This is a genomic window from Aestuariibaculum sp. M13, assembly GCF_024723255.1.
Taxonomy (GTDB): domain Bacteria; phylum Bacteroidota; class Bacteroidia; order Flavobacteriales; family Flavobacteriaceae; genus Aestuariibaculum; species Aestuariibaculum lutulentum.
Genome location: NZ_JANIAC010000001.1, coordinates 1,408,315 through 1,523,657, shown reverse-complemented (window position 1 = coordinate 1,523,657; position 115,343 = coordinate 1,408,315). Strand labels below are relative to the sequence as shown.

General features: G+C 35.1%; 109 protein-coding genes, 3 tRNA genes, 1 pseudogene and 1 riboswitch (1 of these 114 running past the window's edge). Of the genes and pseudogenes, 61 read left to right on the top strand and 52 right to left on the bottom strand.

Features of this window, described 5'->3' with window-relative positions; genetic code table 11:
* Positions 1–177: 177 nt before the first annotated feature.
* The 3 genes from NO995_RS06615 to NO995_RS06605 form a co-directional block, all read right to left on the bottom strand.
* Entirely contained in the window at positions 178–711 is a 534-nt protein-coding gene (locus NO995_RS06615; protein ID WP_240572576.1) for an RNA polymerase sigma-70 factor, read from the bottom strand.
* 190 nt (positions 712–901) lie between these two features.
* Positions 902–975, bottom strand: a tRNA-Ala gene (locus NO995_RS06610).
* A 4-nt stretch (positions 976–979) separates the two neighbouring features.
* A complete protein-coding gene (locus NO995_RS06605; RefSeq protein WP_258226787.1) occupies positions 980–1,774 on the bottom strand; it encodes a universal stress protein in 795 nt (264 codons plus the stop codon).
* A 175-nt stretch (positions 1,775–1,949) separates the two neighbouring features.
* On the opposite strand from NO995_RS06605, the gene NO995_RS06600 reads away from it, so the two are divergent.
* On the top strand, positions 1,950–3,284 hold the full coding sequence (locus tag NO995_RS06600; RefSeq protein ID WP_258226786.1) for an MATE family efflux transporter: 1,335 nt from the start codon (positions 1,950–1,952) through the stop codon (positions 3,282–3,284).
* A gap of 24 nt (positions 3,285–3,308) precedes the next feature.
* Complete coding sequence (locus NO995_RS06595) at positions 3,309–3,479, top strand: hypothetical protein (RefSeq protein ID WP_258226785.1); 171 nt, start codon at positions 3,309–3,311, stop codon at positions 3,477–3,479.
* A gap of 167 nt (positions 3,480–3,646) precedes the next feature.
* On the opposite strand, the gene NO995_RS06590 is transcribed toward NO995_RS06595, so the two are convergent.
* Positions 3,647–4,288 (bottom strand): 2OG-Fe(II) oxygenase, encoded by a 642-nt coding sequence (locus NO995_RS06590; protein WP_258226784.1) that lies wholly within the window; start codon positions 4,286–4,288, stop codon positions 3,647–3,649.
* 115 nt (positions 4,289–4,403) lie between these two features.
* Between NO995_RS06590 and NO995_RS06585 the strand changes: the two genes are divergently transcribed.
* The 3 genes from NO995_RS06585 to NO995_RS06575 all read left to right on the top strand — a co-directional run bounded on the left by NO995_RS06585 (position 4,404) and on the right by NO995_RS06575 (position 6,631).
* Complete coding sequence (locus tag NO995_RS06585) at positions 4,404–4,856, top strand: 6-carboxytetrahydropterin synthase (protein ID WP_240572571.1); 453 nt, start codon at positions 4,404–4,406, stop codon at positions 4,854–4,856.
* Positions 4,857–5,069: 213 nt separating this feature from the next.
* Entirely contained in the window at positions 5,070–5,825 is a 756-nt protein-coding gene (locus NO995_RS06580; protein WP_258226783.1) for a UDP-2,3-diacylglucosamine diphosphatase, read from the top strand.
* A 35-nt stretch (positions 5,826–5,860) separates the two neighbouring features.
* Positions 5,861–6,631, top strand: coding sequence for a zinc-dependent peptidase (locus tag NO995_RS06575; RefSeq protein WP_258226782.1), 771 nt, complete (start codon positions 5,861–5,863; stop codon positions 6,629–6,631).
* Between the two features lie 40 nt (positions 6,632–6,671).
* Here NO995_RS06575 and NO995_RS06570 read toward each other — a convergent pair whose 3' ends face one another.
* The 3 genes from NO995_RS06570 to NO995_RS06560 all read right to left on the bottom strand — a co-directional run bounded on the left by NO995_RS06570 (position 6,672) and on the right by NO995_RS06560 (position 11,669).
* The gene (locus tag NO995_RS06570; RefSeq protein ID WP_258226781.1) at positions 6,672–7,937 is read right to left on the bottom strand and encodes an MFS transporter; all 1,266 of its coding nucleotides are present in this window, start codon (positions 7,935–7,937) and stop codon (positions 6,672–6,674) included.
* A 4-nt stretch (positions 7,938–7,941) separates the two neighbouring features.
* Complete coding sequence (gene recJ, locus NO995_RS06565; protein WP_258226780.1) at positions 7,942–9,633, bottom strand: single-stranded-DNA-specific exonuclease RecJ; 1,692 nt, start codon at positions 9,631–9,633, stop codon at positions 7,942–7,944.
* A 149-nt stretch (positions 9,634–9,782) separates the two neighbouring features.
* Positions 9,783–11,669: a hypothetical protein gene (locus NO995_RS06560; protein WP_258226779.1), complete on the bottom strand. Its 1,887-nt coding sequence runs from the start codon at positions 11,667–11,669 to the stop codon at positions 9,783–9,785.
* Positions 11,670–11,832: 163 nt separating this feature from the next.
* On the opposite strand from NO995_RS06560, the gene NO995_RS06555 reads away from it, so the two are divergent.
* The 7 genes from NO995_RS06555 to NO995_RS06525 are packed head-to-tail and all read left to right on the top strand — an operon-like array spanning position 11,833 to position 18,042.
* Positions 11,833–14,076, top strand: coding sequence for a molybdopterin-dependent oxidoreductase (locus NO995_RS06555; protein ID WP_258226778.1), 2,244 nt, complete (start codon positions 11,833–11,835; stop codon positions 14,074–14,076).
* On the top strand, positions 14,073–14,606 hold the full coding sequence (locus NO995_RS06550; protein WP_240572564.1) for a 4Fe-4S dicluster domain-containing protein: 534 nt from the start codon (positions 14,073–14,075) through the stop codon (positions 14,604–14,606). The genes NO995_RS06555 and NO995_RS06550 overlap by 4 nt, the downstream gene beginning before the upstream one ends.
* 12 nt (positions 14,607–14,618) lie before the next feature.
* A complete protein-coding gene (gene nrfD / locus NO995_RS06545) occupies positions 14,619–15,575 on the top strand; it encodes an NrfD/PsrC family molybdoenzyme membrane anchor subunit (RefSeq protein WP_258226777.1) in 957 nt (318 codons plus the stop codon).
* Positions 15,576–15,585: 10 nt separating this feature from the next.
* Positions 15,586–16,116, top strand: coding sequence for a YeeE/YedE family protein (locus NO995_RS06540; protein WP_258226776.1), 531 nt, complete (start codon positions 15,586–15,588; stop codon positions 16,114–16,116).
* A gap of 18 nt (positions 16,117–16,134) precedes the next feature.
* Complete coding sequence (locus NO995_RS06535; protein WP_258226775.1) at positions 16,135–16,725, top strand: YeeE/YedE thiosulfate transporter family protein; 591 nt, start codon at positions 16,135–16,137, stop codon at positions 16,723–16,725.
* A gap of 33 nt (positions 16,726–16,758) precedes the next feature.
* A complete protein-coding gene (locus NO995_RS06530) occupies positions 16,759–17,403 on the top strand; it encodes a rhodanese-like domain-containing protein (protein WP_258226774.1) in 645 nt (214 codons plus the stop codon).
* A 21-nt stretch (positions 17,404–17,424) separates the two neighbouring features.
* Positions 17,425–18,042, top strand: a complete 618-nt coding sequence (locus NO995_RS06525; RefSeq protein ID WP_258226773.1) for a rhodanese-like domain-containing protein — start codon at positions 17,425–17,427, stop codon at positions 18,040–18,042.
* A gap of 57 nt (positions 18,043–18,099) precedes the next feature.
* On the opposite strand, the gene NO995_RS06520 is transcribed toward NO995_RS06525, so the two are convergent.
* The 3 genes from NO995_RS06520 to NO995_RS06510 form a co-directional block, all read right to left on the bottom strand.
* Positions 18,100–20,004 (bottom strand): peptide-N-glycosidase F-related protein, encoded by a 1,905-nt coding sequence (locus NO995_RS06520; protein ID WP_258226772.1) that lies wholly within the window; start codon positions 20,002–20,004, stop codon positions 18,100–18,102.
* Positions 20,005–20,016: 12 nt separating this feature from the next.
* Positions 20,017–20,436, bottom strand: coding sequence for an OsmC family protein (locus NO995_RS06515; protein ID WP_240572557.1), 420 nt, complete (start codon positions 20,434–20,436; stop codon positions 20,017–20,019).
* A gap of 113 nt (positions 20,437–20,549) precedes the next feature.
* A complete protein-coding gene (locus NO995_RS06510) occupies positions 20,550–21,728 on the bottom strand; it encodes a D-alanyl-D-alanine carboxypeptidase (RefSeq protein WP_258226771.1) in 1,179 nt (392 codons plus the stop codon).
* Positions 21,729–22,015: 287 nt separating this feature from the next.
* Between NO995_RS06510 and NO995_RS06505 the strand changes: the two genes are divergently transcribed.
* Together NO995_RS06505 and NO995_RS06500 are read left to right on the top strand one after the other, a co-directional pair.
* Complete coding sequence (locus tag NO995_RS06505) at positions 22,016–25,201, top strand: SusC/RagA family TonB-linked outer membrane protein (protein ID WP_258226770.1); 3,186 nt, start codon at positions 22,016–22,018, stop codon at positions 25,199–25,201.
* Positions 25,202–25,212: 11 nt separating this feature from the next.
* Positions 25,213–26,682, top strand: a complete 1,470-nt coding sequence (locus NO995_RS06500) for a SusD/RagB family nutrient-binding outer membrane lipoprotein (protein WP_258226769.1) — start codon at positions 25,213–25,215, stop codon at positions 26,680–26,682.
* Positions 26,683–26,736: 54 nt separating this feature from the next.
* Here the strand turns inward: NO995_RS06500 and NO995_RS06495 are convergent, their stop codons facing one another.
* The 6 genes and pseudogenes from NO995_RS06495 to NO995_RS06470 all read right to left on the bottom strand — a co-directional run bounded on the left by NO995_RS06495 (position 26,737) and on the right by NO995_RS06470 (position 31,307).
* Complete coding sequence (locus NO995_RS06495; protein ID WP_258226768.1) at positions 26,737–27,765, bottom strand: aminotransferase class I/II-fold pyridoxal phosphate-dependent enzyme; 1,029 nt, start codon at positions 27,763–27,765, stop codon at positions 26,737–26,739.
* A 5-nt stretch (positions 27,766–27,770) separates the two neighbouring features.
* Positions 27,771–28,781 (bottom strand): dipeptide epimerase, encoded by a 1,011-nt coding sequence (locus tag NO995_RS06490; protein WP_258226767.1) that lies wholly within the window; start codon positions 28,779–28,781, stop codon positions 27,771–27,773.
* Positions 28,782–28,872: 91 nt separating this feature from the next.
* Positions 28,873–29,443 (bottom strand): annotated as a pseudogene (locus tag NO995_RS06485) (uracil-DNA glycosylase family protein).
* Between the two features lie 80 nt (positions 29,444–29,523).
* The gene (locus tag NO995_RS06480; protein WP_258226766.1) at positions 29,524–29,868 is read right to left on the bottom strand and encodes a HopJ type III effector protein; all 345 of its coding nucleotides are present in this window, start codon (positions 29,866–29,868) and stop codon (positions 29,524–29,526) included.
* A gap of 21 nt (positions 29,869–29,889) precedes the next feature.
* On the bottom strand, positions 29,890–30,564 hold the full coding sequence (gene rsmI, locus NO995_RS06475) for a 16S rRNA (cytidine(1402)-2'-O)-methyltransferase (protein ID WP_240572551.1): 675 nt from the start codon (positions 30,562–30,564) through the stop codon (positions 29,890–29,892).
* Complete coding sequence (locus NO995_RS06470) at positions 30,564–31,307, bottom strand: hypothetical protein (RefSeq protein ID WP_240572550.1); 744 nt, start codon at positions 31,305–31,307, stop codon at positions 30,564–30,566. Before NO995_RS06470 ends, rsmI begins: the two co-directional genes overlap by 1 nt.
* Before the next feature lie 106 nt (positions 31,308–31,413).
* Between NO995_RS06470 and NO995_RS06465 the strand changes: the two genes are divergently transcribed.
* From NO995_RS06465 to NO995_RS06450, 4 genes are all read left to right on the top strand, one after another.
* Positions 31,414–32,067 (top strand): thymidine kinase, encoded by a 654-nt coding sequence (locus NO995_RS06465; protein ID WP_258226765.1) that lies wholly within the window; start codon positions 31,414–31,416, stop codon positions 32,065–32,067.
* On the top strand, positions 32,060–33,166 hold the full coding sequence (gene alr, locus NO995_RS06460) for an alanine racemase (RefSeq protein WP_258226764.1): 1,107 nt from the start codon (positions 32,060–32,062) through the stop codon (positions 33,164–33,166). The genes NO995_RS06465 and alr overlap by 8 nt, the downstream gene beginning before the upstream one ends.
* Positions 33,167–33,230: 64 nt before the next feature.
* The gene (gene mscL / locus NO995_RS06455) at positions 33,231–33,632 is read left to right on the top strand and encodes a large-conductance mechanosensitive channel protein MscL (protein WP_258226763.1); all 402 of its coding nucleotides are present in this window, start codon (positions 33,231–33,233) and stop codon (positions 33,630–33,632) included.
* Positions 33,633–33,782: 150 nt separating this feature from the next.
* Positions 33,783–34,772: an aspartate-semialdehyde dehydrogenase gene (locus tag NO995_RS06450; RefSeq protein WP_258226762.1), complete on the top strand. Its 990-nt coding sequence runs from the start codon at positions 33,783–33,785 to the stop codon at positions 34,770–34,772.
* A gap of 58 nt (positions 34,773–34,830) precedes the next feature.
* Here the strand turns inward: NO995_RS06450 and NO995_RS06445 are convergent, their stop codons facing one another.
* Positions 34,831–35,787, bottom strand: a complete 957-nt coding sequence (locus tag NO995_RS06445; RefSeq protein ID WP_258226761.1) for a M28 family metallopeptidase — start codon at positions 35,785–35,787, stop codon at positions 34,831–34,833.
* Between the two features lie 181 nt (positions 35,788–35,968).
* On the opposite strand from NO995_RS06445, the gene NO995_RS06440 reads away from it, so the two are divergent.
* Positions 35,969–38,053: a prolyl oligopeptidase family protein gene (locus tag NO995_RS06440; RefSeq protein ID WP_258226760.1), complete on the top strand. Its 2,085-nt coding sequence runs from the start codon at positions 35,969–35,971 to the stop codon at positions 38,051–38,053.
* 47 nt (positions 38,054–38,100) lie between these two features.
* Positions 38,101–39,015: an ABC transporter ATP-binding protein gene (locus NO995_RS06435; RefSeq protein ID WP_258226759.1), complete on the top strand. Its 915-nt coding sequence runs from the start codon at positions 38,101–38,103 to the stop codon at positions 39,013–39,015.
* 2 nt (positions 39,016–39,017) lie between these two features.
* Here NO995_RS06435 and NO995_RS06430 read toward each other — a convergent pair whose 3' ends face one another.
* The 9 genes from NO995_RS06430 to pdxA form a co-directional block, all read right to left on the bottom strand.
* Positions 39,018–39,482, bottom strand: coding sequence for a 3-oxoacyl-ACP synthase (locus tag NO995_RS06430; protein WP_308813191.1), 465 nt, complete (start codon positions 39,480–39,482; stop codon positions 39,018–39,020).
* Positions 39,469–40,152 carry a monofunctional biosynthetic peptidoglycan transglycosylase gene (gene mtgA / locus NO995_RS06425; protein WP_240572542.1) on the bottom strand — a complete coding sequence of 228 codons (684 nt, stop codon included), beginning with the start codon at positions 40,150–40,152 and terminating at the stop codon, positions 39,469–39,471. Before mtgA ends, NO995_RS06430 begins: the two co-directional genes overlap by 14 nt.
* A 25-nt stretch (positions 40,153–40,177) precedes the next feature.
* A complete protein-coding gene (locus NO995_RS06420) occupies positions 40,178–41,293 on the bottom strand; it encodes an FAD-binding oxidoreductase (protein WP_258226758.1) in 1,116 nt (371 codons plus the stop codon).
* A gap of 188 nt (positions 41,294–41,481) precedes the next feature.
* Positions 41,482–42,834 (bottom strand): acetyl-CoA carboxylase biotin carboxylase subunit, encoded by a 1,353-nt coding sequence (gene accC / locus NO995_RS06415; protein ID WP_258226757.1) that lies wholly within the window; start codon positions 42,832–42,834, stop codon positions 41,482–41,484.
* Positions 42,835–42,899: 65 nt separating this feature from the next.
* Positions 42,900–43,385 carry an acetyl-CoA carboxylase biotin carboxyl carrier protein gene (gene accB, locus NO995_RS06410; RefSeq protein WP_258226756.1) on the bottom strand — a complete coding sequence of 162 codons (486 nt, stop codon included), beginning with the start codon at positions 43,383–43,385 and terminating at the stop codon, positions 42,900–42,902.
* Between the two features lie 23 nt (positions 43,386–43,408).
* Positions 43,409–44,404 carry a beta-ketoacyl-ACP synthase III gene (locus tag NO995_RS06405; protein WP_240572538.1) on the bottom strand — a complete coding sequence of 332 codons (996 nt, stop codon included), beginning with the start codon at positions 44,402–44,404 and terminating at the stop codon, positions 43,409–43,411.
* Positions 44,405–44,584: 180 nt separating this feature from the next.
* Complete coding sequence (gene rpmF / locus NO995_RS06400) at positions 44,585–44,788, bottom strand: 50S ribosomal protein L32 (protein ID WP_027138009.1); 204 nt, start codon at positions 44,786–44,788, stop codon at positions 44,585–44,587.
* 9 nt (positions 44,789–44,797) lie between these two features.
* Entirely contained in the window at positions 44,798–45,337 is a 540-nt protein-coding gene (locus NO995_RS06395) for a DUF177 domain-containing protein (protein WP_258226755.1), read from the bottom strand.
* Between the two features lie 73 nt (positions 45,338–45,410).
* On the bottom strand, positions 45,411–46,457 hold the full coding sequence (gene pdxA / locus NO995_RS06390; protein ID WP_258226754.1) for a 4-hydroxythreonine-4-phosphate dehydrogenase PdxA: 1,047 nt from the start codon (positions 46,455–46,457) through the stop codon (positions 45,411–45,413).
* A 66-nt stretch (positions 46,458–46,523) separates the two neighbouring features.
* Between pdxA and NO995_RS06385 the strand changes: the two genes are divergently transcribed.
* Positions 46,524–47,120: a riboflavin synthase gene (locus tag NO995_RS06385; protein ID WP_258226753.1), complete on the top strand. Its 597-nt coding sequence runs from the start codon at positions 46,524–46,526 to the stop codon at positions 47,118–47,120.
* On the opposite strand, the gene NO995_RS06380 is transcribed toward NO995_RS06385, so the two are convergent.
* The 3 genes from NO995_RS06380 to NO995_RS06370 form a co-directional block, all read right to left on the bottom strand.
* Complete coding sequence (locus NO995_RS06380) at positions 47,117–47,320, bottom strand: hypothetical protein (RefSeq protein ID WP_258226752.1); 204 nt, start codon at positions 47,318–47,320, stop codon at positions 47,117–47,119. The genes NO995_RS06385 and NO995_RS06380 overlap by 4 nt on opposite strands.
* 224 nt (positions 47,321–47,544) lie before the next feature.
* Positions 47,545–48,075, bottom strand: a complete 531-nt coding sequence (locus NO995_RS06375; RefSeq protein WP_258226751.1) for an ImmA/IrrE family metallo-endopeptidase — start codon at positions 48,073–48,075, stop codon at positions 47,545–47,547.
* Positions 48,076–48,102: 27 nt separating this feature from the next.
* Positions 48,103–48,453, bottom strand: coding sequence for a helix-turn-helix domain-containing protein (locus tag NO995_RS06370; RefSeq protein ID WP_258226750.1), 351 nt, complete (start codon positions 48,451–48,453; stop codon positions 48,103–48,105).
* Between the two features lie 506 nt (positions 48,454–48,959).
* Here NO995_RS06370 and NO995_RS06365 point away from each other — a divergent pair.
* Together NO995_RS06365 and NO995_RS06360 are read left to right on the top strand one after the other, a co-directional pair.
* Positions 48,960–49,607, top strand: coding sequence for a multiubiquitin domain-containing protein (locus NO995_RS06365; protein WP_258226749.1), 648 nt, complete (start codon positions 48,960–48,962; stop codon positions 49,605–49,607).
* Positions 49,604–50,983 carry a ThiF family adenylyltransferase gene (locus tag NO995_RS06360; RefSeq protein ID WP_258226748.1) on the top strand — a complete coding sequence of 460 codons (1,380 nt, stop codon included), beginning with the start codon at positions 49,604–49,606 and terminating at the stop codon, positions 50,981–50,983. The genes NO995_RS06365 and NO995_RS06360 overlap by 4 nt, the downstream gene beginning before the upstream one ends.
* 312 nt (positions 50,984–51,295) lie before the next feature.
* Here NO995_RS06360 and NO995_RS06355 read toward each other — a convergent pair whose 3' ends face one another.
* The 6 genes from NO995_RS06355 to NO995_RS06330 all read right to left on the bottom strand — a co-directional run bounded on the left by NO995_RS06355 (position 51,296) and on the right by NO995_RS06330 (position 56,641).
* Positions 51,296–52,543, bottom strand: coding sequence for a DEAD/DEAH box helicase family protein (locus NO995_RS06355; protein ID WP_258226747.1), 1,248 nt, complete (start codon positions 52,541–52,543; stop codon positions 51,296–51,298).
* A gap of 384 nt (positions 52,544–52,927) precedes the next feature.
* A complete protein-coding gene (locus NO995_RS06350; RefSeq protein ID WP_258226746.1) occupies positions 52,928–53,176 on the bottom strand; it encodes a hypothetical protein in 249 nt (82 codons plus the stop codon).
* 70 nt (positions 53,177–53,246) lie between these two features.
* Complete coding sequence (locus NO995_RS06345) at positions 53,247–54,224, bottom strand: DUF3871 family protein (protein ID WP_258226745.1); 978 nt, start codon at positions 54,222–54,224, stop codon at positions 53,247–53,249.
* A complete protein-coding gene (locus NO995_RS06340) occupies positions 54,208–55,098 on the bottom strand; it encodes an ATP-binding protein (RefSeq protein WP_258226744.1) in 891 nt (296 codons plus the stop codon). Before NO995_RS06340 ends, NO995_RS06345 begins: the two co-directional genes overlap by 17 nt.
* A 104-nt stretch (positions 55,099–55,202) precedes the next feature.
* Positions 55,203–55,616, bottom strand: a complete 414-nt coding sequence (locus tag NO995_RS06335) for a hypothetical protein (protein WP_258226743.1) — start codon at positions 55,614–55,616, stop codon at positions 55,203–55,205.
* Positions 55,617–55,747: 131 nt separating this feature from the next.
* Positions 55,748–56,641 carry a hypothetical protein gene (locus NO995_RS06330; protein ID WP_258226742.1) on the bottom strand — a complete coding sequence of 298 codons (894 nt, stop codon included), beginning with the start codon at positions 56,639–56,641 and terminating at the stop codon, positions 55,748–55,750.
* A 207-nt stretch (positions 56,642–56,848) separates the two neighbouring features.
* Between NO995_RS06330 and NO995_RS06325 the strand changes: the two genes are divergently transcribed.
* Together NO995_RS06325 and NO995_RS06320 are read left to right on the top strand one after the other, a co-directional pair.
* A complete protein-coding gene (locus NO995_RS06325) occupies positions 56,849–57,073 on the top strand; it encodes a helix-turn-helix domain-containing protein (protein ID WP_258226741.1) in 225 nt (74 codons plus the stop codon).
* Between the two features lie 278 nt (positions 57,074–57,351).
* Positions 57,352–57,852, top strand: a complete 501-nt coding sequence (locus tag NO995_RS06320; protein WP_258226740.1) for a hypothetical protein — start codon at positions 57,352–57,354, stop codon at positions 57,850–57,852.
* Between the two features lie 56 nt (positions 57,853–57,908).
* Here the strand turns inward: NO995_RS06320 and NO995_RS06315 are convergent, their stop codons facing one another.
* From NO995_RS06315 to mce, 3 genes are all read right to left on the bottom strand, one after another.
* Positions 57,909–59,108, bottom strand: coding sequence for a site-specific integrase (locus tag NO995_RS06315; protein ID WP_258226739.1), 1,200 nt, complete (start codon positions 59,106–59,108; stop codon positions 57,909–57,911).
* A 785-nt stretch (positions 59,109–59,893) separates the two neighbouring features.
* Positions 59,894–59,967: transfer RNA gene (locus NO995_RS06310), tRNA-Ile, on the bottom strand.
* A gap of 47 nt (positions 59,968–60,014) precedes the next feature.
* Complete coding sequence (mce, locus tag NO995_RS06305; RefSeq protein WP_240572504.1) at positions 60,015–60,425, bottom strand: methylmalonyl-CoA epimerase; 411 nt, start codon at positions 60,423–60,425, stop codon at positions 60,015–60,017.
* Positions 60,426–60,616: 191 nt separating this feature from the next.
* Here mce and rbfA point away from each other — a divergent pair, with 191 nt between their 5' ends.
* From rbfA to NO995_RS17820, 3 genes are read left to right on the top strand one after another with little or no spacing between them, the layout of a single operon-like run.
* Positions 60,617–61,021 carry a 30S ribosome-binding factor RbfA gene (gene rbfA / locus NO995_RS06300; protein ID WP_240572503.1) on the top strand — a complete coding sequence of 135 codons (405 nt, stop codon included), beginning with the start codon at positions 60,617–60,619 and terminating at the stop codon, positions 61,019–61,021.
* Complete coding sequence (locus NO995_RS06295) at positions 61,022–62,227, top strand: ABC transporter permease (RefSeq protein ID WP_258226738.1); 1,206 nt, start codon at positions 61,022–61,024, stop codon at positions 62,225–62,227.
* Between the two features lie 29 nt (positions 62,228–62,256).
* Positions 62,257–63,306, top strand: a complete 1,050-nt coding sequence (locus tag NO995_RS17820; RefSeq protein ID WP_375141545.1) for an endonuclease/exonuclease/phosphatase family protein — start codon at positions 62,257–62,259, stop codon at positions 63,304–63,306.
* A 102-nt stretch (positions 63,307–63,408) separates the two neighbouring features.
* Here the strand turns inward: NO995_RS17820 and dusB are convergent, their stop codons facing one another.
* The 3 genes from dusB to NO995_RS06275 form a co-directional block, all read right to left on the bottom strand.
* Complete coding sequence (dusB, locus tag NO995_RS06285) at positions 63,409–64,404, bottom strand: tRNA dihydrouridine synthase DusB (RefSeq protein WP_258226736.1); 996 nt, start codon at positions 64,402–64,404, stop codon at positions 63,409–63,411.
* A 79-nt stretch (positions 64,405–64,483) separates the two neighbouring features.
* Positions 64,484–64,858 (bottom strand): hypothetical protein, encoded by a 375-nt coding sequence (locus NO995_RS06280; protein ID WP_258226735.1) that lies wholly within the window; start codon positions 64,856–64,858, stop codon positions 64,484–64,486.
* A gap of 54 nt (positions 64,859–64,912) precedes the next feature.
* On the bottom strand, positions 64,913–65,251 hold the full coding sequence (locus NO995_RS06275) for a roadblock/LC7 domain-containing protein (protein WP_258226734.1): 339 nt from the start codon (positions 65,249–65,251) through the stop codon (positions 64,913–64,915).
* 166 nt (positions 65,252–65,417) lie between these two features.
* On the opposite strand from NO995_RS06275, the gene NO995_RS06270 reads away from it, so the two are divergent.
* Positions 65,418–65,549 carry a hypothetical protein gene (locus NO995_RS06270; RefSeq protein ID WP_258226733.1) on the top strand — a complete coding sequence of 44 codons (132 nt, stop codon included), beginning with the start codon at positions 65,418–65,420 and terminating at the stop codon, positions 65,547–65,549.
* Between the two features lie 142 nt (positions 65,550–65,691).
* Here the strand turns inward: NO995_RS06270 and NO995_RS06265 are convergent, their stop codons facing one another.
* Positions 65,692–68,118, bottom strand: a complete 2,427-nt coding sequence (locus NO995_RS06265; protein WP_258226732.1) for a TonB-dependent receptor — start codon at positions 68,116–68,118, stop codon at positions 65,692–65,694.
* Positions 68,119–68,365: 247 nt separating this feature from the next.
* Between NO995_RS06265 and lepA the strand changes: the two genes are divergently transcribed.
* The 5 genes from lepA to NO995_RS06240 all read left to right on the top strand — a co-directional run bounded on the left by lepA (position 68,366) and on the right by NO995_RS06240 (position 77,451).
* The gene (lepA, locus tag NO995_RS06260) at positions 68,366–70,162 is read left to right on the top strand and encodes a translation elongation factor 4 (RefSeq protein WP_240572494.1); all 1,797 of its coding nucleotides are present in this window, start codon (positions 68,366–68,368) and stop codon (positions 70,160–70,162) included.
* A gap of 148 nt (positions 70,163–70,310) precedes the next feature.
* Positions 70,311–71,729 carry a glycogen synthase gene (locus NO995_RS06255; protein ID WP_258226731.1) on the top strand — a complete coding sequence of 473 codons (1,419 nt, stop codon included), beginning with the start codon at positions 70,311–70,313 and terminating at the stop codon, positions 71,727–71,729.
* Complete coding sequence (locus tag NO995_RS06250; protein ID WP_258226730.1) at positions 71,726–72,991, top strand: glucose-1-phosphate adenylyltransferase; 1,266 nt, start codon at positions 71,726–71,728, stop codon at positions 72,989–72,991. The genes NO995_RS06255 and NO995_RS06250 overlap by 4 nt, the downstream gene beginning before the upstream one ends.
* A gap of 3 nt (positions 72,992–72,994) precedes the next feature.
* Complete coding sequence (gene glgB, locus NO995_RS06245; protein WP_240572491.1) at positions 72,995–74,902, top strand: 1,4-alpha-glucan branching protein GlgB; 1,908 nt, start codon at positions 72,995–72,997, stop codon at positions 74,900–74,902.
* 149 nt (positions 74,903–75,051) lie between these two features.
* The gene (locus tag NO995_RS06240) at positions 75,052–77,451 is read left to right on the top strand and encodes a glycoside hydrolase family 31 protein (protein ID WP_258226729.1); all 2,400 of its coding nucleotides are present in this window, start codon (positions 75,052–75,054) and stop codon (positions 77,449–77,451) included.
* Between the two features lie 61 nt (positions 77,452–77,512).
* On the opposite strand, the gene NO995_RS06235 is transcribed toward NO995_RS06240, so the two are convergent.
* Positions 77,513–79,342 carry a sodium:proton antiporter gene (locus NO995_RS06235; RefSeq protein WP_240572489.1) on the bottom strand — a complete coding sequence of 610 codons (1,830 nt, stop codon included), beginning with the start codon at positions 79,340–79,342 and terminating at the stop codon, positions 77,513–77,515.
* A 127-nt stretch (positions 79,343–79,469) separates the two neighbouring features.
* On the opposite strand from NO995_RS06235, the gene NO995_RS06230 reads away from it, so the two are divergent.
* From NO995_RS06230 to NO995_RS06160, 15 genes are all read left to right on the top strand, one after another.
* Positions 79,470–81,254 carry a cation:proton antiporter gene (locus NO995_RS06230; RefSeq protein WP_258226728.1) on the top strand — a complete coding sequence of 595 codons (1,785 nt, stop codon included), beginning with the start codon at positions 79,470–79,472 and terminating at the stop codon, positions 81,252–81,254.
* Positions 81,255–81,404: 150 nt separating this feature from the next.
* Positions 81,405–82,265 carry an MBL fold metallo-hydrolase gene (locus NO995_RS06225; protein ID WP_258226727.1) on the top strand — a complete coding sequence of 287 codons (861 nt, stop codon included), beginning with the start codon at positions 81,405–81,407 and terminating at the stop codon, positions 82,263–82,265.
* A 29-nt stretch (positions 82,266–82,294) separates the two neighbouring features.
* Complete coding sequence (locus tag NO995_RS06220; protein ID WP_258226726.1) at positions 82,295–83,908, top strand: S8 family peptidase; 1,614 nt, start codon at positions 82,295–82,297, stop codon at positions 83,906–83,908.
* A gap of 111 nt (positions 83,909–84,019) precedes the next feature.
* Entirely contained in the window at positions 84,020–85,864 is a 1,845-nt protein-coding gene (locus NO995_RS06215) for a M1 family metallopeptidase (RefSeq protein ID WP_258226725.1), read from the top strand.
* Positions 85,865–85,972: 108 nt separating this feature from the next.
* Positions 85,973–86,072: riboswitch (TPP riboswitch) on the top strand.
* A gap of 107 nt (positions 86,073–86,179) precedes the next feature.
* A complete protein-coding gene (thiS, locus tag NO995_RS06210; protein ID WP_258226724.1) occupies positions 86,180–86,383 on the top strand; it encodes a sulfur carrier protein ThiS in 204 nt (67 codons plus the stop codon).
* Positions 86,384–86,406: 23 nt separating this feature from the next.
* Positions 86,407–88,266: a phosphomethylpyrimidine synthase ThiC gene (gene thiC, locus NO995_RS06205; RefSeq protein WP_258226723.1), complete on the top strand. Its 1,860-nt coding sequence runs from the start codon at positions 86,407–86,409 to the stop codon at positions 88,264–88,266.
* A 9-nt stretch (positions 88,267–88,275) separates the two neighbouring features.
* Positions 88,276–88,866 carry a thiamine phosphate synthase gene (locus NO995_RS06200; RefSeq protein ID WP_258226722.1) on the top strand — a complete coding sequence of 197 codons (591 nt, stop codon included), beginning with the start codon at positions 88,276–88,278 and terminating at the stop codon, positions 88,864–88,866.
* Between the two features lie 15 nt (positions 88,867–88,881).
* Positions 88,882–89,682, top strand: a complete 801-nt coding sequence (locus tag NO995_RS06195; protein ID WP_258226721.1) for a hydroxymethylpyrimidine/phosphomethylpyrimidine kinase — start codon at positions 88,882–88,884, stop codon at positions 89,680–89,682.
* Between the two features lie 4 nt (positions 89,683–89,686).
* Positions 89,687–90,328 (top strand): thiamine phosphate synthase, encoded by a 642-nt coding sequence (thiE, locus tag NO995_RS06190; protein ID WP_258226720.1) that lies wholly within the window; start codon positions 89,687–89,689, stop codon positions 90,326–90,328.
* A 2-nt stretch (positions 90,329–90,330) separates the two neighbouring features.
* Entirely contained in the window at positions 90,331–91,101 is a 771-nt protein-coding gene (locus NO995_RS06185) for a thiazole synthase (RefSeq protein ID WP_258226719.1), read from the top strand.
* Positions 91,102–91,108: 7 nt separating this feature from the next.
* Positions 91,109–92,221, top strand: coding sequence for a 2-iminoacetate synthase ThiH (gene thiH / locus NO995_RS06180; RefSeq protein WP_258226718.1), 1,113 nt, complete (start codon positions 91,109–91,111; stop codon positions 92,219–92,221).
* 61 nt (positions 92,222–92,282) lie between these two features.
* Positions 92,283–92,936, top strand: a complete 654-nt coding sequence (locus tag NO995_RS06175; protein ID WP_258226717.1) for a DUF3826 domain-containing protein — start codon at positions 92,283–92,285, stop codon at positions 92,934–92,936.
* Positions 92,937–93,026: 90 nt separating this feature from the next.
* On the top strand, positions 93,027–93,416 hold the full coding sequence (gene rnpA / locus NO995_RS06170; RefSeq protein WP_258226716.1) for a ribonuclease P protein component: 390 nt from the start codon (positions 93,027–93,029) through the stop codon (positions 93,414–93,416).
* Positions 93,416–95,050, top strand: coding sequence for a S41 family peptidase (locus tag NO995_RS06165; protein ID WP_258226895.1), 1,635 nt, complete (start codon positions 93,416–93,418; stop codon positions 95,048–95,050). The genes rnpA and NO995_RS06165 overlap by 1 nt, the downstream gene beginning before the upstream one ends.
* Positions 95,051–95,119: 69 nt before the next feature.
* Positions 95,120–96,004, top strand: a complete 885-nt coding sequence (locus tag NO995_RS06160; protein ID WP_258226715.1) for an OmpA family protein — start codon at positions 95,120–95,122, stop codon at positions 96,002–96,004.
* Positions 96,005–96,011: 7 nt separating this feature from the next.
* Here the strand turns inward: NO995_RS06160 and NO995_RS06155 are convergent, their stop codons facing one another.
* From NO995_RS06155 to rpiB, 3 genes are read right to left on the bottom strand one after another with little or no spacing between them, the layout of a single operon-like run.
* On the bottom strand, positions 96,012–96,455 hold the full coding sequence (locus NO995_RS06155; RefSeq protein WP_258226714.1) for a GNAT family N-acetyltransferase: 444 nt from the start codon (positions 96,453–96,455) through the stop codon (positions 96,012–96,014).
* A gap of 53 nt (positions 96,456–96,508) precedes the next feature.
* Complete coding sequence (locus tag NO995_RS06150) at positions 96,509–97,426, bottom strand: cation diffusion facilitator family transporter (RefSeq protein WP_258226713.1); 918 nt, start codon at positions 97,424–97,426, stop codon at positions 96,509–96,511.
* Positions 97,427–97,861 (bottom strand): ribose 5-phosphate isomerase B, encoded by a 435-nt coding sequence (rpiB, locus tag NO995_RS06145; RefSeq protein ID WP_240572472.1) that lies wholly within the window; start codon positions 97,859–97,861, stop codon positions 97,427–97,429.
* A 779-nt stretch (positions 97,862–98,640) separates the two neighbouring features.
* Here rpiB and rnr point away from each other — a divergent pair.
* The 3 genes from rnr (at position 98,641) to NO995_RS06130 (ending at position 102,483) form a co-directional block, all read left to right on the top strand.
* Entirely contained in the window at positions 98,641–100,833 is a 2,193-nt protein-coding gene (gene rnr / locus NO995_RS06140; RefSeq protein WP_258226712.1) for a ribonuclease R, read from the top strand.
* Between the two features lie 138 nt (positions 100,834–100,971).
* A complete protein-coding gene (locus NO995_RS06135) occupies positions 100,972–101,646 on the top strand; it encodes a head GIN domain-containing protein (protein WP_258226711.1) in 675 nt (224 codons plus the stop codon).
* 153 nt (positions 101,647–101,799) lie between these two features.
* Positions 101,800–102,483 (top strand): LysE family translocator, encoded by a 684-nt coding sequence (locus tag NO995_RS06130; protein ID WP_258226710.1) that lies wholly within the window; start codon positions 101,800–101,802, stop codon positions 102,481–102,483.
* A 139-nt stretch (positions 102,484–102,622) separates the two neighbouring features.
* Here the strand turns inward: NO995_RS06130 and NO995_RS06125 are convergent, their stop codons facing one another.
* The 4 genes from NO995_RS06125 to NO995_RS06110 form a co-directional block, all read right to left on the bottom strand.
* Complete coding sequence (locus tag NO995_RS06125; RefSeq protein ID WP_258226709.1) at positions 102,623–103,027, bottom strand: hypothetical protein; 405 nt, start codon at positions 103,025–103,027, stop codon at positions 102,623–102,625.
* 103 nt (positions 103,028–103,130) lie between these two features.
* Positions 103,131–103,202, bottom strand: a tRNA-Cys gene (locus tag NO995_RS06120).
* Positions 103,203–103,399: 197 nt separating this feature from the next.
* Positions 103,400–103,771 carry a dihydroneopterin aldolase gene (folB, locus tag NO995_RS06115; protein ID WP_240572467.1) on the bottom strand — a complete coding sequence of 124 codons (372 nt, stop codon included), beginning with the start codon at positions 103,769–103,771 and terminating at the stop codon, positions 103,400–103,402.
* Positions 103,772–103,774: 3 nt separating this feature from the next.
* On the bottom strand, positions 103,775–103,981 hold the full coding sequence (locus NO995_RS06110; RefSeq protein WP_188222633.1) for a zinc ribbon domain-containing protein: 207 nt from the start codon (positions 103,979–103,981) through the stop codon (positions 103,775–103,777).
* A gap of 138 nt (positions 103,982–104,119) precedes the next feature.
* On the opposite strand from NO995_RS06110, the gene NO995_RS06105 reads away from it, so the two are divergent.
* From NO995_RS06105 to NO995_RS06075, 7 genes are all read left to right on the top strand, one after another.
* Positions 104,120–106,135, top strand: coding sequence for a glutamine--tRNA ligase/YqeY domain fusion protein (locus NO995_RS06105; protein ID WP_258226708.1), 2,016 nt, complete (start codon positions 104,120–104,122; stop codon positions 106,133–106,135).
* Between the two features lie 86 nt (positions 106,136–106,221).
* A complete protein-coding gene (locus tag NO995_RS06100) occupies positions 106,222–106,704 on the top strand; it encodes a DUF1761 domain-containing protein (RefSeq protein ID WP_240572465.1) in 483 nt (160 codons plus the stop codon).
* A 69-nt stretch (positions 106,705–106,773) separates the two neighbouring features.
* On the top strand, positions 106,774–107,922 hold the full coding sequence (locus NO995_RS06095) for a GNAT family N-acetyltransferase (protein WP_258226707.1): 1,149 nt from the start codon (positions 106,774–106,776) through the stop codon (positions 107,920–107,922).
* A gap of 71 nt (positions 107,923–107,993) precedes the next feature.
* The gene (locus NO995_RS06090) at positions 107,994–108,215 is read left to right on the top strand and encodes a hypothetical protein (RefSeq protein ID WP_240572463.1); all 222 of its coding nucleotides are present in this window, start codon (positions 107,994–107,996) and stop codon (positions 108,213–108,215) included.
* A 154-nt stretch (positions 108,216–108,369) separates the two neighbouring features.
* Positions 108,370–110,037, top strand: coding sequence for an ATP-binding protein (locus tag NO995_RS06085; protein ID WP_258226706.1), 1,668 nt, complete (start codon positions 108,370–108,372; stop codon positions 110,035–110,037).
* Positions 110,030–110,662, top strand: a complete 633-nt coding sequence (locus NO995_RS06080) for a response regulator transcription factor (protein ID WP_258226705.1) — start codon at positions 110,030–110,032, stop codon at positions 110,660–110,662. Before NO995_RS06085 ends, NO995_RS06080 begins: the two co-directional genes overlap by 8 nt.
* A gap of 107 nt (positions 110,663–110,769) precedes the next feature.
* Positions 110,770–111,096: a hypothetical protein gene (locus NO995_RS06075; RefSeq protein ID WP_240572460.1), complete on the top strand. Its 327-nt coding sequence runs from the start codon at positions 110,770–110,772 to the stop codon at positions 111,094–111,096.
* 94 nt (positions 111,097–111,190) lie between these two features.
* Here NO995_RS06075 and NO995_RS06070 read toward each other — a convergent pair whose 3' ends face one another.
* Positions 111,191–112,111 carry an SPFH domain-containing protein gene (locus tag NO995_RS06070; protein WP_240572459.1) on the bottom strand — a complete coding sequence of 307 codons (921 nt, stop codon included), beginning with the start codon at positions 112,109–112,111 and terminating at the stop codon, positions 111,191–111,193.
* A 76-nt stretch (positions 112,112–112,187) separates the two neighbouring features.
* Here NO995_RS06070 and NO995_RS06065 point away from each other — a divergent pair, with 76 nt between their 5' ends.
* Entirely contained in the window at positions 112,188–112,871 is a 684-nt protein-coding gene (locus NO995_RS06065) for a hypothetical protein (RefSeq protein ID WP_258226704.1), read from the top strand.
* Between the two features lie 72 nt (positions 112,872–112,943).
* On the opposite strand, the gene gltX is transcribed toward NO995_RS06065, so the two are convergent.
* A complete protein-coding gene (gltX, locus tag NO995_RS06060; protein WP_258226703.1) occupies positions 112,944–114,455 on the bottom strand; it encodes a glutamate--tRNA ligase in 1,512 nt (503 codons plus the stop codon).
* Between the two features lie 95 nt (positions 114,456–114,550).
* Between gltX and NO995_RS06055 the strand changes: the two genes are divergently transcribed.
* Positions 114,551–115,343, top strand: the start of a protein-coding gene (locus tag NO995_RS06055) for a DUF4175 family protein (protein WP_258226702.1). Its footprint extends 2,606 nt past the window's final position; the window shows 793 of its 3,399 coding nt (coding positions 1–793); it begins with the start codon at positions 114,551–114,553; its stop codon lies beyond the right edge, outside the window.

Sequence of the window (115,343 nt, the reverse complement as noted above, 5' to 3'; positions counted from 1 at the left end):
AAATATGCTTTTTTAACCTAATTATATGCTTATTTAACTATAAGACGATAAAGTTTCTTGGGAGGGTTAAAAAAATTTTACTTTTTTTTAGAAATTAAAAAAAACGCCCTTGGCAAATCATTATAAATTATTGATTTACAATAAAAAGCATCAAATAATTACGGTAGTAATAAAATATTATTCTAAAGCAAAAGAGATAAAAAGAAAGTACTCTTTAAGAATAGGTTTCAACTTTTTATAAGCTATTTTCTTTTGTGCCTTAACTGTATTCACCGAAATATTCAGTTCGTTAGCAATATCCTGATTACTATAATCCTGAATACTTAATAGTAATATTTCGGCGCACTTTTTTGGTAAAGTGGCAATAGCCTGATGTATAATTTTAGAGGTTTCCTGCACAGCAACTTCCCTCATAAAAAAAGGTTCGGTTTCTAATTTTTGAATATCAGCATCACTTAGTTTATTTGTAGACTTGTAGGTTTTACTTTTAAGATAATCCAGGCATTTATTTTTTACAGAAGTGTATAAATATGTTTTAATGCTATTTTCACTTTTAAAGGTAATTTTATCTTCCCATATTTTCACAAAGACATCCTGTACAATATCTTTTGAAAGTTCTAAATCGCCAATATACTTATGGGCAAACAAACACAAAGACATGTACTGATCATCAAAATACGCCTTAAATTCCTTCAAGCTAATGCTATGCATTTACTACAACTATTAATCTGGAAATTAAATTACTTTATTAAAGTTAGACAAGTTTTCTTTAACACGTTTACTTCTTTTCAAAAAAAGAAAGTGTGTTAAAAAGACTTTCAAATATAATTAAAATGCTGAGTGTAATTCTAATTTAAACTTTAGGCATAAAAAAACTCCAAGGCATAACCTTGGAGTTTTGTGGAGAATACCGGGCTCGAACCGGTGACCTTTTGGCTGCCAGCCAAACGCTCTAGCCAACTGAGCTAATCCCCCTCATTTATTTTAGGCCACTTAATACCAATACCGGTATTGAGCTATAAAATTCCTTTTTCAAAATTATATTTTTTTCCCAGGCTTTCACAAAAAATCCGCGTTTACGTCTTACAACGCAAAGCATATCTGGCTGATTGGCTTGAAAATGTTCCAACACACCTTGATAAGTTGTTGCATTTACCGTTTTTGAAGTAGAATCTACCAAGGCTTTTAAATCGTCGTTTAAAACAAAATCGCCTTCACCATAAAACGGTGTTTTCACCAATAATAAATTTACTACCGATTTAAATTGTTCCTTAACCGATTTCAGCGGATTTAATACATCATCCTTTTTAATAATAGCCGACTTCACCGCAAATAAAATATTAGACACCGGCTTAAACTTATAACCTTCAGGAACAATTAAAGCAGGTATTTGCGTATGCTTTATAATTTTACCCGATGTTTTTCCTAAATATACTTCATCACTTATTGACGTTGTACGAGGTTCTATTAAAATTAAATCGATATCACCAACTTTACAAGCCAACTCCAGAGTATCAATTAATTTCCCTTTAAATGTCTTAATAACTATTTCAACATTTTTAGTATCTATTTGAGATACCAAATCTGTTAAATAGGCTTTACTTTCACGTTCAATAATATCATCAACTTTTAGCATTGTTCCTGCTTTTGTGTACACATTATACACTTGCACCACGTATAGCTTCGCGCCAAAAGTCTGAGCAAAATCTACAGCATACTGCAAATTACTTAAGGCATTTGATGACGATCCAACAGGAACCAGAATATTTTTCATATTGATGATTTTTGAAGTTTAAATTTAATATAATTATTGAAAAACGAGCGCAAATGTAAAACATTTTACATCACACTAAACCGAATTATAACATTCCGTTAAGACCAATTATTAATTCATAAATTCTAAACCATTAAAAATTACGACCTTTGCCATTCGTTTACGCTGAAAATTTATGAATCAAAACCTAAGCTTTAAACATATTAATAAACTGGCCATTCCTGCTTTAATTGCCGGAATCTCTGAACCCATTCTCTCTATAACCGATACAGCTATTGTTGGAAACATGGAAGTCAACGCTACCGAATCTCTTGCTGCTGTAGGGATTGTGGGCACTTTTATTTCGATGCTTATTTGGGTTTTAGGCCAAACCAGAAGTGCTATTTCCTCAATCGTATCTCAATATGTTGGTGCCAATAAGGTAGAAAAAATTAAAAACCTTCCGGCGCAGGCGATATTCATAATCACATCGCTTAGCATCATTATAATCATAACAACGTTTCCTTTTACAAACACCATTTTCAAACTCTATAACGCCTCCGGCTTAATTTTAGATTATACAGCAGAATACTACAAAATTAGAGTCTTCGGATTTCCATTTACCTTATTTTCTATTGCTGTGTTCGGCACCTTCAGAGGTTTACAAAATACCTATTACCCCATGATTATTGCCATAGTCGGAGCTTTAACCAATATAGTATTAGATGTCGTTCTGGTATTTGGTATTAATGGAATCATTCCTGCTATGAATATTAAAGGTGCTGCTTACGCCAGTCTTATTTCTCAAGGCATCATGGCTATATTTTCGGCGTATTACCTGTTAAAGAAAACCGACATTCCTTTAAAGCTAAGTTTTCCTTTTAACCATGAAATCAAAAGGTTCATTATTATGATTCTTAATTTATTCGTGAGAACCCTCGCGCTTAACGCCACACTTTATTTTGCCACAAGATTTGCAACGAGTTACGGAACGGCTTATATCGCGGCTTATACCATTGCCATAAACCTATGGTTCTTTGGTGCGTTTTTTATAGATGGTTATGCCAGTGCAGGCAATATATTATCAGGAAAACTTTATGGTGGTAAAAATTATAAAGATCTTATGACTTTAAGCAATAAACTTATTCGTTATGGTGTTGTCGTTGGTATTATCCTGGGCATCATCGGAGGAATAGGTTACTACCCATTAGGCCATTTATTCTCAAAGGATCCTGAAGTTTTAAACTTGTTTTATAATTCCTTTTGGATTGTACTCATCATGCAACCCTTTTGTGCATTAGCCTTTATTTTTGACGGGATGTTTAAAGGACTTGGTATGATGAAATATTTAAGAAATATCCTCTTATTTTCCACTTTCATCGTCTTTATTCCTATTCTGTTCTTATTCGACAATTTAGGCTATAAACTTCATGCTATTTTTATAGCCATGACCTTTTGGATTATCTCCAGAGGGTTTCCGCTTATTCTCTTTTTCAGAAAAAAGTTCCTGACCCTGTCTCAAAACTCTTAAATTTGTTCAACAATCAATAATTTTATGAGTTTATTCACGACATTTTTACTTCAAGTAGATATTGAGGATAAAATAAAAAATGCCCCGGACAAAGGTTACGAAATAGGTGTATTTATAGGCACCATGCTTCCCTTTATTGTACTTGTACTTATTGCATATGCCATATACGCGTACAACAAAAAAAAGAACCAATAAATTTTCCTCGGAGCAAGTTTTGATGTATTCAAATCTCGATTATCGGGCAAAAAGTGTACCTTTAAACTCTAATTAAATCTTAAAAAATTATGGGCAACAGACTGTTTCTAATATTAGCTATTGTATTAGTCATTATCTACGTTTACAACCGCAGAAGAAGACGCTAATTATCTTGTTTTTAACCAGCCGGTTATACTTAAACGCTCGGTATTAACTACTCGTACTTCGTGCTCTATAATCTGGCTTTCAAAAATAACCATACGACCAGGGAACGGATAAATTACTTTTTCAGTTTCCTGTCCGTTTTCATCTAAATACAACACCAACTCACCACCATTTTCAGGCAACCAGCCATCTTCGTTTAAATAACAAACTATCGATAATTTTCGGCGGTCGTCATTTTGAAACGTATCTATATGGCGTTTATAAAAGGTATTTTGTGGATAGACCGCATAGTGGAATTCCTTCTGTAAAATTCCCATAAAGCAGGTTTTATTTAAATACCCTACCAGGTCGTTTACCTTATTAAAAAACACCTGTTCTACAATATCTGCTTTTGCCTCGTCTATCCATAAAATCATGTCACCACGAATCGATTTTTCGATGGTTTCGTTTACTCGATTTCCAATAGCCGCTTTTTTAAAAGCATCTTCCTCGTGCTTATCAATAAGCGACTGTCTTAGCAGATCGACTTCTTCGTGTGTAAAGAAGTTTTCTACTATACTAAATTGTTGGGTTGAGATGTCCGAAATAATCTGTTCGTATAACGGATTTTCAACAAAATCAATAGCCTCAAAAAGTTGACTCATAAATAATTAAGACATAAAAACTATCAATCCTGAGTGGATAAAAGCGCGCAAATGTAAACTAAAATCTAATTGCTTTTACAAAATGAATATCTTTGTATTAAATTTTTTTATTTTGATGACCTATATCCGCATAACAAAACTGTTTTCTTTCGAAACTGGACACGCCCTTTACGGGTACGATGGTAAGTGTAAAAATGTACACGGGCATAGCTATAAACTATCTGTAACTGTATTTGGCAAACCCATTTCAGACAAAAACAATGTAAAATACGGCATGGTTATAGACTTTGGAGACCTTAAAAAAATTGTAAAAGAAGAAATTGTAAATGTCTTCGATCACGCCACGGTTTTTAACAAAAATACACCTCATGTCGAGTTGGCTAAAGAACTTGAAGATCGCGGCCACAATGTGCTTTTAGTAGATTACCAGCCAACCAGCGAGATGATGGTAATCGACTTTGCAAAAAAAATTATGAAACGTCTGCCAGAACACATTACGCTACACTCGCTAAAACTTCAGGAAACCGACAGTTCGTACGCCGAGTGGTATGCTAACGACAACCTATAGGACGTTACCCTCCACTATGTTTCGGGTCGGGCTTTGCACACTCGCTTTTAAACTTTTTATAAAAGTATAAAGAGCTCAAACAATTGCTTCAAATGCGAAGCATTCACGATTTCCAGATAAATAAGAATACATGAGTAATCCCTAACGTAAGCACAAAACAAGAAACATGAATAAAGCGATTCCTGCCTTTGCAGGAATTATTATATTTACAACATGCAGATTCCAGAAGGAAAAAAAATATATTTCGCCTCCGACAACCATTTAGGCGCACCCACAGCAAAAGACTCTCTACCTCGCGAAAAAAAGTTTGTCGCCTGGTTAGATGAAGTCAAACAGGATGCTGCGGCTATTTTTTTGTTAGGCGATTTATTCGACTTCTGGTTCGAGTACAAAACCGTAGTACCAAAAGGGTTTACCAGAACCTTAGGCAAACTTGTCGAAATAACAGACTCCGGTATTCCCGTTTACTTTTTTGTTGGTAATCATGACCTTTGGATGAACGGCTATTTCGAAGAAGAACTTAATATTCCCGTTTACCACAAACCACAGGAATTCACCTTTAACAATACCAAGTTTTTTATTGGTCATGGTGATGGTTTAGGTCCGGGCGATAAAGGTTATAAACGCATGAAAAAAGTGTTTACCAATCCGTTTTCAAAATGGTTATTTCGTTGGTTACACCCCGATTTAGGTGTTAAGCTTGCGCAATATATGTCCGTAAAAAACAAACTCATTTCGGGCGACGAAGATGCTAAATTCCTTGGCGAAAATAACGAATGGCTGGTACAATACTGCAAACGCAAATTAGAAACCGAACACCGCGATTACTTTATTTTTGGTCACCGTCATTTACCATTAGAAATCAATTTAAACGAGCAATCGAAATATATAAATCTCGGCGATTGGATTTCATATTACACTTATGGTGTTTTTGATGGAAAGCAATTCGAATTAAAAGTTTTTAATTAAAAATAACGTATAAAACGCCCTAAACAGTACAATTTATGGTTGGTATTCTATTCATCTTTATTGTACTTTTTGGTATCTATGCCGTTGTTTCAACACGACGTAAAAAACCAAGTCAATTTCCAAAACCCTGGCATAACATTTTACTACAACATGTCATTTTTTATAAAGGCTTAAAACAAAACGAACAGCAACGATTTCAAAACAGAATGATGCTGTTTTTAAGTGAAGTTTATGTTGAAGCTGTTGGCTTTCAATTGGAAGACCTTAATAAAATTCTTGTTGCGGCAAGTGCCGTTATTCCCGTATTTTACTTCCCCGAATGGCATTATAATAATTTAAGTACCGTTTTAATTTATCCTGATCATTTTAACGAAGATTTTGGATACAAACAAACCGATAAAAAACGACAAATTGCAGGTGTAGTTGGTAGCGGGCGCTTAAAAAATCAAATGATTTTATCACGAAAAGCACTCTATGAAGGATTTGATAGTAAACGCGATAATTTCAACACAGGCATCCACGAATTTATTCATTTAATTGATAACTCCGATGGAATAACCGATGGCGTACCGGAAGCTTTAATTCAACACCCTTATGTTATTCCGTGGTTAAAAACCATTCACAAAGAAATGGAAGCTATAAATAACAACACCTCGGATATTAGACATTATGGTGGCACCAACGAAGCCGAATTTTTAGCTGTTGCTTCAGAGTATTTCTTTGAACAACCCGAACGTATGAAAGTAAAGCACCCCGATTTATATGAAATGCTAAAAATGTGTTTTCATACTAAAGAAATAAGCTAAAAAATAAGTCCTCTCAATAATTATCATGGTGTAGCTTGATTTAAGAAGCAGCATGTTCTTCCAGATCTTTGGTTAAGTCCAGTTTTCTAAAAGAAGGAGAAACTAAAGCTGTGGAAATTACTGTAATTAACGTCATAGTTCCACCAAAAACTACAGCAGTCACCGTCCCCATAAGTCTAGCGGTTAAACCACTTTCAAAGGCACCTAATTCGTTTGAAGATCCAACAAACATAGAGTTTACCGATGATACGCGTCCGCGCATATTATCAGGTGTTTTAATTTGCAAAATGGTTTGACGAATTACCATGGAAACCCCATCGGTTACTCCGCTAAAAAATAAAGCTACTACCGACACCCAAAATATGGATGACAATCCAAAAACGATAATACAAACACCAAAACCAAAAATAGCACCTAACAATTTCATTCCGGCATTCTTACTAATAGGAATATAAGCCGTTACCAGCATAGTTAAAAAAGCACCAATGGCCGGAGCAGCACGAAGCACGCCAAAACCTTCACTCCCCACTTTCAAAATATCCTGTGCAAAAACCGGTAATAAGGCTATCGCACCACCGAATAATACCGCGACCATATCTAAAGTTAAAGCGCCTAAAATGGCTTTGGTTTTAAATACAAAACGAACACCTTCCTTTAAACTTTCAACCACTGGTTCTCCAATTTTAGGATTTAAAATAGGTTTCTGTTTAATTTGAAGTAAAATGATTAACGATAAAACAATCAATCCGAAAATGATACAAAGCGACCAATGCACACCAATCCAGCTAATCGCAAACCCACCAAAAGCAGGCCCCAAAACCGCTGCCATTTGCCAGGTAGAACTGTTCCAGGTTGCAGCGTTAGGATAAACTTTTTTAGGCACTAATAACGCAACTAAGGAAAAAATCGTTGGTCCGAAAAACGACCGCAAAAAACCTCCAAAAAACACCAACGCATAAATACTATACAAAATGGTTTTAGTAGACCAGCCGTCTACCACTTTTGGCCAGGTTAATAAAAACAAACCCAAGCTAATTAACGAAAATGCAGATATGCATTTAGCTAATAAATTTCTTTTTTCATTCTGGTCTACAATATGACCTGCAAACAAGGCCATGGTAAAGGCTGGAATAATTTCCATTAAACCTATAACGCCCAACGATAGCGGATCTTTAGTTAAGCTATACACCTGCCATTCGATAACAATAAATTGCATCGTCCAACCAAAAACCAAAACAAACCGAAGCAATAAAAAGATATTAAACTCCTTAAATCTCAACGCAGCGTATGGATCTTTTGTCGCCATGATATTATTTTATGTCTCTTAACTTAAGTTGTAAAGACACATTACCCTGCCACTCGTTTTCATCAACCGAATACACGGCGTCAAAGGGCGCCTGACTGGAGATAATATCCATTTTTTCACCTAAACCAAAACCAATACCCACAATAGGATTAGAATCGGATTGTTTTACGGTAACACGCAAATGCGTTTGGTCTGCTCCAACGCGTTTTCCCCAACCGGTATCCATTAAATTTGCTGTCATAAAAACAGGCGTCATATTACTTGGACCAAATGGTGCAAACTGCTTTAATATTCGGTAGAATTTAGGTGTGATATCGTTTAAATTAATTTGAGCATCAATTTTAATTTCAGGAACCAACAGACTTCTGTCTATGGTTTTAGTAACCTCATCTTCAAAAGCCTGTTTAAAGGCTTCATAATTTTCTTCTTTAAGGGTTAAACCCGCTGCATATTTATGGCCACCAAATTGTTCAATATGTTCGCTGCATGCCTCTAAAGCATTGTACACATCGAACCCCACCACCGAGCGCGCCGATGCCGCTAACTTATCACCGCTTTTAGTAAACACCAAAGTTGGCCGATAATAGGTTTCTGTTAAACGTGAGGCTACAATACCAATAACGCCTTTATGCCAGCTTTCATGGTATACCACCGAGGTGATTCGGTCCTCCTCTTTATTGTCTTTAATCTGTTCTAAGGCCTCTTCTGTAATTCGTCTATCAGTTTCACGACGATCTTCATTATAGGCATTTATTTCCTCAGCATATTTGGTAGCCAAAGCTTCATTTTCTTCAGCTAATAAAGTCACGGCATAATTACCGTGTTTCATGCGTCCGGCAGCATTAATTCGTGGCGCAACTGTAAAAACGACATCAGTAATCGTGAGTTCATTTTTCTTATTTACCTGATCGATAAGCGCTTTAATTCCGGGTCTTGGAAAAGCATTAATCACTTTCAATCCATAAAAAGCCAAAATCCTGTTTTCGCCCGTTATCGGTACAATATCGGCACCAATCGCTGTGGCAACCAAATCTAAATATCCAACTAAATCCTCAAGGGTTTTCCCATCTCTATCAGCTAAAGCCTGAATGAGTTTAAAACCAACACCACAGCCACATAATTCTTTATACGGATATTCGCAATCTACACGCTTAGGATCTAATACAGCGGCAGCTTCCGGAATGGTATCGCCCGGTCTATGATGATCACAAATAATAAAATCGATGCCTTTTTCTTTAGCATATTCAACTTTATCAATCGCTTTAATACCACAGTCTAAAGCTACAATTAGTGTAAAATCGTTATCGCTGGCAAAATCGATACCTTTAAATGAAACGCCGTAACCTTCATCATAGCGATCTGGAATATAAGTCGCAACCTGCTCGCTTCGGGTTTTTAGATACAAACTCATCAAGGCTACCGAGGTTGTTCCATCAACATCATAATCGCCATAAACCAGAATATTTTCGTTATTGGCAAAGGCCTGTTCGATTCGGGCAACGGCTTTATCCATATCTTTCATAAGATACGGATTATGTAAATCGTTTAAATCGGGGCGGAAAAAAGCCTTCGCTTCATCAAACGTTTCAATGCCACGCTGTAATAACAACGTAGCAGTAATATCATCAACTTGAAGTGCTGTTTTTAAAACAGCTAATTTATTGTTTTCTGGCTTTGGTTTAATTGTCCACCGCATAGTCTGAAGTCTGTATAATCCATCCGTAAATGTTTACTCATTTACTCTTACAAAACTGCGAAACATTTCCATAACACCACAATTTTTTTCTAATTTAAATCAACAGCTTGAATTTTAAAAGAGGCTAACTTCATGAAAATCACAAAATATTACTCAGGTAAAATACAAGCCTTACTCAATCGCTTTAAACTGGCCTGCAACCCCTCTTCTAAAGTTTGTTGCATAACTTTGGAAGTATCGTTATGACACTGTAAACAGGCACCAACAAACAACAAACGCTGTTGCTCTTTAATATTAAAAGGTCTGAAATTGGTTCGTGTAGAAGTTGAAGCTTGCCCTTTGCCTTGCTTCATAAAAGGCACCCAGGCATCTTCAGGTAAACCATCATGCGCATTCAAGGCATATTCTGGGGTAAACACCCATTCTCCTTTTCCTTGATTTATATAATAAACCAAGTTTCCATTGCCATAGCCTAGAGTATAAGGGTTGGCATGGCATGATTTACAGTCGCGAACGGCTTTAGTAGTGGTATGTGGGGCATTTGGAGCAAAAAGCCTATGAAAAGACACATCGGAATCCGGATGCCCACTATAACTTCCTTTGTCTATGGTCATGACCATCCCGGGAATCGCCGGTTCAATGATGTTTTCTTCCTCGTGTTCCCTAACTCCCAATGCTGGTAATGATGCAGAAAACTCAGCCACATATTCCTTCCATTGACCTTTAACAAGCTTCTTATCCAACAAATCGAAAGCCTGCGCCTCATTACCATCAAACTTATTATGACAACCAATACAGCGTGGTGTCCACGAGGAATGACAGGCACTACAGCTCACATTTTTATGAGCATTATCCCGAGAACAAACCTCCGATTGCGGTGCTAAAGGATGTAATTTCTGGTCCTTTTTCCCTATTAAAAAGGCATTACCCAAAGAATCCATATAGGCATTTATTAAAGGGTGTCCATCTTTTTCTGTTATAAATATTTCTTTGTCGGAATGCTTATATCCCCTGTGCAAATAAACCAATCGGCTTTCTCTATCAATGGAATTAAAAGGAACTGTTCGAGGTTTAGATTTGAAATGGCAATCGCCGCATTGCAGGGTTACGGCATCTTCGGCATGGGCATAGGTCTTTCCATCTCCCATCACCTCATGTGAAGAATGACAATCTATACAAAGTAAACCCTTAGTATGGTGCACATCTTCCTGTAACTGCTTATAAACTCTTTTATCTTCAAGAACTACATGGCCTTGGGTGTGAAGCAAATCAGATTCATCCAGTAAAGTTTCCTGAAGCCCTATATAATTGGTGGAAATTCTACTAGATCGGCTGTGACATCCAAAACAATGGGTATCATCCATAAACACATCACTGGAAGGGTGCACTTTTGGCAACTTTATTTTGTTAGAAGCTATATAGGTGTTAAGATCGGCTTTGGCCTGTTGTGAATAATTTAAATGACAGGCATTACACCCTCCTCCACGACTTAATTGGGTAATAGGTCCATAATCGGTTTTTTGAGCGCCTAAATGACAATTGGCACATAAATCCCGTAAATGTTTATCGGCGGCGGAATACTGCAAATCTTTAATATGGTAATGGGCATTCAAACTATCGGATTCTCCAAACACAAATTTATCGACCGCCACCAAACCACTATTGGTCGTCATTAGGGAGTGCTCTACATTGTATAATTCTTTGGCATGACATGTTCCGCAGGTCCTTTGTGCATCTATCAAGTTTCCGGGTATCAAAACCATACCCTTATGTGCTCCCGCTTTGTTAAAATCAGCTGTATTCCCTAGATGGCAATTGGCACAACCAATTAGTTCCGGATTATGGTATTCTGAAAACCCTTTGGTTTGCTGATGACACTGCAGGCAAGATTCTCCTTCGGATACGGCCTTACCTTCATATTGTACATCAATAAATTCATGAGACCGAAAAGCATCTGCATGCCTTACGACATAAAGCAAGCCAAATAGCAATACGGCCAGAATCAAAATCCATCGAAAATAAGTCTTTTCTTTCATAGTAAGTACATAATCAAATTTACAATAAATTTATTCCTGAACATCATTAAAAAAATGTTTCTATTGTAACAAATGTTACTCCCAAGTACCTGATTTTATTATACTTTTAGTACGCTCAAACATTGAAAAAAATTCTTAATTTTAAGAACCAATCCATATAACTATGGTGACTTCCAGACGAAAATTTATAAAAATTTCAGCTTTAGGGGTAGGGGGAATAACACTTTCCGCTTCAGCTGTCAATTTATTAGCCTCCAATCCTCTGTTGGATGCTGCAGCAAAAAAGAACCTTGCCAAAAAACTTTCCAGAACCGCTACCTATTGTGAGGTATGCTTTTGGAAATGTGCCGCATGGGCCTATACAGACGAAGAGGGAGATATTAAAAAAGTGATAGGGAATGATGACGACCCACACTGCAACGGAAGACTCTGTCCAAGAGGTACTGGAGGTCTTGGTATGTACAGTGACGAAGATCGACTGAAAACCCCATTAATAAGAACTACCATAAACGGCGAAGAAACCTACCGAGAAGCCAGTTGGGAAGAAGCCTTAGACCTGATTGCAGAAAAATTTACTGAAATAAAACAGAAATATGGTCCCGAGTCTTTCGCGCTTTTAAAACACGGTTCTCCTGGAAGTCATTTAGAACACCTCTTTAAAGCCTATGGCTCCGATACCATTGCCGAACCTGCCTACGCACAGTGCAGAGGCCCAAGGGAAACAGGCTTCGGACTAACCTTTGGCTCTTGGGTAGGCTCCCCTGAACCTACCGATATTAGAGACACCAAATGTCTAGTGCTTATTGGTTCCCACATTGGAGAGAATATGCACAATACACAGGTTCAGGAAATGTCGGATGCCATTGATAATGGTGCTACCATTATTACGGTAGACCCGAGATTTTCTACAGCAGCCAGTAAATCTTCTCATTGGTTACCAATCAAACCCGCTACCGACATTGCCTTACTTTTATCCTGGATGCATGTGTTGATAGAAGAAGAACTTTACAATAAAAAATACGTTGAAAAATATGCCATTGGCTTCGATGAACTAAAAGCACACGTAAAACCATTTACACCAGAATGGGCCTACGGCATCACCACCATAAAACCGGAAAGTATCAAGGAAACGGCACGTCTTATGGCAGCTGCAGCCCCGGCTACTATAGTTCACCCAGGACGTCATGTTACCTGGTATGGAGACGACTCGCAACGCGAGCGTGCCATTGCTATTTTAAATGGACTTTTAGGCTCTTGGGGTAACCGAGGCGGCTTCTATTTTAAAGAAAAAATCAGTATTCCAAAATATCCGCATCCAGCCTATCAAGAACCAAAATGGGGTTGGCATGAAATAGGTGAGCAATATCCATTTGCTGAAATGGGCAATACTTCGGAAGTAGTCAAAGCGACTATTCCTAATGAAGACAATCCATACCCTATAAAAGCATGGATGATTGCCGGCACCAATTTAATCAACACACTACCTCAGCGAGAACAAACTCTTGAGGCAATTAACGCTCTTGAATTTTTGGTCGTGGTAGATACCATGCCAATGGAAATCACAGGCTATGCGGATGTAGTACTACCAGAATGCACCTATTTAGAACGTTATGACGGTATCCGTTCTGCAACCAACAGACATCCATCAATTGCGGTTCGTATTCCTGCTGTAAAACCTAAATACAATTCGAAACCTGCCTGGTGGATAAGCAAACAAATTGGTGACCGCATTGGTTTGGGCGACTATTTCAATTACAACGATTTTGAGGAGGTCATTGAATGGCAGCTCAACAAAATGGGGACTTCTTTGGATGAAATGAAAAAGATTGGTGTTAAGAACTTCGAAAGAACCTCTGGACCATTATTCCTGGAAGAAGGACAAGATTATGAATTCGGCACCCCAAGCGGAAAAATAGAATTCTATTCGCAACAATTGGCCGATTTAGGATTTGATCCTATGCCTGTCTACACGCACCATCCACAACCTCCACAAGGATTTTACAGGTTGAATTACGGAAGGTCTCCCATGCACACGTTCAGCAGAACCATTAACAATCCTTATTTAAGCGATTTAAAAAGTGAAAATACCCTTTGGGTCAACCCTAAGGTAGCCAGAATATTAGACCTTAAAAAAGATCAGCCCGTTTGGCTTAAAAATCAGGATGGCATTCTGTCTGCATTCCCCATTAAAGTAAGAGTTACAGAGCGTATCCGCTGGGATTCTGTATATATGTACCATGGCTTTGGCCATAACAATAAAAAATTGACCCGCGCCTTTGGGAAAGGTGCGAGTGACGCCGAACTTATTTCCCAGATTGTCGTAGATCCACTAATGGGTGGCACCGGATTAAGAGGCAACTTTGTTTCTATTTTAACCGAAGATCCACATAAAAACACAAAGGTATGAGATATGCAATGGTGATAGACACCTTAAAATGTGTTGGCTGCAGTGATTGTGTCGTGGCTTGCCAAACAGAAAACAATGTGCCACATGGCTATTGCAGGGATTGGGTAACTGAAGCTGTTAGCGGCTCCTACCCTAATCTGGAACTGGAATTGCGTTCTGAACGCTGCAACCATTGTGCTAATCCACCATGTGTAAGATGCTGCCCAACAGGAGCCAGTCATGTTATTGAAGGTGGCATTGTATTAGTAACTGCCGACCAATGTATAGGATGTGGCGCCTGTATAGAATCCTGTCCTTACGATGCGCGATACCAACACCCAGACGGTTATGTAGACAAATGCACCTTTTGTCATCACCGACTGGAAAAAGGACAATTACCTGCCTGCGTGTCTGTATGTCCAACAAAATGCATGTATTTTGGTGATTTAGACGACCCTAATAGCGAAATTTCTCAATTGTTGAAAAACAGAAAATATAAAACCCTATCTCCAGAGGCAGGGACCGATCCCCACGTGTTTTATCTCATTTAAAGCTAAAGTACCATGCAAGAAGAATTATTTACAAGCGGCCGAAACATTCCAAACATTGATCCTTCATTACAAATTTGGCATTGGCCCATCTCCTTATACCTATTTCTAGGCGGACTCGCTGCAGGCATCTTATTTTTTGCAGCTTTATTCTACCTAATGGGTAAAGAAAAACAATATCCCGCGCTTAAAGCAGCGGCTGTAATACCTCCAATAGCCCTATCAGTTGGTTTATTAGCATTGGTTTACGATTTAACACATCCATTATACACCTGGCAATTATATACCACATTCAGGATAGAATCTCCGATGTCCTGGGGAGCCTGGGTACTACTCATTACCACCCCACTTTCCTTTTTATGGTTGTTCAGCTTCTACAGAAGCACTTTCCCTAAATGGGAATCGAAACTCAAACTCTTTAAAAAATTTAAGTTTCTAGAAAAATTTGAAAAATTCCTTATTACCAACAGAACCTATATGGCATACGCCCTAATTCCCCTATCCATAATTTTAGGCGTCTATACCGGTATTTTATTGTCAGCATTCAATGCCCGACCTTTATGGAACAATGCCATTCTAGGACCTTTATTTCTAACCTCGGGACTATCGACCGGAGCGGCAGCCATTATTTTGTTGTCAAGAAATAGAGAAGAACGTCATCTGTTCAGTAAAATAGATTTAGGTCTTATTATAGTAGAAATAGCTTTAATCATTCACATGATTATGGGCTATTATGCAGGTTCTCAAGTGCAACTGGAAGCGATGGATCTTTTAGTAGGCGGTGAATTCACCCTCATGTTTTTTGGCTTCGTTATACTTTTGGGCTTACTCGTACCCGCTATTTTAGAAGTTATTGAATTATTAGGCTTTAAAGTCCCTGTTGCCGTGCCGGCTGCCTTAGTTATAATTGGCGGACTCATTTTTAGATTTATTATGGTAGAAGCAGGACAACTTACACGATACCTTTACTAAATTATTTGTTATGAATACAAAATATAAAACAAACCCACACCAATACTGGAACCCGTATTTTGGAGGATTCCTTTTAGGCATCATCATTATTTTTACATTTTATCTTACTGGTAGAGGACTGGGAGCCAGTGGTGCCATAAAAAGTAGCGTGGTTACGGTGGTTGAAAATGTAGCTCCAAAACATGCCGAAAGCAACAGTTATTACAGTCAGTTTATAACAGATGACAAGTCACCTATGAACACCTGGCTGGTGTATGAAGCCTTAGGTATTTTAATAGGAGCCTTTATTTCGGGAAGTATTAGCGGACGCATCAAATGGCGCGTTCAACACTCTCCTAAAATTACGGCTAAGCGTCGTTTAATATTTGCGCTAATAGGAGGTATCTTATTTGGATTGGGCGCTCAGATTGCAAGAGGCTGTACCAGTGGTGCCGCTTTAAGTGGCATGGCGGTGTTGTCTACTGGAGGCTTCCTTACTATGCTTTCCATTTTTGGATCTGCCTATGCCTTTGCTTATTTTTTTAGAAAGAACTGGATATAACATTAAAAAGAAAAAATTATGGGACCTTTAATTCCTGGTGGTTACATCCCTTTAGAATGGGATAGCATTATAGCCATATTCATTGGAATCGCCTTTGGCTTTGTCTTAGAAGCTTCGGGCTTTTCATCGTCAAGAAAATTAGCCGGCGTGTTTTACGGTTACGACTTTGCTGTACTTAAAGTATTTTTTACGGCAGCAGCGGTATCTGTAATTGGCATTTACTATATGGATTATTTAGGGTACTTGGACATCTCTAAACTTTATGTGCACCCCACCTACTTATGGGGAGCTATCATAGGCGGCATTATTATGGGTGCCGGTTTTGTTACCGGAGGCTTCTGCCCGGGCACAAGTTTGTGTGCCGTAGCTATAGGCAAATTAGATGCCTGGATATATGTGTTTGGTATTATGGTGGGTGTTTTTATATTTTCGGAACTCTTCAATCTTTTTGAACCTATATACGATGGTTATAACTTTGGCAACATTACTCTGATAGACTCCTTTGGCTGGAATCCATATTGGGTTATTTTTATTTTTGCCATTATTGCTGTCCTGGCCTTTGGCATTGCCGACTTGGTTCGAAAAAAAATTAAAAGTGTGTTTTACTAAAAAAACAAATACAATATAAACCAGAAGAAAACCATGAAATTTCTTTCAAACAGATATCTAATTCTGGGCGCCATACTGATTATTTTAGCAGGTGGACTCCTATTGCTTCCAAAATATGAAAAACAGGAAGGCATTCGCTCTAAACAATTGTTAAGTCATGCCATCAGCCCGGAACGTTATATTTCGACCGATGATATTTCACATAAAATTATTAGCCAGGATCCTTCGTTTATTTTGGTAGACGTAAGAGACGAAGAAAGCTATAACAATTATAGCCTACCCAATGCCATTAATATTCCGCTTTCAAAATTGTTGGATGAAGATTCTTTAACTTACCTCAACCAAGACCAGTTTGACGTGGTATTCTATTCTAACAACACGTTTCTAGCCGATCAGGCCTGGATGTTATGCGATCGCTTAGGATTTAAAAATCTGCATGTTTTAAAGGGAGGCCTCAACAACTGGTATACTACCATAATCAATCCCTCAAAACCAAATGAGGCCATGCCCGAAACTGAATTTAAATTGTATTCTACAAGAAAAGCAGCCAGCATGTATTATGGCGTAGCATATCCAGACCAGAATTTTGGAAATGACTTACCAACAACACCGGAAACTCCTAAAAAAGTAGTTACTGTAGAAAAGAAAAAGAAACGTAAAGCTGAAGGCGGTTGTTAAATCTAAAATTAACCTAACACTATGAAAGAATTAGAGAAAACCAAACAAATATCCATTGCTGCCACGTTATTTATTTTGGCTGTGCTAATAGGTTTTTTAACCTACAAACGCCCAAAAAACACCTATGCTTTCAACACCAAAAGCACTTTGGAAAAAATCACCTCCACAGATTATTGCCTTCCCTATTCGCTTATTGAAAATGAAGATGTGGCATTTATAGACATTAGAAACTCTTTTGAATACAACAAAGGCCATTTAGAAAATGCCATAAACATGCCTTCTGTAGATATTATGAGTGAAGCCTCTCAAAAACTACTGCAGGACCTAAAAACATCCAATACAACAACGGCGCTTTACGGAAGCACTCCCGAAGAAGCTAACATTCCTTTTCTTATCTTATATCAATTAGGCTTCGATAATCTTAAAATCCTTCCTGTAGAGCTCAGTTATTCCCAAAACAAACTCATGACCAAAGAATCCAAAATAGAAAGCCTTCCTTACGATATTAATGGGTTTATCATGGATTCAAAAAAGCATTTGGACAGCTCTAATACCATAGTTCCACCAAATGCAAATGTGCCTAAAAAAGTGATTACAGTTGAAAAGAAAAAGAAGCGTAAAGCTGAAGGTGGCTGTTAAAAGTCCTTATTTTAATCTTCTAGCTTCGGTTTTAATAGTTCACCAAATCTATTTCTTTTATTCTTTTAATCGTATTCTGTTTTTATAAACTTCCTTGTCGTTCATAAACACCTTAATATAATAGCGTTTTGCTGGCAAATATGATAAATCGTAAATCAACGATCCTTTAATTAAACTCTTATATAGATGCGTTTCAACCACATCTGTTTCATTTTCCTGATCAACAATAAGCACCTTTACTTCAGAAGGAATATTGCAAAAATAATCTAATGTAATCGGGCCTTGCGTTCGTGCCGGAAAAACACCCACAGAAGGCGCATCATCCAACTCGTAAGACATATCGGGTTGTACCGAAAAATAATAATTAATAGCACTACCAAAATCTGAACCAAATTGTTTTATGGCTTTGCCTTGAGCATCAAGTAATTTTATTTCGCCACGGCCGTCTCTGGATTTAAACCAAAACTCTAATCCATCGCCTTCGGAATCGTTAAATTTGAAATTATAATTTCCTTGTTTTAACGCAATTGTATCTTGATATACTGTACTTGGTTTCATATTCACACTATCTTTTGCAAAAACCACCTCTCCGAAACTATTTTGAATACTGTATGTGTTTTGCCAAGGTTTGTTATTTGTTTTATAACGAACCACGACGGTATCAGGAAATATGTCCGGGCGTTCGTAATCGGACTCTAATGTGTTATCTGCCTTAAATCCGTCTGATTTTCCGTTAGGTTTAGATATAACTACATGAAATTTCCCATGCTTTTGTTTACTAAATACTTCGGTTGGTAATGTTATCGCGGCTTCATCTCCAAAATTAATATGACCCGTCCAATTGAATTTCTGAGGTTTTTCGCCTGCAATAAAATACTGAATCGTCATTTTCTTTAACGGATTACTACCATTATTTTTCACCTGAATAACCGGCAAACCGCCAAACGGATTTTTCCGACTATGAATCAACTTTTTAGAGGGCTGAATGATATCTAAAAGCGTCACGTCGTTTTTAGCATTTGGCACTTCATATTCCACAACAACAGCTGACAGCAACTCGTTCGCACTTGGCTTTTCGGTTTCGTAAGCCTCCATATTAATATCCACCGAATATGCCATTCCTGATTTGGTATTTAGCATAACTTCATCGGGCTGAAGCAAATACCCTGGACACCAATTAGCGCGATCAAAAATCCACGTTCCTGCCTGCGGAAATAAAGGATTATCACCACATTCCATCCATAAATCTTTATGATCTATAACTTTCCCGTTAAACTCAATATCGCGAAACTTGCTGCAAAATTCACCACAACCATTAGCATCCATACCATGTCCGGTTTGAAGGATCTTTATTTTAGAAAATGCGGTTTTATCATGCGCTTTAAATGTTACTGGCACCAAATGGTTTTCAATTGGATCGTCTTTGTATCCATATTTAAAATTTCCATCGTATACTTTATGAATCGCCAACGGATTAGCCACTGGTGTACCATAGGTAATTTCAAAATCTACAGTGACTTTCCAGCCACGGGTTTTATTGTCTTCATAACCAGTATGTATATAATCAATCTCAACCTCATCTCTTAAAATCAAACTGAAATCGGTCACATCTACATGCCACTCAAACCCCCAGTCTTTTTGAAAAAACCCTCCGTAAGGCGTTAACATACGTGCAATTTCGTAAACGGTAGTATCGCTTTTTTGACGCGCTTTAATATGATCTACATAATCCCAGTCGGCACAACGCATTTTATCAGGACATTCAAATTTTAAGTTTAAAATAATGCTTCGGATATTTTCTGAAGCCTTTGGAAACACTGCTGTACGTTTATAACTATTACTCCCTTTAGACGGGTCGGTAACTATAGTTTCTCCCTGATGCGAAATGACGTGAGCTTTCTCCTGTGCTTGTCCTAAAAAACTAATAAGAACAAGACAGAATAAGATTTTAAAAGTATTCAATGGTAGATAATTTTAACTGTTAAAAAACGTGTTTACCTGTACATCGGCAAATTGGCGAAACATTTCCATAACCCCGCAATATTTTTCAACCGATAAGTCTACCGCTCGTTGTAACTTTTTCTCATCTAAATTATCTCCAAAAAAGTGAAAATTCATCGCTACTTTATCATAAAATTTTGGGTGCTCTTCAGTTAAATTCGCATCAATTTCAATTTTAAAGTCGGCAACATCAAGTTTCATCTTTTTAATTAAAGCCGCTACATCTAAACCCGAGCAACCTGCCAAACCGGATAACATTAAAGCTTTCGGGCGATAGCCTTCACCTTTTCCTCCACTTTCTTCTCCTGCATCAATAAATAAATTGTGTCCTGAAGGATTAGTACTTTCAAACTTCATGTCTCCTAACCAGGTTGTTGTAATATGATTTGTCATCGTTTATGAAATATTTTTTGTTACTTGTAAATATCAAAAATAACACTAAAAAAATAAATCTTTGCTTTAAAGCATCCTTTATCCGTCAAATAATCTTTGAATACTAAACTGATTTAATAATGATCGCGAATCCATTCGAAAATCGATTCCATATGTCTTTTAACTTCGGTTGTAGGCTTTGTATAATGGTTATTCATAAAACTGAAAATTAAAGTTTCTCCTGAATTTGTAATGAGGTAACCACTTAACGAATAATTATTTCCAACAGTCCCAGACTTAGCGTAGATATATGATCCGTCTTTTCCTGCATAATACCTTTTTAGGGTACCTGATTTGCCCCCGACGGGAAACAAATTAAATAAACGATCCTCTGGAATTTCATTATATAACTTGGTAAGAATCTGAACAAAAGATGTTGGTGTAAACAGGTTATATCTGCTCAATCCAGAACCATCAACCCATCGTGGCAACTGCTTCAAATCATTTAATTTATCATTTAACATATAGTTTCTAATCCTTTTTGAACTTAATGTGTCTGACAGAGTTGAAGAACTCATAATTAAAATTTGTTCAGCCAAAAAATTATCGCTTAACAACATCATACGTTTGTACAATGAATCGGAGGGGATACCATAAGCCAAATGTTGCATCTTTTCTCCTGAATATGGAATAATAGTGACTTCCTTCTTTAACAAATTAGCCCATAATTCACCAATTAAAGAATCATGTATTACCATAGGAACTTCTAAAGTATCACCTGATTTTAAATTGGAATAAAACACATTTTCATTATAGTTTCTATTTTTATTATTTGGAATATTTTTAATACTCTTACTTAATATTTCTGGTTCGCATTGTAAGGCACTGGAAGCCTTTGTTATGGTTAAAACATTACCATACATTGGAAAACTACTGCGCTCCGGACTAAAGTAAGTATCGTAATCTTCCCAGGCCCATCCTGGTCCGAACTTTTCATCTTCCAAGTTATTTACCAATATTTTAACGTGTTTATAAGGCTGAACCATGCGATAAGCTGTACTATCCTTAAAATACGAATGTAAAAACGTAGGATTGCCTGTTCCCAGCAGACTAATTGTATCATTATTAATGCTGTATTTAAATGCAGGAATACTGTCTGGTAAAAGACTTAAGCCTGTATAAAGTGTAATCAGCTTGGTGTTACTCGCCGGAGTAAAATATTTATCGGAATTATAACTAAAAATGGTATCCTGAGATTTAGGATTATACACAAGAAACCCAGTAAACTGATTATCATAAAAATCAAGATTCAAAGTTTTTTTAAGCTTCGTATTTAGCCTTGTTGATTTACATCCAAACAAAAAACCAACTACCAGAACTAATGGCAATAAACGATTAAAAACAAAATTTATCATAACATTCTATAAAAAATCGACAAAATACATTATTGAAAAATATTCACTAAACACCCGAAACTACTGAAATATTATTCAATATAAGTAAATATCATTGAATTTAATTTAACAATTTTACCATATGTAATAATCTCATGTAATAGATTTCTTTATATTTGAGATACTAACAATCTAAACCTTTCTCTATGAAAAAAACACTAACCTCTCTTTTTTTGTTTTTTTTTGCAGCCTCATTCAGCTTATTATATGCTCAAAGCATTAAGGTAAGCGGATCTGTTACAAATACTTCAAGTATTCCATTACCCGGAGTAAATATTCAGATTAAGGGGACCTCAAAAGGAACATCAACAGATTTTGATGGTAATTATCAAATTTCAGCCAATCAAGGCGATGTTTTAATCTTTTCATTCTTGGGTTACGAAACTCAGGAAATTACAATTTCAACAGCATCTCTAAACATTATCATGCAAGAAGGCACAGATAGCTTAGGAGAAGTTGTAGTTACAGCATTTGGTATTGAACGCAATGTTAGGGAACTTGGATATTCGGCTACAAAAGTCGATGCCGAAGACTTAACACTAGGGGGAACAACTAACGCCATTACCGCCTTACAAGGTGAAGTCCCGGGTTTACGAGTTACTAAAACTTCAGGATCTGTAGGAAGTGGTATAGACATTCTTATTCGAGGAATGACGTCTATGGATCCTAACTCTTCAAATACGCCATTAATCGTTATAGATGGGGTTCCTATGAATAACGATTCGTTTTCCCCTTCATTATTAGGAAGCAGCGAAAACAACTGGATTTTAAGCAACGAAAAGTATTCGGCAACAAGTCGATCTGCCGATTTAAATCCAGATGATATCGAAACATTCAATATCTTAAAGGGTGCTGCTGCTACAGCATTGTATGGTTATAGAGCCAACAACGGAGCTATTATTATAACCACTAAAAAAGGAAAATCAGGCAAACCAAAAATAAAAGTATCTACCAGTGTTACGGGTAGCAATGTAAAACAAACCCCAGAATTACAGAATGTATTTAGAGAAGGACGTTTTGGCAGACCTTACAGATTATATACTCCCGATGAAGAAGACGGTTATACACTTACCGGTGTAGGAAGCGGTAACGGACCATACACCTGGGGCGTACGTTATACCGATGATAGTTTTGAATATAACGGCACTATTGTCGATTTAACCAACGACCAGTATTACGATCCGTATAGCATTTTTGATACCGGATATCTGTATAACACAAATGCCAGTTTATCTGGTGCTTCAGAACGCTTTAATTATTACATGTCTGCTGCCAATACTCAAGAAGATGGTATTATTCCAGGAACCGATTACAAACGAAATAACTTTAGAGTAAATTCTGCTTACAAGGCCACCGACAACTTTACAGTTAATACTATGTTCTCACTAACGGCATCAGATTCAAGAAAACCTACAGGAGGAGACAAATCAATCATGAGTGCCTTAGGATACTGGACACCTACCTTCCCTATTTCTGATTATTTAAACCCTGATGGCAGCCGAAGAAATCCTTATCCTGGCTTTATTGATAACCCACTTTACAATGCCGATTTCAGCTCCTTAACTGAAGACACTAATCGTTGGTTAGCTAAAGGAAACATAGATTGGAATACCACCAATTGGATGCATGTAAACTACACGCTTCAATACGACAATTACACCTCTCAATATCACCGATTCGTAGCTCCAGACCTTGATGAAGGAGCTGGTGAGAATGGTTTTATTGTAGATCAGGACATCGTATTTAAAGGTTTAGAATCTAATCTTTTAATCACTTTTGATAAGGATATTACAGAAGATATCAGCACATCTTTACTTTTAGGAAATCAGGTAACCAGCAACTCATGGGAATCTAACAGACAGTATGGTGAAAATTTATTGTTCCCAAGAGACACGCATATTAGTAACGCTACCGAAAATTTCAGAGTTTCAAACAACTTAACCAGAGAACGTAATGTTGGGGTGTTTGGAGAACTTAAATTCAATATTTACAATCAGCTTTTTATATCTCTTACTGGAAGAAATGACTGGCTTTCAAACATGCCTGAAAACAAAAGTGTATTCTATCCTTCTGCAAGTTTAGCTTACGATTTACATGAAAGCTTATTTAAAGACAATAAAACCATTTCATTCTCTAAACTTCGATTATCATACTCTCAGGGAGGAAGTCCAATACCTTTAACCGTTACAAACAAACTTTCCAGAGCATCAGGATTTCCTTGGGGAGGTGTAAGCGGTTATGAATATAAAGATGTAAAAGTAGACCCAAGTCTGGAACCGCAATTAGCAAAAAGCTTTGAAACCGGTTTCGATTTACGTTTCTTTAATAATCGCCTAAGATTAGACTACAGCTATTTTAAAACCAAAGTTACAAATTCCATTTTCCCTGTTGCAACACCTTCTTCTACAGGATACACCCAATTATGGAGAAATGCAGGAGAGTACAATACTTATGGTCATGAGGTTTCTTTAAGTGGAGATATTATTAAAAACAAAGACTTCACTTATAGTATTAATTACTCATTCGACACTTCAGATGGAAAAGTTACCTATTTACCAGATGATGTCCCTTATATCGACTTCTTATCACCAGATCCGGATCCTACAGGAGCAAGACTATATTTACAACCTCGCCTTGGTGATAATATTGGTGCCATTTATGGTTATGTATCCAACAGAACAGAAGATGGAGACCTAATTCTTAATGAAAACGGAATGCCTACGACCGATTTTAGTGAACTTGTTAAAGTTGGTGATGCTATGCCAGATTTCACCATGGGATTCGGTAATACCATTAAGTGGAAAGGTTTTAAATTCAATTTCTTATTTGAATGGAAAAAAGGTGGCGATAAATACAGCTGGACAAGCTACGTAAACAACAGATTTGGTAGTTCTCAATATTCTATGCAATTCAGACAAACAGATACCTATGTTTTTGATGGCGTTATGGAAGATTCCTCCAACCCTGGAACATATATTACAAATACCACAGAAGTAGACACATCTCCTACCTCTTCGGCAGTTTATAACCTATTTAATAGCACAACCTATTGGAGAAGAAATGCCGAGGTTTTATTACAGGATGCATCATGGGTAAAACTTAGAAACATTGGATTATCATACACCTTAGACAAAAAGACCATTGGACTTAATTTCATTGATTCAATTCAATTAGAAGCAAGTGCCAATAACATTTTAATATGGACACCATTTGATGGGTACGACCCAGAAGGAACCGATTACGGACCAGGAAAACCAGGACTTGCCGCGTTTACCGGAAGAAGTATTCCTTTAACAGAAAACTATACGATAGGTGTTACATTTAACTTTTAAAACAGGTAAATATGAAAAATAATATAATAAAATACTTCCTTACACTAACAGTCATTTTTATGGCCGCAAGCTGTAGTGATTATTTAGATGTAAATATAAAACCAGGAGAAAAAGATGAAGCTGAACTTGGCTTAAAAGATCTTATTGCTCCTGTGTTAAAAAATACTGTTTTAGCAAACTATTATGCTGCTTCTGTAACCAGTAATTACACCCAGTATTTTGGTGGTTATGGATATACTGCAGCAGGAGAAAGTAGTTGTGGCGGGGCCTGGAGCGTGATGTATACGGATATTTTTCCGAACATCGGATTAATTAAAGAAAAAGCCGAAGCTTCTGGAGCTATTCATTACAGTGCCATAGCAGATATTGTTACTGCTATTAATTTAAGTACCGCTGTAGAATTATGGGGCGATGTTGTATATTCTCAAGCCACACAACCTGAACTTTATGCATATCCTGTTTTAGATGATGGTAAAACCGTTTATTTACAAGCTTTAGCAATGATTGACGATGCCATTACAGCATTACAAGCTACCGATAATTCAGGTGAAATTATTGGAAAAGAAGATATGATTTATAAAGGTGATATTGGTAAATGGCTAAGAGCTGCGTATACTTATAAAGCTAGATTACAGCTAAAACTTATGAAAAACGGAGGAACAACTGCTTCAGATGTTTTAGCTTCCATTAACAATGGTTTTACTTCAAATGCCGATAATTTTATGTTGAATTATGTCGATGCACCAAGCAATAATCCATATTACACCATCAACGTGGTGCAACGTAGTACTTCTAATTATTTTAACGCTCCAAATGATCAATTAATCAGTTTAATGAACGGAAGTCAATATCCATTTGCATCAGTTAGTGAAGACCCAAGACTTCCTATCATGTTTGAAAAATCTGTGGAAACAGATCCATGGAGAGGATTTTTAAATGGCGGTACCGGGTTATCTTCAGACGGGAATAATGGAAATACGTTTTACAAAAATGGAGGCTATTATACCAGTTCAGATTCTCCTTTAATCTTAATCACATACGCAGAAGCTATGTTTATTAAAGCAGAAGCTGCATTTTTAGCAAACGGAGGAACCTCGACCAGCACAGGTACTACAGCAGAAAGCTACAATGCGTATTTAGACGGTATTCAAGGGCATATGGATATGCTTGGTGCCGATGGTACAGATTATTTAGCCGATGCTTCGGTAAGTGTTGGAGTGGGTAACCTGGCTTTACATAATATTATGAGAGAAAAATATATTGCTAACTTTCATAGTACAGAAACCTATAACGACTTTAGACGATATAACTTCTCTTCTGATGTGTTTACCGGATTAGATGTTAGAATCCCTCAGGATGAAGATGTTTATGCCGGACTTTGGTTTAGACGTGCTTATTATCCTGAAAATGAAACAAACTCAAACGACAATATCATAACTGACGAAAGCAGTGCTATTAATGATATCTGGCTTTTTGAATAAAAATTAATACCACTCACAAAAAAGCGCTTATTTATTCCAATAAGCGCTTTTTTTTTATATAATTTTTTGCAATAGCGTCTTCAACCTCAACAAATCCTCTTGAGTATGATTGGCCGTAATAACAATTCGACTCATTAGTCCTTCATAATTGGGGTACTTAAAATTCGCTATTAGAATACCGTTATCATACAAAAGCTTGTAAACAGATTCATCATTACAATAAATTACAGGATAATTCACATCATATTTAAATTTAGAGGACAACTGCAATTCTGAAAAAAAGAATTTTAAATTATCCTTGAGCTTCTGCATTTGCAGACTATATAATGCTTTAGATTTTAAAAATGCGTCCAAATACGCAGGATTTGCAGCAGATGATGAAATAAATAGATTTTCCTGTTTCAGTTTTTCAATAAAATCAACATCGGAAGCTATAATACCACCAGATAATCCCAACGCTTTACCTAATGAAGACACCATAATTTTTCTGTGAATATTTTTGTTCTCAACGGTATTAAAAACACCTTCGCCCGATGGCCCTACAATACCCAAACTATGAGATTCATCAATAATCAAAGTGATTTGCTTAGCTTCCGATATGTGTTCTAAAAAACTAAATGATGTTGGATAAACTTCGGAAGATAACATAGCATCTAAAACAATAATCACATCTTCTTTAATAGCGTTTGTTAAATCTGGATGTAAAAAACCATTTTCAAAAACAGACTGACTATTAGAATCTAAAATAGCCGGATGACTATTGGGGTAATGATAAAACGAACATTTATTCTTCTTAAAATACTCAATTACGAGTCTACCTGCCAGCATACCAGAAGACACCGTTAAGGCACTTTCAGCTCCAATAAATTTTGAAAACAAAGTTTCAAATTCATCGTATACAGCCAATTTAACATTAGCATTTCGAGAACTTCCATAACTGGTTCCCCACTGTTTAATACTTTTAAATAACCGTTCCTGAAAAGCAGGTAATGTAGCCATGCCTAAATAAGACGTACCGCCAAAATATAGAAATGTTTCATTATTCTGAGAAATAAGCCTATCGGGAAAACAATCTATAATCATATAAACTAAATCAGTTTTACACCTATTCCATTCAAATCGCTGTAAGTTACCACGCCATCAGTAATAGTTACCCCTTCGGCAATATCTTCAGAAAGCAGTAAAGCACCATCCATATCTACAAAATCCAGAAGCGGTAATAAATGCGCTATAGCTGAAATACCTACCGAAGACTCCGTCATACATCCTACCATAGTTTTCATTCCTAAACTTCGGGCTTCCAAAAGCATCCGTTTTGCTGAAGTTAACCCACCACACTTAACCAACTTCACATTAACCCCATGAAAATGATTATAACATTTTAAAACATCAGCTTCAACCTGACAGCTTTCATCGGCAATAATAGGCAATACCGAATTAGAGTACACTTCTTTATGATCATCCCAGTTGTTTGCTGGTAAAGGCTGTTCTATAAATTCAACCCCTAATAGTTTTAATGCTTTAGCGTTTTTCAACGTTTCTTCAACCTGCCAACCGCAATTCGCATCAACCCTAAAAACAGCATTTGTGTTTTTTCGTAATGCTTCAACTATTTTAATATCGTCTTTTGTCCCTAATTTAATTTTATAAATGGGCCATGGCATCTCCTGCATTTTAGCCACCATTTTATCAACGGTATCAATACCAATAGTATAATTGGTTAACGGATTATTACTAATATCATAATCCCAAAGTTCATAAAGCATTTTACCCTGCAATCTGGCATATAAATCATTGTAAGCCATGTCTAGAGCACAGATAGCAAACATATTATGTTTTAATTTACTATAAATACTTTGCCAGAATTCTTCAGGAGAAACACCATCTAAAGATTCTATAAATGGTTTTACATCGGTAATATCTTTTATCAGTTTATCAATTGTTATTCCGTAATATGGATTCGACGTTGCCTCTCCATAACCTGTAAATCCCTTAGAACTTAACTTAACAATTAAACTGGGTTGTATATCATGAGATTCTCTCGAAATTGTAAATGTGTGCTTTAATTTTAAATCGAAAGCTTTAAGTTGAAGATTCATAAAGAAATGGGCTTTAATTGAAATCTAAAAATAATAAATTAAAGCTCATAAACCACATTTCCAACAGAATATAAAATCCTACAATTTTGATTTATAGAATAGCCTGAACTCTTCCTTTTAGTTCTGGTAAGACATCTAATTCAAACCATGGATTTTTGGTAAGCCAAAAACGATTACGAGGTGATGGATGCGGTAAGGGTAAATATTTTGGAAAGTATTCGTTGTAGTTTTTCACGGTTTCAGTTAGTGTTTTCTTAGCTTCATTTTTCAGATAATAATTCTGAGCATACATGCCAATTAAAAGCACCAACTCCACTTGTTTTAAATCATCAAATATTAATTGATGCCATTTTGGAGCACATTCGGGGCGTGGCGGCAAATCCGCCTGTTTTTCCTTTGCCGGGATAACAAAACCCCATAGGAATAATGGCAAAATTTTCAGGATTATAAAACTGTTCGGGAGTTACACCTAACCAACTACGCAATTGCTTACCACTGGCATCATCCCACGGAATACCCGATGCATGTACTTTGGTTCCCGGTGCCTGACCTACTATAACAATTTTAGACTCCGGGTGTGCTACCATAACCGGTCTTGGACCTAAAGGCAACTCATCTTTACAAAGTGTGCATTGTTTTATGTTTTGTAATAAGTCTTCCATTTACGTTTCCTATTTAAACAAAAACGCTTTAGTATCACTTAGACACTAAAGCGTTTTAAATATATAAAATTTTAAAACCTTTATTTAGCTGCTAAAGGCTCGCCTTCAAAAATTAAACCTTCAAATCCGGTTTTCATAAAGTTTCTAATGTTTTGGTGACCTGTTCCGTCAGGATCGTTTAATACCTCATCAAAATAAAATTTACCAAAGCAGGCTAAAGTTTCTTCTTTTGTAAAATTTTGATGTTTTGCGAAAGCAAATAATTTACAAGATCCTGAATTTTGTCCGGCTTCATTTTGTAATTCCCCGTTTTTAAAAGCGGTTGGCGTAAATTCAAAATTAGCTTCAACAGCTGCCATTGTATCATTAAATTCTACGGCTTCAGGTGTACTTAGTAATTTTGCTTTAAATGTTTCTAATGTCATTTCTCTTTATTCTAAATTCAATTATTTTCCTTTTCCAGCAACTACAACCACAATTTCTCCTTTTGGAGGTTTGTTGGTATAATGTTCTAAAACCTCTTTGGCGGTTCCACGAACCGTTTCTTCATATAATTTAGTAAGCTCACGTGAAACTGAAACCTGTCTGTCTTCACCAAAATACTCACAAAAATGCCCTAAGGTTTTAACCAGTTTATGGGGACTTTCGTAAAAAATCATGGTTCGGGTTTCTTCGGCAAGCAATAAAAATCGTGTCTGACGTCCCTTCTTTACAGGCAAAAACCCTTCAAATACAAACTTATCATTCGGCATTCCGGAATTCACCAAAGCAGGCACAAAGGCGGTTGCTCCTGGCAAACAATCCACGTCGATTCCGTGTTCTATACAAGCGCGGGTTAATAAAAATCCGGGATCGGAAATGGCCGGAGTTCCGGCATCACTAATTAAGGCAACCGTTGTTCCGCTTTTTAATTTTTCAATAATCGTTTCAACCGTTTTATGCTCATTATGCATATGATGCGATTGCATGTGGGTTGAAATTTCGAAGTGCTTTAAAAGCTTCCCCGAAGTTCGGGTATCTTCAGCTAATATTAAATCGACATCCTTTAAAACTTCAATAGCTCTAAAGGTCATATCTTTTAAATTCCCAATGGGTGTTGGTACTATGTAAAGTTTACTCATTAATTAAATTTACCTTCAATAATCTCCATAAATCGCGTCTCGTACTCCTCTTTATTTGCCCAACCCTGATGGTCCGGTTTAACCATAGTCTGTATAAACTCTTTGGCTTCAACAAAAGAACCAATAGTATTAATTTGAGAAATTACACGATCGTAATCAGCGCCATTCCCTTCAAACAGATGTTTTATAAATGCTAATTTATCATTTAAACCAATGGCTAATCCGCCATTTTTCAGTTTATCGTTTAAGGATTTTTTTTCGTTTGAATGGCCGTTCTGCTCTTTCGGAACGGGGTCGAAAATAGGCATATTTTTATAATCTGCAGTAAGATCTTCCAAATCGTTTTTATGATACTGCGTTTTCGGTAAAATATCCTCTAAAGTTGGTTTCGAGTCCAGATCAATATCCGGCATAAAAGCCACCATATTTTTTATTTTTTCAATCGCTGGCTCCATAATACCATCATCCTCCTTTTCGTCAAGATTAATAAATAACCTGTCATCTATTTCACGGTTATCACTAATCTTATCATTAAAAGCTGAATCAATCATACCAAAAAAGTTTTCTTCATCAGAAATCGCAGGCAACTCACCGTCATAATTTTCGTAGGCAAACTTTAATACCGAAAGCTTTTCCAGAAGAAGTGTCGCTTCGGTATGCATTTTAACAACATCTTCTCTACCCTTGAGTTTAAGAATTCTATGTGCAATACTGACTAACTCAGATTCTAGTTTCTTCTTCATAGCTATATTTTTAAAATTAATGTCTTTAAGGTTTTTGATTTTTAATAAATTTAGTTCACCTTTATAAAAACATATAATCGCTTTATTTTAGTGTTAAATTTACAAAATGTTTCTTGAAAATACAGTAAATCATAAAGAACAATTTGGATGGATTGAAGTCATCTGTGGATCAATGTTTTCCGGTAAAACCGAAGAATTGATTCGCCGGTTAAAGCGTGCCCAGTTTGCAAGACAGAAAGTTGAAATTTTTAAACCGGCTATCGATACCCGATATAATGATGAAATGGTGGTATCGCATGACGATAACGAAATTCGATCAACTCCCGTTCCTGCAGCTGCTAATATTCCTATTCTTGCCGATGGATGCGATGTTGTAGGCATTGATGAAGCCCAGTTTTTTGATGATGAAATAGTACGCATTTGTAACGATTTAGCCAATAAAGGGGTTCGTGTTATTGTCGCTGGTCTGGATATGGACTTTAAAGGTAATCCGTTTGGTCCGATGCCTAACCTTATGGCTACTGCCGAATATGTAACCAAAGTACATGCCGTATGCACCAGAACAGGTAATTTAGCCCAATATAGCTATAGAAAATCTGCTAACGACAGCTTAGTACTTTTAGGAGAAACCGACGAATACGAGCCTTTAAGCCGTGCCGCTTATTATAAAGCGACTATGCGAGATAAAGTGAGAAACATTAAGGTAAACGATGCTGAACAACTTACTCCAAAACCCAAAGATACCGATAACAATGCCTAAAGCGGAAGAGACCATCTTAGAAGTCGATTTAAAAGCGCTAAAACACAACTTAAATCATTTAAAGTCAAGAATACCTAAGGAAACAAAATTCTTAGCTGTAGTTAAAGCCTTTGCTTATGGCAGCGATGCCTGCGAAATTGCCAATTATTTAGAAGAGTTAAATGTCGATTACTTTGCCGTTGCCTATACCAACGAAGGTGTACAACTACGAGAAGCGGGCATTACCAAGCCTATTCTAGTACTTCACCCGCAAACCGTAAGCTTTACAACTTTAGTGGAACACCAATTGGAACCTAACTTATATAGTCCTAAAATTTTAAAGGAATTTATAGAAGTAGCATCAAGTTTAAACTATAAAAACTATCCTGTGCATGTTAAATTTAATACGGGTCTAAACCGATTAGGTTTTTCTGAACATCAGGTTAATTATTTAGCTGAAACTTTAAATGCTAGTTCGGCAATTAAACTGAAATCTATCTTTTCACATTTAGCAGCCAGTGAAGATCTAAACGAACGCGAATTTACCATGAATCAAATCAATACCTTTAAACGTATTGCTGAAACCTTATCGGAAGCTATTGGTTTTAAACCCATAATGCATATGTGTAACACATCGGGGATTTTAAATTATCCGGAAGCCCATTTCGATATGGTAAGAAGTGGCATCGGACTTTATGGCTACGGCAATTCAGAAAAAGAAAACAAAAACTTTAAACCGATAGGTGCCTTAAAAACGGTTATTTCTCAAATTCACAATATTGAACCAGGTGAATCGGTAGGCTATAACCGAGCCTTCACCAGTAAAACTCCTATTAGAACCGCCACCTTACCTTTAGGTCACGCCGATGGTATTGGCAGACAATACGGCAACGGTAAAGGCTACGTGGTTATTAATGGCCAAAAAGCACATATTGTAGGCAACGTCTGTATGGATATGATTATGGTTAACATTACCGATATTGACTGTAAAGAAGGAGACGAGGCCATTGTATTTGATGCGGTAACCACAGCTGAGGATTTTGCCGAAACAGCAAATACCATTTCCTACGAATTGTTAACCTCTGTATCTCAACGTGTAAAACGTGTATTTTTGAAATAAATCGTTTACAGGTTTTAAAGATTTTAACTACTTTAGTAAAACACTAACTATAAAATAACTTCATATGTTAAAAGAGTTTAAAGAATTTGCCATGAAAGGCAACCTAGTCGACATCGCTGTCGGTTTTGTAATGGGTGCTGCATTTAAAGAAGTGGTTACTTCGTTTACCGGAGGTATTGTATCTCCACTTATTGGTTTAATTTTCAAATCAGACTTCAAAGATTTAAAATGGATTATAACAGAAGGTGTTGCCAATGCCGAGGGTGTTGTAGAAGGTGAAGTGTCTGTACTTTGGGGTGCGTTTTTAACCAATGTTATCGACTTCATTATCGTGGCCTTTGTTATGTTCATGTTAGTTAAAGGTGTTAACAAAATGAAGAAGAAAGAAGAGCCTGCACCAGAAGCTCCAAAAGGTCCATCTCAAGAAGATTTACTTGCAGAAATTCGCGATCTGCTTAAAAAATAACTAAATGTTAAATAAATAACAATGTGTTATTTGTTGTTAAAAAGCCTTGGTTTTAAAGAATCTAAGGCTTTTTTTTATTTTTAAAATGGAATTAATAGTTAGTTTTGTCACTCGAAAAAATTAAGAACAAGATTTAAACTATTATAAAAGATGAAAGTAGCTGTTGTTGGTGCCACTGGTATGGTTGGCGAAGTGATGCTAAAAGTATTAGAAGAACGTAACTTTCCTGTTACAGAATTATTATTAGTCGCTTCAGAGCGTTCTGTAGGTAAAAAAATAACATTTAAAGGTGAAGAGATTACTGTTATTGGCTTAGCTGATGCTGTTGCTGCGAAACCACAAATCGCTATATTTTCAGCAGGTGGTGACACCTCATTAGAATGGGCTCCTAAATTCGCTGAAGCTGGAACTACTGTAGTAGACAACTCTTCTGCCTGGAGAATGGATCCAACAAAAAAATTAATCGTTCCGGAAATTAATGCAGGTGAATTAACAAAAGACGATAAGATTATTGCTAACCCTAACTGTTCTACAATTCAGATGGTTTTAGCTTTATCAAAACTTCACGAAGCTTACAAAATGAAACGTATCGTTGTTTCAACTTACCAATCGGTTTCTGGTACCGGGGTTAAAGCTGTACAACAGTTAGAAAATGAGATTGCTGGTGTTGAAGGTGAAATGGCGTATCCTTATCCAATTGGTAGAAATGCATTACCACACTGTGATGTGTTTATGGAAAATGGTTACACTAAAGAAGAAATGAAATTAGCTAAAGAACCTCAAAAAATCTTTGGTGACAGTTCTTTCGCTGTAACAGCAACTGCAGTTCGTATTCCAACTTCAGGAGGACACAGTGAATCTGTAAACGTACAGTTTGAGAACGATTTCGATTTAGCTGAAGTAAGACAGTTAATCAGTGAAACACCTGGTGTTGTTTTACAGGATAATACGGCTACAAACACTTACCCAATGCCAATTTTAGCGCACGATAAAGACGAGGTATTTGTTGGTCGTTTAAGACGCGATGAATCTCAACCAAATACATTAAACATGTGGATTGTTGCCGACAACTTACGTAAAGGGGCTGCAACAAACACAATTCAAATTGCTGAATACTTAGTAGAAAATAACTTAGTATAACAGCATAACTAGATGAGACTATATCAAGCTCCTGTATTTCTACAGGAGCTTTTTTTATTTAATCCTGATTGATAAAATAAATTTCGTCTGTTGATGATGCCTTCTTCAAAATCGTTTGAAAAATATACTCACAAACCATTTTCTCTCCTGGCAGATTAATAAACTCTAAAGTATCTTCTGGTGTATGGTATTGCGGATGTCCACCAGTGTGCATTCCTAAAACCGAAATGCCTTTTTTATAAAACGAGACATGATCTGAACCTCCTACTCCGCCCGCATGCACTCCCGGATTTAATCCTAATGAAACACCTAAGTCTTTCATAAAATCGACTCCTCCCGGAAACGTTCCAGCACCACCCATATACACCTGTTTTTTATCATTCAACCTTCCAACCATATCCATATTAATCATCAACTTAATATTTTCAATAGGCACTAAAGGGTGTTCTGTGAAATATTTACTTCCCAATAAACCTTGTTCTTCCGCTCCAAAAGCAATAAAAATAATGCTGCGTTTCAATTCGCCTCTATGTGCTGCTAATTTTTCTGAAATCTCTAACAAAGCCGCTGTTCCACTGGCATTATCATCAGCTCCAAAATGAATAGCATTTTTCTTATCAGACTTCGATGACGGTCCGCCAAGTCCCAAATGATCGTAATGTGCACCTAAAACAATGTATTCGTTTTTCAATTCCGGATCGTTTCCTTCAATAAAACCAACCACATTACACGTAGGCGCCAATGGTTTTTCTGGCTCACCTTCAGCAACTCGTAACTTAGCCTCAAACGGTTGTTTGTAACCTTCATCAAAGGCCTCTATTCCCGAAGATTTAAAATCTTTAATAATGTATTTCACTACACGTTTATTCGCCTTATTACCTGGATAACGTCCACCATTTTTTTCAGAGGTTAAAAATTTAATATGGCTTTCAATCTCCTTTTCTGTAACCTCGGGTTGAGCAAATACAGAGAAAGAACCTACTAAAACCAATGCAATTGATAAGAATTTATTCATAAGTTAATTTTTATAAAAAAATAAAATAACGAATTTAAAGACGAACCACATAAACTTTTAAGACGAACAACGTAAACTGAACCATTTTCGTTATTTTTCGTTAAATCCATTCCATATTTAGTTGTTTTTTCAATTCGATTTTTCCATATTTAGCAAAACAAACCCTCGAGAATAATAGCCTGTGAAATATCCAAAAACGAAAACTGTAGATGTTGTAGATACTTATTTTGGTATTGATGTAAAAGATCCTTATCGCTGGCTGGAAGATGACCGAAGTACTGAAACTGAAGCCTGGGTAAAAGCACAAAACAAAACCACATTTGATTATCTCAATACTATTCCATTTAGAAATACTTTAAAAAACAGATTATCTCATTTATGGAATTACGAAAAAATTGGCGCCCCTTCAATTGAAGGCGGGTATACCTATTTTTCTAAAAATGACGGTCTGCAAAATCAGAGTGTGATTTACAGAAAAAAAGGAGAGAACTCTGCTGAAATCTTTCTTGACCCCAATACGTTTTCAAAAGACGGCACTATATCTCTTGATGAATTAAGTTTTTCTAAAAGTGGTAAGCTTTTAGCGTATTCGATATCTGAAGGTGGTAGTGACTGGCGTAAAGTGATTATTATTGATGCTGAAACCAAAGCTAGTTTAGAAGACCCTTTAAAAGATATTAAGTTCAGTACAATTTCCTGGTATAAGGACGAAGGCTTTTATTACTCAAGTTACGATAAGCCTGTAGGTAGTGAACTTTCGGCAAAAACAGATCAGCATAAAGTATACTACCACAAACTAGGAACTTCTCAAAAAGAAGATGCACTTGTTTATGGCGGAACACAGGAACAAAAGCATCGTTATATCAATGCACATGTTACACGTGATAATCGCTATTTAATTATCATTCCAAGAATATCAACCTCTGGAAATAAGCTTTTAATAAAAGACTTATCGGTTGCTGGAAGTGATTTTATAACTATTTTAAATGAGGATTACACCGATACTTTTGTAATTCATAACGAATGTTCAACCTTATTTTTAGTCACCAATTTAGATGCACCAAACCGACGTATTGTAAAGGTAGAGGCTTCAAATCCGACGCCTGAACATTGGGAAGACTTCATTACAGAAACAAATTATGTTTTAACACCTACCAAAGGCAGCGGTTATTTATTTACGCATTATATGATTGATGCCATTTCTCAGGTAAAACAATACGATTGGAGAGGCAATTTCATTAGAGATATTGAACTTCCGGGCTTAGGTACAGCCAGTGGTTTTTCAGGAAAAAAAGAGGCCTCTAAATTATATTTCAGTTTCACTAACTATAAAACACCTGCCAGTATTTTTGAACTGAATCCAGAAACCGGAAACACTAAAACCTATTGGCAACCCTGTATAAATTTTAACCCGGAGCAGTACGAAAGTAAACAAGTGTTTTACACCTCAAAAGACGGCACCAAAGTACCTATGCTCATTACCTCTAAAAAAGGCATTGAACTTCATGGGAAAAACCCGACTATGCTTTACGGTTATGGCGGGTTCAACATTAGCTTAACGCCTGCCTTTAGCATCACCAATGCCATTTGGCTGGAACAGGGCGGTATTTTAGCAGTGCCTAATTTACGAGGTGGTGGTGAATATGGTCGCGAATGGCATGATGCTGGCACACAGCTTCAGAAACAAAATGTCTTCGACGATTTTATAGCTGCCGCGGAATACCTCATAGATAATTATTACACATCCTCGGAATACTTAGCGCTTCGCGGCGGTTCAAACGGCGGCTTATTAGTTGGCGCTGTGATGACTCAGCGTCCTGATTTAGCAAAAGTAGCTCTCCCTGCCGTTGGCGTTTTAGATATGTTACGTTATCACACCTTTACTGCAGGTGCCGGATGGGCATACGATTACGGTACCGCTGAAGACAATAAAACCATGTTCGAATATTTAAAAAACTATTCGCCGTTACACAATGTAAAATCGGGTATTAAATATCCTGCAACATTAATTACGACAGGCGATCATGATGATCGTGTAGTCCCCGCACATAGCTTTAAATTTGCAGCTGAATTACAAAGTAAACAAACTGGAAATAACCCAACCTTGATTCGTGTTGAAACCGATGCTGGTCATGGCGCAGGAACTCCAGTTAGTAAAACCATTGAAGAATACGCCGATATTTTTGGTTTTACGCTTTACAATATGGGCTTTAAAACTTTACCTAATTCAATTGAAGAAAATTTAGAAAATGTAAGTACATTATAAAGCCCGACCCCTTTCTTTTCAATCATTTTTTAACCTACTTTTACAACATGTTACAAATAAAAAACCTTTCGTTTCGTTACAGGAAACAGGCTATTTTAGATCATATTTCATTTTCCGCCAAACCAGGAGAACACCTCTCTATTATTGGTGAAAGTGGCTCCGGAAAAAGCACCCTTTTAAAACTACTTTACGGTTATTACGATTTACCTGAAGGAGAAATTTACTGGAAGGATAATCAAATTCTAGGACCGGAGTATAATTTGGTTGTTGGCTATGACTTTATGAAATACGTAGCCCAGGAATTCGATTTAATGCCCTTCATTTCTGTGGCCGAAAACATAGGTGCCTTCTTATCTAATTTCTACCCTGAAGAAAAACAGAAACGTATAAACGAGCTTCTTAAAGTCGTGGAATTAGAAACTTATGCAGATATTAAAGTTAAAGAATTAAGTGGCGGACAAAAGCAACGTGTAGCCATTGCCAGAGCCATTGCTAAAGAACCTGAAATTTTACTGTTAGATGAACCTTTCAGTCATATCGATAATTTTAAAAAACAATCACTAAGGCGAAGCCTTTTTAAATACTTAAAAGACAACCAGATTACCTGTATTGTTGCAACCCATGATAAAGATGATGTATTGGCATTTTCAGACCAGATGATTGTGCTACACAATGCTAAAATCATGGCTCAGGATACGCCTAAAAACCTTTTTAACAATCCGCAAAACAAATTAATAGCTTCATTTTTTGGTGAATATAATGAGATAGAAAATCATGGTATTGTTTACTCACACCAATTGAAAATAAACAGCGAAGGTGCTTTAAAAGCAACGGTTAAACAAATATATTTTAGAGGCACTACCTATCTTATAGAAGCCGATTTAAACGGAAATCCTATACTTTTTGAACATGACCATGCATTAAAATCCAATGAAGAAATTCAATTGTCAATCTTAAAATAGTATTATAAAATATCAAGTATTTTAAAACTGTTTCCTCTAAAATCAATAGCATCAAGTACACCTTTACCCAGTATTAACTGACCAATAGGTGTACTTGGTGAAATGGCATAAAACGCAACATCATTCACTTTCAATTCACCAAGACTTACAGCTACAAAATAATTAGCTTGCGAAGTGAATACCACACTGCCTAAGCCTACCTTTTTTGAAGCTATTTTAACATCAATTCTAGAAAGCACTTCTTTTATTTTATTAATTTCTGCGAGTTGTTGACCGGCCTTTTCTCGCTCCAACTGTAACATGGCTCTACCGGTTTCATGCTTGTCGCCTGCCGTACTTTTGGTTTCTGAAGATAAAGATTCCTGAATTTGAGCAATTTGTTTTTTAACCGTTTCCAAACGATTAGATACCAATACAGCACACTGTTCGTAAAGTGCCTGCTTTATTTCCAAATTATTTTTTGTCATAAGAAAATGGTCCATAAAAATGCATTTGTTTCACTATCCAAACCTTTCTACCTTGAATATAAGCCGATGCCGGATTCGCTCTATAACGTTGCGGACTTGGTAAAACTGCAGCTATTGCGGCGGCTTCATACTGCGATAATTTAGCCGCTGGTTTTTTAAACCAGTATTGAGCGGCAGCTTCAGCACCGTAAACACCTTTACCCATTTCAATACTGTTTAAATACACTTCCATAATACGTTCTTTACTCCAAATAAGTTCTATTAAAAACGTAAAATAAGTTTCCAGTCCTTTGCGAAACCAACTGCGTTCTGGCCACAAAAAAACATTCTTAGCTGTTTGCTGACTTATGGTACTTCCGCCACGAACACGTTTGCCCTTTTTATTGTATTCAATAGCCTTTTCTATGGCCTGGATATCAAATCCGTTATGGTTTAAAAAGTTCTGGTCTTCACTACAAACCACGGCCAATTGCAGGTTTTTCGATATATGATCTATCGATTCCCAATCGTGTTTCCAAAAGGTTCTTTGTCCGCTATCCTGTTCAAAATAACGAATAACCATAAGTGGAGTAACCGGCACCGGAACCCATTTAAACAACACCACAAATCCGACAGTGATTATAACAAACCACGCAAATATTTTTAATAAAAACCGAAACAGTTTTTTCATCTAATACTAAATCTATTTTTTGAAATTAATGACATGCCAATTCGGCAAGTTCTTTACCAACCAAACTACCAATTGCGATACCCATACCTCCTAAACGTACGCCACAAAACACCTGATTTGACAACGATTTTACAATCGCCTTTTTTTGATGACCAACACCCATAATACCACTCCATCTATGCTCAACTTCGAAAGGCGTGTTAGGTAAAATAACCGTTTTTAAAATGTCTTCCAATCTATTTTGAATTTGTTCTGTTTGGCCAAATTCTATAGTTTCTTCACCTTTAAAATCCAGATTACGGCCACCTCCAAACAGAATGCGATTATCGATATTTCTGAAATAATAATACCCTTTATCTAAGTGGAATGTCCCTTTAATATGTAAATCTTTTATTGGCTTAGTTATGAGTACTTGCGCTCTGGCAGGTTTTACCTCCTGATTGATTAACTGAGATGCAAAACCATTGGTGGAAATTAACAGTTTTGAACTTGAAAACTCAAATAAATTCGTTTTTATTTTTACTGAATTTCCATTTTCAACAAAACTCTCTACGTGACAATTGTTAAGAATTTTAATGCCTTTTGACTGCACTTTTTTCAATAAAGCTTCCATCATAAGTCCTGTATCAATCTGACCTTCGAACGTGTTAAAAATAGTCTGCTCCTTTATATTTTTAAACTGAAAACTATTTGATTTTATACTATAAACTGAAGCATTAAAAACAGGTTCTAACAACTGGTTAATCCGGTCTATTTGTTCCAAACAGGATTTATATAAATCATCCTGCTCTAAAAAGAGTTCGTACCCTCCATAATTTTCATAACCAATCGCCTTTTCTCCTAAAGTTTGTTTTAAAAGGTTTAAGCCATCGACACGCTTTTTAACGAGTTGCAAGACCTCTTCTTCGCTATGCGTCTTTAAATCTTCTATAATCTCGCTTAAACTACCAAAACAAGCAAATCCGGCATTCTTTGTACTGGCTCCCTGTGGTAAAAACCCTCGCTCTAAAATTAAAATGTTGGCCTTTGGAAATCGTTCTCTTAAATGTAAGGCACAACTTAATCCCACAATACCACTACCTACAATAGTAAAGTCGGTATTGCTAAGCCAAAATTTTATTTCCCAGTATGAAAGGTTCACTATTTTTGATCGTTAGTTTTTAGTAAAAATAGTGATTTCGTGTTAAGGATGGAGCAATTGTTGGAGCTCTTTTAATTATCATAAAATAATTAAAAAGCGACTTGCGAGAGCCTGACTTTTTCTTTTATAAAAAGGAAAAGTAACACCATAAAAAAACTCCGAAAATGGCTTCCGGAGTTTTTATTAATTTATTCTTGAACTGGCTTTTCCATAACGAAATCTTCCATGAACTTGGTGGTATAATTACCCGCAACATAATCGGGGTTATCCATAAGCTGACGATGAAAAGGAATCGTGGTTTTAATACCTTCGATTACGAATTCGTCTAAAGCACGTTTCATTTTGCTAATAGCTTCTTCTCTTGTTTGCGCCGTTGTAATTAACTTGGCAATCATAGAGTCGTAGTTTGGCGGAATAGTATATCCAGCGTAAACGTGAGTATCTAAACGTACACCGTGACCTCCTGGAGCGTGTAATGTTGTGATTTTTCCTGGAGACGGACGGAATCCATTATAAGGATCCTCGGCGTTGATACGACACTCGATAGAGTGTAAGTTTGGTAAATAGTTTTTACCAGAAATTGGCACTCCTGCCGCTACTAATATTTGCTCACGAATCAAGTCGAAATCAATTACCTGCTCGGTAATTGGGTGCTCTACCTGAATACGCGTGTTCATTTCCATGAAGTAGAAGTTACGGTGTTTATCTACTAAGAACTCAATCGTTCCTGCACCTTCGTACTTAATGTACTCTGCCGCTCTAACCGCTGCCATACCCATTTCCTCTCTTAACTCATCAGTCATGAATGGTGATGGTGTTTCTTCGGTTAATTTTTGGTGACGACGTTGTACTGAACAGTCTCTTTCTGAAAGGTGACAAGCTTTACCTGTAGAATCTCCAACAATCTGGATTTCGATATGTCTTGGCTCTTCAATAAGTTTTTCCATGTACATATCGTCATTTCCGAAAGCTGCTTTACTTTCCTGACGCGCAGAATCCCAAGCGGCTTTAAGATCTTCTTTCTTCCAAACGGCACGCATACCTTTACCTCCACCACCGGCAGACGCTTTAAGCATAACTGGGAATCCAGTTTCCTTAGCTACTTTTTCACACTCCTCGTAAGAGTTAATAACACCATCACTACCTGGTACGCAAGGTACACCAGCCGCTTTCATAGTGGCTTTAGCATTGGCTTTGTCTCCCATTTTATCGATCATCTCTGGAGATGCACCGATAAATTTAATACCGTGTTCTTCACAAATTTTAGAAAACTTAGCGTTTTCTGATAAGAACCCGTATCCTGGGTGAATGGCATCTGCATTAGTAATTTCAGCAGCTGCAATAATGTTAGACATTTTTAAGTAAGATTCACTACTTAAAGCAGGTCCGATACAAACCGCTTCGTCTGCAAATTTTACGTGTAAACTTTCTGCGTCGGCTGTAGAATATACTGCAACCGTTTTGATGCCCATTTCTTTACAGGTTCTAATAACACGAAGTGCTATTTCACCTCTGTTGGCAATCAGTATTTTTTTAAACATATCTTTATGAGTTTAAGAGTTTAGGGTTTATAAGTTCTTCTGAACTTTAAACTTTAAACTTCAAATTAAGATGGATCTACTAAAAATAACGGCTGATCGAATTCTACCGGAGAAGAATCGTCAACTAAAATCTTAACAACCTTACCTGATACTTCAGATTCGATTTCGTTGAAAAGTTTCATCGCTTCGATGATACATAATACATCACCTGCTGCTATAGTTTGACCTACTTCTACAAATAAAGGCTTATCTGGAGCTGGTTTTCTATAGAAGGTACCAATAATTGGCGATTTGATTGTGATATATTTTGATTCCTCTGCTGCTGGAGCTGCTGGTGTAGCTGCTGGAGCTGAAGCCGCTGCTTCTGCTACTGGAGCCGGAGCTGCTGCTACCTGTGGAATTTGTGCTGCTATAGGAGCATATTGCACAGTTGTTGCCTCTTCTGATCCTGTTTTAATGGTGATTTTAAAATCGTCCATTTCTAATTTAACCTCACTTGCACCTGATTTTGCTACAAATTTGATTAAGTTTTGAATCTCTTTAATGTCCATAATTGTATTAATTAATTATTGGGTTATGAATTATAGGCCCATTTTAAGTAAATAGAACCCCAATTGAATCCGCCACCAAAAGCGGCAAAAATTAAATTATCTCCTTTTTTAAGCTTAGACTCGAAATCACTTAGTAATAACGGTAATGTAGCCGATGTTGTATTTCCATATCTGTGGATATTTATTAATACTTTCTCTTCAGCTAATTCAATACGTTGTGCAGTAGCATCAATAATACGCTTGTTGGCCTGATGCGCTACTAACCAATCAACGCTGTCTTTATCTAAATTATTACGTTCTAATATTTTTACCGTTGCATCTGCCATGTTGGATACTGCATTTTTAAACACAGTACGTCCTTCCTGAAATGCATACTGACCACCTTTAGCCATAGCTTCTTCGGTGATTGGGAAAGCAGAACCTCCGTAAGTGGCTTGTAAAAACTCTCTTCCGGTTCCGTCACTTCTTAAATATTCATCTTGGAATCCTAATCCTTCTTCGTTAGGTTCGAATAAAACTGCTCCTGCACCATCACCAAAAATGATACAAGTTGCTCGGTCTTCATAATTAATAATTGATGACATTTTATCTGCACCAATTAATAATACATTTTTGTATCGCCCTGACTCGATATAACTAGCAGCAACCGACATACCGTATAAGAAACTAGAACATGCAGCATCCATATCGAAAGAGAATGCATTAGTAGCACCAATTTCAGACGCCGTGTAAGCAGCTGTAGAAGCAGCTTTCATATCTGGTGTTGCCGTTGCAACAATAACAAGTTCTATGGTTTTAGGATCGATGCCTTTCTTGTTGATAAGGTCTTGTGCAGCTTTAATAGCTAAATAGGACGTCCCTTTTCCTTCTTCTTTAAGAATACGACGCTCCTTGATTCCTGTTCGTGAAGTTATCCATTCATCATTTGTATCAACCATTGTTTCAAGAATTTGATTGGTTAATACATATTCTGGCACATAAGCGCCAACAGCTGTTATAGCCGCTGAGATTTTACTCATAACTTTATAGTTAAATTGACCGAAAAATCACTAAAATTGATCAAAAACACGTCAAAATTTGTGAAAATTACTAAAAAATAGCTTAATAACTTGCAAATTACGTGTTTTTACGCGTTAGAAAAAGCATATCATAAAAAAAACGCTCACATGTGAGCGTTTTTTTATATGCACGCATAGTTATTATGCTATGTTTTCTACTGCTTCAGAATTGTCAATTAATACTTGACCTCTGTAATAAAGTTTTCCTTCATGCCAGTGAGCTCTGTGATATAAGTGAGCCTCACCTGTAGTAGGACATGTAGCAATCTGTGGCGCAGTTGCTTTGTAATGGGTTCTTCTTTTATCTCTTCTTGTTTTCGAGATTTTTCTCTTAGGATGTGCCATTTTCTATCGTTATTTATCCGTTAATAGTTTCTTTAATGTATTCCAACGAGGGTCTATATCGTCCTCAGTTTTATTCTCTTTCTTTCCTTTCGGGCTTAGTTCTTTTAACTTTTTAAGTATATCTGAATCTAATGTTCCGTCTTTAATTCCAGGATGCACGCGCTTAATAGGCACAGCTAATACAATCGTTTCATATATTTGCTGCTGAACGTTAATTTCGTAAGTACCGTGAGGTACAATTAGTATATTAACGTCTTCATCATTATACTCGTCACCAAATTTAACTACCAAATCGAATTCATTTTCGATACTTTGATCGTACGGTTCGTTAGTTAAATCGCAGTTAACATTAACAAATCCTGAAATTTTAAAGTGCAACTCCAGTAATGTAGATTTCTTTTCTAACTCAAGATCTACTTTTACTTTTACATCATTAAATTCGTGATACTCAAAATAATCAAAGAACGCTTGCTCAATTTCATACTCAAAATGGTGCTTTGCTAATTTTAGCCCTACAAATGGAATTGTATACTCTTTTAATGGCTTCATTATCAAATCTATTTTGAGCCTGCAAATATATAAATTTTTATTTAAGCAGCATTACTTATAAACATTTTTTTGTTTATATCTTTTTTGATGATTTTTTTAACGGGTTCGACGTAAGTTCCTCATACTCATTTCTATTTCTAAAAATTTGAATCGCTGCAAATACAGCTTCCTTAAACGAACTCTCATCTGCAATGCCTTTTCCGGCTATTTCATAAGCTGTTCCATGGTCTGGAGAGGTTCTAACTTTGCTCAAACCAGCGGTATAATTCACTCCCTGTCCAAACGACAGCGTTTTAAACGGAATTAACCCTTGATCGTGATATGCAGCTACAATAGCATCAAAACTTTTGTAATTATTAGAACCAAAGAAACTATCTGCTGCATATGGCCCATAAACCAGTTTACCTTCGTCTTTTAACTTTTTAAGGGTTGGCCTTAAAACGGTATCGTCTTCATTTCCAATAACACCATTATCCCCTGTATGCGGATTAATTCCCAATACAGCAATCCGCGGTCTAACAATATTAAAGTCTACTTTAAGAGAATTATAAACCGTATTAATCTTATTAATAATTAGATCTTCCGTAATATGATTTACCACATCTTTAACCGGCACATGATCGGTTAATAAACCTACTCGTAAACCATCAGACACCATAAACATTAAGCTTTCACCTTCCAGTTCCTGAGCTAAATAATCGGTATGGCCAGGAAATTTAAACTCTTTCGACTGAATATTATGTTTATTAATCGGCGCTGTTACCAGCACATCTATATCACCTTCTTTTAATGCCTTTGTTGCCGATTGCAATGATTTTATCGAATAAGCCCCTATTTTGAAATCTTCTTTACCAAATTCAATATTCACTGGTTCGTTCCAACTATTAAAAACGTTTACCTTTCCTGAAGCGATTTGATTAAGACTATTGGTGACATTAAAATTGATTTCGGATTTAAAATGCGATTTGAAAAAATTCATCGTTTTAGCCGAAGCAAAAATTACAGGTGTACAGAAATCTAATACTCGAGCATCTTCGAATGTTTTTAAAATAATTTCTCCTCCAATACCATTTAAATCCCCGATAGAGATTCCTACAACTATATTTTCTGATTTCTTCATTAAAAATGATAACTTTTGTTCGTAATTTTGACACTACAAATTTAGTTAAATAAACAAACCATAGATATGTTTACAGGAATTATTGAAGATATTGGAGTAATTACAAATTTAAAAAAAGAATTAGATAATCTTCATATTACCGTAAAGAGTAGTATCACTTCCGAGTTAAAAATAGATCAAAGTGTTGCTCATAATGGAGTTTGTTTAACCGTAGTCAATATTAACAAAGATGAATATACGGTCACTGCAATAAAAGAAACCCTAAATAAAACCAATTTAAACACTCTAAATATTGGGAATAAAATAAATCTGGAACGCGCCATGAAATTGGGCGATAGATTGGACGGTCATATTGTGCAAGGTCATGTAGACCAGACAGCGACCTGCGAAAGCATTGAAGAAGCAAATGGCAGCCATATTTTTACATTTAGTTATGATTCGTCACTAAATAATATAACTATAGAAAAAGGTTCCATTACTGTGAACGGCGTTAGCTTAACAGTTGTTAACTCTAAAAGAAATTTGTTTAGCGTTGCCATCATTCCTTATACTTACAAACACACCAATTTTAACACTTTTAAAATAGGCTCCACTGTAAATTTAGAATTTGATGTTTTAGGAAAGTATGTATCTAGATTGGTTAATCTAAATCAATTGACTTAATCTTTTTTAGATAAAAGTTTTTTCGAGCCATATAGCATTCCTAAAAATAAAATAGCGACGACACCTAAATCTACTGAAAGACCCACAGGTATTGTACCGTTTGATTTTTCAGGTGATGGCGGCATCTTCTGTGCAAAGCAAACAAAACTTATTAATACAAATAAGATTGAGGCAATTATATTCTTGTTTTGTATTCTCATTGCCTACAAATTTAATTGTTTTGTTGATTTAACAAAATTAAACTCGACCAGATACACAAAATAGTTTGTAATTCAGATATTTATAATAAAAAAGCCTTCCAATTACTTGAAAGGCTTTACGATTTCAAATCGTGGTCCCACCTGGGCTCGAACCATCATTGTCAAATTGTTATATTTCAATACTTTAAAAGGAAAAATAATTTAAAGTTCCTTAAAAAACTCCTTTAGGCATATAAAAACCCCAAATTATTTAACCTATAAGTCATTGATATTTGGCTAACCTTAAATTTTTTTGATAACGCAACAATTAAATCATGGTCATTTATTATTCCATTATCCAAAAGTTCAATTTCCTTCTGAATCAAACACTTAGGCATCAACAAGGCTGCAGCAAATTGATTTGCTTGCATTTCCTTTTTATATTCTTGTGATTTTGTCCCACCTTGTTTTCTGAACATATATTTTGAATCATCTACAAATAACTCCTGTTCCTTATTATCTAAATGTAGCCAAAAATGTCCAACCTCATGCGCAAGTGTAAATCGTTGTCTTACCAGAGATTCAGTAGAATTATATCCAATTTTACATTCTCCTTTATTTACTACTAAAACTCCTGATACATCATCACCTAAATCATAAGGAGAAAGTTTAATATCTAAGAACTTAATCACACTTTTAACAGGTACAGGAACCTCTAAGCACCCAGATTTATCCAATAAATCTAGTGCTCTTGTTTCAATAGCATCAATATTCATTTAGTTATTAGGTTTAATTAAAAAACATCAAAATTCGTTAATAAACGATTTAATCTTTGAAGCTGATTCTTTTTTTATATCTCCTTGTCTACTCTTTCTATTAATCACTTTAATCATACTTGAGCTTGAAGATGTTTCATAAAATGATTTAGAAGATTTAGGAAAAAAATCAGATGGATTACAGTCTAAGGCTTGACTTATCTCCCATAATAAATGTAATGGCGGAAATTGTCTTCCTTTTTCAATATTTACTATTGAGGTTCTACTCATCCCTGTTTTATTAGCCAACTCAATCTGAGTATAGCCTAACTCTTTTCTTTTAATGTTAATAGCAGAACCAATCAATTCATAAAAGTTTTCCTTATTGATTATGTTCATATTATAGTATTATTTCTTGCAATGGAATTGTCGGTTGTTGTAAATATAGCACAAAATTACAAAATTCCAAATTAATAACGCAAAAAAACGTTGGCTATACTTGAAATTAATTTTTTCATTTTTTTTTAGTCAAAAAAATTGATGTTTGAAATTTATTTGTATATTTGTTTTGTGAGCCATATCGTTCTCACTCAAGTTGAATAATGAAATATTAATTAATATAAATATATAAGATTAAAAAAAGAACAAAAAAAAAGAAGCCCAGTCAATGACAAAGCTTCTGTGTATTTAATTAACAAAGAATTGTTTGTTAATTTATTTGTTTTCGCACTACAAATATAAACAATTCTTTGTTAATAACTACACAAAAGACTGTTAAACTGTATAGTTTTTGCTAAACTAACTCCTTAGACAAACGCCATTTGCGCTTCTTTTCCTCTAAAATATTGGTCATTTAGGACGACCACGAGTTGCTATTTTTTTTTAATTCTAAAATAAAAAAACACATGGTTTTAGAAAAAGCGGAAGCTCAATTCAAATTTAAATTGAACAATTCAATTTATTACACAGACAAGGAATGCCCTACAGGTGCAGAAATATTAAACATTGCTGGATATGATAATCCTAACGATTATGACTTAATTTTAGTCAGAAAAGGTAAGGATGAATTCATTTCTCTCGACCAAACGGTTTGCTTAAGCGACCCAGGAGTTGAGCGATTTAGAGCAAGACCTAAAAAGGTTAAAGATGGATACAAAGGGAGCGAAAGCTCCCTTCCTCTTAAAGATATAGAATATTTAAATGAAAACTTTCCAAATTCTTGGGAATTTAAAAAAGACAACAGACTAAATATTTTACTAATCAAGGATTTCCTTCTACCAGAAGGATACAATGTATCTAAAGCAGATATGATAATAATTATTCCAGACCGCTATGATTCTGTTCCATTAGACATGGCGTTTTTTAAACAAAATCTTTCAAGAAAAGATGGTAAAAGTATAGCAAGATTAACTCCTAGAACATTCCTTGGAGAAACATATCAGCAATGGAGTAGACACAGGACCAATGACAATCCTTGGACAATTGGATTAGACTCCATTCAAACACACATAGACTTAATTAATTTTTTCTTAAGAAAGGAGGTTGAAAAATGAAGTATACATTAAGATTAACAGAAAAGCAATGTTCTGAAATAAACAATCATTTGTTTTATGACGAGAACGAAAGTGCTATGCTAGGACTTTGTGGTTTTGACTCTTTGAATGAAGAAACATTAATTTTAATTCATAAACTCATACCTATACCACATGACATTTGCGAAAGATACCCTGACTTTATAAGTTGGGATACAAGTTTTTCAGAACCTTATTTAGCCGAAGCCAAAAAGAAAGGACTCACCTTGGTTAAATTCCATTGTCATCCAGGAGGATATAAACAATTTTCTAAAACAGATGATAAATCTGATAAAGATTTATTTGATTATTATAACGCCTATTTTGATGATAATAGACCTGTAGGTAGCTTTATAATGCTACCAGATAAAACTATTTTTGGACGAATAATATCAGTAGATGGAAATTTTATAGATGTTTCCAAAATAGCTATTATCGGAGAAGAACAGAAATATTTTTACTCTGAATCATTTGAAGGCAAACTACCTGATTATACAATACGCAATCAACAAACTTTTGGAAAGTCAACTATAAATACTCTCCAAAAAATTAAAATTGGAATTGTGGGATGTAGTGGTTTAGGTTCAACAACCATCCTTGAACTAGCCAGAATTGGTGCAGGAGAACTTGTTCTTGTTGACATGGAAAAAATTGAAAAAGAAAACCTAAATCGAATTTTTGGAGCTTCAGAAAAAGATATAGGAAAATATAAAGTTGATTTTTTTAAAGAGAAATTAGAAAGTTATGGGTTAAATGTAAAAATAACACCTATAATAGCCGATGTAACAGAATCAATTGAAGCTCTTGAAAAATTAAGCCTTTGTGACCATATATTTGGTTGTACTGACGCTTATTTACCAAGAGATGTTATTAACAGACTTTGTTCATTTTACATTATTGGCTATACAGATTTATCCATAGGCCTAAGCGCTGATGGTAAAGGCGGAATCGACACTATCGTAGGATGGGTAAGATACTTAACCCCTGGAGGCTCTTCATTATTTACAAGACAAATGTATGATTCTAAAGATTTGGAAAGAGAATCATTAGAAAAAGAAAATATTGAAGAATACAACAAAAAACTTGAAGCCAAGTACATTAAAGGAGCCCAAGAAAAAAGTCCTCCAGTAATTTCACTAAATGCTACCGTATCTTCATTAGGAGTTACCGATTTCTTAGACAGAATTCATCGATTTAAATATAAAAGTGATTTAGGTTTTTGCATCGATTTTTGTGAAAACAAAATTGAGCCTGAGCAAAGCTACCCTAACTGCCCCGCTTTAATTCCTTATGTTGGAATTGGTAGAATTACACCTTTTTTAAATCTGATTGGATTGAAACAAAAAAAGGCATCTTAATCAAAATAAAGCTCCCAATACATACACAGAAGTTTTGTATTGGGAGCTTCTTAAAAACTTACCTAGCCCCCCTCTATTGTCTCACTCCAAATAGCCTTGTTTTCTTTACTCCATCTTACCTAATAGTAGGTGCTTCATTATAGCATTCACATTATAAATTAGGTAATTTCTACTTATCTTAATATTGTAATTTCCTTTTACAGAACACCCCTGTAAACCCTTATAAACAAAGGGATTCACAAACATTTGATGAAGTTTATTTTCATCACCTTTTTTTAACAAACCGTGTTTTCCTCCTACTAATCAAAAAGATTAAGCGGCAATTTTAAACGGTTTCAAACTATCTGAATTAATATCATTTTTCAGCCAATCAATCAGTAAATTTCTCATCCTCTTACTCGGGATAAATATATCCATAGGTTCATTATTTCTAATACACCCCCTCCATATCCACTGTAACAGTTCTGATAAAGCCCATAAATCCTCGTTAACCTCCACACCTCCTTCTCTGAAAAAGCATTTATAACTAGGATTCAAAAATCTGTTTGCCAAATAAACCATAGCTGTTTTTTCAGAATAGGCATTAGTCGCTCTTTCATTTACAGCAATAAATCCTTTTGAATACCCTTTTCCTTTTAAATTAGATTCAAATTCCTTGAAGGTGGTAAATGCCGTTTCTGCTGAAGTTGCATTAAATTGCCTTTGAAGAATATTAGAAACGGTGTCTTTGATTCTTTTGAATTCTCTATTATTTTTACCCTTTAACCAATTAACACTAAATGCAGTATTCCGTTCGCCAATATCATTAGACTTCCCTTGATATATATTTAACAATTCAGCAACTTTGTTTTTTATCTCTATTTCCTGTTCTAAGGAACTTTGAACAATTTTATATTCTATCCCATAAAACTTGAAATAACTTGCTAACAAACTTCCTTCAAACAAATACGTCAAAATAGTAACTGACTTAAAAGATGTAAATATTTCAGTAGGAAAGGACCATACTAACAAACGCCCATCCAGATATGTTACATTTCTTGTTTCACAAAACCCCTTTAATTCAGCAAATAAACGTCCATTGTAATCATCTCCTGTATAACTAACTTCACTTGTTTCTTCATTAACTACTAGCAGACCATTTTGTATTGCAATATCGATATCATCTGACTTCATATCAATTACTTTGATTGGCATAATCACCTCGTCAAGTATCAAATCATAACATTTAAAAAACTTATAATCTTCGCGTTTTAACTTTGAGAACAAGCTGTGAGTCGTAACAATATTAGATTTTTTACTAGCAAGATTAAGCAGGCTTTCTCTTTTATAGAGTTTTTCTGTAACTCCGTTTGCACTCTTATAAAAATTCTGTTTTGGCTCAACCGTATTTGGCACATTTTCCAACACCCTATCCACTTCCGTTAAAAAAGGAGTAACATATAAAAAGGCATTAGAGTGATTCTTCATCTGTTCTATAGCTTTTGTGGTCTTACCACTTCCCATAATGGCATCATTAATTATAATTTTATAGTTATTTTCATTCTCGTTTTCTTTCTTCATTAAATAACATTAGAATAGTATAGTCCTGTCCAACAATACCGTTAAACAAATTCTTAAAAATTTGGAAAAGACAGTCATTTAGATGCTGAAGAAACACTATTTATTAAAACGACTTTATAAGTAGAACTTTCGGATTTACCATTTTCATTTTCAACATCACCTAAAATCCAAATATGTGCAAACATACAAAAAATATTTGAAAAAAGCAAGTTTTTTCTTACTTAATTTTATTTAAACCATTATTTTGTGTGTTTCAGCGAATAAAACTCGATTTTAAGCTCATTTAAGGCTATTTCACGACTGCAAAGCATATTCTATGTAAATTACACAAAACACCTCTTAAAACCCTTAAATTGGCTTTAATCACGATTATCACTTAACTTATTAAACTAATATATTGAAGTGATAATAGTAATATAGCTTACCGTCAATCACATATACAGTCTTCATATTAGTAGCTATTTTAACCATTTCTACGGTTGCTAAATCACCTTTTAACAACTCACCAACATGATTTATAACTACAACTTTAAAAGGGCATCTAAGCTCCACTATTTCATCCTTATATGTAACTACTAAAATTGAAAAAGGCGAAGCATATTCTAATAACTCCGCCAATTGTTTATGATTCATTTTCTTTTTCTTTTGTAGGTGGAACCCTTTTATTCACTTGGCATATAATACCAAAACAGCTATAATATATTTAAGCCAAGAAGAAATTTGTTGTTCCTGTATGCAGTGATTTACCAAGGTTTTCTATTAACTCGTATGCATTTACATTGCGTTCCAAATTAAAATCAATGTAAGAGCTCTTATTTGCTTCTGTGAACAGATTATATAAATTCCACAAGTTAATATCTCCGTTATCAGCACGTCCAAAATTTGGGCAATTGTAATATTGCTTTACAACACTATTAATTTGCGAATCATTTAAGGCTAATGGAAATATACCCTGCTGTTCTGATTTAGACAGATGCTGATACATTCTTGCTTTACCAACAAAATGAGCAAACTGTTTTTCAGTTAAATAATAATCAGACATCAAATTCAAAGTTTCCAAATGATATCCCTGATTATAATTATTAAACAACACATCTATATTTTGTTCCAAATCAACAATAGAACCAATCCGAATAGCATTAGCCAAACCATCGGTACTTATGCAAAGATTTAAGCACACTTTATTCTGAAACCCTATAAAAACTTTAAATTTTTCTAAAGTCTTTTTACTGTACAGGTTCTCTTGGGCTAAACTCCGAACTCCCCCTACTGATAAAGACAATTTATTACCGTTGATTTCCTTTGTTATTCCAGGTATTTCAATAACAAATGCACATCGTTCATAATATAGAGTTTTCTCATGCTCCAACAACTCTTTAGCAGGCTTACCAATTGCTGAAGGAATTCGACCTTTAACATGGTGACTTACTCTTATATCAGGTGTTTTTATATCAAACTCCTTATACTCATTTTTAATATAATCAAAAACGGTGTTTATGAATTGATAATGGGAAATAGTCGTTTCGTTGTCCTTGCTAAATACAGGTATAATACAGTCTTTTTGTAGATGCTGAAGTGTGACCTTTTTGGTATTAGCCTCAATAAAACTACTTTTATTTAATCCCTCAACTTCTGAAGAATTAACTATCATGTCTGAATGCGGTCTAGTTATTAGTTCCATGAGATTGCTCTTTATTAAGTTTAATGACTTCATCTTTTTCAACAATTTGGACGTTAACCTTATCCAGTTCTATTTTACGCTCCAATATTAGCGGATGTATTTCTTTCTGTAAGCTACTATACATATTATATAAATGTTTTAACCCATCTACAGTTGAACATTGAGTAATTTCTTCTTTTACTTTATCAAGAGACACACCAACATTACACCACTCTATAAGTTTTTTTCCTGTTGATGCATTGATCACAAACTCAGGTTTATCCATAAATAAACCTGTACGATCCTTTGATGCTTTGGCTAAGTGCTGGTCGTTAATAAGTTCAAAATTGACAGTTAACTCATACTCAAAGCCTTCTCTGGTAACTTCTTTTGTCCCATGCTTAACAACGCTTGTTTTACCATTGGAATTCATATCCAAGGAATAATCTATTTTACGCCTAACTGTTGTTATAATATGGCAATTGGATTGTAGAATTGCATCCAAAAAAGCCTGATGTCTAGGAGTTATTTTTGCCCAATCTTGAAACCTTCCTCCTAATTGCTCATGTAGTTGTAAACAACCGCCCTTACCATTCCATTCATGAGTAATGCTATCAATAATTATCACTTCCATAGAGGCACTTTCGCAAGCTCTAATCGCCTGAATATATCGTTCTGGAGTGTAAGGTTCATCCAAGGATAAAACGTTGAATTCACCCAAGTGAGAGTACAATGACGCTGAGTTATTTTCTGTATCTATAATAGCAATTTTAGACCAGTCATTTGTTATACCAAAAGCTAATAATAATGCTGAATAGGTTTTCCCAAAACCTGATGCGCCAGACAATCCAAGTCTTAGCTTAACTTGATGTCTTTGTGCTTGTTGTAATTTCATAAATAATTAAGTTTTATAATTTAAAATGTGAGTATTATTAATTTTTAGATATAAAAAAAGAGCCCCATTTCTGAAGCTCTCATTGTATTTAATATCAATAATTTCTATTGTACCAACTCTTTGTTTACTAAATGATTGGCTACCTTTTCTTCATTAACGGTTGTTAAGAAGTCTTCTTCCATAAAGGCAGTTACATCAATGCGGTCTAATGTTGGTAATTGCATTTTTGCCATACCCTTAGCTTCACCTTCTGTTTGTACAACTAATTCAACGGCTGCACCTACAGTAAAACTATCAGGATACATTTGATATGATTTCTCAAATAATTGTGCTTGCACAGTCTTTACCAGACCATTTGGATAAACTATTTCTGCCTGAGCCAACCGCCACTCTGTTCCATTTGAATTTGAACGAGTCACAGCAGGAATACTTAATACTGTTGCAGAAAGGATTAGTACATTTACAGTCACTAAGTCCCCAACCTTAGTTTCATAGGTTCTTGATTCTGTTCTTACCATAATATTTTGATTTTAATTATTGATACCCCCCGTGGGTATCGTCAAAACCAAAAAGGTGTAGGGGGTGATTTGTAGATATATAAGCGCTCATTTTTATAAAGCACTTCTAAAAATTTTTAGAAAAATTTTTTTTAATGTTTTAGGTGAAAAAGTAAATTTTTAAAGTAGTAGTCAACTTTGTAATCTTGCAAAGCATTGTTGAAGTAGGACTTTCTATAACTTAATAGAAGTGTTTTGTCGTTAACTATTTTACCTATCCATTCATTATAAATGTTTTCATTTATAAATCTTCGTTCGTAAGCTTTACTATCTTCTGGTTGATAAAATTTAATCGCAATATTCTCCCCTTTTTTTTCATACTTGCCTATATCACTAAACTCATGATAAGAGATTTCTTTATTAAATGACTTCAACTCTTCATAATTAGGATTTATCGGACCATCATTTGATTCCGCAAAGGCTACTAATCCATGTGGATTAAACTTTAGCATAAAATGAACTTCAAAGTTTTCATTTATATTTTCGCTAAAATCGGATTTACTAGCAGAATAATATCCAATTGTACTAATTTTAGTTTCTTTGACATTTGGTAGTTCATTTGTTTTGGCTGTTCCTTTTTCACTTGAAACCTTATATGCTAACCAAAATATTAAGATACCGATTAAAACAAAAAATCCTAAAATTTTTAAATTCCCTGTCCGTTCAGCACTTTCATGACTAGACTGTAATTTATCTAAATCCACATATCCATTTTCAGATTCTAAACCAGATAAATATTTATTATCCCTAGGATTTTCTCTTTGGCTTTGAAATTCTGTTTTATCCTGAGATGCATAAACATCATTGGCTAATTCTTTATTTTTTATATCCTCTTCTGCCTCCTTTTGAATTCTTATAAGATAATCTTTAGAACTTTCCGGTTCTAATATTGAAGCATTATTTTCTTGAGAAAATCCTTTAGAAAATCCAATTAGCATTATTAAAATTAAAAGGTGTTTTGATTTTTTATAGTAGATGCAATTCATGGTTATTATTAATTTTATTTAAACTTAAATCAAAAAATATATAACTTGATTTATTATCTGACATCATCTAGTTTAAGAGATTATCTTATTAATATACTTCTATTTAGTTGATGTTTTTTATGGAAATCCTTATATCGTAGTCAAATATATACAAAATAACGCATACATGCGTTTATGTGATATATAGGTTTTATGGACTTTTAAAATGTGATTAACATTAAAGACAAAAAGTTTATTAAAGCCTTTGGTAAAAACCTCAAAAGCATTCGTAAAAATGCTGGATTATCACAAGAGGATTTAGCAAACGACGCAGACATACCACTTTCTCAAGTTGGTCGAATTGAGCGTGGTGAAGTTAACACAACCATTTCTACAGTTAATGTTTTAGCTCAAGCCCTTAAAGTTGATATAACAGACCTCTTTAAGTTTTAATTAAAAACCTAACCAGTTGCTAACTAAATAAATTAAATTCTAAACATTTGGTATATCTCATTATAAGTGTTTAGTATATTTGGATTAGTTTACAATTACCTTGCTTTAGATTTAAAAAAATGTTTGAAATAATTGAAGGAATATTAACGAAACCATTATACACATTTTTTAGTATTCTAATAATGTGGCCAATTTTGTATTTTGTTTTTTCAGAAATTATAGAAATAAGTCAGCCCTCATGGACTAGACTTGAGTATATATGGATTTTCATTGGATTAATGGGACTACTGATTGTTGTAGATGAAAATAGACGAAATAGAAGTTTTTATGAATTAGAAATCATTAACGATATAATAGAAAGAGACTTTCAGTATTTAATTAATTATACAGAAATATCAACTCATTGTTTTAAGTACAACAATAGCGGACTGCTTCCTCAAGAAGAATTTGATAAAAGACAAGCCGAACAAGATACTATATGTAATTGGATGGTAAAAGTTAGAAGACTCATAGAAAAGTCAAAACAAAATGATTATTCAAAACTAGAACAGATTCCATTTTTAAACATCAGAAATTATCAAGAGTCCGACGAATTTGAACGTGTGGAAAATGACCATATTAGGTTAAATGAGCAAATTGCTCGACGAATTGAATTACTAAAAATTGTAAATGATAATTTTTGGGAAACCTACAAATACTCCTTTGGTATTTTACTTATTGTTATTGCTTTTGCATTAAGACTTTCAATAGTCACCAACAAAATAAAAAATTACAAATAACCCAACACCTAAAAAGTAATCTTTAGAACTAAAATCCATTTTTAAAAATAAAGAAGCTAATTTGCTTCCTTTAATTTATTCATTTCCTCACTAACCTTTTTCTGAACAATCTTACCGTAGCTTTCTTGGGTTATTTTCATACTAGAATGCCCTAATAACTCAGACACTATTTCCATGGGCACGTTATTATAAAGTAATACTGTACTTGCAAATGTCCGCCTTGCCATATGTGTAGTCATCTTCTTTTCTATTCCTGTTACAGCTCCAATTTCCTTGAGATATGAATTATATTTTTGATTAGTAATTCTCGGAAAGATATATTTGGTATTACTAGAATAGAAATCCAATATAATTTCAGCTTTAGGTAACAACGGTATCGATAATGCTTTAGACGTTTTTTTTCTGTTCATTTTAATCCATCTATTTTCATCAAAACCAATAACAATATTTTTAGGCTCTAAATCCATCAATTCCTTATATGCTAAACCAGTGTAACAACTGAAAACAAATAACTCCTTCACGAACTTTAATCTTGGCTGTGAAAACTCATGGTCTTCAAGTTTTTTAAGTTCTTCAGGAGATAGAAATACAATACTATTCTTGGTTCTTTTAGCTTTATACAACATGAAAGGGTCTCTATCTATATAACCTTCTGCTACAGCTATCCTAATAGGCTTTCTAAGGCGTTGTATCATCTTATTTATTGTAGCTTGCCCTAATCCTTTATCAGTTTTTAAAAAGTACTCAAAATCAGCTAAGAATTGTAACTTTAACTTACTTAATGGGTAATCATTACGATTATACTTATGCCTAATAAAATTCTTCACATGCTTATAAGCATAATCAAACTTTACCCAAGTAGCTCTTTGAATATCTATTCCAATAAGCTTTTTTAAGGACTCTAGATAAATTTTAAAAGCTTCAACAACTCCTTGTTCCTTTTGTATTTTTTCTCCTGTAAATTGCAAGTAAACATCCTCTACAGTGAACGCTTCCTCTTTAACTTGAAGCAATAAAAAAGCCTGACTAAGTTTTGTTTTAATCAGGCTTAATTGTGTATTAATTATTTCCGCATCAGTTTCTGGTGGTTTAAGAACTTGTCTTTTGCTATCCCAATATTTAGGTGTTACAAATTGACCTGTAGAGAATTGTTTCCTTTGTTTTAAATAGGTTATTCTTGCTTGAATAGCCGTCTTTCCAGAAGACCCAACTTTAGATTTGTAGATTATAAATCTTATATGTATTTTTTCTTTCATTTTATTAATGTAATTTTTCGATAGTGCTTAAATTTTTAAAAAAGAATACCTCCTACACTCCTTCTAATGAAGAAAGGTTTGTTCAATATTATTTAGAAAATAACAACATCAAATTTATAGCGCAATACAGACTGAAAAACTTAAAGAATGATAATAGTTTTGCTTATAGAGATGTTGATTTTTTTCTGCCTAGATTAGGCATTTATGTTGAATATTATGGATGGTACAATAAAGACAAGAAGAGCAGAGAAGCTTATGACACAAAAACTAAAGTTTATATTAAAAATAATATTCCAACCATTGTGATATATCCCCATGAACTTGGATTCTTAGATTATGTATTCCACACAAAAATGATAAAACTCTTAAAAATGCCTAAGTTCAAAAACAGGAAAAGTTTATTGCTATATAAATTAAATAGATACCATAATGATGGTAAACCACATTATATAATATTGTCCTTGATAAGTTTTGTGATTGCTTTATACGGATTAGTAAACTCAAAAAATAGTCCAGACTTATATAGTTTTATTTTTGGAACTGGCATTTCTTGTAGTCTTTACTTTTTCTACGTCTTTATTAAAGAAATATATTTTGTCTTATTTAAGAACGAGTAGATGGTTACCTTTTGTTTTAATAAGGTTACCTTTTAAGTTACCTTTTAATACCAACTAGCTAAATAAATATGTAATAGAACATTCCTTTAAGCATAACTAAAAACATTGATATTAGTAGGTGAAGAGCATAAAAAAAGCCTGCTACTTTTGTAACAGGCTCTTAATCAGTGGTCCCACCTGGGCTCGAACCAGGGACTTTCTGATTATGAGTCAGATACTCTAACCAACTGAGTTATAGGACCGAAATCGGCTGCGAATTTAAGACTATTTTTATAACCCCACAAGAAAATTATTCTTTAAAATTAATTTCCTGACAAAGTTCTATTAAAACACCGTTGGTTGATTTTGGATGCATAAAAACAACTAACTTATTATCAGCACCTTTCTTTGGCACATCGTTTAAAACCTTGAATCCTTCTGCTTTTAATCTTTTTATTTCTTTTTCTATATCCTCGACATCAAAGGCGATATGATGCACTCCTTCTCCCTTTTTCTCAATGAATTTTGCGATCGGACTATCAGCTTTTGTCGCTTCTAAAAGTTCAATTTTATTATCGCCGACTTTAAAAAACGATGTTTTCACACCTTCACTCTCTACTTCTTCGGTTTTATAACTTGGTACTCCAAGTAGCTTCTCAAACAATTCGTTAGAATTCTCAAGGCTTTTAACAGCTATTCCAATATGTTCAACTTTGTTCATAGCATGACTTTAATTTAAGATACAAAATTTGTAAATCAAAAGTAAGATTATCTTTAAATATCCTGTATTTTTGCACGATAAACAACCTTAGTGCTTAAAATGAAGACTTTGGTAAATATAAATTTTAATTTCGAGATAAATCTCGGTATATTTAAATCTCACCTAGTGAGTAACCTTTAAAAGGTATAAACATGAGCAACGTAGAGGAAAGTCAAAGACAGAAGAAAATAGGATCGGTTTTACAACGCGATTTAGTTGAAGTATTACAGGGAGCAGCTACTCAAGGTGGTATGCAGGGCGTTATTATATCGGTATCTAAGGTTAAAGTAACGGTAGACTTAAGTGTTGCGAAAGTATATTTAAGCATTTTCCCGAATGCTAAAGGCAAAGAATTATTAGAAGGAATTAAATCAAACACCCCTTTAATTCGTCACGAATTGGCACAACGTACCAAAAACCAGTTAAGACGTATGCCTAATCTGGAATTCTTTATTGACGACTCGTTAGAATACATCGAAAAAATTGACCGTTCGTTAAAAGGCGAAGACAACCCTATTAAAGACCCTAGTATTTTAGATAAAAGAAAAAAATCGTAATTGAGTTTTCCGTTATATATAGCTAAACGTTACTTGCGCTCTAAAAGCAGCAACAATGCTATTAATTTTATAACTATTATTGCTATTATCGGTGTTATTTTAGGCGCCGCGTCTCTATTTATTGTGCTCTCAGGTTTTGCCGGACTTAAAGATTTTACACTTCAGTTTTCTAGTATTGTCGATCCGGATTTAAAAGCTGAAACCAGTTACGGAAAATCTTTTGAACTTTCAAATGCTGAAGTAGCTCAATTAGATACCCTTAATAGCATAGCTTCATACTCTAAAATTGTTGAAGAACGTGTTATTATTTCCTCTAACAATAAAAACACCATAGCAACCATTAAAGGTGTCGATCAAAATTTTGAACAAATTGTCTCTGTAGATTCTATTTTAGATACCGGAAGTTGGATCGATCAGAATACCAGAGAAATTGTTGTAGGCTGGGGACTATCAAATACCCTTTCTTTGGGGCTTTTAGACTACACCAAACCCTTAAACATTTATGTACCTAAACCAGGGAAAGGCCAGATAACATCTACTAAAAATGCATTTAATACGGTAACAGCAAATAATGTTGGTATCTTTTATATTAATGAAGATTTAAACGATAATTACATTTTTGCTCCTATCGATTTAGCGCAAAACCTGTTAAACTATAAACCGAATCAAATTACAGCTATCGAATTCAAACTTAAACCAAGTGCTGATATCGAATCTGTAAAACAAGAAATCAGTTTTATTTTAGGCGATAAGGTGATTATTAAAAACCGTGAGCAGCTAAACGACGCTCTTTACAAAATGCTGAATACCGAGAACCTTGCTGTTTACCTGATTTTTACATTAGTTTTAATTATTGCGTTTTTCAATATTGTAGGTTCGTTAATTATGATGATGCTAGACAAAAAACAAAGTTTAAACACCCTGTTTAATATTGGAGCAACCGTTAAAGACATCCGTAGGATTTTCTTTTATCAGGGCAGTTTAATGAGTATTGTCGGTGGTCTTCTTGGACTTATCATTAGTGTTATTGTTGTGATTCTTCAGCAACGTTATGCCTTACTAATGATTACACCATCGTTACCTTATCCGGTAGCCATTAAATGGGAAAACTTTTTTGTCGCCTTCCTAACCATATCGATTCTTGGCGTTATAGCTTCAAAAATTGCCTCTGCGCGCATTACAGAATCTTTAGTAAAAACCAACTAACCCAACTAAACTATGTTAAATAAAACCGAATAAACCTTAAAAAGTTATGGCTTTTTATCGGTTTCATATCCTGCTGCCTTATTGTTTTCAATTGCAAAAATGAAAGAATTATCAAACTAAAAGTCCTTCAATTTAATATCTGGCAAGAAGGTACCGTTGTTAAAAATGGATTTGACGCTGTTGTAGATGAAATTATAAGAACCGACGCCGATTTAATTGCCTTTAGTGAAGTTAGAAACTATAATGGCGTTGATTTCAGCAATAATATTGTTGAAGCTTTAAAAACCAAAGGATATACATATTACGCGCAACCAAGTCAAGATACCGGATTACTTTCTAAATATCCAATTATTGAGCAAACCGCCCTATATCCTGTTAAAAACGACCACGGCTCAATTACCAAAGCCATCATTAATATTCTTGGTGTTGAAGTCGCTTTCTATAGCGGACATCTAGATTATCTAAACTGTGCATTGTATTTGCCTCGTGGTTACGATGGGTCGACTTGGAAAAAGCTGGACAGTATTGTTACGGATGTTGAGCAGATTCAAAAAAACAACTTAGAATCGATGCGTGATGAGGCTATAGATACTTTTATCACTGACGTGGAAAAAGAAATTAACCAAGGTCGATTGGTTATTTATGGTGGAGATAATAACGAGCCTTCGCATTTAGACTGGATTGAAGCCAATAAAAACCTTCACGATCACAATGGGATAGTTATCAATTGGAGGAACACCGCCGAATTAGAAAAACATGGTTTTAAAGATGCTTACCGCGAAATATTTCCAAATCCTGTAACACATCCCGGGTTTACCTATCCTGCCAATAATCCATTGGTGCCTATTAATAAATTAGCCTGGAGCCCTGAAGCCGATGATAGAGATCGTATTGATTTTATCTTTTACCATACCGATGAACGACTACAACTTATGGATGCAAAAATTCTTGGTCCTAAAGGTGATATTTCTAGAAATAAACGTGTTTTAGAATCTACCGATGACGTATTTATAGAACCACTTAACATCTGGCCTACTGACCATAAAGCGGTATTGGCAAGTTTTGCTTTAAAATTCTAAACTCCTGCAAAAGCGATAGCAGCGACAGCTTTTGTGAAATTTAATCTATGATTTTACAAAACTACAGCGGATAGCGCGGTGGCTTGCCATTTGCTCTAAAAATTAATTTGAGAACTGGTAATCGGAAAAGTTTTCTAAAACCTCATCGAAGGCAGCGAACACATCTTTCGGGTCGTCGCTGGTTACCATTTTAGTACGATAATCTTTAAAATGCGGAATACCTTTAAAATAATTGGTGTAATGACGGCGCGTTTCGAAAACACCAAGCACTTCTCCTTTCCAGTCGATAGACATTTGTAAATGTCTGCGAGCGGCCTCAACACGCTCTTCGATGGAGATTGGCCCTAAATGCTCGCCGGTTTTAAAGAAGTGTTTTACCTGTTTAAAAAACCAAGGGTTACCAATACTGGCACGACCAATCATGGCACCGTCCAGCCCATAACTATCGCGCATTTCCACTGCTTTTTCGGGTGTATCGACATCGCCATTTCCAAAAACAGGAATATGCATTCTAGGATTATTTTTTACCTGTGCAATAGGTTTCCAGTCGGCACTACCCTTATACATTTGTGCTCTAGTACGCCCGTGAATAGCGATGGCCTGACAGCCTACATCCTGTAAACGCTCGGCAACCTCAACTATACGTATAGACTCATGATCCCAACCTAAACGGGTTTTTACGGTAATAGGAATACTGGTACGTTTTACCATTTCGGCAGTAAGTTGCTCCATCAAGCATACATCTTTTAAGATTCCTGCTCCTGCTCCTTTACTTACTACTTTTTTTACCGGACAACCAAAGTTAATATCGATAAAATCTGGTTTCGACTCAGCAACGATATCTATGGTTTGCAGCATACTGTCCATATTGGCTCCGAAAATCTGAATGCCTACAGGGCGCTCCTTTTCATAAATATCCAGCTTCATAACACTTTTGGCAGCGTTACGAATTAAACCTTCACTCGACACAAACTCCGTATACACCACATCGGCACCTTGTTCTTTACACAGGGCACGAAATGGTGGATCACTCACATCTTCCATTGGTGCTAAAAGCAATGGAAATTCCGGTAAAACTATATTGCCAATTTTGGGCATATGCTTCAAAAATTAATATCCTAAAAACAAATAAAGCTGTATTAAATACAGCTTTATTTGGTGCAAAGATACTAATTTTCTATAGTTTAGAAGCAATATCAGCAGTATATTTCCTTAAGGTAGCTCGTGCCATACCTAAGTTTGCTTTGCTTGAATCTACAGCCAAATACACAAAGTACTCTCCGTTTTCAGCTAAATTGATAATGTGGATTTGAGAGTTTAGTGTAATTAGAATATCGTCGATTTTCTCATTTAACTTTAAAGCGCGGATAGCATTTAACTTTGCTTTTACAACTTCTAAGTTATAAGCTGAAGCTAATTCTGGATCGAAACTTGGATCTAAAGTATTAGAAACATAAGACATTCCTGTCTTTACTTCGGTTACTGCAACAGCAACGAATCCGCTTAAATTGCTTTTTAAATCATTTACGAATGTGTTCAAAAAATCTGCCATAATTTTTAATGGTTAAGTTTATAATTATTTTGGGTTTTTATTGGGGAAAGGTTTTTATACCTCGGTTTCTGCAAATAGACTTTGTAATCGTCTATGAATAAGGGCAAGTTTACTTGCATCGTATGTAACGACACCTAAATACCTATCTGCCTCTATCTTCTTTACAACAAACAATCCGGATTTGGTATTGAGAATAATATTGTCTAATTCACCCAGGTCGAAGTCTTCAGCAATTTCTCTGGACATCGCGGTAATCATACTTGACATTGCAGCAAAATTTTCGGCTAAATCTAAATACATGGATTCCTCTAGAACGCCATCAGAATCGAAGATAAATCCACACTCTACGTCAATATCATGTATTAACGCATCTAAATCGACTGGTTTAGGCATAGGTTGTAGGTTTTAAGATTAGGGTAATTCAAATATAACGAGTCCAAGCGTGACTTCAAAGTGTTATTTAACATAAATACTCCTATCTTTTTATGTATTCTGTTAAATTTTTCCTATTTCATTAATATGTTTATATTTACAAGGCAAAAACCCAAATTTACCACCTATGAAAAACAAGATGTCTTTAGAAAGTCTAGAAAAAAAAATAGACAAACAGCTTATTGAGTTCAGAAAATATAGAACGAAAAATGGTTTACAGGCCAAAAAGAAAGGTTTATTAACCAAACTTTTTACTTAAAATTATTAATTCATACAAAAACAAAGCCTGCTATTTATTCAGGCTTTACTTTTTAAATACCCATCCATTTTTTAATATGCTAATATACGCTCATTAAGAAATAATGGATGTTTCGAAATTGTTATTTGATACAATAATAAATTTATTTCTTTTCAATAGAATATTCTGCAGTTCTTACCACAGGAATACCTGATAAAGTAAGTCCTTCAAGCATCACTTTTACTTTAGTTTCTACCTTACTATTATCATACTCAACTGTTACAACACCTTTATCATTAGGATGCACATAAGGATTCCAGTATAGAGTATTTCTAATAACATCATTATTATTCAAATCGAACTCGGCATCTTCACCATAACTACCTGAATAAAACACACGGGCATCATAATACCCATCAACCGTTTTAGTAATGGAATGAAATTCCTTTTTAGGTTGATTATTAACCGACCCTATTTTTGTATAAATTAAAATAACTCCATTACCTCCGTCAGGACCAAAAATAGCAGCACTGGGCCCTTTAAACACTTCTACCCGATCTACATTTTCTGGCATAATATAACTAATGTCTGCTGAAGAAAACACTGGAAATCCGTCGAGAATAATATGTGCAGGACCATTAAATCTCATAAAGCGAATGGTATCGTTGGTTACCAAAACACCCGGCACCAAAAATTGAATCAGTTGATAAATATTACTATATGGAGGCGTATCTTCATCTACATAATACTTATATTCCGGATTACCGTAATAACTAGGGGTTTCATCTTTCTTCTGGGCAATGATTTCAACTTCATCTAAAATATTTTCTGGAGATACTCCGTAGGTTATGTATTTGTTATAAACATGCTTTTTAATCGATTCCAATTCAAGAGTATCAACAAGGTCTTGCTGAAAAGCTTCATATTTAAAATTTGTAGACATCGGTTTAGATTCTAAGCTATCTAGCAACAACTCGCCTTTTCCTTTACCCTTTTCATTTCTGGTATTCACCATCATTGTAGTTTTTCCGGTATAACCGACATCTTTAAAACTGAAACGACCCATTGAATCTGAAATCTCACTAAACAACTGCATGCCTTCCTTTTCATTTAGTAAAGCCAACGTAATGTTATTATTTGGCTTTGGCTTACTTCCAAGTAATTGTTTCACCATTCCAGCTACAGAAAACCCTGTTTCTATGGTATACTTTGGTAATTTAGGATTCTCAGGCAATGTTTTCCATAAAAAATCGCGCCAACCTTGTGTTAACAACAAAAGATCTAAGCAAGCCAGTCGATTGGAATTATTCCTATCAAAATAAAATGCCGGATTACGCACCTGTCCTTTTATATCAGACTCCATTAAAAAATAAGAACAAATATTTGTTCCGTATTTTGAAGTTTTGTTGACACTACTTTCATCTATACTCGCTAATGAAAAGCTTGCAGGTAGAGGTTGACCCGACTTGTTTTTTGAAACAACCTGGATTTCTACTTTTTCCTCTGGCTTGTAAACCTTCTTATTGGTTGTTAAGCTAATGTCTAAATCTTCTCCGTCGCTTTTATCTATATACACCAAACGTTCACTTTGTGGAAGGGCATTTTTATCGTAAATCGTTATCTGGCAAATCCCCTCTGGAATCTGGTCTTTCGGTAACTCGAAAGATACCTGCTGCGTATTGAGTTGTATTTCTCCTTCAAAATAGGAAATCCCCCGAACTCTGGCCACTATGGCAACCGACTCTCCCTGATGCTCCTGAAATGTTTTTGCATTGGTTTTAATAGAAATAATATCCCTCCCCTTGATTTTTGAGGCTCCTATAAGAAACCCTCTTTCGCTAACTTTAGGTAGGGGTACTTCGATTGTTTTTCCTTGCTCGGAAGTTATTTCAGCCCTTAATGGACTTTGTAAATCCGACTGAATTTGAAATTTACCCATACCCTCATGCAAACTAGCAAATAATGTTACCAATTCTCCTTTAGAATCGACGACTCTCCCCGTCACTTTTAGTGGATTCCCAAACTGGTCTGACGCTTTAAAAGCTACAGTACTTATAACACCATCGACTAAATTTCCTCCTTCCGGAAAAAACTGAAATTGAAAAGCTTGTTTTATTTCTGGTTCGGTCTCTTCTTTAGTCTTTTTTCGTTGATTTTGCTTTTTGTTGGTTTCGCTTTTATTAGAATCATCGTTGAAAACATCAATAATTTCTATCTCCTTTTTAAAAACAAAATCGTCACCAAAATTTCGATCCCAGTTGGTATAAGCTCGCAATTGATAAACGCCCGGTTTTTTCACGCCTAAGGAATCCGTTAATTTAAAATCGCCATGACCTACTCCTTGTTCCAATCGTGTTTTATGTCGTGCAATAATTTTTGAATTCGGAGAAATCAACTCTACATACAAAATCTTACTTTGGTCTAAAAGCATGTGATTATAAGCCAAAACCGAATAGGCCTTATACCATAAGGATTCACCAACGGTATAACAGGATCTGTCCGTATGCACATAAACCTTTTCTATATTAGGAACTGTTGTTTTATCCTGCGCTTGAAGAAGTCCTGCGATTAAAACAAATAGACTAAGCAAAAAACATTTTAAGTTCTTGTTTTGTTGGTTTAACATGTTTAGTTTGTAAATAGGTTAGTTGCAATTTCTTAGACACTAAATGTAAGTAAAAGTTTAATTTTTAGGTAATCGGTAACCATAACTTATCACTTTTCCTATCTGAAAAAACATTTATAAGCCTGAAACGTAACTCGTGACAATATTTTTAGAGATATACAACTTGAAAACATCTATATTTGCAAATTATATCTAGGTTTAGATTTGATTTATGAAGAATATTAGAAACTTTTGCATTATTGCACATATAGATCACGGGAAAAGTACACTTGCAGATCGTTTATTAGATTTTACTGGTTCGGTAACAGAAAGAGAAAAACAAAACCAGTTATTAGATAATATGGATTTGGAGCGTGAGCGTGGAATTACTATTAAATCGCACGCCATTCAAATGGACTACGTTTACGAAGGTGAAAAATACACATTAAACCTTATTGACACTCCTGGTCACGTCGATTTCTCATACGAGGTATCTCGATCTATTGCAGCTTGTGAAGGTGCGCTTCTTATTGTTGATGCAGCCCAAAGTATTCAGGCCCAAACCATATCTAACCTGTATTTGGCTTTAGAAAACGACCTGGAGATTATTCCGGTTCTAAATAAAGTCGATCTACCAAGTGCCAACCCAGAAGAAGTAACCGACGATATTGTAGATTTATTAGGTTGCGATCCTGAAGATGTTGTTCACGCCAGTGGAAAAACAGGATTTGGTGTCGACAACATTTTAAAAGCTATTATCGAGCGTATTCCAGCTCCAAAAGGCGATCCGAATGCGCCGCTTCAAGCCTTAATTTTCGACTCTGTTTACAACACCTTTAGGGGTATTGAAACTTATTTTAGAGTATTTAATGGTGAAATTAAAAAAGGCCAGCACATTCAATTCGTTGCAACCGGTAAAGACTATTATGCCGATGAAGTTGGAACGTTAAAACTAACTCAAGTTGCTAAAAAAGATATTAAAACCGGAGATGTTGGCTATCTTATTACAGGTATTAAAACCGCAAAAGAAGTAAAAGTTGGTGATACCATTACTGATTTTGAAAGACCAACACAAAATATTGTAGAAGGTTTCGAAGATGTAAAACCAATGGTATTCGCCGGAATTTACCCTGTAGATACTGAAGATTACGAAGAATTACGTGCCTCGATGGAAAAACTACAGTTAAATGATGCTTCGTTGGTTTTCCAACCGGAAAGCTCGGCAGCATTAGGGTTTGGTTTCCGTTGTGGATTCTTAGGAATGCTTCACATGGAAATTATTCAGGAGCGTTTAGAACGTGAATTCGATATGACGGTAATTACAACAGTACCTAACGTATCGTACCATGCGTTTACTAACAAAAATCCTGACCAAACCATTATTGTAAACAACCCGTCAGATTTACCGGATCCTTCAACTTTAAATCGCGTTGAAGAACCCTATATTAAAGCGACCATCATTACCAAATCAGACTTTATTGGTAACGTTATGTCATTGTGTATTGAAAAGCGTGGTATTGTAACCAATCAAACCTATTTAACTCCTGAACGAGTAGAATTATCGTTTGAAATGCCTTTAGCTGAAATTGTATTCGATTTCTACGATCGTTTAAAAACCGTATCTAAAGGGTATGCCTCTTTCGATTACCATCCAATTGGTATGAAACCATCAAAACTGGTACGTCTTGATATTTTATTAAACGCACAACCTGTTGATGCGCTTTCAGCCTTAATTCATGCTGAAAACGCACAAACTATCGGGCGAAAAATGTGTGAAAAATTAAGAGAACTCATACCTCGTCAGCAGTTCGATATTCCAATTCAGGCAGCTGTTGGAGCCAAAATTATATCTCGTGAAACCATCAAAGCTTTACGTAAGGACGTAACAGCAAAATGTTATGGTGGAGATATATCTCGTAAGCGTAAATTACTTGAAAAACAGAAAAAAGGTAAGAAGCGTATGAGACAAGTTGGTAACGTTGAAATTCCTCAGCAAGCATTTATGGCGGTATTAAAGCTTAACGACTAACATTTATGTAATCAGCACGCGTTTTTATAAGAAATTATTATTGATATTTTTGAATTATTTCGATAATGTAATTTTTTCTTTAAAAATGAACGTATGTTAAAAAAGTGGACAATATTTTTGTAAGTTTATAACAAAGCAAAAATATTTAATGACTATTTTACATATAAGTGCAGAATGTTATCCCGTTGCTAAGGTAGGCGGATTGGCTGATGTTGTCGGTGCTTTACCAAAATATCAAAACAGTGCAAACAACACATCACAGGTTATCATGCCGTTTTATGATAACAAGTTTACTCAGGAAAATACGTTTTCTTCAGTTTATGATGCACAGCTAAATCTAGGCGATTCGGTTTACGATTTCCAGATTTTAGTACTAAAAGATAAGCCATTAGATTTTGATGTCTTTTTCGTTAATGTTCCCGATTTGTTATTTAAAGATTATGTGTATTCTTTTGATGATACCGAGCGTTTTTTAGCATTTCAAATAGGAGTATTAGACTGGTTGCTAACCTGGCATGATTACCCGGATATTATACATTGTCACGACCACCATACTGGTTTGGTACCATTCATGCTTCAGGAAAGTTATAAATACGAAGCTTTCAGAAAAATTCCGAATCTTATTACTATTCATAATGCGCAATATCAAGGCTGGTTTTCGCATGACAAGGTAGGCTTGATTCCTCCTTTCAACTTTGGTCATGTGGGATTACTGGATTGGGGTAGTCAAATCAATCCTTTGGCAGCAGGTATAAAATGTGCCTGGGGGGTTACTACGGTATCGCCTAGTTACATGGAAGAATTAAAACAGGCGGCCAATGGCTTAGAAAGCTTATTAAGTGCCGAAAGTCCAAAATGCACAGGAATTTTAAATGGCATAGACACCAATGTCTGGAATCCGGAAACCGATACTTACATTGTAAAAAATTATTCAATTAAAACAGTTGATGAAGGTGCTGCTGCTAATAAAAAACACCTGTGCGACACCTTTAATTTAGACTTTAAAAAACCTTTATTTGCTTTTATTGGCAGACTGGTAGACGAAAAAGGATCAGATCTGTTCCCTGAAGTCTTTAAAATAGCACTCGAAAAAGACAACCTTTCTATTTTATTACTGGGATCGGGAAGTAAAACTACCGAATCTCAATTACAAGATTTAAAACCAGACTTTGCTGGCACCTATAACGCATTTATAGGTTACGATGAAAAGTTATCACATATCATTTATGCCGGGGCCGATTTTTTACTGATGCCCTCTCGTGTTGAGCCTTGTGGCTTAAATCAAATGTATGCACTGCGATACGGAACTATTCCTATTGTAAGAAGCATTGGCGGTTTAAAAGATACCGTAACTGATATTAATGAAAAAGGCGGCTTTGGTATTTGCCATCTAAATACAACCGTTTCAGAAATAACCGAAGCTATAGATAGAGCTATTACCCTATTTAAAGACCAACCAACCTATAAAGGCATTAGAAGCAAGATTATGGCCATCGACCATTCTTGGGACGCTTCTGCTGAAGAATACATTAATTTATATAACACATTAAAAACTAGCCAGCAATGATTAACAACAAGGTTTTAGCCATCATACTTGGTGGTGGACAAGGATCTAGATTACACCCATTAACGCAACAGCGCTCAAAACCGGCAGTACCTATCGCCGGAAAATACAGGTTGGTCGATATTCCTATTTCTAACTGTATTAATGCAGACATTAAGCGTATGTTTGTATTAACGCAATTCAATTCTGCATCGTTAAACCGACACATTAAAAACACGTACCACTTTAGTTTTTTCAGTAGCGCGTTTGTCGATGTATTGGCTGCAGAACAAACTCCAGACAATAAAGGTTGGTTTCAGGGAACAGCAGATGCCGTTCGCCAAAGTATGCACCACGTATTAAGGCACGATTTCGAATACGCCTTAATTTTGTCTGGTGACCAGCTTTACCAGATGGATTACGACAAAATGATTGAAGCTCACGAAAAATGTGGAGCAGAGATCTCTATTGCTACCATTCCAGTGAACGCAAAAGATGCTACCGGTTTTGGTATTTTAAAATCGGATGAAGAAAGTATAATAACGGCATTCATAGAAAAACCAGATGCCAGTTTATTACCGGATTGGACATCGGAGGTTAGTGATGAAATGAAAGCTGAAGGCAGAAATTACCTGGCTTCTATGGGTATTTATATCTTCAATCGCGATTTATTAATCAAATTAATGAATGATGAATCGACTATCGATTTTGGTAAAGAAATCATTCCGCAGTCTATTGCAGAACATAAAACCTTAAGTTATCAGTATGAAGGCTACTGGACCGATATTGGAACTATAGAATCTTTCTTTGAAGCTAATATTAGTTTAACGGCTAACATTCCTCAATTCGATTTATACGACGAAAACAGACGTATTTATACGCATGCCAGAATGTTGCCAACAACAAAACTTGCCGGAACTACATTAGACAAAGCCGTTATTGCTGAAGGATGTATTATTGCAGCTGCAAAAATTGAAGAATCGGTTATTGGTATTCGCGCACGCATAGGTAAGGAATCTACGGTAATTAAAACTTATATGATGGGTAACGATTATTATGAAACCCTTCAGGAAATAGAAGAAAAAGACATTAAAATATTATTAGGTATTGGCGAACGATGCTTTATTAAGAATGCTATTTTAGACAAAAACTGTCGTATTGGAGACGATGTAAGAATTAATGGTGGTGACCATCTTGAAGACACCGAAAACGATATGTACGCAGTAAGAGATGGCATTGTAGTCGTAAAAAGCGGCGCAACTATACCTAACGGATTTGTAATATAATATATGGCTCAAACAAAAGTTTATAGTCTGTTCACAGACTTCGATATCAATTTATTTAAAGCTGGTAAACACTATAGGCTTTACGAAAAATTTGGCTCACATTTAGTAACAGTTGATGGCATTGAAGGCACCTACTTTGCGGTATGGGCACCAAGCGCCAAACGCGTATCGGTTATTGGTGACTTTAACTTCTGGACCGAAGGCGAACATGAATTAAATGTTCGTTGGGATAGTAGCGGTATTTGGGAAGGTTTTATTCCGTTTGTTGGCAAAGGAAATCTTTATAAATACAAAATTGAAAGTCACAATCAGGGTATTAAAACTGAAAAGGCCGATCCGTATGCCAGACGTTGCGAACATCCACCAAAAACAGCGTCGATAGTTTGGGACGATAACTACAAATGGAAAGATGCCGACTGGATGAAAACCCGTAAAAAGCACAATGCTTTAAACGCTCCATACTCGGTTTATGAAGTCCATTTAGGATCCTGGAAACGCAATGTTGAAGAAGACCGTTCGCTTTCATATTTCGAATTGGCAGACGAACTGGTAAATTATGTTAAGGAGATGAACTTTACTCACGTAGAGCTCATGCCGGTTATGGAGTTCCCTTACGACCCATCATGGGGTTATCAGATTACAGGGTACTTCGCTCCTACCTCACGTTATGGTTATCCGGAAGAATTTAAATATTTAGTTGATAAATTACATCAAAACGATATAGGAATCATTTTAGACTGGGTGCCTTCACATTTTCCTGAAGACGCCCATGGTCTAGGGTTTTTCGATGGTTCAAACCTATACGAACATCCTGATAAACGCAAAGGTTATCATCAGGACTGGAAGAGTTTAATCTTTAATTACGGTCGTAATGAAGTGAAATCTTTCCTGATTAGTAATGCTATTTTCTGGCTGGAACAATACCACGCCGATGGTCTGCGTGTTGATGCTGTAGCCTCGATGTTATTCTTAGATTATTCTCGTGAAGACGGCGAATGGGAACCAAATATTTTCGGAGGCAGGGAAAATCTGGAAGCCATAGAGTTCATGAAAGAACTGAATAAAGAAATTTACGCTTCATTCCCTGATGTACAAACCATTGCCGAAGAGTCAACAGCTTTTCCTGGCGTTTCTAAACCTGTTTTCCTTGGCGGATTAGGTTTTGGTATGAAATGGATGATGGGCTGGATGCACGATACTCTTGAATATTTCTCAAAAGATCCAGTGTATCGCAAATACCATCAAAACGACATCACCTTTAGTTTGGCTTATGCCTTTTCTGAAAATTTTATGTTGCCGCTGTCTCATGACGAAGTGGTTTATGGTAAAAATTCCATTTTAGGCCGTATGCCAGGTGACGAATGGCAACGCTTTGCTAACCTTAGAGTTTTATTTGGATATATGTTTACGCATCCGGGTACAAAACTGTTATTTATGGGTGGTGAAATTGGTCAGTATAACGAATGGGATTTCCAGGGCAGTTTAAACTGGAATCTTCTTGAATTCGATCCGCATAGAAACTTCCAAAATTATTATAAAGCCTTAAATACACTATACAAAAACACGCCGGCATTATTTGAAAAAGGTTTTTCTCATGATGGTTTCCAATGGATAAATTACGGAGACCATGAAAACTCGGTAATTTCATATATCAGAAAAGGAGAAAACCCGGAAGAAAATGTTGTAGTGGTTTGTAATTTAACACCGACAATTCATAAAAAATATCGCATTGGTTTACCGGTACCCGGAAAAATTAAAGAGATATTTAATAGTGATGATGAGGCCTTTGGTGGTAGCGGTGTTTTAAATTCTAGAGCAATTACCATTAAAGATAAACCTTGGAACGGAAAAGATTATTCAGCCGAAATTACCTTGGCACCGCTAGCCATTTCTGTTTTCAAGTTTAACTAACCAAAACGTTTTCGTTACACATTACGCAATTATATTACTGATATGTTGCGCTTTACGCAATTTGTGTCTTATATTTTTGCTGATTATAGCCCATTAGAAATCAATTGTTTTAGTACTTTTAATGATGCACATACTAAAGTTATAATTTTATGATTTTAAATACAGAATTAGAGTATAAAGGAAACTTGTTTCCGTCCAATATAATTTCCTACGAAAAAAATCTTGACACCCTTTATTTCACTTCGCAAAACGGAGTGATTTTACAAATAACTGTCATTCGCGATAGTGTATTGCGTTTTCGATATACCACCACTGGTATTTTTGAAAACGACTTTTCTTATGCGATTACCAAATATGCCAGTAGAGGGTACAACCATTTAGAAGTTAAGGAAGAAGAAGATAAATACATCATCATCACCTCAAAACTAAAATGCCATATTAACAAAGCTGATTTGAGAAATGCTATTTACGAAGCACAAACCAACGAACTGCTTTGTGAAGACGAATTAGGTTTCCACTGGGAAGAAAGCTATGAGTTTGGCGGCGATATTGTAAAAATGTCTAAGGTAGCTCAGGAAGGCGAAAGTTACTACGGTTTGGGTGATAAACCAGCCGACGTAAATTTAAAAGGAAAACGCTTTGAAAACTGGGTAACCGACTCGTATGCCTACGGAAAATATACCGATCCTATTTATAAAACCATTCCATTTTACACCGCGCTTCATCATAAAAAGTCCTATGGTATTTTCTTCGATAATACCTTCAGATCGTATTTCGATTTTTGTCAGGAGCGTCGTAATGTTTCCAGTTTCTGGGCACAGGGAGGTGAAATGAATTACTATTTCATCTATGGTCCTGAAATGTCTGAAGTAGTTGCGAATTATACCGATTTAACCGGAAAACCACATCAATTACCGCCACTTTGGGCCTTAGGTTATCACCAATGTAAATGGAGTTATTATCCTGAAGCGAAAGTAAAAGAAATCACCAATAAATTCAGAGAGCTAAAAATTCCTTGTGATGCTATTTACTTAGACATCGATTATATGGAAGGGTTCAGATGTTTCACATGGAGTAAGGAATATTTCCCAGACCCAAAACGCATGGTTAAAGAACTGGCTGATGACGGCTTTAAAACCATTGTGATTATCGATCCGGGCATTAAAATCGATAAGGAGTATTCGGTGTTTAAAGAAGGACTGGAAAACGATTATTTCTGTAAACGCGCCGACGGTCCATACATGAAAGGAAAGGTATGGCCGGGAGAGTGTTATTTCCCCGATTTTACGAATCCAGAAGTGCGCGAATGGTGGTCTAACCTTTTTAAGGAATTAATTGAAGATATAGGCGTTAAAGGCGTTTGGAACGACATGAATGAGCCAGCTGTTATGGATGTGCCAGGAAAATCATTTCCAGACGATGTAAGACACGATTACGAAGGGAATCCATGCTCACATAGAAAAGCACACAATATATACGGTATGCAAATGGCGAGAGCCACTTACCAAGGACTAAAAAAGTTTGCTTACCCAAAACGTCCTTTTGTTATAACGCGTGCCGCTTATTCCGGAACACAACGTTATACCTCCAGTTGGACAGGCGATAATGTGGCCTCTTGGGAGCATTTATCGATTGCCAATATTCAGGCACAACGCATGTGCATGTCCGGATTCTCGTTTATAGGTTCTGATATTGGTGGATTTGCCGAGCAACCTAACGGTGAACTTTACGCCCGTTGGATTCAGTTAGGAATATTTCATCCATTTTGCAGAACACACTCCTCTGGAGATCACGGTGACCAGGAACCTTGGACTTTTGGTAAAAACATTACCAATGTGGTTCGTAAATTCATCGAATTAAGATATCAGCTTCTACCCTATTTATACACCGCTTTTTGGCGCTATGCTGAAGAAGGCATTCCTATCTTAAAATCGTTGGTTTTATACGACCAGCAAGATACCCATACCCATTACAGAAGCGATGAATTCATCTGTGGTGAAAAAATACTGGCATGCCCTATTTTAGAGCCTAATGCTAAAGGGCGACGCATGTATTTTCCAGCCGGAGAATGGTATAATTTCTGGACTGACGAAATTGTGGAAGGCGGACAAGAACTTTGGGTTGACGCCGATTTAGACAGTATGCCAATCTTTATTAAATCAGGTGCTTTAATCCCTAAATATCCTGTTCAGCAATATGTAGGAGAAAAAGAAATTGAGGAGTTAAAACTGGATGTATACTTTAAAATCGGAAAAGAAACCTCCCAGGTTTACGAAGATGCTCACGATGGCTACGATTATATAAAAGGCAGATATAGCTTGAGAAACTTCACCTTAACAGGTAAAACAACCGAGCTTATTATACAGCAACATAAATTAGGTAAGTATACCACACCGTATGATACCTTTAAACTGCAGTTACACGGTTTGCCTTTTAAAATTAAAAAAGTGATTATCGATAAAGTAGAATATTCTTTTAAAGATATTAAACTTAACGGCGATAATTCTTTTATTATCAACAAGGACTTTACCGACTTACATATTTTATAAACTCCACACAAAAACAAGTTGAAAACAAAAAAACGCTGGTTAATTCCAGCGTTTTTTTATTCTAAACATCAATAGATTCATAGGGTTTACCCAAGTAGACCAGTTTGAACTCTTTTTCTATCTTAAATTCTTTAGTAAGAGTACAAATAATATGTAATTCGCCATCACGATCCTTAACGAATAAAGGAATCGCCTTTTGCTCTCTGTTTAACTTATCAATCTTCTTAAGATATTCTTCTTTTGTATTGATATTAATTTCATGAATTACCGGATAATCTCTGGCTACCTCACTGAAGTTAATAAAATCATCTTTAGTAGAGAAAATCGTATCTAACGAAATATCCTCCTGATTTTTAATTTCCTGAGATGAAATCAAGCGGTAAGATCCGCGCTCTCCCAAATGGTCTTTAAATTTACTAATACTGTATTTGTTAATCTCATCACTTCCTGTAAACGCCAGTAAATAGCCTATATCACTTAATTCCACATCATTCGTTAAATCTTCCGAATAAATATTCGCCTGCATCGCATCTAAATCCAAGTTTTTTGCCTTTTCGATATTATCCAGGTTGTTATCAATTAACACCACATGACGGGCGTTTTGTTTTAAATATCTCGCTATAATTCTGGACGCTTCAGAAGCACCAATTATTAAAATACCTTTGCTGGCTTTTAAATAAACCCCTATCCATTTGGCTACATATCTTGCCGATGCTGCATTTAAAAGCACAGTAACCAATACTGTTGTAAATACTAAAGGCGTAATATATTCTGCATAAGGTTCACCACGTAAGGTCAATTTTGTCCCAAATAACGAGGCAATACCAGCGGCAACAATACCTCTTGGTCCTACCCAGCTTATAAAGGCTTTTTCGTTGAATTTAAGGCCCGAATTTGCACAGCTTAAGAAAACACCTAATGGTCGTAAAACAAAAATGATAATTGCCATGAGTAATACCGTTTTCCAATTGTATACGATTAATAAATCTTCCAGATTTATATTTGCCGATAGCAATATGAACAAAATAGATATAAGTAATACACTCAACGATTCTTTAAAGTAAAGCAGCTCCTTTAGGTTTGGTAATTTACTATTTCCAAGCACCATTCCCATAACCACAACTGCTAAAAGTCCGGATTCATGGGCGAATATATCGGACTCTACAAATACCAAAAGCACAACAGATAAAGCCGTAACATTCAGCAAATAATGAGGAATCAGCTTTTTCTTAATAGAGAAATATAGAATCAACGCTGCTGTGGTTCCAAAAGAAATACCTACAATTACAATTTTACCAAACTCTATTATAGCCTGAAGCGTATATCCATTAGTTTCTTCAATACTAATGAACTCAAACATTAAAACTGCTGCCAAAGCTCCTATTGGATCAATTAAAATACCTTCCCATTTTAATACGGTTGAAATTTCCTTTTTAAGCGGAATATTTCTCAATATCGGAGCAATAACTGTTGGTCCGGTAACGATAATGAGTGCAGAAAACAAAAACGACACCTCCCAGCTTAATCCGAATATAAAATGCGCTGCCAAACCACCTCCAATAAATGTGATAAGTCCACCAACACTAATTAATTTTAAGATAACGGGACCTACTTTTGAAATTTCATTTCGCTTCAAAGTCAGTCCTCCTTCAAACAGAATAATACCAATAGCTAAGGATACAAAACTGTACAGACTGTCGCCCGGAAATAAGCCTTTATCTCCATTCCAAACCGGCTCGATCCACTTACTGCCATCTGCAGAAAATAAAGTAGAAATGGGTCCAACAAAAAGCCCTATAAGAATTAGGGGTAAAATTGCCGGAAGTTTCATCCTCCACGCAACCCATTGTGACAATATTCCTAAAATTACAATACCCGAAAGTTCTATCATGTACAATTTCTTTTACCAAATACAAGAGCAAAATATTAAAAAATGAGTACTAAACACCTATGTTTCTGTGGTTATTTGCAAAAATTTCGGATATTTATAATATACCGTTTAAACTAAATAGGCTTTTATGGAAGGATTTGATATTTTAAACCTCTTCTTTGTACTGCTCTCTGCTTGGGGAGCAGGAGCCTTAATTAAACGTATAGGGTATCCTGTTATTTTAGGCGAACTATTAATTGGAATCATTATTGGTCCTCCATTACTGGGTCTTGTAGAAACCTCAAGTACCTTAACCATTCTATCTGAAGCTGGTGTAATTCTACTTATGGCTTACATTGGTATGGAAATTAACTTCAAAGATTTAGGGAAAGCTTCCTGGGCAGGACTTCTTGCCGCTATTGGTGGTTTCGTGGTTCCGTTTGCTTTGGGGTATTATGTTGTAACTTTATCTGGAGGGACGAGTGTAGCCGGGCTTTTTGTTGGTATTGCCGTTGGTGTTACTTCTTTAGCTACTAAAAGTCGAATTTTGGTAGATTTAAACTTATTAGATACCAGAATTGCATATGTTTTAATGGCTGGTGCGCTATTTTCTGACACCTTAGCTCTTATTATTTTTGCCGGATTATCAAGTTTTATAGATGCAGGCTCTGTGAATATGACTGAAATAGTCTTCATCAGTGGAAAAATAATCCTGTTCTTTTTATTCGCAACATTATTCGGACTTTATCTATTACCAAAACTTATAAAATGGCTAGAAACTAAAAAAATTGACAACCGAACGTTTTACTTTACGCTTTTACTGCTCATTGTTTTTGGATTATCTGAATTAGCTGAATTTGTTGGACTTCATGGTATTTTGGGAGCTTTTATGGCTGGATTGTTTGTTAAAGATGATCTCTTCAATAAAAAAATAAGTACAGACATTTCTAACGTTTTCCATGATGTTTCAGTAGGTTTTATGGCTCCCATTTTTTTCGTTACCGCCGGGTTTCACGTTTCTCTTGATGTTTTTCAAACCGATTTAAATCTTTTACTTCTTATTCTGGCAGCTGCCTTTATTGGAAAAATTGTTGGAACCATTATATTTTATTTACCTAGCGGATATGGCTGGCGAGAAGGTTTGGCTGTTGGAACAGGAATGAATGGTCGAGGTGCTGTAGAAATTGTGATTGCAGGCATTGGTTTGCAAAAAGGCGTTATTACACAGGAAATATTTTCAATCCTTGTGTTTATGGCTATTTTAACCACGCTATCCGTACCTCTGTTTTTAACATGGTCTACAAACTGGTTAAAAAAACGAGGGGAACTGGTGAAACAATATTCCAAAAAAGGATATCTCATTTTAGGAGCTAATCCATTAGGTTTACTTCTTGGGGAACACTTAAAAGCCAGTGATAAAATCACCTTTATTGATGCTAATAAAGTAGTATCGGAACAGGCTGAAACCAAAGGATTCAAATGTATACATGGTAATGTGTTAGAGGAAACAACATTAACCGAAGCCTCTGCTAAAGATTACAGAACATTTATTGCCATCACTGAAAATACTGAAATCAATCTATTAGCCTCTCAATTAGCGAACGATAATTTTTATGTTCCCGAAAAATATGTTGTTATCTGCCCTAATGAAAATAAAGCAGGCGCAGGAGTTAGCCTGTTAGGAGCCGCAACTACCCTATTTGCCAGTCGAACAGATATAAAACCCTGGATAGAAAAAATTCAGTCTTCAAATTACAAAGAAGTTCAGGTTAAAATAACAAAAGAAACAACTACCCGTTTATGGGTTAAATCTCAATTACAAAAAGATAAAAACATGCTACCCCTTGTTATAATTGATACCAACGGAAACAAACGCCCTTTTGGATATAATGATAGTTTAGAAGTCCGTGAGTCTGTCATTTATATTGAATAGCAGCTCAAAAGGAATAATAACTTTTAAATTCCATTTTAAGTTAATGGTTTAAATAGCAGTACTCATAGCCATAACATTATGTTATTTAATTCATAATATATTCTTAACATTTTTAAGCAATTAGTCTATTTTTAGTAATTTGCACCACTTATGAAGTTATACCCAATAAACGCTGGTAATTTTAAGCTGGATGGTGGCGCTATGTTTGGTGTTGTTCCAAAATCTATATGGCAAAAAACCAACCCTGCCGATGCTAACAATATGATTGATATTGCTGCACGCTGTTTACTTGTTGAAGACGGCGATCGATTGACGTTAATCGATACCGGAATGGGTAACAAACAATCAGATAAATTTTTCGGATATTACCACTTATGGGGTGATGATAGCATCGATAAATCCTTAAAGCATTACGGATTTCATCGCGATGATATTACCGATGTGTTTTTAACGCATTTACATTTCGACCATAGTGGAGGTGCTATCCAATGGAATAAAGACCGTACCGGTTACGAGCCTGCCTTTAAAAATGCACAGTTCTGGAGTAATGAAAACCACTGGCAATGGGCTGTGAATCCTAATCGTAGAGAACAGGCTTCATTTTTAAAAGAAAACTTACTACCTATGGAAGAAAGCGGACAATTAAAGTTTACGTCGCTTCCTAAAGGTGATCTTTTAAAACAATCGGAATTAGGTTTCGACATCTTTTTTGCCGACGGCCACACCGAAAAACAAATGATTCCGCTTATTCAATATCAAGGTAAAACCATTGCTTTTATGGCAGATTTACTACCAACAGCAGGCCATTTACCTTTACCATACGTGATGGGTTACGATACCCGTCCGTTATTAACTCTTGATGAAAAGGAAAAATTCTTAAACCTCGCAGCAGACCAAAACTTCTACTTGTTTTTAGAGCACGATGCACACAACCAGATTATCACGGTTCAACATACCGAAAAAGGTGTTCGATTAAATGAAGTCTTCACTGCCGAGGATATATTCAAATAAAAAATTAGATTAAATTAATTACAATCAAAATGAAAACAATTCAAAGATTATCATTAACGGTTACTGCAACTGCCATATTATCTGGTTGCGGTGGCTCTAGTTTTATATCAACTCCTGTTGAAAATGTCGATTCTTCGCCATTAAAAGTTTCTGAATTAACCGAAAAAGAAAAACACACTTGGGGACATTTAGATTTAGTAAAAGATACCATTCCTGGAATGAGTGTTGAAAAAGCATACGAAGAGTTACTTAAGAATAAAAAAGGAGCTAGTGTTATCGTTGCGGTTATCGATTCTGGTATTGATATTGATCATGAAGATTTAAATGATGTGCTTTGGACTAACGAAGATGAAATTCCTGGAAACGGTATTGACGACGATAAAAACGGTTACATTGATGATGTTCACGGATGGAATTTCTTAGGTGATGGTTACGACGAGCAATTAGAGCTTACTCGTATTGTTGCTAAAGGAGATACAAGCAACCCACAATACGCTGCTGCTAAAGCTGAATACGACGAAGAATTCCAAAAATGGAATGACAGAAAAATGCGTTATGAGCAAATTTATGCGCAGTTAAAAGCTGCCGATGAAACATTTGCTAAACATTTTGGTAAAGCAGATTATACAAAAGAAGACATTAACGCTATTGGCGCTACAACTGACGAAGATTTAAACAAAGCTGTACAAATGGCTAAGTTCATGTTCGGTAACGGTTTAGATTCTATTCAAGAAGCTAAAGAAGAAATCAACAGTGGTTTAGAGCATTTTGCTGATCGTTTAAACTACAACCTAAACGTGAACTTTAACGGTCGTGTTACTGGTGATAACCCAGACGATATGTCGACTAAATTTTATGGTAACGGAAACGTTAAACCTGTAAAAAAATCAGAAAGTCACGGTACACACGTAGCTGGTATTATTGCTGCAGAGCGTGGTAATGGTTTAGGTGTAGACGGTGTTGCAAACAACGTACAAATTATGTCTGTAAGAGCTATTCCAAATGGTGATGAGTACGACAAAGATATCGCTTTAGCTATTCGTTACGCTGTAGATAACGGAGCAAAAGTAATTAACGGAAGTTTTGGAAAAAGTTATTCTCCACACAGCGACTGGGTACGTGAAGCTATTAAATATGCTGCCGATCACGATGTAGTTTTTGTTCATGCTGCTGGTAACGAAAGTAAAGATGTTGATGTAAAACCAAACTTCCCTGACGATAACGTAAACTATGTTGAAATTGCAAACAACTACATTAGAGTTGGTGCTTTAGAGCCTAAATACGGATCAGGTTTATTAGCTGGTTTCTCTAACTACGGTAAAAAGAATGTAGACGTATTTGCTCCTGGTGCTAAAATTTACTCTACAACTCCAGAAAATGAATACGATACTAAAGGAGGTACATCTATGGCTGCTCCTGCTGTAGCTGGTGTTGCTGCTTTAATTCGTTCTCATTTCCCAGATTTAAATGCAGGTCAGGTAAAACAAATTATCTTAGATTCTGGTTTACCATTAAACCTTAAAGTTGTTGTTGCTGGTGATACTAACGATGTTAGACCATTTAGCGAGTTAACAACTTCTGGTAGAATAGTTAACGCTTACAATGCATTAATTATGGCTGCAAAAGAATCTTCAGCTAAATAAAAGAAGATATTCTATACAAAAAAAGAGGCTTAAGCCTCTTTTTTTGTATAGACCTTTTGGTATTTTGTTCAAAGAACAGTACGTTTAACTACTCAATTAAAAATCCCCCTGATGAAACAATTTTTTATCTCTATTTTAAGCTTGTCTTTACTGGCATCTTGTGGTGGTTCTAAAGAATATGCTACCATTACACCAACTGTACCGGTAATACCGAATACACCGGCTACATCAACATACTGGCAACAACATGTAGATTACACTATGGATATTGATATGGATGTAAACAACTATCAATACAAAGGAAAGCAAACCTTAGTTTACACAAATAATTCTCCAGATGTTTTAAATAAAGTTTTTTACCATTTATATTTTAATGCCTTTCAACCAGGAAGTGAAATGGACGTACGTTCTCGTACTATTGCAGATCCTGATGGTCGTGTAAAAGATCGCATTAGTAAACTTGGTCCTGATGAAATCGGATATATTAAAGTAAACTCATTAAAACAAAATGGAACGGCTTTAACTTACGATACTGTTGGAACTGTTTTAGAAGTTAACCTGGACAAACCTATTCAACCAGGTGAAAGCGTAACTTTCGACATGGTTTACGATGCACAAGTACCTGTGCAAATTCGTCGTACAGGACGTAACAACAACGAAGGCGTAGCACTTTCAATGTCTCAATGGTATCCTAAATTAGCTGAATACGATTACGAAGGCTGGCACACCGACCCATATATTGGTCGTGAATTTCACGGCGTTTGGGGTAATTTCGATGTCACACTTCATATTGATAAAAACTATGTAGTAGGAGGAACCGGATACCTTCAAAACCCAAATGAAATAGGGTATGGGTATGAAACATCTACGGTAAATCGTCCAACTGGCGATAAATTAACCTGGCATTTTGTAGCACCCAATGTACATGATTTTACATGGGCTGCCGATCCGGAATATAACCACGACACCATGCAGGTTCCTAATGGGCCACTTTTACATTTCTTATACAAGAAAACCATGGCTAAGGATAAGCTTGATAACTGGAAAAAACTTCAGAAAAAAGCCGTTGAGTTGATGCAATTTTACAGTGCTAATGTTGGGCAATATCCTTATAAACAATACTCAGTTATTCAAGGTGGTGACGGCGGAATGGAGTATGCTATGTGTACTTTAATTCTTGGTGAAGGTACTTTTGATGGATTATTTGGTGTAACAGCTCACGAAATGGCACACACCTGGTTTCAGTTTTTATTAGCAACTAACGAGTTAACAAACTACTGGATGGATGAAGGGTTCACGGAATATTTTGGTGAATTAGCCGGAAGTCAAATTTTAAATACTTCTTTTGAAGAAGCGACACAACGTGTATATAAAGTGTATTTTTCGTATGCTAAATCGGGAACAGAGCAACCACAAACCACCCACGCCGACAGATTCAACTTCAACCGTTCATCATCTATTGCAGCGTACTATAAAGGGTATGTGTTTTTAAACCAGTTGGCTTATGTTATTGGTGAAGCCAATCAAAAAGAAACCATAAAACAATATTTTAAAGACTGGTCTTTTAAACACCCAACACGTACTGATTTTATTAGAGTGGCTGAAAAAGTTTCAGGTCTTGAATTAGACTGGTATCTAAACGACTGGACACGCACCACAAATACTATCGATTATGGTGTGAAAGTGATTAACGGTGATAATATTATTCTTGAACGTATTGGTTTAATGCCAATGCCTATTGATTTAACAGTAACATATACTGACGGAACAACCGAAGATTTCTATATTCCATTACAAATGATGCGCGGTGAAAAACCAACTTCAGCAACCATTGCAGCAGACTGGGCCTGGGCGTATCCTGTGTATACGCTAAAAGCAAATAAAGCAGTTAAATCGGTACAAATCGACCCTAAAAACATGATGGCCGATATTAACAGAGAAAACAATAAAATGTAAAGGTTAAACCCTTTTTTTAATCATATTCAAAAGGCTTCTTTTTAATTAAAGAGGCCTTTTTTTTATAAATATTATGCTATAACACTTTATTTTTTAATACCTTCGTCTTGTAAACTTTAGGGGTGTTCTAAAATGAATTTAGAACTGAGACATACCCTTTGAACCTGATACGGTTAGTACCGTCGAAGGGAAAAGTTGAATAGACTGTTGCAATACTGGCTAACGCACCTTTTCATAAATATACTTCACCTCGCGAAGTATCTTTTTTCAAAGTCATTATTTCCTCCTTGGTTTACAATATAAAATGTATTGTAAATGATAACCATTCAACTTAACGAACGTAAATTAAATATTGATACCAATGTCAATATTTCACAATTACTGCTTCAGGAAAACTATCCGCAAATTGGTATCGCTGTAGCCATTAATCAGCAAATCATTTCAAAAGTCAACTGGGCCAATCAACAGCTGCAAGACGGCGATAATATTCTCATTATTCAAGCTACCCAAGGCGGATAATTAACTTTGAAAAACCACAACCCATGAAAAATAAAGACACCGCTCCTAAAGAAGGGCACATTACAAGACACCCGTTTCCTAACTCTAAAAAGATTTACGTTTCAGGAAAAATCCATCCACAAATAAAAGTGGCGATGCGTGAAATTTCATTGAGTGATACTAAAGATACTTTTACCGGAAAATTAACGCCAAACCAACCCGTAACGGTTTATGATACGTCAGGACCATATACCGATCCTGAGAAAGACATCAATGTACATAACGGTATTGAACGCATTCGTGAACAATGGATTTTAGATCGCGGAGATGTTGAAAAATTAAATGAATTTTCATCTGAATATTGTAATCAGCGTTTAAACGATTCGAGTTTAGATCACATGCGGTTTTCACATTTAAAAAAGCCATTACGTGCTAAAAAAGGAAAGAATGTGACGCAGTTGCATTACGCTAAACAGGGTATCATTACTCCAGAAATGGAATACATTGCGATTCGTGAAAATCAGCGAATCGATGAAATGACTCAAATTAGAAAGCAACATCCAGGTCAGGATTTCGGAGCAGCTATTCCTAATAAAATTACACCAGAATTTGTTCGAGAAGAAGTGGCTCGTGGGCGTGCCGTTATTCCATCAAATATTAATCACCCAGAAGCAGAACCTATGATTTTAGGTCGTAACTTTTTAGTAAAAATTAATGCCAATATTGGTAATTCAGCCACAACTTCGTCCATTGAAGAAGAAGTAGAAAAAGCCGTTTGGGCCTGCCGTTGGGGAGCCGATAATATCATGGATTTGTCTACCGGACAAAACATTCACGAAACCCGAGAGTGGATTATTCGTAATTCACCAGTTCCTGTTGGAACCGTACCAATTTATCAAGCTTTAGAAAAAGTAAATGGGGTTGCCGAGAATTTAACCTGGGAGATTTTTCGTGATACTTTAATAGAACAAGCAGAGCAGGGGGTTGACTACTTTACTATTCATGCTGGTGTACTATTACGTTATGTGCCTATGACAGCTAAACGTGTTACAGGAATTGTTTCTCGTGGTGGTTCTATCATGGCTAAATGGTGTTTGGCACATCATAAAGAAAGCTTCCTTTATACACATTTCGAAGAGATTTGCGACATTTTAAAACAATACGATGTAGCCTTTTCTTTAGGTGACGGATTACGTCCAGGTTCTGTTGCCGATGCTAATGATGAAGCACAGTTTGCTGAACTGGAAACCTTGGGAGAGCTTACAAAAATTGCCAGAAAGCACGACGTACAATGTTTTATTGAAGGTCCAGGTCACGTACCAATGCACATGATTAAGGAAAATATGGATAAGCAAATCGAAGTTTGTGACGAAGCGCCTTTCTATACTTTAGGTCCTTTAACTACTGATATTGCACCGGGTTACGACCATATTACTTCGGGTATTGGAGCGGCGATGATTGGCTGGTATGGCTGCGCCATGTTGTGCTATGTAACACCAAAAGAACACTTGGGTTTACCTAATAAAGAAGACGTTAGAGTAGGTGTGGTAACTTATAAATTAGCTGCGCATGCTGCCGATTTAGCCAAAGGGCATCCAGGAGCGCAACACCGCGATAATGCTTTAAGTATGGCGCGCTTCGAATTCCGTTGGGAAGATCAGTTCAATCTTGGTTTAGATCCTGAGCGTGCGCGCGAATACCACGATGAAACCTTACCTGCCGAAGGTGCTAAAATTGCACACTTTTGTTCGATGTGCGGACCAAAATTCTGCTCGATGAAGATTTCTCAGGAAGTTCGTGATTTTGCTAAAGAAAATGACATTGTAGAAAACGAGGTCATTAAAAAAGGGATGGAAGAGAAATCACAAGAATTTAAAGAAAAAGGTTCAGAAGTTTACCTGTAAAAGTAAAATATGGTTGTTCTAATTGCCCCTGAACATACACTTGATAATGAAATTATAATCCTTCATGAATTATTTCGTGAAGGATTACGATGCTTTCATTTAAGAAAACCAAATAGTGATTTTCAATTTTATTGTGATTACCTGAATCAAATCAACACACAATATCATGATAGGATTGTGGTACATGAATTTCATGAGTTATTAGAACACTTTAATTTAAAAGGGATTCACTTTCAGGAAGCCAAAAGACGTGAAACTTCATCGGAAGCTTTTCAAAAGTTAAGAAAAAAACAATATATATCGATTAGCAGTTCCTATCATAGTCCCGAAGAACTAACCGATTGCAAGTTTAATTTTGATTATCACTTGTTAAGTCCGGTGTTTTCATCAATTTCAAAACAGGGGTATCAAGGACAGGGGTTTGATGTGAATAATATTAACAAAACCATTATTGGCATGGGCGGTGTTACCACTAAAAACCTATCGGAATTCGATAAACTAGGCTACAAAGGCGTTGGTGTTTTAGGAGGCATTTGGCAAAGTGAAACGCCTATTGACGATTTTAAAATGATGTTTCATCACTACGAAAATAAGCTCTAAAATATATTAAGAAAGATGCTGAAACAAGTTCAGCATGACAATCATTTTATGCAAAACGACAAAAAATACATATTATCTATTGCTGGTTTCGACCCGAGTAGCGGGGCAGGACTCAGTCAGGATATCAAGACTTTTGAAGCACATAATCTTTACGGATTATCGGTTTGTACCGCTATTACTGTTCAAAATGATATGGATTTCAAACATTGCATGTGGACAAATCCTGAAATCATTTTTGATCAAATAGAAACCTTATTTGAACGTTTTTCTATATCTGTTGTTAAAATCGGTATTATGGAATCTTGGGAAATTCTTTCAGTTATTTTAAAGCAATTAAAGCAGCTAAATCCTGAAATTAAAATTGTTTTAGACCCCATTTTTAAAGCCAGTGCAGGTTTCGATTTTCATTCTAAAACGCATCAAAATACCTTAAATTCCATTTGGACTTATTGTGATATTATCACGCCGAATTATGATGAAATTAAATATTTATATCCCGAATTAAACATTCAGGACACGATCGAGTATATCTCAAATTATACCAATATCTATTTAAAAGGTGGACATCGAACAGATAAAAAAGGCTGGGACGAACTGTATTATAACCGCATTGTTATGGTAAATATTCCTCCAAATACAGAAACTATTTCAGAAAAACATGGCAGCGGTTGTGTATTATCGTCAGCTTTAGCTTCAAATTTGGCTTTAGACTTTTCTTTAGAAGACGCTTCAAAACTCGCAAAATATTACACCGAACGATTCCTAAATTCTAACACTAGTTTACTTGGGGAACATGCCTATCAAACACTAAAATAACACTATGAATATCCCTAAATTACACTATATATCACAAGGAAACACGCCTGAAGAACATCTTGAAAATATTCAAAAGGCATGTACTCACGGTGCTGAATTGGTACAGCTCCGACTAAAAAATACGGTTGAAAATACCTTGTTAAAAACGGCAGAAAAAGCTCGGAAAATTACAAGTCATTTTCAAACGCGACTCATCATAAATGACCATTATAAAATTGCAAAAGCTGTAAACGCTGATGGGGTTCATTTGGGAAAAACCGATGCTTGTCCTTTAGAAGCTCGCGAGCATTTAGGTAAATGGTTTATCATTGGAGGTACTGCAAATACCCTTGAAGATTGCCAGAATCTCATCTCTAAACAGGTTGATTATATTGGTTTAGGGCCTTTTAGGTTTACAAAAACCAAAGACAATTTAAGTCCGATTTTAGGTCTTGAAGGCTATCAATCGATACTTGAGCAATTAAAATCTACAACTCCAATAATTGCCATTGGTGGTATTATTGAACAGGATATTCCACAACTTTTACAAACTGGAATTTACGGTATTGCCATGTCTGGTGCTATTACAGGAAATTTCAATAACATTTCAACCTTCAACAAGTTACTAAATGCATCAGCAACTTTTGAACAACGACACACTTTTTAATTATGAACGATTTATTACACATAGCAGATAAAACATTTCAATCCAGATTATTCACCGGAACGGGAAAATTCAGTTCCAACCAACTCATGTCTGATGCTTTAATAGAAAGCGAAAGTGAACTGATTACCGTTGCTTTAAAACGTGTGGACATGAATAATGAACAAGACAAAATGCTAAAAAGTATTATGCGTCCAAACATTAATTTATTGCCAAATACCTCGGGTGTTCGCAATGCTAAAGAAGCTATTTTTGCTGCTCAATTGGCACGTGAAGCTTTAGAAACCAACTGGATTAAATTAGAAATTCACCCCGACCCAAAATACTTATTACCAGATCCTATTGAAACTTTAAAAGCCGCCAAAGAACTGGTAAAATTAGGATTTGTAGTCATGCCATACATTCACGCCGATCCGGTTTTATGCAAGCGATTAGAAGACGTTGGAACACAATGTGTAATGCCTTTAGGAGCGCCTATTGGTACTAATAAAGGTTTAAAAACATTGGATTTCTTAGAAATTATTATCGAGCAAAGCAATGTTCCGGTAATTGTCGATGCCGGAATTGGGAGTCCGTCGCACGCCGCTTTCGCCATGGAATTAGGCGCCGATGCTGTTTTAGTAAATACCGCTATTGCTGTTTCGAAAAATCCGGTAGCAATGGCTAAAGCCTTTAAAATGGCTGTTGAAGCCGGACGTATGGCTTACAATGCGAAACTGGCTTCGGTAAAACACCACGCTGAAGCCAGTAGCCCATTAACCAGTTTTTTAAGCTAAAATTATCATGAACACTTCATTTCAAAGCATTTTTGATACTTATAACTGGGATGATACTCTAGCAAATATTAACGCTAAAACAGCTCAGGATGTGGAGTTTGCACTAGCAAAAACCAAACGCGATTTAGAAGATTTTAAAGCCCTGATTTCACCTGCTGCTAAACCATATTTAGAACAAATGGCGCAGCAAAGCAGGTTGATTACTAAAAAGCGTTTTGGAAATACCATTCAAATGTATGTGCCTATGTATTTAAGTAACGAATGTCAAAACATTTGCACGTATTGCGGTTTTAGTATGACCAATAAAATTCCGCGTAGAACATTAACCGATGCCGAAATTTTAAAGGAGGTTTCTTTCCTAAAAGAAAAAGGTTATGATCATATTCTTTTGGTTACCGGTGAAGCCAATAAAACCGTTGGGGTGCAGTATATAAAACATGCGATGGAATTGATTAAAGATCAATTTTCGAACATTACCATTGAAGTTCAGCCGTTGCATCAAAATGAATATGAAGAACTAATTCAAGCTAATTTATATGCCGTTTTAGTCTATCAGGAAACGTATCACAGAGCCGAATATAAAAAACATCACCCGAAAGGGAAAAAATCTAATTTCGATTTCCGATTAGAAACACCAGACCGCTTGGGACGAGCAGGAATTCATAAAATCGGGTTAGGCGCTTTATTCGGATTAGAAGACTGGCGTGCCGATAGTTTCTTTACAGCCTTGCACTTAAAATACCTTCAAAAGACCTATTGGAAAACAAAATATTCCATTTCCTTTCCTCGTCTACGACCACATAGTGGAGGTTTAGAACCTAAAGTTGAAATGACCGATCGCGATTTAGTGCAAACCATTTGTGCGTTTAGATTGTTGGATGAAGACGTGGAATTATCAATGAGTACGCGCGAAAGTGAAACCTTTAGAAACCACATTGTGCATTTAGGTGTCACCTCGTTAAGTGCCGAATCGAAAACGAATCCTGGTGGTTATGTTGTTGAACCCCAATCGTTGGAACAATTTGAAATTTCAGATGAGCGTTCCACAGAAGTCATTGCAAAAATGCTTCAAGAAAATGGTCTAGAACCTGTTTGGAAAGATTGGGAAAACAGATGGTAGAATTTGAGATTGCACAACAATTAAAGTACCTTTATGCTTTTAAAAATTTCAACCTAAAAGCATGCTAAATTCAATTAAAACAAAAACCTTTAAAACCTTAATTATCGCCCTAATTTTATCTTCAACCTCTGGTTTTGCGCAAACTGAAAGTTTATGGGATAAAGCTAGTGGCTGGGTTAAAGAATTAAATCTTAGTGATGAAACCAAAGAAACCACAGTAACTTCATTAATTACATCACATTTAACAGCCGTTCGCAACTGGCATAATAGTCATTCGTTTGAAGAAGTTCCTGCCGGCATTAACCCAAGAACCGGTGAAAAATTATCAGATTTAGACCGCTCTATTATTGCCGATTCTGCTATGCCAGATAGCGTTCACACCGATTTAATGACGGGATTAAATAACAATTTAACCGAAACGCAAGTTGAATTTATTTTAGATAAATACACGATTGGAAAGGTAGATTTCACCATGAAAGCCTATCGTGAAATTGTACCTTATTTAAAATCTTATGAAGAAGCCGAACTGATTAAAAACCTAAAAGAAGCTCGCGAAATGGCCATTGATTTTAAAAGTATGAAACAAATTTCAGCCATTTTTGAAATCTATAAAACCAAAAACGAACAGTATTTAAACAGTAATGGTCGCAACTGGCACAAGATGTATAAAACTTATGTAAACAAGATGAAAGCTCAAAAAGCAAGGAATCAATAACAGGTAAAGTCATAAAACTACTTACAAAAATCACTTATTTATTAAGTGATTTTTTTATTTCCGTACCTTTGAAAAATTAAAATACACATCTTGAAATTTACTTACAACAAAAACGAAAAACTTAAAAGTAAAAAGCTGATTGGACAGCTCTTTAGCGAAGGACAATCTGTTTCGGCTTATCCCTTGCGTTTGGTATATCTACCTACTACTTTTGAAGCACCTATCACCGCCCAAACCGGGGTTTCTGTAAGTAAAAGACAGTTTAAAACCGCTGTAGACCGCAATAGAATAAAACGTTTACTTAGAGAAGTTTATCGCCTGAATAAGGCTTCATATTTTAACAACATTTCTACACAATATGCGTTTATGATTTTGTACATTGGCAAAGACAAACCTACATTATCCCAAATTGAAAACAGAATGCAGCACTTGTTTAACAAGTTTTTAAACAAGGTTTCTGAAACTGAAAACGAAGCATGATGAAAAAATTACTTAAAAAACGCATAATTATTCCGGTACTGGCTTGTGGTTTATTTTTCACCACAACAGCCTTTCAAAACGATTTTTTTGAGATTGCAAAACAGCTTGAAATCTTCACCACACTGTTTAAAGAACTCAACATGAATTATGTTGATGAAACCAATCCAGGGGACTTAATGGATACAGCAATAAAAAGCATGTTAGCCGATTTAGATCCGTATACCAATTTCATGAACGAACAGGATGTTGAAGCTGCAAGAATTAATAATACGGGTGATTATACAGGTATTGGAGCTAAAGTAAAAACCTTAAAAGATAAGTTAGTAATTGTAGAACCTTATAAAGATTATCCAGCTGATAAAGCTGGTTTAAAGGCTGGTGATGAAATTATAAAAGTAGGTAATAACCTTATTGCAGATTATAAAGAAGATGCCGGCGAACTCTTAAGAGGCGTTACCGGAAGTTCGGTTGAAGTGACTTATAAACGTCAGGGAAAAACCAATACGGCAACGATTAATCGCGCTGAAGTTGAAATTAAAGCAGTGCCTTATTTTTCATTAATTAATAACAAAACAGGATATATTGTTTTATCCCGTTTTAATGAAAAAGCTGCTGCCGAAACCAACTATGCTTTACGTGATTTAAAAGCTCAGGGTGCTCAAAAAATCATTTTAGATTTACGTGGCAATCCAGGTGGATTATTAAACGAAGCTATTAAAATTGTAAACCTGTTTGTACCAAAAGGGCAGTTGGTGGTGACTACAAAATCGAAAGTTAAAAAATACAATAAAACCTATTACACTCAGAATAATCCAATTGATACCGACATTCCTTTGGTGGTATTAATCGATGGCGGAAGTGCCTCGGCAAGTGAGATTGTTTCTGGCTCATTACAAGATTTAGATCGTGCTGTTATTGTTGGTTCCAGAAGTTTTGGTAAAGGCCTTGTACAACGCCCAAAAGAGCTTATTTACGGGACTCAGGTTAAGATTACCATTTCAAGATATTACACGCCTTCAGGTCGTTGTATTCAGGCTTTAGATTATTGGCATCGTAATGAAAAAGGTGAAGCAGTTCGTGTTAAACAGGAAAACTACAACGAATACAAAACCAAAAACGGCAGAAAAGTTTTTGATGGCGGCGGCGTTTTCCCAGATGCAAGTTTCGATGCTTCAAATAATTCAGCAATTACAAGTGCTATAGTAAACAACGATTTAGTGTTTAATTACGCTACCGATTACTACAATAAACATAAATTCGATAACATTGATAATTTTAAATTAACAGATGCCGATTTTAACGATTTTAAAACCTATTTAAAGTCTAATAATTTCACTTTTGAAACGGAAACTGAGAAAGCCTTGAATAAAGCTTTAGAAGCCGCTACAAAAGAAGAATTAAACGACGATATTGAAAAGGATTATAAAACGCTACTAGATAATTTAAATAAGTCTAAAACCAGTATTATAGACGCTAACAAAACCTATTTGTTAGAACAGTTAACAGAAGAGATTGTTAAGCGTTACGTATATCGTGAAGGTTTGTACGATTATTACAAGACACATGATACGAAAATTAAGAAAGCAACTGAAATTCTTAACAATCCGTCAACTTACAACGATTATTTGCATTAGTTCTTAGGGAATATTTATAAAACTTCATTAAAAATAGTATATTTATAATACTGTCATTTGCCGCAGATTATGAATAAACTAATAACTTTTATACTTATATTTTTTGGTAGCTTCACCCATTCTCAAAATAATATTACTCACGAAGTTTATTTTGATACGGATAAATATGAAGTCATTCCAACTGAAGAAAACAGGTTGTTACTATTCATTTCTGGTTTAGCTGATGTAGACATTGAATCTATAGCCATCTTCGGATTTTGCGACGATGTTGGTGCCGATAGCTATAATTTGAAACTTTCAAAGCAACGTGCGGAAGCTATTAAAGCTATGCTTTCTAATCATGAAATCAGTGAAAATGTCATTACTAATGTCGATGGAAAAGGAGAGGTTTTACTAAAAATTGTAAACGAAACCAACGTCTCAAAAATTAGAGGTTTAAACCGAAAAGTTGAAATTATTATCAATCCAAAACCTCCAATACTTCAAAAAAAAGAAGAGGAAAAAATAGAAATTCCAATAGAAGAAAAGCCACTGGAAACAGCCGAAGTTATTAAGGGTGAATTAAAGGTTGGAGATAAAATTCGCTTCGAAAATATTCTATTTAAAACAGGTTACAGTATTATTAATCCAGAGTCTAAAAAAACACTTAACGATATCGCTGAAGCTTTAGTTGAACGTGAAGAAATTTACTTTACCATTCAGGGTCATGTTTGCTGTACACAATTTAGTAGAGATGCCATCGATCGTAAAACAAAGCAACGTAATTTATCAGTCGCCAGAGCTAAATTTGTATACGATTATTTTGTTAAAAAAGGTGTAGATAAAAAACGTATGCGCTATTTAGGAATGCGAAGAAAATTTCCTTTAGGAGGCGATCCTAAATTTGACAGACGTGTTGAAATAGTTATTAATTACATTGATGACAGACCTAATAGAAGGGAAGAAAATAATTAAATAAAAGTTATTCCCTTACCATGGCGATATGTGGAATATCGTCTTCCAAATACGATTCCCCAACTTCAACAAAGCCTAAATTATTATAAAAATTCTTTAAATAAAGTTGTGCAGAAAGTCGGATTGTAGACTCATTAAAATGAGTTTTTATAGCTTCAATTGCAGCCTTCATGATATCATATCCATACTTAAAATCACGTTCATTTAAGTGCACAACTACACGTCCTATACTCGAAAATTCAAAGTAATCTCCAGGTTTAAAAATACGTGCATAAGCGACTATTTTATCGTGTTTAAAACCTAAAATATGAAGGGCCTTTTCGTCCTTTGCATCGACATCCTGATACACACAATTCTGCTCAACAACGAAAACTTCAGAGCGCAATTGTAAAATATTGTATAACTCGTGAACTGTTAATTCATCAAAAGCTTTGACCCTTATTTGCAGCATATTTCAGATATTAATAATTAACTACAACACTTATTAACAAGATACTAAAAATTTTAATCTTGCACAATAATATGTTTATCGTCTGATTTTCTGAATTCTGGCTGAATATTAACATGATTGATGTGATACCTTATCAACACTAAATCCTCTATATTGTGCAAAACTTCATCGAACTGTGACAGGGTAATATCGTGGTGAAAATCGATGTGAGCCTCTAAATGAACTTCATCTTCATTAAGTTGCCACACATGTACATGGTGTACATTCTTAATAGCATCAAAAGCTGAAATCTCATCGACAATTTTTTGAATAGGCACATGATCTGGAGTAAAGAGCATCAATACTTTAGTAGATGATTTTAATAAATCGTAGCCCATATAAATCAGATAAATTGCAATGGCTAATGTTAAAGCACTGTCTACCCAGAAAATCTGGTAATACTTCATTAATAACCCACCAATTAGCACTGCAACACTTGCTAACATATCTGTTAATAAATGTAAATAAGCACTACGCATATTCATGTTAGATTCACTATCTTTTTTTAACAGTAACACACTGGCACCGTTTGCAATAATAGCTATTAACGATAACCAGATTACCAGTCCGGTTTTGATTTCTTCAGGGTGTTGAAAACGTTTAATAGCTTCAATAATTAAAAGAATAGCAACAATTATTAAAGTGGAGGCATTTATAAAAGCGGCTAAGATTTCAGCACGCTTATAACCAAAGGTCCTATATATAGAAGCTTGTTTTTTGGAAAGTTTATTAGCCACATAACTCACTACTAATGAGAGTACATCGCTAAAATTATGAAGTGCATCACTTAGTAATGCTAAACTTCCGGACAATAAACCACCAATAATTTGAGAGGCCGTAATAATAATATTTAATACAATAGATATTAAAAGATTACGACCTCTTAAATCGTTATGCACATGTGGGTGGTTATGCGAGTGCCCGTGTGACATTTAACAAGATAAAGGAATTTTATCTATACGGGTTTGGTGTCTACCACCTTCAAATTCTGTATTTAAAAAGACATCTACCATTTCAATAGCTTGTTGAATCGCTGTAAATCTGGCAGGTATACATAATATGTTCGCATTATTATGACTACGAATTAAATGTACAATCTCTTTATTCCAACATAAACCAGCACGTATTTTTTGATGTTTATTAGCCGTCATAGCCACACCATTAGCACTACCACAAATTAAGATTCCGAAATCGGCATCTTTGTTTTCAACATCGGTAGCTACCGGGTGAACAAAATCGGCGTAATCTACACTATCATTACTATCTGTACCATAGTTTTTTACAGTATAGCCTTTTGATTCTAAATGCTTTACGATAGCGAATTTATAATCAGTTCCAGCGTGATCGTTTCCTATAGAAATATTCATTGTTTATGTATTAAAGTAAAATATACTGCAAAAGTACTAACTAAAAATGACTTACAAGAGTTGTCGATTAGTATATTAACAACTTGTTAATACGTGTTAATACTTACTCAAAAAAAAATCATTGTTCTTTCAATTTTTTTTTCAAACAAAAACTGCAAGCATACTACCAAAAAATAACTCCACTTTTTTTAGCAAAATTATTAGACACTAAAATAACGGATATAAACACAAATATTAAAATTAAATATTAAAAAAAAGGTGTTAGCATTGGTTATCAACAGCTGTTAATAGAGCTATAAAATCATTTAAAAATTAGATATTTACAAGGTTTATAACTGTTAACAACCAACTAATAGCTTGTAAAGAACGAATATTCCTAATCATCTTAAAAAAAGTTATTCCAGATATTAACAGACAATAATAACAGATATTTTTTTTAAAATTTTAAAAGAAGATAAATGATAATTATATGTATTGTGGATAACTCTGTTTTTCATTTCTTTCTTTAATTTTTGATTTGGTGTTTATGGCGTATTAATTATTTCATGGAACTAAAGTTTAAAGTTGGTGTTTTGAAATGGTATTTGATATTTTAGTTATTAGAAGTTTTCCGTTGATTTATAACAGTGAGTTTTGACAATTAACATTCTCTAAACCTTGTTTCGAATTTTAATTGTAACTTTGGAAAAGAAAATAGCTGTCACTTCCGCTTTTAACAAAGCTATTTTTATAACAGATTTTCCTGTATCTTAGGAAATGAAAATGATCAAAGAAATTACATGAGTAAAAAGAAAAAAAGGAAATCAAAAAATGGTATTTCCAATCTATCAAATACAATTCTTAGTATTTTAAAAAAAGAAAGAAACCAAACGTTCAACTATAAACAAATAGCGGCTAAGTTAGGCGTGAACGATGCGAGCAGTAGAAATCAAATCATAAAAAAATTACGCGACCTACAAGGAAAGAATGAAATTGAAGAAGTTGATCGCGGAAAATTTAAAGCTGTTATTAACACCGAATACCACACTGGTATTTTAGATCTGTCTGGTAAAGGTACCGGATATGTAATTTGCGACGACTTCGATGAAGACGTTTTTATCGCCTCAAATAATATCAACAAAGCCTTAAATGGAGACGAAGTTGAATTTTATGTTTATAAGCGCCGTAAACGCGGTAAAATGGAAGGGGAGATAGTCAATATCATAAAACGAGAGAAAAACGAATACGTGGGCGTTATACAGCTTCATGAGAAGTATGCGTTCGTTATTGCTGATAGCAATAAAATGTATAAGGATATTTTCATCCCGATTAACAAGGTTAATAAAGCCCAGGATGGCGATAAAGTTTTAGTACGTTTGGAAGATTGGCCAGAGAAAGCCGATTCACCTTACGGAAAAGTTCTTGAAGTTTTAGGAAAACCAGGAGAACACAATACAGAAATTCATGCCATTCTTGCTGAATACGGTTTGCCGTTTGAATTTCCATACGAAGTTGAAAAGTTTGCTAATAATTTGGATACTTCTATTACAGCTGAAGAAATTGCGAAGCGTAGAGACATGCGTACCGATTTAACGTTTACAATCGATCCTAAGGACGCAAAAGATTTCGATGACGCCTTATCCTTCACCGTCCTAAAAGATGGCTTATATGAGATCGGAATACACATTGCAGACGTGTCGCACTACGTGAAAGAAGGAACGGTTTTAGATGATGAAGCTTACGAGCGTGCTACCTCGGTGTATTTAGTAGATCGTGTGGTGCCTATGTTACCAGAAGTTTTATCTAATAATGCCTGCTCATTACGTCCGCATGAAGAGAAATATACCTTTTCTGCTGTTTTTCAAATGAACGATAAATGCGAAATTAAAAATGAATGGTTTGGTAGAACCGTAACCTACAGTGATGCGCGTTTTGCTTACGAAGAAGCACAATCGATTATCGAATCGAAAACAAATGAAATTCCTCAAGAGGTTTCATTAACTGGTGAAGCGTATCAAGCCGATCAAAAAATTGCCGATGCTATTTTAAAAATGGATGAGCTGGCGAAAAAAATGCGAAACAAACGTATGCGTTCTGGAGCGATTTCTTTCGATAAAGTTGAAGTGAAATTTAACTTAGATGAAAATGCAAATCCAATTGGTGTATTTTTTAAAACAAGTAAAGATGCTAATAAGCTTATTGAAGAATTTATGTTGTTAGCCAATAGAAAAGTGTCTGAATTTATTGGAAAACAATCACCGAAAAAAACGTTTGTGTATCGTGTGCATGATGAACCAGATGTAAGCAAGCTGGCAAATTTACAAGGTATCGTTTCTAAGTTTGGATATAAACTGAATTTTAAAGACCGAAAAACAACGTCGGCGTCTTTAAATAATTTATTAACCGAAGTAGTTGGTAAAAAAGAACAAAATCTTGTAGATACTTTAGCGATTCGAAGCATGAGTAAAGCTGAATATACCACGCATAATATTGGGCATTACGGATTAGCGTTCGATTATTATAGTCATTTTACCTCGCCAATTCGTCGTTATCCAGATGTTATGGCGCATCGATTGTTGCAACATTATCTCGATGGTGGAACATCAGCAAACGAAGAAGCTTACGAAGATAAATGTAAACATTCCAGTGATATGGAAAATTTAGCAACCAAAGCCGAGCGTGATTCTATAAAATACATGCAAATTCGTTTTATGGAAGATCATAAAGATGAACATTTTGTAGGTGTGATTTCAGGAGTAACCGACTGGGGAATTTATGTTGAGATTATCGACAATAAATGTGAAGGAATGGTAAGTGTTCGTGATATGAACGACGACCATTATGCGTTCGATCAGGATTTGTATGCTATGATTGGTCGCTCGACAAAAAATATGTATCAGTTAGGTGATGAAGTTGTGGTAAAAGTTAAAAACACCGATTTGGTTAAAAAACATCTCGATTTTAACTTGATTGGGAAATATGAAAACGAATAATTATATGTTGTTTTAAATTATATAAAGCTCTTTAAATTTTTTTAAGGAGCTTTTTTTATCTCTTAAAAAAATCCAAAAGCAAAATTACAACGGTATAATTATTGATAATTTTACATTCAAATCAAAAAAAGTACAGAAATGAAAACCTTAGTGAAAGTATTTGTTCTATTTATAACGACCATAATTTACGCGCAAGATCCAGTTGAAACAAATCTTGATGAATTTAACGAATTAAAAGTTTACGATTTAATTCAGGTGAAACTGGTAAAGTCTAACGAGAATAAAGCAGTTGTTTCCGGAAAGAATAAAAACAATGTGGTCCTGACTAACAAAAATGGCGTTCTTAAAATTAAAATGGAATTCGAAAAACTCTTTGATGGCGATGCTACCGAAGTGGTTTTGTATTATACGTCGTTCGATATCATTGACGTTAACGAAGGTGCCAAAGTAGAAAGTGAAGACGAGATAAAACAATTTGAAGTAAATTTAAGAGCTCAGGAAGGCGGAATTATAAATGTACCGGTGAATGTTTCGGTGATTAACGTAAAAGCGGTTACAGGTGGAATTATTGAGGCGAAAGGAACCGTAAAAGAGCAAACCATTGCTCTTAGAACAGGTGGTATTTATAAAGGCACAAATTTAGAATCACAATACACCGATATATCTGTTAATGCAGGTGGTGAAGGATATGTTAGAGCAGAAAAACAAGTTGATGCTACAATACGTGCCGGTGGTAATGTGTATGTTTACGGAAAACCAACAACCATTAATGAAACCACAGTTATTGGTGGTAAAGTGCATAAAATGAATTAGAGGTTAATAAAACTCAAATATGTTAAAAGTCGGTAAAACAATTACCGACTTTTTTTATTCTAATAATGGAATAATGAAGCGGTCTTTTGTAGTTTTTCTAACAGTATGTTTTTAAAATATTTCTTTACTTTGTATTGAAACTCTCGCACGATTATGTTTGATGATATTTTAGCCGCTATTCCTTTTGGCGTTGTATTGGCATTTACAATAGGTCCGGTATTTTTTGTTCTTCTTGAAACCAGTATAACCAAAGGCTTTAAAAGTGCCTTGATTTTTGATTGCGGTGTGATGCTTGCCGATGTTATTTTTATTCTGGTGGCATTTTTTAGTACCAGTAAATTACTCGATAAAATTAAAGACGATCCTAACTTTTTAATTTTTGGAGGTGTCTTGTTGGTGGTTTATGGTATTATTTCGTTTATGAAAACCTCGAAATCATTCAGAGAAATTGTTCGCGAATACCATAAAGTTGAAATTAAAAAAGGCTACGGAAAATTATTTTTAAAAGGCTTTCTTCTGAATTTTATAAATATTGGTGTGTTGCTAGGATGGGTAGCGTTTATCGTTTTAGGGAATTCGTTAACAACTTCTGAAGATGGCGTCGTTGTTTTTTTATCAACGATTTTAATTGTTTACTTTTTAATAGACCTGGTTAAAATTGTAATTGCTAAAAAGCTTCGTCATCAATTAACACCCCGTTTAATATTTAAAACCAAAAAAATTATTGCGTTGGTTATTTTAGGCTTTGGTGTTTTATTACTTACCCAAGGGTTCTTCCCTAAAGAAAAGGAACTCATTAAAGAAAAACTGGAACAGATTAATCCTGTGAATAGGTAGGGTTAAAGTTATTTGATGGTTTTAGTAAAGAGTATGTATAAGCTTCGAAGTAATTTTCATTGCATATTTTCATTTCTAAAATTTGATATCTAAAACTGTACTATAAACTTACTTTTTATTACTTAATAAGTATTACAAATTAGCTTTTATTATCATTTAATTTCAACTCCATTTTTTGTTTGTAAATTTTAAATAAAGTCACACTATATGAAAATAAAAAAGGAATTAAAGTAAGAAAGAAAATTTTATCTCCCTTGTTTTGATATTGGGTTAATACAGTATAAATATGAGAGCAAATTGGGATCATGAGGATTATACCACCTATCAAAAATAAGTGTAAATCATACTTGTGAAATGATTTATACGAATTGTAAAGGAATAATATTAAAATTACTAAAATCACTCCTGCCTGAATTATTGATGAAATATTTCCAAAAAGTCCTAAAATGAGATATAATCCAAATGGACCACCAATATGGGGACCAGACCATGTAATAAGAAGAAAGGATATTACCGTTAATATTTTCAATATTTTTAAATTCATAAATTGATTTTTATGGTTTTATTTCAAAACAATTTACTCTTTTTTCTTACAACCAAAAATAAAGGCATAAAAAAACCTTCAAGTACTCTTGAAGGTTTTTTTGAGGTGTCGAGCGGATTCGAACCGCTGTAGCAGGTTTTGCAGACCTGTGCCTAAGCCCCTCGGCCACGACACCATTAATTTAGCAGTAATTAATTTTTATATAGTAAATCTACAAAAAATATGTCAACTGCCGTTAAGCGGTTGCAAATGTAAAAAAAAATAAGACTTTACAATAACTTAAAATTAATTTTTCCGCGATAATCGAGATTTATGTGGTTGTCAGCTTTTTTTCGGAATGAAAAATCGCTTATTAAATAACTTATTTAAAGGTTATCCTTGAAAATCTTTGCGTCTATCCATCATTTTAATGGTTACTTTCTCTACATCGCCACCAATAGGAGGATTTAATTTACTAACCCAAACCGTAGCTTTTCTAACCATTTTATCTTCATTAAAAATACGATCTAAAATACGGCGAGCTACCGTTTCTAATAAATGCGAAGGCACAGCCATTTCTTCTTTTATTATGCGGTTTAATAAAACGTAATCTACCGTATCTTTTAACTGGTCAGATTTTGCCGATGGCTGTAAGTCGGCCTTAACTTCTAAATCTACAAGATAATCGCTACCTATTTTAGTTTCTTCTTTTAAACATCCGTGGTATGCAAATACACGAATATTTTCAACTTTAATAATGCCCATAGTTTATGTGAATAAATCAAAAATATTACTCAACGCGCTGGTACTGGCTTTGTAAAATTCGGTGTAGGTACAATTCGAGCAGGTTACCGAGGTGAATTTCTTGTTTTGAACATCAAAAATTTTCGATAAGGTGCCGCCGGTTGCACGTATTTCACCAACTTCAAAAGTGGTATTAGCACATTTAGGGCAAATGTAGTTAGTATTTTTCATTGTTATCAGGTGTTTTGTAAGATTTAAATGATTAGTAACGTTAAGTTAAATTTTGTTACGCTTCTGTTGGTATATTCATTTATAATAACTTGTTTTTATGTAATTTTGAGCCTTATTTAGTTGAAATAAATTTCAAGTATGTCTGAAGAAAGAAAATCGCTCAACTTTTTAGAGCAAATTATAGAAGAAGATTTGGCTAATGGCATGCCAAAAAGCAACCTAAGATTTCGTTTTCCACCAGAACCAAACGGGTATTTACATATAGGTCACACTAAAGCTATAGGTATTAGTTTTGGTTTGGGAGAAAAATATAACGCACCAGTAAACCTTCGTTTTGACGATACGAATCCAGCTAAAGAAGAGCAGGAGTATGTTGATGCTATTAAAGAAGATGTGGCGTGGTTAGGTTACAAATGGGATAAAGAATTATACTCTTCAGATTATTTTCAGCAGTTATACGACTGGGCTGTTCAATTAATAAAGGACGGTAAAGCTTATGTGGATTCACAAACCAGTGAAGCTATGGCTGAACAAAAAGGAACACCTACACAACCTGGTGTCGATGGACCTTACCGTAATCGTACAGTAGAAGAAAATCTTGATTTATTCGAACGTATGAAGGCCGGTGAGTTTAATGAAGGCGAACATATTTTACGAGCTAAAATAGATATGCAGCATCCTAATATGTTGATGCGCGATCCAATTATGTATCGTATTTTAAAGAAACACCACCACCGTACAGGAGACGATTGGTGTATTTACCCAATGTACGACTGGACGCATGGTGAAAGTGATTATTTAGAACAAATATCGCACTCGTTATGTTCTTTAGAATTTAAACCACATCGTGAATTATATAACTGGTTTAAGGATCAGGTTTACGATTACAGTAAAACCGAATATCCGTTATTGCCAAAACAACGTGAGTTTGCCCGTTTAAACTTAAGTTATACTATCATGAGTAAACGTAAGTTATTACAATTGGTAAACGATAAAGTTGTTGCCGGTTGGGACGATCCGCGTATGCCTACCATTTCAGGGTTACGTCGTCGTGGTTATACGCCTGCTGCTCTTAGAAAGTTTGTAGAAACCGTTGGTGTGGCTAAACGTGATAATGTTATTGATGTATCGCTTTTAGAATTCTGTATTCGTGAAGATTTAAATAAAACGGCACCACGTGTTATGGCAGTTTTAGATCCGGTAAAAGTGGTAATCACCAATTATCCGGAAGGTAAAGAGGAATGGTTTGATGCTGAAAACAATCCGGAAGATGAAGCTGCAGGTTCAAGAAAAGTACCTTTTTCAAGAGAAATATATATTGAAAAGGATGACTTTAAAGAAGAGGCAGGAAGTAAGTTTTTTCGTTTAAAATTAGGTGGCGAAGTACGTCTTAAAAATGCTTATATCATTCAGGCTAATGATGTATTAAAAGATGCTAACGGAGACATTACAGAAATTCACTGTACCTATTCTGAAGACACTTCTAAAAAAGTAAAAGGAACATTACACTGGGTGTCTATTAAGCATGCGGTAAAAGCTGAAGTTCGCGAATACGATCGTTTGTTTATGGACGAAGCTCCGGACAGTCATCAGGATAAAGATTTCATGGATTTCTTAAATCCGGATTCTTTAAAAATTATTGAAGCTTATGTTGAGCCAAGTTTGGTTGAAGCTAAAGTAGGGGATCGTTTCCAGTTCCAACGTCTTGGGTATTTTAATGTCGATAACGATGCAACTTCAGATAAGTTAGTATTTAATAAAACCGTTGGATTGCGAGATACCTGGGCTAAACAAGAAGCTCCGGTAAAGCAGGAAGCAAAACCACAACATGCGAAACCACAAAATCAGCCACCAAAGAAAAAGGCGATTGATGTGATTCAGCAATTAGGTAAAAAATACACGAATTTACCAGAGGTAAAGCAGGAAAAAGTAAAAGCTGAAATTTTAGAATTAGCTAAAGACGTAACCTACGAAGAACTTCAACCGTTATTCAATACCGCAGCTAAAAAGGTGGGAACACGTATTGCAGTGGCACTGGCATTAGGGGTGTTATTAGAAAGTGGTTTAGATAAGAATTCTGAAATTCAGGAGTTCATAGATAAAGCTTTAGAAGATTCTAACGATGTTTTAGTAGCTGAAGCTCAGACTTTATAATAAGTCGCTTTCATTCAGTGAATTATATTGAAAATCCATAATAATTTTGGTTATATTTAAACTATCTAACTGTAACTAAAATTATTATGGATTTTAATTTATTAGCAATTATTGTTGCTGCGTTTTCAGCTTTATTGGTTGGTTTTATCTGGTATCACCCAAAGGTATTTGGAACGGCTTGGATGCAAGCTGCCGATATGACTGAAGAGAAAATGCAGGGCGCTAACATGGGTAAAATTTTCGGATTAGCCTTATTGTTTTCATTTTTCTTAGCCTTTGCCCTTCAGTTTTTAACTATTCATCAATCTGGAGCTGTAAGTATGGTAGGTGGCGATGTTGAAAATGCATTACCATCATTCCATGCATTTATGGAAGATTACGGAACGGCCTTCAGAACATTCAAACATGGTGTTTTACATGGTGTAATAGCCGGAATTTTTATTGCCATGCCTATATTGGGAATCAATGCACTTTTTGAGCGTAGAAGCGGAAAATACATTTTAATCCATACAGGGTATTGGATTGTAACATTAGCCTTAATGGGTGGAATTGTTTGCGCCTGGCAATAATGTTGTAATTTTTATAGATATTTAGAGACTGAAGGGATTTAACTTCAGTCTTTTTTTGCTTTCAATTGTATGTATCAAATTTATAATACTGTTTCCAATTTACCTGATTCCTGGGATGCTTTAGTTAAGCATGATATTTTTCTTCAATCAAATTATTTAAAAGCCCTGGAACATTCGGCTCCTGCTAATATTAGGTGTTATTATGTTGGTATTTTTAAAGAGGAAACTTTAGTAGGTGTTGCCATTATACAGCGTGTGCAATTGTATTTAAAAGATATGTTTAGAAATGCTCAGGTGTCCTGTGCTAAAGACTTTTTAAAAGATCAGGTGTCTAAGATTTTAAAGGGAAATATTCTGGTAGTTGGAAATTTAATGCATACCGGGCAGCATGGTATTTATTTTCAAAAGGAAAGTATTAGTCAGCAAGATTATTTAGAATGTGTTTTTCAGGCGTTAGAAGTTATTGAAAGGAACATAAAACTAGATCAGAATAAAACCATTCGGGCTTTAGTTTTTAAAGATTATTTTCTGAAGGATGACATACATACCCAAACCGATTTTTTTAATAAACTTAAATTGTATCAGGTCGCTGTACAACCAAATATGATGATGGATGTGCGTTCCAACTGGAATACTTTTCAGGATTATATTTCAGATTTGAACAAAAAATACAGAGATCGGTACAAACGTGCCAGAAAGAAATTTAATGGCATTGTAAGTCGGGAGTTGGCTTTAGAGGATATTCAAACTCATGAAAAACAACTTTACAATCTATATTTTAATGTTTCCGACAATGCTAAGTTTAATACGTTTATTCTTTCTGAAAATCATTTTTATCAGTTAAAATTTCAACTAAAAGACAATTTTAAAGTCTTTGGGTATTTTTTAAATAATCAATTAGTCGGATTCTATACGTTGCTTTTAAACGGCACCGATTTAGAAACTTATTTTTTAGGGTATGATTGCGAACATCAATACCCTAATCAATTGTATTTAAATATGCTTTATGATATGGCAGAATTTGGGATTAATAACAATTTTAAGAATATAGTATATGCCCGAACGGCAATGGAGATTAAAAGTTCGGTGGGAGCAGAGGCCAAACCCATGGTAATGTATTTAAAGCATACCAATTCGGTTTTAAATGCAGTTTTAAGTCAGATTTTCGGATTAATGAATCCGGAACAAAACTGGGAACCCAGACATCCATTTAAGTAGTGTTAAAATGCTTTGTTAAAAGGTTTAAAATTAATAACTTAAAAGGGTTATAGATTTTAAATATTTTAGTTATGCAACCTTTAACAAAAACGCTTTCTAAAATTTCGCATCTTATTCGATATATAGAAACCGATTACCCGGAATTGTATCAGCATTTAGATGAAAATCCGGTGACATTATCACAGCATGCAGGTGCTCAAATGGATACCGATTCGATGCAGAATTATTTAGAAACCTTGAAAAGTATATTACATAATTATAAGCTTGAAAAAGGTATTATTGCAGCATCATAAATGCTAATGATTTCGTTTTTTATAGCTTTTTAAAAATAGTCGTGTGACTTTTAATTACTTCAAAAGCACGCTAAGTTGTTTACGGCCTTATTTCTTCATTTTATTTCCTTAACTTTTCAGCTTAAAATTCTTCAAAAACTTATAAAACGGTAGCATGAGTATTAGAACACTGATATTGGTTATTATGAATAGCTTAATTTTTCTCGTGGTTTTAGTGCTGTCGGTGACATTCTATTATCAGTTTTCAAAAGTTTTAGACGATAGAATATTACTTCAGTTAAATTCTATAAAAACCTTGAAAAAGGTACAGATTGAAAAATTAATAGACGACGAATGGCTTGAATTTAATACTGAGTTTGCAAATAATGACAGCCTTGTTTCAGTCGATACTTCTGATGTTATTCTTCCAAAAAACAGACAATTTAAATCTGGTATTTACGATTTAACAGCATATAGTGAAACCGGAAAAACGGCTATTGGCTTAATTTTGAATAAAGGAGGAAGGATGGTTTTCAAAGTTGTTGATTACAATAAAATAAAATCTATTCTTTTAGAGCGTACCGGTATGGGAAATACTGGTGAATCTTATCTGGTAGGAGAAGATTTAAAGATGCGTTCGCCATCACGTTTTTATCCCGATTCGTTACCGTCTAAAATTAAAGTCGAAACCAATGGTGTTATAAGTGCTTTTGCAGGAAATGAAGGCAGAGCTGTTATAAAAGATTATCGTGACGTTGATGTGTACAGCCTTTTTAGTGCGATTAAAATTTCAAATCTTCATTTAGCTATTCTTTCGGAAATCGACACAAGTGAGGTTAATGCACCATTAATAAAATTAAAGGTTAGGCTCTTTGAGTTAATTTTAATAACTATGCTTATCGCTGTTGTATTATCATTGTTTCTGACTAAAATTATTACAAGGCCAATTATAAATATGCAGAAGAGTCTTAAAATTATGGCTTCTGGTGATTATAATCAAACCAGTACATTCCGTAAAAATTCAACCGAAATTAATGATATGTTCGAAGCCTTGGATAACCTTAAAAAGTCGTTGCAGGGTGCCGTTAAATTCTCGAATGAAATGGGTGAATTAAATTTGAATACAGAGTATGTTCCTAAAGGTAATAACGATTTGTTAGGGAAAAGTTTGTTGAAAATGCGTGATAAACTTATTGAGTTTCGTAACAATGAAAATAGAAACAGAATGAATACAAAACGTTTGCTCGTTGATGGCTTGGAAAACGAAAGACAACGTTTATCTCGCGAGCTTCACGATGGTATTGGCCCTTTGTTAACCTCGTTAAAATTTTATATAGAAAATCGTATTGAAAGTAAAAGGAAACGAACAGAAATGAAGCAGCTTTTAGATGCCACAATTTCTGAAATTCGCTCCATGTCTAATGATTTAATGCCTTCTACTATTGACGATTTTGGAGTAGGAGCGGCTTTATCTAATTTTGTTGAAAGTATAAAACAATCCTCAGATATCGATATTGAATTTGAAGATTTAACCAATCCTGAAAATAGTAAAATCGCAAAAAATCAGGCTATCAATCTTTTTAGAATCGGACAGGAACTTATTAATAACACATTGAAGCATGGCAATGCATCACAAATTCGATTAACTTTATCTGAATTCGAAAATTTTATTTCCTTTTTTTATTTTGATAATGGAAAAGGTTTCGATTTAAATACGGTTAAATTGGGTTCCGGAATTATTAATATCAAGGAGCGGGTAGAAATTTGTCAAGGCGATATTGATATTAATTCCAAAGAAGGTAGAACAACTTTTGAAATAGAATTACCTATAAACAATGAATAATATTAGACTTATTATAGCAGACGACCACGAATTATTCAGAAATGGTTTAACAGAGTTATTAAAAAAATACGACGATGTTACCGTTGTAAAAAGTGTGGCCGATGGTAAGGAGTTTATGAAAACTATTGAGGAGTATGATGATATTGATATTGTACTTTTAGATATTACCATGCCTAATATGGATGGTTTTCAGGTATTGAAAAAAATGAAGAGTTTAAACACTAAAATAAAGCCTGTAATCATCTCAATGCACAACGATGGTAATTATATTGCCAAATGTGCTAAAAGTGGTGCTTATGGCTATTTATTAAAGAATACAGATCAGGAAGAATTGATTAAAGTCATTCGTATTGTAAATCAGGGAAACAAATATTTTAGTCCGAGTATTACAGAAAAGATGATCAATTTCATGTCTGTTCAGAATGTGAGTGAAAATGTGCTTTCTAAAAAAGAAAAGGAAGTTTTAGGACTTATAGCTGAAGGTCTTACCACTAAAGAAATAGCAGCCCAACTCTTTGTAAGCAGCAGAACCATAGAAACGCATCGCGCCAATGTTTTAAAGAAATTAGAGGTAAAAAATACTGCCGAATTAATTAAAAAAGCGACCCAGTTAAATTTAATATAGAGTCTTCTATATCCGTATTTATACGGATATAAATTACGTGATTTCTCATATCTGTAATACATGATGTTTGCCTGTAACTTTGCAGAGAACATTTAAATTTATATATCATGAAGAATCTATATTTCATACTTGCATTTGTATTTGTTACTTTTTCTGCATTTTCACAAGATAGAAGTGATTTAAAAGGACCAGCATATAAAAATTATAAGCACGGTAAGAACAAAACAGAAGTGAAACAGGTTTATACTTCAGACAACAAGGCGAATTTAACCGGTCCGGCTTATAAAAATTATAAACCAGGAAAAAATACAGAAGAAGCAACTTATACCCAAGTTGTATTCGAAAATAAGAAGGCAAATTTAACTGGGCCTGCTTATAAAAATTATAAGCCAGGAAAAACTCAGGAGGTTAGTGTGATTGCTGTTAATGAATAGAGAGCATTACAGCATCATAATTTTTTAGTTAATTAGGATAAAAAAAGCATTTCAAATTTTGAAATGCTTTTTTGTTTTAGATACTCTTGTTGTATTATGAATTTTTCTTCTTGTTTTCTTTCATAGCTTCACCAATTTGATTGCTTGCCGTAAAGCTTGCCACCATATCATTAAGCATATTGCTACCTGCTTGTGGTGAATTTGGTAGCAGAATTAAGTTGCTATTGGTTTCACCTCCTATGGCTTGCAAGGTATCGTAATGCTGTGTTACTACAATTAAAGCTGAAGCTTCCTGACTGTTGATGCCTACTCGGTTTAAAACATCAACCGATTCTTCTAAACCACGTGCAATTTCACGACGCTGATCGGCAATACCTTGTCCTTGTAAACGCTTACTTTCAGCTTCTGCTTTTGCTTTTTCAACAATTAAAATACGTTGTGCATCACCTTCATATTGAGCAGCTGTTTTTTCACGTTCTGCAGCATTAATACGGTTCATAGCTGCTTTAACTTGTGGATCCGGATCGATATCCGTAACCAAGGTTTTAATAATATCAAAACCGTAATCAAGCATGGCATCGTTTAATTCAGCTTTTACAGCCAAGGCGATGTCATCTTTTTTTACGAATACATCATCCAATTTCATTTTAGGTACTTCGGCACGTACCACGTCAAAAACATAACTGGTTATTTGATCGTGCGGATAATCGAGCTTATAGAACGCATCGTAAACTTTATCCTTTATGACTTTGTATTGTACAGATATTTTTAAACGAACAAATACGTCGTCTAAGGTTTTAGTTTCTACCAAAACATCCAGCTGTTGAATTTTTAAACTTAAGCGTCCTGAAACCGTATCGATTAACGGGATCTTCAATTGTAACCCGGAATGACGAATACTTTGAAATTTACCAAAACGCTCTATAATAGCAGCTGTTTGTTGTTTAACAGTAAAGAACGAAAAAAATAGGATAACAAGTCCTAAGAATAGAAAAACAGGTATTGAGAATAACATAATGTATTATTTAATGAGTTAGAATAAATTAAGATACTAAAATTATGTGTTATATTTGGTTACAAACCACTAACCAATGAATTTTAAACAATCTTTTCTATTAGTAGCATTTGTACTATGTTTTGTTACAACTAGTTTTTCTCAACATCGAAATTATCGCATTACAAACGGGTTTTCCATTTTTGGAGGAATGACCCAGCTCGACATTGCTAGCTACAATTTTACCACCAGTAAAGAATGGGGGGGATTAGGAGGTATGTGGGCAACCGTCGATATTCCACACCGTTGGTACAATGTTAGTTTTGGTATGCAACTTTCAGAAAGTAAATTGGGTATTTCTGCACGTGAACTTCAGGGAACACCTGAGGATGCGTTTGTAGATTATAAAATGTTTGCTGCTCAAATTGCTTTGTTAGGTCATATAAAATTAGGAACTCCCGATGTAACTATTGATTTAGGACCTATGTTTCAATATAATAGTGATTTGGAAATGAAGGATAAGGCTTATGAAAGTTATTACATTAACAATTATAACAATATACAAGCTTCTGAAATAGGTAGTATTTCAAATTTCAATCTCAATGGTGTTGCAGGAATAACCGCTGGGTACAAATATGTTAAATTGCGTGCGCAGTATATTTATGGAGCTACGAATATTTTAAAAAGATTAAATTCAAAAGATTTAGATACAACCGGAGGAAAGTCAACATTTAAAGGAAATCAAACCATGTTGGTTTTAGGACTGAACGTGTCTTTTTAAAGGTTTAGATATACAAATGAAAAAGCCATCTTCAAATGAGGATGGCTTTTTTATTTTTAAGAACATTTGTTACTATAATGTTGCTATAACGTTTTGAATACGTTTGATGGTTTCCGCTTTTCCAATCATGTAAATAATATCGAAAACATCAGGACCTTGTAAAGCACCAACTAAGGCTAAACGTAAAGGCATCATGACTTGACCAAAACCAATCTGGTTAGAAGTAATCCAACCTTTAATTTCGTTTTGAAGCGTTTCTGCTGTAAAATCTTCGTTAGCTTCAATAATTGATATTACTTGTGTTAAAATGTCTTTTGTACCATCCTTAAAAGCCTTTTTAGAAGCTTTTTCATCATATTCGGTTGGTGCAGTAAAGAAATAGTGACTTAAGTCCCAAAAGTCGCTTACAAACGTCGCACGTTCTTTAACTAAGCCAATAACCATGGAAATGTAGTTCACATCCATATCGGCTAATTCTGTACGCTGTGCTTTAAAAGCTTCAGCTAACTCATCATTATATTGCTCTTGCATATAATGGTGGTTAAACCATTTAATTTTATCTGGGTCGAAACGTGCTCCTGCTTTATTTACTCTTGCCAAGTCGAAAGCTTCAGTTAATTCTTCAAGGCTGAAAATTTCCTGCTCTGTACCAGGATTCCATCCTAAGAATGCTAAAAAGTTTACTACAGATTCAGCAAAATAACCATCTTCTTTATATCCTCTTGAAACTTCATTGGTTTTAGGATCTGTCCATTGTAATGGAAAAACCGGGAACCCTAATTTATCACCGTCACGCTTGCTTAATTTTCCTTTTCCTGTTGGTTTTAAAATTAAAGGTAAGTGCGCAAATTCTGGAGCATCCCATCCGAAAGCTTCGTATAATTGATAGTGTAAGGCTAAACTTGGTAACCATTCTTCACCACGAATAACGTGAGTGATTTCCATTAAATGGTCGTCTACAATATTTGCCAAGTGGTAGGTAGGCATACCATCACTTTTAAATAATACTTTATCGTCTAAAATGTTGGTGTCAATTTTAATATCACCACGGATAATATCTTTTAAATGAAGGGTTTCATCCTGCGGACTTTTAAAACGGATAACGTAATCCTCACCAGCATCTAATTTTGCCTGAACGTCTTCCGCGCTAAGCGATAAAGAATTGCTTAATTTTAATCGGTTATGCCAGTTGTAGATAAAGGTTTTTCCTTTTTCTTCATGGTCTTTTCTGTGTGCGTCTAAAGCTTCGGCAGTATCAAAAGCATAATAAGCTTTGTCTTTAGCGATTAATTCTTCGGCATATGCTTTGTATAAATGCTTGCGCTCACTTTGTCTGTAAGGTCCAAATTTTTCATTTTTATCTACGCCTTCATCAAATGGGATTCCACACCAGTTTAAAGCATCTATAATGTATTTTTCTGCGCCTTCGACATAACGGTTTTGGTCTGTATCTTCAATTCTTAAAATGAAAGTACCGTTGTGTTTTTTGGCAAATAAATAATTAAATAAAGCAGTACGAACACCCCCTATATGAAGTGGTCCGGTTGGGCTTGGTGCAAAACGCACACGAACATCTTTAGTCATGTTTGAAAAATTTGCTGCAAAGATACAATTAACACATTATTATAGACACTCTAAAAAATAAAATTGTAGATTTATAGGTTATAAAGCCAATAACTGTGACGAATTTTTACAACATACAATTAAAGCTTGAAGGGTTTATAAAACGTTATTATTATAACGAATTACTAAAAGGCGCCATCTTGTTTTTTGCCATTGGATTGCTCTATTTTTTAGGAACTTTATTGGTGGAATATATGTTATGGCTTAACACCACGGCACGAACTATTTTGTTCTGGTTGTTTGTATTTGTTGAGATAGGTTTGTTGATTAAGTTTATTGTCTGGCCTTTGTCGAAGCTGGTAAAACTTCAAAAAGGTATAAACTATGAGCAAGCATCAAGAATTATAGGAAAACATTTTCCGGAAGTTAACGATAAGTTGTTAAACGTACTTCAGCTAAATAAAAATTCCGATAAGAGTGATTTACTCTTAGCAAGTATAGAACAGAAGTCAGTTGAGCTTTCACCAATACCTTTTAAGTTAGCTATTAATTTTAAGGCTAATATTAAGTATTTAAAGTACGCGGCTATTCCTGTTTTAATTTTATTGGCTGTTTTCTTTACTGGAAATTTTAATTGGTTTAGTGATAGCTACAAACGAGTGGTGCATTATAAAACTGCTTATGAACCACCTGCGCCATTTCAGTTTTTTGTAATCAATGAAGATTTAAATGCTTTAGAAGATAAGGATTTTAAATTGCTTGTTAGAACATCAGGTAGTGTCATACCAGAGAATGTTCAAATCACTTACAATGATGAAACCTATTATTTGCAGCAAACTGGAGTGGGGGAGTTTGAATATGTTTTTACTAAACCGAAAGAACAAATTTCGTTTCAATTACAAGCTAATA

Excerpts from the sequence above, each read along its gene's own strand:
- NO995_RS06615 (WP_240572576.1), bottom strand. The coding sequence starts at position 711 with ATGCATAGCATTAGCTTGAAGGAATTTAAGGCGTATTTTGATGATCAG.
- NO995_RS06470 (WP_240572550.1), bottom strand. The coding sequence starts at position 31,307 with ATGAAGAAGAAACTAGAATCTGAGTTAGTCAGTATTGCACATAGAATT.
- NO995_RS06595 (WP_258226785.1), top strand. The coding sequence starts at position 3,309 with ATGAGTTTATTCACGACATTTTTACTTCAAGTAGATATTGAGGATAAA.
- NO995_RS06095 (WP_258226707.1), top strand. The coding sequence starts at position 106,774 with ATGTATCAAATTTATAATACTGTTTCCAATTTACCTGATTCCTGGGAT.
- NO995_RS06065 (WP_258226704.1), top strand. The coding sequence starts at position 112,188 with ATGAATTTTAAACAATCTTTTCTATTAGTAGCATTTGTACTATGTTTT.
- NO995_RS06250 (WP_258226730.1), top strand. The coding sequence starts at position 71,726 with ATGATTAACAACAAGGTTTTAGCCATCATACTTGGTGGTGGACAAGGA.
- lepA (WP_240572494.1), top strand. The coding sequence starts at position 68,366 with ATGAAGAATATTAGAAACTTTTGCATTATTGCACATATAGATCACGGG.
- NO995_RS06135 (WP_258226711.1), top strand. The coding sequence starts at position 100,972 with ATGAAAACCTTAGTGAAAGTATTTGTTCTATTTATAACGACCATAATT.
- NO995_RS06090 (WP_240572463.1), top strand. The coding sequence starts at position 107,994 with ATGCAACCTTTAACAAAAACGCTTTCTAAAATTTCGCATCTTATTCGA.
- NO995_RS06585 (WP_240572571.1), top strand. The coding sequence starts at position 4,404 with ATGACCTATATCCGCATAACAAAACTGTTTTCTTTCGAAACTGGACAC.
- NO995_RS06075 (WP_240572460.1), top strand. The coding sequence starts at position 110,770 with ATGAAGAATCTATATTTCATACTTGCATTTGTATTTGTTACTTTTTCT.
- NO995_RS06200 (WP_258226722.1), top strand. The coding sequence starts at position 88,276 with ATGGTTGTTCTAATTGCCCCTGAACATACACTTGATAATGAAATTATA.
- mce (WP_240572504.1), bottom strand. The coding sequence starts at position 60,425 with ATGAACAAAGTTGAACATATTGGAATAGCTGTTAAAAGCCTTGAGAAT.
- NO995_RS06365 (WP_258226749.1), top strand. The coding sequence starts at position 48,960 with ATGGTTTTAGAAAAAGCGGAAGCTCAATTCAAATTTAAATTGAACAAT.
- rsmI (WP_240572551.1), bottom strand. The coding sequence starts at position 30,564 with ATGAGTAAACTTTACATAGTACCAACACCCATTGGGAATTTAAAAGAT.
- rpiB (WP_240572472.1), bottom strand. The coding sequence starts at position 97,861 with ATGAATATTTCTATAGGAAACGATCACGCTGGAACTGATTATAAATTC.
- folB (WP_240572467.1), bottom strand. The coding sequence starts at position 103,771 with ATGGGCATTATTAAAGTTGAAAATATTCGTGTATTTGCATACCACGGA.
- NO995_RS06165 (WP_258226895.1), top strand. The coding sequence starts at position 93,416 with ATGAAAAAATTACTTAAAAAACGCATAATTATTCCGGTACTGGCTTGT.
- NO995_RS06070 (WP_240572459.1), bottom strand. The coding sequence starts at position 112,111 with ATGTTATTCTCAATACCTGTTTTTCTATTCTTAGGACTTGTTATCCTA.
- rbfA (WP_240572503.1), top strand. The coding sequence starts at position 60,617 with ATGAGCAACGTAGAGGAAAGTCAAAGACAGAAGAAAATAGGATCGGTT.
- thiE (WP_258226720.1), top strand. The coding sequence starts at position 89,687 with ATGAATATCCCTAAATTACACTATATATCACAAGGAAACACGCCTGAA.
- nrfD (WP_258226777.1), top strand. The coding sequence starts at position 14,619 with ATGCAAGAAGAATTATTTACAAGCGGCCGAAACATTCCAAACATTGAT.
- NO995_RS06340 (WP_258226744.1), bottom strand. The coding sequence starts at position 55,098 with ATGAAATTACAACAAGCACAAAGACATCAAGTTAAGCTAAGACTTGGA.
- NO995_RS06370 (WP_258226750.1), bottom strand. The coding sequence starts at position 48,453 with ATGAACATAATCAATAAGGAAAACTTTTATGAATTGATTGGTTCTGCT.
- NO995_RS06590 (WP_258226784.1), bottom strand. The coding sequence starts at position 4,288 with ATGAGTCAACTTTTTGAGGCTATTGATTTTGTTGAAAATCCGTTATAC.
- thiH (WP_258226718.1), top strand. The coding sequence starts at position 91,109 with ATGAACACTTCATTTCAAAGCATTTTTGATACTTATAACTGGGATGAT.
- thiS (WP_258226724.1), top strand. The coding sequence starts at position 86,180 with ATGATAACCATTCAACTTAACGAACGTAAATTAAATATTGATACCAAT.
- NO995_RS06125 (WP_258226709.1), bottom strand. The coding sequence starts at position 103,027 with ATGAATTTAAAAATATTGAAAATATTAACGGTAATATCCTTTCTTCTT.
- NO995_RS06335 (WP_258226743.1), bottom strand. The coding sequence starts at position 55,616 with ATGGTAAGAACAGAATCAAGAACCTATGAAACTAAGGTTGGGGACTTA.
- NO995_RS06405 (WP_240572538.1), bottom strand. The coding sequence starts at position 44,404 with ATGAGTAAAATCTCAGCGGCTATAACAGCTGTTGGCGCTTATGTGCCA.
- NO995_RS06555 (WP_258226778.1), top strand. The coding sequence starts at position 11,833 with ATGGTGACTTCCAGACGAAAATTTATAAAAATTTCAGCTTTAGGGGTA.
- NO995_RS06385 (WP_258226753.1), top strand. The coding sequence starts at position 46,524 with ATGTTTACAGGAATTATTGAAGATATTGGAGTAATTACAAATTTAAAA.
- alr (WP_258226764.1), top strand. The coding sequence starts at position 32,060 with ATGCCTAAAGCGGAAGAGACCATCTTAGAAGTCGATTTAAAAGCGCTA.
- NO995_RS06220 (WP_258226726.1), top strand. The coding sequence starts at position 82,295 with ATGAAAACAATTCAAAGATTATCATTAACGGTTACTGCAACTGCCATA.
- thiC (WP_258226723.1), top strand. The coding sequence starts at position 86,407 with ATGAAAAATAAAGACACCGCTCCTAAAGAAGGGCACATTACAAGACAC.
- rpmF (WP_027138009.1), bottom strand. The coding sequence starts at position 44,788 with ATGGCACATCCTAAGAGAAAAATCTCGAAAACAAGAAGAGATAAAAGA.
- NO995_RS06480 (WP_258226766.1), bottom strand. The coding sequence starts at position 29,868 with ATGACATTAGAAACATTTAAAGCAAAATTACTAAGTACACCTGAAGCC.
- mscL (WP_258226763.1), top strand. The coding sequence starts at position 33,231 with ATGTTAAAAGAGTTTAAAGAATTTGCCATGAAAGGCAACCTAGTCGAC.
- NO995_RS06155 (WP_258226714.1), bottom strand. The coding sequence starts at position 96,455 with ATGCTGCAAATAAGGGTCAAAGCTTTTGATGAATTAACAGTTCACGAG.
- glgB (WP_240572491.1), top strand. The coding sequence starts at position 72,995 with ATGGCTCAAACAAAAGTTTATAGTCTGTTCACAGACTTCGATATCAAT.
- NO995_RS06500 (WP_258226769.1), top strand. The coding sequence starts at position 25,213 with ATGAAAAATAATATAATAAAATACTTCCTTACACTAACAGTCATTTTT.
- NO995_RS06605 (WP_258226787.1), bottom strand. The coding sequence starts at position 1,774 with ATGAAAAATATTCTGGTTCCTGTTGGATCGTCATCAAATGCCTTAAGT.
- NO995_RS06085 (WP_258226706.1), top strand. The coding sequence starts at position 108,370 with ATGAGTATTAGAACACTGATATTGGTTATTATGAATAGCTTAATTTTT.
- mtgA (WP_240572542.1), bottom strand. The coding sequence starts at position 40,152 with ATGAAAAAACTGTTTCGGTTTTTATTAAAAATATTTGCGTGGTTTGTT.
- NO995_RS06530 (WP_258226774.1), top strand. The coding sequence starts at position 16,759 with ATGAAATTTCTTTCAAACAGATATCTAATTCTGGGCGCCATACTGATT.
- NO995_RS06315 (WP_258226739.1), bottom strand. The coding sequence starts at position 59,108 with ATGAAAGAAAAAATACATATAAGATTTATAATCTACAAATCTAAAGTT.
- NO995_RS06380 (WP_258226752.1), bottom strand. The coding sequence starts at position 47,320 with ATGAGAATACAAAACAAGAATATAATTGCCTCAATCTTATTTGTATTA.
- NO995_RS06100 (WP_240572465.1), top strand. The coding sequence starts at position 106,222 with ATGGATTTTAATTTATTAGCAATTATTGTTGCTGCGTTTTCAGCTTTA.
- NO995_RS06600 (WP_258226786.1), top strand. The coding sequence starts at position 1,950 with ATGAATCAAAACCTAAGCTTTAAACATATTAATAAACTGGCCATTCCT.
- NO995_RS06215 (WP_258226725.1), top strand. The coding sequence starts at position 84,020 with ATGAAACAATTTTTTATCTCTATTTTAAGCTTGTCTTTACTGGCATCT.
- NO995_RS06185 (WP_258226719.1), top strand. The coding sequence starts at position 90,331 with ATGAACGATTTATTACACATAGCAGATAAAACATTTCAATCCAGATTA.
- dusB (WP_258226736.1), bottom strand. The coding sequence starts at position 64,404 with ATGCCCAAAATTGGCAATATAGTTTTACCGGAATTTCCATTGCTTTTA.
- NO995_RS06560 (WP_258226779.1), bottom strand. The coding sequence starts at position 11,669 with ATGAAAGAAAAGACTTATTTTCGATGGATTTTGATTCTGGCCGTATTG.
- NO995_RS06375 (WP_258226751.1), bottom strand. The coding sequence starts at position 48,075 with ATGAATATTGATGCTATTGAAACAAGAGCACTAGATTTATTGGATAAA.
- NO995_RS06580 (WP_258226783.1), top strand. The coding sequence starts at position 5,070 with ATGCAGATTCCAGAAGGAAAAAAAATATATTTCGCCTCCGACAACCAT.
- NO995_RS06175 (WP_258226717.1), top strand. The coding sequence starts at position 92,283 with ATGCTAAATTCAATTAAAACAAAAACCTTTAAAACCTTAATTATCGCC.
- rnr (WP_258226712.1), top strand. The coding sequence starts at position 98,641 with ATGAGTAAAAAGAAAAAAAGGAAATCAAAAAATGGTATTTCCAATCTA.
- NO995_RS06255 (WP_258226731.1), top strand. The coding sequence starts at position 70,311 with ATGACTATTTTACATATAAGTGCAGAATGTTATCCCGTTGCTAAGGTA.
- NO995_RS06320 (WP_258226740.1), top strand. The coding sequence starts at position 57,352 with ATGGGACTACTGATTGTTGTAGATGAAAATAGACGAAATAGAAGTTTT.
- NO995_RS06195 (WP_258226721.1), top strand. The coding sequence starts at position 88,882 with ATGCTGAAACAAGTTCAGCATGACAATCATTTTATGCAAAACGACAAA.
- NO995_RS06105 (WP_258226708.1), top strand. The coding sequence starts at position 104,120 with ATGTCTGAAGAAAGAAAATCGCTCAACTTTTTAGAGCAAATTATAGAA.
- NO995_RS06435 (WP_258226759.1), top strand. The coding sequence starts at position 38,101 with ATGTTACAAATAAAAAACCTTTCGTTTCGTTACAGGAAACAGGCTATT.
- NO995_RS06275 (WP_258226734.1), bottom strand. The coding sequence starts at position 65,251 with ATGCCTAAACCAGTCGATTTAGATGCGTTAATACATGATATTGACGTA.
- gltX (WP_258226703.1), bottom strand. The coding sequence starts at position 114,455 with ATGACTAAAGATGTTCGTGTGCGTTTTGCACCAAGCCCAACCGGACCA.
- NO995_RS06445 (WP_258226761.1), bottom strand. The coding sequence starts at position 35,787 with ATGAATAAATTCTTATCAATTGCATTGGTTTTAGTAGGTTCTTTCTCT.
- NO995_RS06110 (WP_188222633.1), bottom strand. The coding sequence starts at position 103,981 with ATGAAAAATACTAACTACATTTGCCCTAAATGTGCTAATACCACTTTT.
- NO995_RS06080 (WP_258226705.1), top strand. The coding sequence starts at position 110,030 with ATGAATAATATTAGACTTATTATAGCAGACGACCACGAATTATTCAGA.
- NO995_RS06570 (WP_258226781.1), bottom strand. The coding sequence starts at position 7,937 with ATGGCGACAAAAGATCCATACGCTGCGTTGAGATTTAAGGAGTTTAAT.
- NO995_RS06160 (WP_258226715.1), top strand. The coding sequence starts at position 95,120 with ATGAATAAACTAATAACTTTTATACTTATATTTTTTGGTAGCTTCACC.
- NO995_RS06505 (WP_258226770.1), top strand. The coding sequence starts at position 22,016 with ATGAAAAAAACACTAACCTCTCTTTTTTTGTTTTTTTTTGCAGCCTCA.
- NO995_RS06525 (WP_258226773.1), top strand. The coding sequence starts at position 17,425 with ATGAAAGAATTAGAGAAAACCAAACAAATATCCATTGCTGCCACGTTA.
- NO995_RS06270 (WP_258226733.1), top strand. The coding sequence starts at position 65,418 with ATGAAAAACAAGATGTCTTTAGAAAGTCTAGAAAAAAAAATAGACAAA.
- NO995_RS06280 (WP_258226735.1), bottom strand. The coding sequence starts at position 64,858 with ATGGCAGATTTTTTGAACACATTCGTAAATGATTTAAAAAGCAATTTA.
- NO995_RS06430 (WP_308813191.1), bottom strand. The coding sequence starts at position 39,482 with ATGACAAAAAATAATTTGGAAATAAAGCAGGCACTTTACGAACAGTGT.
- NO995_RS06395 (WP_258226755.1), bottom strand. The coding sequence starts at position 45,337 with ATGAAGCCATTAAAAGAGTATACAATTCCATTTGTAGGGCTAAAATTA.
- NO995_RS06130 (WP_258226710.1), top strand. The coding sequence starts at position 101,800 with ATGTTTGATGATATTTTAGCCGCTATTCCTTTTGGCGTTGTATTGGCA.
- NO995_RS06550 (WP_240572564.1), top strand. The coding sequence starts at position 14,073 with ATGAGATATGCAATGGTGATAGACACCTTAAAATGTGTTGGCTGCAGT.
- pdxA (WP_258226754.1), bottom strand. The coding sequence starts at position 46,457 with ATGAAGAAATCAGAAAATATAGTTGTAGGAATCTCTATCGGGGATTTA.
- NO995_RS06360 (WP_258226748.1), top strand. The coding sequence starts at position 49,604 with ATGAAGTATACATTAAGATTAACAGAAAAGCAATGTTCTGAAATAAAC.
- NO995_RS06535 (WP_258226775.1), top strand. The coding sequence starts at position 16,135 with ATGGGACCTTTAATTCCTGGTGGTTACATCCCTTTAGAATGGGATAGC.
- NO995_RS06540 (WP_258226776.1), top strand. The coding sequence starts at position 15,586 with ATGAATACAAAATATAAAACAAACCCACACCAATACTGGAACCCGTAT.
- NO995_RS06355 (WP_258226747.1), bottom strand. The coding sequence starts at position 52,543 with ATGAAGAAAGAAAACGAGAATGAAAATAACTATAAAATTATAATTAAT.
- NO995_RS06150 (WP_258226713.1), bottom strand. The coding sequence starts at position 97,426 with ATGTCACACGGGCACTCGCATAACCACCCACATGTGCATAACGATTTA.
- NO995_RS06240 (WP_258226729.1), top strand. The coding sequence starts at position 75,052 with ATGATTTTAAATACAGAATTAGAGTATAAAGGAAACTTGTTTCCGTCC.
- accC (WP_258226757.1), bottom strand. The coding sequence starts at position 42,834 with ATGTTTAAAAAAATACTGATTGCCAACAGAGGTGAAATAGCACTTCGT.
- NO995_RS06345 (WP_258226745.1), bottom strand. The coding sequence starts at position 54,224 with ATGGAACTAATAACTAGACCGCATTCAGACATGATAGTTAATTCTTCA.
- NO995_RS06450 (WP_258226762.1), top strand. The coding sequence starts at position 33,783 with ATGAAAGTAGCTGTTGTTGGTGCCACTGGTATGGTTGGCGAAGTGATG.
- NO995_RS06225 (WP_258226727.1), top strand. The coding sequence starts at position 81,405 with ATGAAGTTATACCCAATAAACGCTGGTAATTTTAAGCTGGATGGTGGC.
- recJ (WP_258226780.1), bottom strand. The coding sequence starts at position 9,633 with ATGCGGTGGACAATTAAACCAAAGCCAGAAAACAATAAATTAGCTGTT.
- NO995_RS06350 (WP_258226746.1), bottom strand. The coding sequence starts at position 53,176 with ATGAATCATAAACAATTGGCGGAGTTATTAGAATATGCTTCGCCTTTT.
- NO995_RS06330 (WP_258226742.1), bottom strand. The coding sequence starts at position 56,641 with ATGAATTGCATCTACTATAAAAAATCAAAACACCTTTTAATTTTAATA.
- NO995_RS06515 (WP_240572557.1), bottom strand. The coding sequence starts at position 20,436 with ATGACAAATCATATTACAACAACCTGGTTAGGAGACATGAAGTTTGAA.
- NO995_RS06465 (WP_258226765.1), top strand. The coding sequence starts at position 31,414 with ATGTTTCTTGAAAATACAGTAAATCATAAAGAACAATTTGGATGGATT.
- NO995_RS06495 (WP_258226768.1), bottom strand. The coding sequence starts at position 27,765 with ATGATTATAGATTGTTTTCCCGATAGGCTTATTTCTCAGAATAATGAA.
- NO995_RS06490 (WP_258226767.1), bottom strand. The coding sequence starts at position 28,781 with ATGAATCTTCAACTTAAAGCTTTCGATTTAAAATTAAAGCACACATTT.
- NO995_RS06575 (WP_258226782.1), top strand. The coding sequence starts at position 5,861 with ATGGTTGGTATTCTATTCATCTTTATTGTACTTTTTGGTATCTATGCC.
- accB (WP_258226756.1), bottom strand. The coding sequence starts at position 43,385 with ATGGACATTAAAGAGATTCAAAACTTAATCAAATTTGTAGCAAAATCA.
- NO995_RS06235 (WP_240572489.1), bottom strand. The coding sequence starts at position 79,342 with ATGATAGAACTTTCGGGTATTGTAATTTTAGGAATATTGTCACAATGG.
- NO995_RS06230 (WP_258226728.1), top strand. The coding sequence starts at position 79,470 with ATGGAAGGATTTGATATTTTAAACCTCTTCTTTGTACTGCTCTCTGCT.